General features: G+C 67.4%; 106 protein-coding genes, 1 tRNA gene and 1 riboswitch (1 of these 108 only partly in view). Of the genes, 50 read left to right on the top strand and 57 right to left on the bottom strand.

Features of this window, described 5'->3' with window-relative positions; all coding sequences use genetic code 11:
* A protein-coding gene (locus tag E4J89_RS09320; RefSeq protein ID WP_136785842.1) for a DUF6434 domain-containing protein crosses the window boundary here: on the bottom strand, positions 1-549 show its 5' portion. Its footprint begins 27 nt before the window's first position; 549 of the gene's 576 nt are visible here — the first part of the coding sequence; it begins with the start codon at positions 547-549; the stop codon falls past the left edge of the window.
* Positions 550-657: 108 nt separating this feature from the next.
* Between E4J89_RS09320 and E4J89_RS09315 the strand changes: the two genes are divergently transcribed.
* The 4 genes from E4J89_RS09315 to E4J89_RS09300 all read left to right on the top strand — a co-directional run bounded on the left by E4J89_RS09315 (position 658) and on the right by E4J89_RS09300 (position 4332).
* The gene (locus E4J89_RS09315) at positions 658-1095 is read left to right on the top strand and encodes a VOC family protein (RefSeq protein ID WP_136785841.1); all 438 of its coding nucleotides are present in this window, start codon (positions 658-660) and stop codon (positions 1093-1095) included.
* A gap of 125 nt (positions 1096-1220) precedes the next feature.
* Positions 1221-2159 (top strand): 1,4-dihydroxy-2-naphthoyl-CoA synthase, encoded by a 939-nt coding sequence (locus tag E4J89_RS09310; protein WP_205754448.1) that lies wholly within the window; start codon positions 1221-1223, stop codon positions 2157-2159.
* Between the two features lie 10 nt (positions 2160-2169).
* On the top strand, positions 2170-3327 hold the full coding sequence (locus tag E4J89_RS09305; RefSeq protein ID WP_136785839.1) for an AMP-binding protein: 1158 nt from the start codon (positions 2170-2172) through the stop codon (positions 3325-3327).
* A 123-nt stretch (positions 3328-3450) separates the two neighbouring features.
* A complete protein-coding gene (locus E4J89_RS09300; RefSeq protein ID WP_136785838.1) occupies positions 3451-4332 on the top strand; it encodes a 1,4-dihydroxy-2-naphthoate polyprenyltransferase in 882 nt (293 codons plus the stop codon).
* A 68-nt stretch (positions 4333-4400) separates the two neighbouring features.
* Here the strand turns inward: E4J89_RS09300 and E4J89_RS09295 are convergent, their stop codons facing one another.
* Positions 4401-4775 carry a DUF4229 domain-containing protein gene (locus E4J89_RS09295; RefSeq protein WP_136785837.1) on the bottom strand — a complete coding sequence of 125 codons (375 nt, stop codon included), beginning with the start codon at positions 4773-4775 and terminating at the stop codon, positions 4401-4403.
* Positions 4776-4861: 86 nt separating this feature from the next.
* On the opposite strand from E4J89_RS09295, the gene E4J89_RS09290 reads away from it, so the two are divergent.
* Positions 4862-5299 (top strand): PLD nuclease N-terminal domain-containing protein, encoded by a 438-nt coding sequence (locus E4J89_RS09290; protein WP_136785836.1) that lies wholly within the window; start codon positions 4862-4864, stop codon positions 5297-5299.
* A gap of 295 nt (positions 5300-5594) precedes the next feature.
* Here the strand turns inward: E4J89_RS09290 and ccsB are convergent, their stop codons facing one another.
* The 5 genes from ccsB to E4J89_RS09265 all read right to left on the bottom strand — a co-directional run bounded on the left by ccsB (position 5595) and on the right by E4J89_RS09265 (position 10523).
* Entirely contained in the window at positions 5595-6647 is a 1053-nt protein-coding gene (gene ccsB / locus E4J89_RS09285) for a c-type cytochrome biogenesis protein CcsB (protein ID WP_136785835.1), read from the bottom strand.
* A gap of 14 nt (positions 6648-6661) precedes the next feature.
* Positions 6662-8242, bottom strand: coding sequence for a cytochrome c biogenesis protein ResB (locus E4J89_RS09280; RefSeq protein ID WP_240691821.1), 1581 nt, complete (start codon positions 8240-8242; stop codon positions 6662-6664).
* A gap of 158 nt (positions 8243-8400) precedes the next feature.
* Entirely contained in the window at positions 8401-9162 is a 762-nt protein-coding gene (locus E4J89_RS09275) for a cytochrome c biogenesis protein CcdA (protein WP_136785893.1), read from the bottom strand.
* A gap of 29 nt (positions 9163-9191) precedes the next feature.
* Positions 9192-9779 (bottom strand): TlpA disulfide reductase family protein, encoded by a 588-nt coding sequence (locus E4J89_RS09270; RefSeq protein WP_240691820.1) that lies wholly within the window; start codon positions 9777-9779, stop codon positions 9192-9194.
* A gap of 81 nt (positions 9780-9860) precedes the next feature.
* Entirely contained in the window at positions 9861-10523 is a 663-nt protein-coding gene (locus tag E4J89_RS09265) for a histidine phosphatase family protein (RefSeq protein ID WP_136785832.1), read from the bottom strand.
* Between the two features lie 210 nt (positions 10524-10733).
* Here E4J89_RS09265 and E4J89_RS09260 point away from each other — a divergent pair, with 210 nt between their 5' ends.
* Positions 10734-11624, top strand: a complete 891-nt coding sequence (locus E4J89_RS09260; protein ID WP_136785831.1) for a hypothetical protein — start codon at positions 10734-10736, stop codon at positions 11622-11624.
* Between the two features lie 31 nt (positions 11625-11655).
* On the opposite strand, the gene E4J89_RS09255 is transcribed toward E4J89_RS09260, so the two are convergent.
* Both E4J89_RS09255 and E4J89_RS09250 read right to left on the bottom strand, forming a co-directional pair.
* On the bottom strand, positions 11656-12354 hold the full coding sequence (locus E4J89_RS09255) for a redox-sensing transcriptional repressor Rex (protein WP_240691815.1): 699 nt from the start codon (positions 12352-12354) through the stop codon (positions 11656-11658).
* Between the two features lie 159 nt (positions 12355-12513).
* Entirely contained in the window at positions 12514-12771 is a 258-nt protein-coding gene (locus E4J89_RS09250; protein WP_136785829.1) for a glutaredoxin family protein, read from the bottom strand.
* Positions 12772-12836: 65 nt separating this feature from the next.
* Between E4J89_RS09250 and E4J89_RS09245 the strand changes: the two genes are divergently transcribed.
* Positions 12837-13655 (top strand): HAD-IB family hydrolase, encoded by an 819-nt coding sequence (locus tag E4J89_RS09245; RefSeq protein WP_136785828.1) that lies wholly within the window; start codon positions 12837-12839, stop codon positions 13653-13655.
* 208 nt (positions 13656-13863) lie between these two features.
* Here the strand turns inward: E4J89_RS09245 and E4J89_RS09240 are convergent, their stop codons facing one another.
* From E4J89_RS09240 to E4J89_RS09210, 7 genes are all read right to left on the bottom strand, one after another.
* The gene (locus E4J89_RS09240; RefSeq protein WP_003792170.1) at positions 13864-13962 is read right to left on the bottom strand and encodes an AURKAIP1/COX24 domain-containing protein; all 99 of its coding nucleotides are present in this window, start codon (positions 13960-13962) and stop codon (positions 13864-13866) included.
* 160 nt (positions 13963-14122) lie between these two features.
* Positions 14123-14335, bottom strand: coding sequence for a helix-turn-helix domain-containing protein (locus tag E4J89_RS09235; RefSeq protein WP_127512893.1), 213 nt, complete (start codon positions 14333-14335; stop codon positions 14123-14125).
* A gap of 127 nt (positions 14336-14462) precedes the next feature.
* Entirely contained in the window at positions 14463-15656 is a 1194-nt protein-coding gene (locus tag E4J89_RS09230) for a 3-deoxy-7-phosphoheptulonate synthase (RefSeq protein WP_136785827.1), read from the bottom strand.
* A 292-nt stretch (positions 15657-15948) separates the two neighbouring features.
* The gene (locus E4J89_RS09225; RefSeq protein WP_136785826.1) at positions 15949-16863 is read right to left on the bottom strand and encodes a BadF/BadG/BcrA/BcrD ATPase family protein; all 915 of its coding nucleotides are present in this window, start codon (positions 16861-16863) and stop codon (positions 15949-15951) included.
* 97 nt (positions 16864-16960) lie between these two features.
* Positions 16961-18301, bottom strand: a complete 1341-nt coding sequence (gene gdhA, locus E4J89_RS09220; protein WP_136785825.1) for an NADP-specific glutamate dehydrogenase — start codon at positions 18299-18301, stop codon at positions 16961-16963.
* Between the two features lie 372 nt (positions 18302-18673).
* Positions 18674-19147, bottom strand: coding sequence for a metalloregulator ArsR/SmtB family transcription factor (locus tag E4J89_RS09215; RefSeq protein WP_136785824.1), 474 nt, complete (start codon positions 19145-19147; stop codon positions 18674-18676).
* 121 nt (positions 19148-19268) lie between these two features.
* A complete protein-coding gene (locus tag E4J89_RS09210; protein ID WP_136785823.1) occupies positions 19269-20471 on the bottom strand; it encodes an acetoin utilization protein AcuC in 1203 nt (400 codons plus the stop codon).
* Between the two features lie 122 nt (positions 20472-20593).
* Between E4J89_RS09210 and E4J89_RS09205 the strand changes: the two genes are divergently transcribed.
* Both E4J89_RS09205 and E4J89_RS09200 read left to right on the top strand, forming a co-directional pair.
* Positions 20594-22006, top strand: coding sequence for a potassium transporter TrkG (locus E4J89_RS09205; RefSeq protein ID WP_136785822.1), 1413 nt, complete (start codon positions 20594-20596; stop codon positions 22004-22006).
* Positions 22007-22046: 40 nt separating this feature from the next.
* Positions 22047-22685 (top strand): TrkA family potassium uptake protein, encoded by a 639-nt coding sequence (locus E4J89_RS09200; protein WP_127512900.1) that lies wholly within the window; start codon positions 22047-22049, stop codon positions 22683-22685.
* 113 nt (positions 22686-22798) lie between these two features.
* Here the strand turns inward: E4J89_RS09200 and proC are convergent, their stop codons facing one another.
* The 5 genes from proC to E4J89_RS09175 all read right to left on the bottom strand — a co-directional run bounded on the left by proC (position 22799) and on the right by E4J89_RS09175 (position 30401).
* Entirely contained in the window at positions 22799-23659 is an 861-nt protein-coding gene (proC, locus tag E4J89_RS09195; protein WP_136785821.1) for a pyrroline-5-carboxylate reductase, read from the bottom strand.
* Between the two features lie 398 nt (positions 23660-24057).
* On the bottom strand, positions 24058-25089 hold the full coding sequence (locus E4J89_RS09190; RefSeq protein ID WP_136785820.1) for a Ppx/GppA family phosphatase: 1032 nt from the start codon (positions 25087-25089) through the stop codon (positions 24058-24060).
* Positions 25090-25174: 85 nt separating this feature from the next.
* The gene (gene topA / locus E4J89_RS09185; RefSeq protein ID WP_136785819.1) at positions 25175-27883 is read right to left on the bottom strand and encodes a type I DNA topoisomerase; all 2709 of its coding nucleotides are present in this window, start codon (positions 27881-27883) and stop codon (positions 25175-25177) included.
* A gap of 177 nt (positions 27884-28060) precedes the next feature.
* Complete coding sequence (locus tag E4J89_RS09180) at positions 28061-28714, bottom strand: metalloregulator ArsR/SmtB family transcription factor (protein ID WP_136785818.1); 654 nt, start codon at positions 28712-28714, stop codon at positions 28061-28063.
* A gap of 82 nt (positions 28715-28796) precedes the next feature.
* A complete protein-coding gene (locus E4J89_RS09175; protein WP_240691814.1) occupies positions 28797-30401 on the bottom strand; it encodes a methyltransferase in 1605 nt (534 codons plus the stop codon).
* 75 nt (positions 30402-30476) lie between these two features.
* On the opposite strand from E4J89_RS09175, the gene E4J89_RS09170 reads away from it, so the two are divergent.
* Together E4J89_RS09170 and E4J89_RS09165 are read left to right on the top strand one after the other, a co-directional pair.
* Positions 30477-32246 carry a bifunctional diguanylate cyclase/phosphodiesterase gene (locus E4J89_RS09170; RefSeq protein ID WP_136785817.1) on the top strand — a complete coding sequence of 590 codons (1770 nt, stop codon included), beginning with the start codon at positions 30477-30479 and terminating at the stop codon, positions 32244-32246.
* A 34-nt stretch (positions 32247-32280) separates the two neighbouring features.
* Entirely contained in the window at positions 32281-32859 is a 579-nt protein-coding gene (locus tag E4J89_RS09165) for a GNAT family N-acetyltransferase (protein WP_136785816.1), read from the top strand.
* Positions 32860-32909: 50 nt separating this feature from the next.
* On the opposite strand, the gene E4J89_RS09160 is transcribed toward E4J89_RS09165, so the two are convergent.
* Positions 32910-33803, bottom strand: coding sequence for a rhodanese-related sulfurtransferase (locus E4J89_RS09160; protein WP_136785815.1), 894 nt, complete (start codon positions 33801-33803; stop codon positions 32910-32912).
* Between the two features lie 122 nt (positions 33804-33925).
* Here E4J89_RS09160 and E4J89_RS09155 point away from each other — a divergent pair, with 122 nt between their 5' ends.
* Positions 33926-34600: a GNAT family N-acetyltransferase gene (locus tag E4J89_RS09155; protein ID WP_136785814.1), complete on the top strand. Its 675-nt coding sequence runs from the start codon at positions 33926-33928 to the stop codon at positions 34598-34600.
* A 90-nt stretch (positions 34601-34690) separates the two neighbouring features.
* A complete protein-coding gene (locus E4J89_RS09150; protein WP_136785813.1) occupies positions 34691-37045 on the top strand; it encodes a DEAD/DEAH box helicase in 2355 nt (784 codons plus the stop codon).
* A gap of 59 nt (positions 37046-37104) precedes the next feature.
* On the opposite strand, the gene E4J89_RS09145 is transcribed toward E4J89_RS09150, so the two are convergent.
* The 7 genes from E4J89_RS09145 to ssd all read right to left on the bottom strand — a co-directional run bounded on the left by E4J89_RS09145 (position 37105) and on the right by ssd (position 42073).
* Positions 37105-37548, bottom strand: a complete 444-nt coding sequence (locus E4J89_RS09145) for an Rv3654c family TadE-like protein (RefSeq protein ID WP_136785812.1) — start codon at positions 37546-37548, stop codon at positions 37105-37107.
* The gene (locus E4J89_RS09140) at positions 37538-37885 is read right to left on the bottom strand and encodes a TadE family type IV pilus minor pilin (RefSeq protein WP_240691813.1); all 348 of its coding nucleotides are present in this window, start codon (positions 37883-37885) and stop codon (positions 37538-37540) included. The genes E4J89_RS09145 and E4J89_RS09140 overlap by 11 nt, the downstream gene beginning before the upstream one ends.
* Positions 37886-37987: 102 nt before the next feature.
* Positions 37988-38317: a DUF4244 domain-containing protein gene (locus E4J89_RS09135; protein ID WP_136785810.1), complete on the bottom strand. Its 330-nt coding sequence runs from the start codon at positions 38315-38317 to the stop codon at positions 37988-37990.
* A gap of 126 nt (positions 38318-38443) precedes the next feature.
* The gene (locus tag E4J89_RS09130) at positions 38444-39004 is read right to left on the bottom strand and encodes a type II secretion system F family protein (RefSeq protein WP_136785809.1); all 561 of its coding nucleotides are present in this window, start codon (positions 39002-39004) and stop codon (positions 38444-38446) included.
* Complete coding sequence (locus E4J89_RS09125; protein ID WP_136785808.1) at positions 39001-39807, bottom strand: type II secretion system F family protein; 807 nt, start codon at positions 39805-39807, stop codon at positions 39001-39003. The genes E4J89_RS09130 and E4J89_RS09125 overlap by 4 nt, the downstream gene beginning before the upstream one ends.
* Entirely contained in the window at positions 39804-40961 is a 1158-nt protein-coding gene (locus tag E4J89_RS09120; protein ID WP_240691819.1) for a TadA family conjugal transfer-associated ATPase, read from the bottom strand. Before E4J89_RS09120 ends, E4J89_RS09125 begins: the two co-directional genes overlap by 4 nt.
* A 5-nt stretch (positions 40962-40966) precedes the next feature.
* Positions 40967-42073, bottom strand: coding sequence for a septum site-determining protein Ssd (ssd, locus tag E4J89_RS09115; RefSeq protein ID WP_136785806.1), 1107 nt, complete (start codon positions 42071-42073; stop codon positions 40967-40969).
* A 111-nt stretch (positions 42074-42184) separates the two neighbouring features.
* Here ssd and E4J89_RS09110 point away from each other — a divergent pair, with 111 nt between their 5' ends.
* Positions 42185-43891 carry a bifunctional 3'-5' exonuclease/DNA polymerase gene (locus E4J89_RS09110; RefSeq protein ID WP_240691812.1) on the top strand — a complete coding sequence of 569 codons (1707 nt, stop codon included), beginning with the start codon at positions 42185-42187 and terminating at the stop codon, positions 43889-43891.
* Positions 43892-44104: 213 nt separating this feature from the next.
* On the top strand, positions 44105-45955 hold the full coding sequence (locus E4J89_RS09105) for a hypothetical protein (protein WP_136785805.1): 1851 nt from the start codon (positions 44105-44107) through the stop codon (positions 45953-45955).
* Here E4J89_RS09105 and E4J89_RS09100 read toward each other — a convergent pair.
* From E4J89_RS09100 to E4J89_RS09090, 3 genes are read right to left on the bottom strand one after another with little or no spacing between them, the layout of a single operon-like run.
* Positions 45846-46508 (bottom strand): CoA pyrophosphatase, encoded by a 663-nt coding sequence (locus E4J89_RS09100; RefSeq protein WP_240691818.1) that lies wholly within the window; start codon positions 46506-46508, stop codon positions 45846-45848. The two genes, E4J89_RS09105 and E4J89_RS09100, sit on opposite strands and share 110 nt — an antisense overlap.
* Before the next feature lie 44 nt (positions 46509-46552).
* Positions 46553-47368 (bottom strand): endonuclease III, encoded by an 816-nt coding sequence (gene nth / locus E4J89_RS09095; protein WP_240691811.1) that lies wholly within the window; start codon positions 47366-47368, stop codon positions 46553-46555.
* The gene (locus E4J89_RS09090) at positions 47361-48962 is read right to left on the bottom strand and encodes a hypothetical protein (protein WP_136785804.1); all 1602 of its coding nucleotides are present in this window, start codon (positions 48960-48962) and stop codon (positions 47361-47363) included. The genes nth and E4J89_RS09090 overlap by 8 nt, the downstream gene beginning before the upstream one ends.
* A gap of 288 nt (positions 48963-49250) precedes the next feature.
* On the opposite strand from E4J89_RS09090, the gene acs reads away from it, so the two are divergent.
* The 3 genes from acs (at position 49251) to E4J89_RS09075 (ending at position 52897) form a co-directional block, all read left to right on the top strand.
* On the top strand, positions 49251-51230 hold the full coding sequence (acs, locus tag E4J89_RS09085) for an acetate--CoA ligase (protein ID WP_136785803.1): 1980 nt from the start codon (positions 49251-49253) through the stop codon (positions 51228-51230).
* 138 nt (positions 51231-51368) lie between these two features.
* Positions 51369-51821 carry a type II 3-dehydroquinate dehydratase gene (aroQ, locus tag E4J89_RS09080; RefSeq protein ID WP_136785802.1) on the top strand — a complete coding sequence of 151 codons (453 nt, stop codon included), beginning with the start codon at positions 51369-51371 and terminating at the stop codon, positions 51819-51821.
* Positions 51822-51832: 11 nt separating this feature from the next.
* Entirely contained in the window at positions 51833-52897 is a 1065-nt protein-coding gene (locus tag E4J89_RS09075; protein WP_136785801.1) for a DUF2332 domain-containing protein, read from the top strand.
* On the opposite strand, the gene E4J89_RS09070 is transcribed toward E4J89_RS09075, so the two are convergent.
* Complete coding sequence (locus E4J89_RS09070; protein ID WP_136785888.1) at positions 52894-54078, bottom strand: MarP family serine protease; 1185 nt, start codon at positions 54076-54078, stop codon at positions 52894-52896. The two genes, E4J89_RS09075 and E4J89_RS09070, sit on opposite strands and share 4 nt — an antisense overlap.
* Positions 54079-54330: 252 nt before the next feature.
* Here E4J89_RS09070 and E4J89_RS09065 point away from each other — a divergent pair, with 252 nt between their 5' ends.
* The gene (locus E4J89_RS09065; RefSeq protein WP_127512919.1) at positions 54331-55008 is read left to right on the top strand and encodes a Crp/Fnr family transcriptional regulator; all 678 of its coding nucleotides are present in this window, start codon (positions 54331-54333) and stop codon (positions 55006-55008) included.
* A gap of 86 nt (positions 55009-55094) precedes the next feature.
* Here the strand turns inward: E4J89_RS09065 and E4J89_RS09060 are convergent, their stop codons facing one another.
* The 3 genes from E4J89_RS09060 to E4J89_RS09050 are packed head-to-tail and all read right to left on the bottom strand — an operon-like array spanning position 55095 to position 56663.
* Positions 55095-56027 (bottom strand): NUDIX hydrolase, encoded by a 933-nt coding sequence (locus E4J89_RS09060; RefSeq protein WP_136785800.1) that lies wholly within the window; start codon positions 56025-56027, stop codon positions 55095-55097.
* Positions 56011-56505, bottom strand: coding sequence for a RidA family protein (locus E4J89_RS09055; protein ID WP_136785799.1), 495 nt, complete (start codon positions 56503-56505; stop codon positions 56011-56013). The genes E4J89_RS09060 and E4J89_RS09055 overlap by 17 nt, the downstream gene beginning before the upstream one ends.
* Before the next feature lie 2 nt (positions 56506-56507).
* Positions 56508-56663 carry a DUF4177 domain-containing protein gene (locus E4J89_RS09050; protein ID WP_136785798.1) on the bottom strand — a complete coding sequence of 52 codons (156 nt, stop codon included), beginning with the start codon at positions 56661-56663 and terminating at the stop codon, positions 56508-56510.
* A gap of 37 nt (positions 56664-56700) precedes the next feature.
* Here E4J89_RS09050 and E4J89_RS09045 point away from each other — a divergent pair, with 37 nt between their 5' ends.
* Both E4J89_RS09045 and E4J89_RS09040 read left to right on the top strand, forming a co-directional pair.
* Positions 56701-58962 carry a transglycosylase domain-containing protein gene (locus E4J89_RS09045; protein ID WP_169303952.1) on the top strand — a complete coding sequence of 754 codons (2262 nt, stop codon included), beginning with the start codon at positions 56701-56703 and terminating at the stop codon, positions 58960-58962.
* Between the two features lie 2 nt (positions 58963-58964).
* Positions 58965-59945 (top strand): metallophosphoesterase, encoded by a 981-nt coding sequence (locus E4J89_RS09040; protein WP_136785797.1) that lies wholly within the window; start codon positions 58965-58967, stop codon positions 59943-59945.
* A gap of 122 nt (positions 59946-60067) precedes the next feature.
* Here E4J89_RS09040 and E4J89_RS09035 read toward each other — a convergent pair whose 3' ends face one another.
* Together E4J89_RS09035 and E4J89_RS09030 are read right to left on the bottom strand one after the other, a co-directional pair.
* Positions 60068-61834: an HNH endonuclease signature motif containing protein gene (locus tag E4J89_RS09035; RefSeq protein WP_136785796.1), complete on the bottom strand. Its 1767-nt coding sequence runs from the start codon at positions 61832-61834 to the stop codon at positions 60068-60070.
* A 339-nt stretch (positions 61835-62173) separates the two neighbouring features.
* A complete protein-coding gene (locus E4J89_RS09030; protein WP_136785795.1) occupies positions 62174-62818 on the bottom strand; it encodes a nicotinamide mononucleotide transporter in 645 nt (214 codons plus the stop codon).
* Between the two features lie 168 nt (positions 62819-62986).
* Between E4J89_RS09030 and E4J89_RS09025 the strand changes: the two genes are divergently transcribed.
* From E4J89_RS09025 to E4J89_RS09005, 5 genes are all read left to right on the top strand, one after another.
* Positions 62987-64777: an ABC transporter ATP-binding protein gene (locus E4J89_RS09025; protein WP_136785794.1), complete on the top strand. Its 1791-nt coding sequence runs from the start codon at positions 62987-62989 to the stop codon at positions 64775-64777.
* Positions 64778-64786: 9 nt separating this feature from the next.
* The gene (locus tag E4J89_RS09020) at positions 64787-66595 is read left to right on the top strand and encodes an ABC transporter ATP-binding protein (RefSeq protein ID WP_136785793.1); all 1809 of its coding nucleotides are present in this window, start codon (positions 64787-64789) and stop codon (positions 66593-66595) included.
* Positions 66596-66698: 103 nt separating this feature from the next.
* A tRNA-Pro gene (locus tag E4J89_RS09015) sits at positions 66699-66775 on the top strand.
* Positions 66776-66893: 118 nt separating this feature from the next.
* The gene (locus tag E4J89_RS09010) at positions 66894-68051 is read left to right on the top strand and encodes an FAD-dependent oxidoreductase (RefSeq protein WP_136785792.1); all 1158 of its coding nucleotides are present in this window, start codon (positions 66894-66896) and stop codon (positions 68049-68051) included.
* Positions 68052-68283: 232 nt separating this feature from the next.
* Entirely contained in the window at positions 68284-68904 is a 621-nt protein-coding gene (locus E4J89_RS09005; protein ID WP_136785791.1) for a hypothetical protein, read from the top strand.
* Here E4J89_RS09005 and E4J89_RS09000 read toward each other — a convergent pair.
* Together E4J89_RS09000 and purD are read right to left on the bottom strand one after the other, a co-directional pair.
* Complete coding sequence (locus E4J89_RS09000) at positions 68882-69838, bottom strand: phosphoribosylaminoimidazolesuccinocarboxamide synthase (RefSeq protein WP_136785790.1); 957 nt, start codon at positions 69836-69838, stop codon at positions 68882-68884. The genes E4J89_RS09005 and E4J89_RS09000 overlap by 23 nt on opposite strands.
* A gap of 8 nt (positions 69839-69846) precedes the next feature.
* Positions 69847-71166 carry a phosphoribosylamine--glycine ligase gene (purD, locus tag E4J89_RS08995; protein ID WP_136785789.1) on the bottom strand — a complete coding sequence of 440 codons (1320 nt, stop codon included), beginning with the start codon at positions 71164-71166 and terminating at the stop codon, positions 69847-69849.
* Positions 71167-71232: 66 nt separating this feature from the next.
* Between purD and E4J89_RS08990 the strand changes: the two genes are divergently transcribed.
* The 6 genes from E4J89_RS08990 to E4J89_RS08965 all read left to right on the top strand — a co-directional run bounded on the left by E4J89_RS08990 (position 71233) and on the right by E4J89_RS08965 (position 76452).
* On the top strand, positions 71233-72237 hold the full coding sequence (locus E4J89_RS08990; protein WP_136785788.1) for an asparaginase: 1005 nt from the start codon (positions 71233-71235) through the stop codon (positions 72235-72237).
* Between the two features lie 15 nt (positions 72238-72252).
* Positions 72253-72615 carry a sterol carrier family protein gene (locus tag E4J89_RS08985; RefSeq protein WP_136785787.1) on the top strand — a complete coding sequence of 121 codons (363 nt, stop codon included), beginning with the start codon at positions 72253-72255 and terminating at the stop codon, positions 72613-72615.
* 10 nt (positions 72616-72625) lie between these two features.
* Positions 72626-73111, top strand: coding sequence for a tripartite tricarboxylate transporter TctB family protein (locus tag E4J89_RS19550; protein ID WP_205754445.1), 486 nt, complete (start codon positions 72626-72628; stop codon positions 73109-73111).
* 72 nt (positions 73112-73183) lie between these two features.
* The gene (purF, locus tag E4J89_RS08975; protein WP_136785786.1) at positions 73184-74737 is read left to right on the top strand and encodes an amidophosphoribosyltransferase; all 1554 of its coding nucleotides are present in this window, start codon (positions 73184-73186) and stop codon (positions 74735-74737) included.
* Positions 74734-75849 (top strand): phosphoribosylformylglycinamidine cyclo-ligase, encoded by a 1116-nt coding sequence (gene purM, locus E4J89_RS08970; RefSeq protein ID WP_136785785.1) that lies wholly within the window; start codon positions 74734-74736, stop codon positions 75847-75849. Before purF ends, purM begins: the two co-directional genes overlap by 4 nt.
* 114 nt (positions 75850-75963) lie before the next feature.
* Complete coding sequence (locus E4J89_RS08965) at positions 75964-76452, top strand: 2'-5' RNA ligase family protein (protein ID WP_136785784.1); 489 nt, start codon at positions 75964-75966, stop codon at positions 76450-76452.
* A 45-nt stretch (positions 76453-76497) separates the two neighbouring features.
* Here the strand turns inward: E4J89_RS08965 and E4J89_RS08960 are convergent, their stop codons facing one another.
* The gene (locus E4J89_RS08960) at positions 76498-76956 is read right to left on the bottom strand and encodes a DUF4383 domain-containing protein (RefSeq protein WP_136785783.1); all 459 of its coding nucleotides are present in this window, start codon (positions 76954-76956) and stop codon (positions 76498-76500) included.
* 152 nt (positions 76957-77108) lie between these two features.
* Here E4J89_RS08960 and E4J89_RS08955 point away from each other — a divergent pair, with 152 nt between their 5' ends.
* The 4 genes from E4J89_RS08955 (at position 77109) to E4J89_RS08940 (ending at position 81016) form a co-directional block, all read left to right on the top strand.
* Positions 77109-78659, top strand: a complete 1551-nt coding sequence (locus E4J89_RS08955) for a molybdopterin-dependent oxidoreductase (RefSeq protein WP_240691810.1) — start codon at positions 77109-77111, stop codon at positions 78657-78659.
* A gap of 130 nt (positions 78660-78789) precedes the next feature.
* Positions 78790-79479, top strand: a complete 690-nt coding sequence (locus E4J89_RS08950; protein WP_136785782.1) for a fasciclin domain-containing protein — start codon at positions 78790-78792, stop codon at positions 79477-79479.
* 167 nt (positions 79480-79646) lie between these two features.
* Entirely contained in the window at positions 79647-80228 is a 582-nt protein-coding gene (sigK, locus tag E4J89_RS08945; RefSeq protein ID WP_136785885.1) for an ECF RNA polymerase sigma factor SigK, read from the top strand.
* Complete coding sequence (locus tag E4J89_RS08940) at positions 80228-81016, top strand: anti-sigma factor (RefSeq protein WP_136785781.1); 789 nt, start codon at positions 80228-80230, stop codon at positions 81014-81016. The genes sigK and E4J89_RS08940 overlap by 1 nt, the downstream gene beginning before the upstream one ends.
* 167 nt (positions 81017-81183) lie before the next feature.
* Here E4J89_RS08940 and E4J89_RS08935 read toward each other — a convergent pair whose 3' ends face one another.
* The gene (locus E4J89_RS08935; protein ID WP_136785780.1) at positions 81184-81414 is read right to left on the bottom strand and encodes a DUF3073 domain-containing protein; all 231 of its coding nucleotides are present in this window, start codon (positions 81412-81414) and stop codon (positions 81184-81186) included.
* 266 nt (positions 81415-81680) lie between these two features.
* Here E4J89_RS08935 and E4J89_RS08930 point away from each other — a divergent pair, with 266 nt between their 5' ends.
* Positions 81681-82826, top strand: a complete 1146-nt coding sequence (locus tag E4J89_RS08930; RefSeq protein WP_169303951.1) for a septum formation family protein — start codon at positions 81681-81683, stop codon at positions 82824-82826.
* A 90-nt stretch (positions 82827-82916) separates the two neighbouring features.
* On the opposite strand, the gene clpB is transcribed toward E4J89_RS08930, so the two are convergent.
* Positions 82917-85541, bottom strand: coding sequence for an ATP-dependent chaperone ClpB (clpB, locus tag E4J89_RS08925; protein ID WP_205754444.1), 2625 nt, complete (start codon positions 85539-85541; stop codon positions 82917-82919).
* Positions 85542-85770: 229 nt separating this feature from the next.
* Here clpB and E4J89_RS08920 point away from each other — a divergent pair, with 229 nt between their 5' ends.
* Entirely contained in the window at positions 85771-86298 is a 528-nt protein-coding gene (locus tag E4J89_RS08920) for a GNAT family N-acetyltransferase (protein ID WP_136785778.1), read from the top strand.
* 19 nt (positions 86299-86317) lie between these two features.
* A complete protein-coding gene (locus E4J89_RS08915; protein WP_136785777.1) occupies positions 86318-86878 on the top strand; it encodes a HutD family protein in 561 nt (186 codons plus the stop codon).
* A gap of 60 nt (positions 86879-86938) precedes the next feature.
* On the opposite strand, the gene E4J89_RS08910 is transcribed toward E4J89_RS08915, so the two are convergent.
* Positions 86939-87502 carry a YceI family protein gene (locus tag E4J89_RS08910; RefSeq protein WP_136785776.1) on the bottom strand — a complete coding sequence of 188 codons (564 nt, stop codon included), beginning with the start codon at positions 87500-87502 and terminating at the stop codon, positions 86939-86941.
* Between the two features lie 231 nt (positions 87503-87733).
* Here E4J89_RS08910 and E4J89_RS08905 point away from each other — a divergent pair, with 231 nt between their 5' ends.
* Entirely contained in the window at positions 87734-88204 is a 471-nt protein-coding gene (locus E4J89_RS08905; protein ID WP_169303950.1) for a pyridoxamine 5'-phosphate oxidase family protein, read from the top strand.
* A gap of 76 nt (positions 88205-88280) precedes the next feature.
* Here the strand turns inward: E4J89_RS08905 and E4J89_RS08900 are convergent, their stop codons facing one another.
* Both E4J89_RS08900 and E4J89_RS08895 read right to left on the bottom strand, forming a co-directional pair.
* Positions 88281-88712 carry a YccF domain-containing protein gene (locus E4J89_RS08900; protein ID WP_136785775.1) on the bottom strand — a complete coding sequence of 144 codons (432 nt, stop codon included), beginning with the start codon at positions 88710-88712 and terminating at the stop codon, positions 88281-88283.
* A gap of 242 nt (positions 88713-88954) precedes the next feature.
* Positions 88955-90700 carry a DEAD/DEAH box helicase gene (locus E4J89_RS08895; protein WP_136785774.1) on the bottom strand — a complete coding sequence of 582 codons (1746 nt, stop codon included), beginning with the start codon at positions 90698-90700 and terminating at the stop codon, positions 88955-88957.
* 238 nt (positions 90701-90938) lie between these two features.
* Here E4J89_RS08895 and trmB point away from each other — a divergent pair, with 238 nt between their 5' ends.
* A complete protein-coding gene (gene trmB / locus E4J89_RS08890; protein ID WP_136785773.1) occupies positions 90939-91850 on the top strand; it encodes a tRNA (guanosine(46)-N7)-methyltransferase TrmB in 912 nt (303 codons plus the stop codon).
* 22 nt (positions 91851-91872) lie between these two features.
* Here trmB and E4J89_RS08885 read toward each other — a convergent pair whose 3' ends face one another.
* Positions 91873-92529, bottom strand: a complete 657-nt coding sequence (locus tag E4J89_RS08885; RefSeq protein ID WP_136785772.1) for a zf-HC2 domain-containing protein — start codon at positions 92527-92529, stop codon at positions 91873-91875.
* Complete coding sequence (locus E4J89_RS08880) at positions 92526-93023, bottom strand: sigma-70 family RNA polymerase sigma factor (protein WP_136785771.1); 498 nt, start codon at positions 93021-93023, stop codon at positions 92526-92528. Before E4J89_RS08880 ends, E4J89_RS08885 begins: the two co-directional genes overlap by 4 nt.
* Positions 93024-93278: 255 nt before the next feature.
* On the opposite strand from E4J89_RS08880, the gene E4J89_RS08875 reads away from it, so the two are divergent.
* Positions 93279-93824, top strand: coding sequence for a hypothetical protein (locus E4J89_RS08875; protein WP_136785770.1), 546 nt, complete (start codon positions 93279-93281; stop codon positions 93822-93824).
* Positions 93825-94011: 187 nt separating this feature from the next.
* Positions 94012-94386, top strand: a complete 375-nt coding sequence (locus tag E4J89_RS08870; RefSeq protein ID WP_136785769.1) for a UPF0758 domain-containing protein — start codon at positions 94012-94014, stop codon at positions 94384-94386.
* Here E4J89_RS08870 and E4J89_RS08865 read toward each other — a convergent pair.
* The 5 genes from E4J89_RS08865 to E4J89_RS08845 form a co-directional block, all read right to left on the bottom strand.
* Positions 94316-94735, bottom strand: a complete 420-nt coding sequence (locus E4J89_RS08865) for a MerR family transcriptional regulator (RefSeq protein ID WP_136785768.1) — start codon at positions 94733-94735, stop codon at positions 94316-94318. The two genes, E4J89_RS08870 and E4J89_RS08865, sit on opposite strands and share 71 nt — an antisense overlap.
* 63 nt (positions 94736-94798) lie before the next feature.
* Positions 94799-95764, bottom strand: a complete 966-nt coding sequence (locus E4J89_RS08860) for a DnaJ C-terminal domain-containing protein (RefSeq protein WP_136785767.1) — start codon at positions 95762-95764, stop codon at positions 94799-94801.
* 127 nt (positions 95765-95891) lie between these two features.
* Positions 95892-96554 carry a nucleotide exchange factor GrpE gene (locus E4J89_RS08855; protein ID WP_136785766.1) on the bottom strand — a complete coding sequence of 221 codons (663 nt, stop codon included), beginning with the start codon at positions 96552-96554 and terminating at the stop codon, positions 95892-95894.
* Positions 96555-96556: 2 nt separating this feature from the next.
* Positions 96557-98428: a molecular chaperone DnaK gene (gene dnaK, locus E4J89_RS08850; RefSeq protein ID WP_136785765.1), complete on the bottom strand. Its 1872-nt coding sequence runs from the start codon at positions 98426-98428 to the stop codon at positions 96557-96559.
* Between the two features lie 272 nt (positions 98429-98700).
* Positions 98701-100845, bottom strand: coding sequence for an MMPL family transporter (locus E4J89_RS08845; protein WP_136785764.1), 2145 nt, complete (start codon positions 100843-100845; stop codon positions 98701-98703).
* A gap of 116 nt (positions 100846-100961) precedes the next feature.
* Here E4J89_RS08845 and E4J89_RS08840 point away from each other — a divergent pair, with 116 nt between their 5' ends.
* The 6 genes from E4J89_RS08840 to pabB all read left to right on the top strand — a co-directional run bounded on the left by E4J89_RS08840 (position 100962) and on the right by pabB (position 107289).
* Positions 100962-101549, top strand: coding sequence for a MarR family transcriptional regulator (locus E4J89_RS08840; protein ID WP_240691809.1), 588 nt, complete (start codon positions 100962-100964; stop codon positions 101547-101549).
* Between the two features lie 57 nt (positions 101550-101606).
* Positions 101607-102413 carry a methyltransferase domain-containing protein gene (locus E4J89_RS08835; protein WP_136785763.1) on the top strand — a complete coding sequence of 269 codons (807 nt, stop codon included), beginning with the start codon at positions 101607-101609 and terminating at the stop codon, positions 102411-102413.
* Between the two features lie 28 nt (positions 102414-102441).
* A complete protein-coding gene (locus E4J89_RS08830; RefSeq protein WP_136785762.1) occupies positions 102442-104022 on the top strand; it encodes an NAD(P)/FAD-dependent oxidoreductase in 1581 nt (526 codons plus the stop codon).
* Between the two features lie 75 nt (positions 104023-104097).
* A complete protein-coding gene (locus E4J89_RS08825) occupies positions 104098-104718 on the top strand; it encodes a LysE family transporter (protein ID WP_136785761.1) in 621 nt (206 codons plus the stop codon).
* A 23-nt stretch (positions 104719-104741) separates the two neighbouring features.
* Positions 104742-105239 (top strand): low molecular weight protein-tyrosine-phosphatase, encoded by a 498-nt coding sequence (locus E4J89_RS08820; protein ID WP_136785760.1) that lies wholly within the window; start codon positions 104742-104744, stop codon positions 105237-105239.
* On the top strand, positions 105229-107289 hold the full coding sequence (gene pabB, locus E4J89_RS08815) for an aminodeoxychorismate synthase component I (protein ID WP_136785759.1): 2061 nt from the start codon (positions 105229-105231) through the stop codon (positions 107287-107289). Before E4J89_RS08820 ends, pabB begins: the two co-directional genes overlap by 11 nt.
* A gap of 10 nt (positions 107290-107299) precedes the next feature.
* On the opposite strand, the gene cls is transcribed toward pabB, so the two are convergent.
* Entirely contained in the window at positions 107300-108778 is a 1479-nt protein-coding gene (cls, locus tag E4J89_RS08810) for a cardiolipin synthase (RefSeq protein ID WP_205754443.1), read from the bottom strand.
* 83 nt (positions 108779-108861) lie between these two features.
* Here cls and E4J89_RS08805 point away from each other — a divergent pair, with 83 nt between their 5' ends.
* Positions 108862-109734 carry an aminodeoxychorismate lyase gene (locus E4J89_RS08805; protein WP_136785758.1) on the top strand — a complete coding sequence of 291 codons (873 nt, stop codon included), beginning with the start codon at positions 108862-108864 and terminating at the stop codon, positions 109732-109734.
* 58 nt (positions 109735-109792) lie between these two features.
* Here E4J89_RS08805 and E4J89_RS08800 read toward each other — a convergent pair whose 3' ends face one another.
* Genes E4J89_RS08800 through E4J89_RS08790 form a run of 3 tightly spaced genes read right to left on the bottom strand, consistent with a single transcriptional unit; the run spans position 109793 to position 112733 of the window.
* The gene (locus E4J89_RS08800) at positions 109793-110590 is read right to left on the bottom strand and encodes an energy-coupling factor transporter transmembrane component T (RefSeq protein ID WP_136785757.1); all 798 of its coding nucleotides are present in this window, start codon (positions 110588-110590) and stop codon (positions 109793-109795) included.
* Positions 110587-112104: an ATP-binding cassette domain-containing protein gene (locus E4J89_RS08795; RefSeq protein ID WP_136785756.1), complete on the bottom strand. Its 1518-nt coding sequence runs from the start codon at positions 112102-112104 to the stop codon at positions 110587-110589. Before E4J89_RS08795 ends, E4J89_RS08800 begins: the two co-directional genes overlap by 4 nt.
* A gap of 8 nt (positions 112105-112112) precedes the next feature.
* Positions 112113-112733, bottom strand: coding sequence for an ECF transporter S component (locus E4J89_RS08790; RefSeq protein WP_240691808.1), 621 nt, complete (start codon positions 112731-112733; stop codon positions 112113-112115).
* Positions 112734-112775: 42 nt separating this feature from the next.
* A riboswitch (TPP riboswitch) is annotated at positions 112776-112909 on the bottom strand.
* Positions 112910-112993 lie beyond the last annotated feature (84 nt).

Here is a 112993-nt window from a genome sequence, read left to right as displayed (position 1 = left end):
CAAAGAACGGTAGACGTGCCAGGCAGACAACATCTCTTGGCGGCTTCCGTTGGGGTGCTCGCGGTGCCACCGGCGCGTGAATCTATTGAATTCGAACTGGCGGGAGATCTCACGTGGGGCATCGTGCCGCGACGAATGCCAATGAGCCACCGCATCTCCGAGAGTAGTTGTGCCGTCGGCCGCGCTAAAGAATTCACGCATCGGTCCATCGAACCGGAAATTGGGGCCCAGTTCCTCCTTAAACCAGGCCCGCAGCACCTGGCTGCATCGCTGCCCGGCCGGAACGATAGTGCCGCGATGCAGAGGACCCGCCAGCTGCCGGCGAGGCTTTCGTGATGCTGGGCTGGTGGGCGAAGGCAGATGCTTCGGGCCACCGCGAAGGACTGTGGCAATGCGTGCCGTGATGTCCTCCTTGCCCCCGGTGGCGCTGACACCCAGATCCCGTGCAAACTGCTGCAGTTCCGTTTTCAGCCAATACCAGCGCAGAAACTCCTGCGCCCCCAGGGATGACGAGGGCTCTGGCCGGGAGGACGTGGGGTGCTCAGTCATGATTCTTCCGACTCAATCACGGCGCGAGGTCGGCAGGTTCTCCATTCAGGTCCGATGCTGTCCGTGTTCCTCTACCGCAGAGTGACGGGAGCCTTTACGCTCAACGCCATGACGTATGACATTCAGATGGCAGTCGACTGCAAGGACGCGCACGCCCAGGCCGATTGGTGGGCGGAAACGCTGGGCTGGGAGGTGGAACCTACGGACCAGGACTTCATCACCAGCATGATCGAGCAAGGCTTTGCCACCGACGCGGACACCATCGTGCACAATAACGTTCGAGTGTGGAAAGACGGCGCGGCGATCTGCCCACCGGATCAAGCGGAGAGCAAAGCCCGGCAGCGGATCTTGTTCCAGCCGGTTCCGGAGTCCAAATCGGTCAAGAACCGGATCCATTGGGACGTCCGTCTGGCCGGGGAAGACAAGGACGAGGTCCGGGCGCGGCTGGAAGCGCGTGGCGCCACCTTCTTGTACACGGAGACCCAGGGCCCGCACGGCTGGCACACGATGGCCGACCCGGAGGGCAACGAGTTCTGCATTTCCTAGCGCGGCTACCGGACAGCGTTGGAAGGTCTACTCAACCGCGACGATAAACTCGAAGAGTGACTTCCGAGACCCCTGCCCCAGCCAATACCCATTCCGAGAGCACTGGCCGCGAGGTACAGTCCGATCTGCCGGAGAAGGTTTCCGACCTCTTCGACCCGCAGCGCTGGCGTGTGGTGGAGGGCTTCGATTTCCAGGACATGACCTACCACCGCCAGGTGGAACGCGACGCCGACGGGAACGTGGTCCGCGATCTGCCCGCGGTGCGTATCGCTTTCAACCGGCCGGAGGTGCGCAACGCGTTCCGGCCCGGAACGGTCGACGAGCTCTACCGGGCGATGGACCATGCGCGGATGACGCCGGATGTCGCCACGGTGTTGCTGACCGGCAACGGCCCCTCCGCCAAGGACGGCGGTCACTCGTTCTGCTCGGGCGGAGACCAGCGCATCCGCGGCCGTGACGGTTACCGGTACGCAGCCGGGGAAACGAAGGAGACCATCGATCCTGCCCGCGCCGGCCGGCTGCACATTCTGGAAGTCCAACGGTTGATGCGCACGATGCCCAAGGTGGTCATCGCCGTCGTCAACGGCTGGGCGGCCGGCGGCGGGCATTCGCTGCACGTGGTCTCGGACCTGACCATCGCCTCCCGCCAGCACGGTAAGTTCAAGCAGACTGATGCCACCGTTGGCAGCTTCGACGCGGGCTACGGCTCGGCGTTGCTGGCCCGCCAGATCGGCCAAAAGGCCGCGCGGGAGATTTTCTTCCTGGCCCGCGAATACTCCGCCGAGGACATGGTCCGCATGGGCGCGGTCAACGAGGCGGTCGACCACGAGCGCCTCGAAGAGGTGGCGCTGGAGTACGCCGCAGACATCGCCCGGCAGTCGCCGCAGGCCATCCGGATGCTCAAGTTCGCCTTCAACCTGGCCGACGACGGACTGGCCGGCCAGCAGGTCTTCGCAGGTGAAGCCACCCGGCTGGCCTACATGACGGACGAAGCCGTGGAAGGCAAGGAAGCGTTCCTGGCCAAGCGCGACCCCGACTGGTCTGCGTTCCCCTACTACTTCTAAGGCGGCAGGGATGGACATCCAGCCGGCCTTGACGGCGCTGACGGCAGCACTGGGCGGCGAGGGTCCCGCCGTCGAAATCGCGGCCGACGGGACCCCGCTGCCGGTGACGTTGCCCGGCCTGGCTCCGGAGACCGCCGCCATTGTCCGGACCTCGGGTTCCACCGGCACGCCCAAGGCCACCATGCTGGGCATCGACGCGCTGGCTGCGTCGTCGATGGGCACGGCGTTGCGGCTGGGCGGCGAGGGCCAGTGGCTGCTGACGCTGGCACCGAATTACGTCGCCGGCCTGCAGGTGCTGGTCCGCTCGCTTTACGCGGGTACCCGGCCCTGGGCCATGGACCTGTCCCACGGCTTTACCGCGCAGGCGTTCACCGAGGCGGCCTCCGCGCTGACCGACCGGTTCCGGATCACCTCCCTCGTGCCCACCCAACTGCACCGGCTGCTCTCCTCCCCGACGCCGGAAACCATCAGCGCGCTGCGCCGCTTTGACGCGATCCTGCTGGGCGGGGCCCGGATGCCGGCGGCGCTGCGCACCGAGGCGGCCAAGCATTCCCTGAAGATTGTGCGCACCTACGGCATGAGCGAGACCTGCGGCGGCTGCGTGTACGACGGCGTGCCGCTGCAGGGCGTCAGCTTGCAGCTCGAAGAGGGCCGGGTCCTGATCGGCGGCGACGTGGTGGCCGGCGGCTACCTGGCGAACCCGGAGCTGACCGCGGCACACTTCAGCGAGTCCGGCGGCACCCGGTGGTTCCGCACCGAGGACCTGGGCGAGATCGACGACGCCGGTGCGCTCACCGTGAGCGGGCGTGCAGACGATGTTCTGATCACCGGCGGCGTCAAGGTCTCGGCGGCTGCCGTCGCCGAGTCCATTGAACGGCTCCCGGAGGTACGGGCGGCTTTGGTGGCGGGAGTCCCGGACCCGGAGTGGGGCACCAAGGTGTGCGCCGCGGTCGTCGGAACCGCCACCGCGGACCAGATCCAGTCGGGCGTCCGCGCGGCATTGGGAAGTCCGGCCGTCCCGCGGCACATTGTGCATCTGGATGCGCTGCCGCTGTTGTCCAACGGCAAACCGGACCGCCTGGCCGTGGCGGAGATCCTGCGCCGGTCGGCGGCGGGAGCCGCGCTGCCCGGCGAAGAGCAGCTTGGAGCGGAACCGCCGCGATCGTGACATCCGGCACTCCCGCTCGGCCTGCTGCACGGCCCAGCGCCGCCCATGGGCGAGAATAGAACCTTGCTGCGGATGCCCGCAGCCGATGTTGTACCAGTCCCCCACAGGTAAGGATCTTCCACAGTGGCTACAGCCGGGCAATGGCTCGAAGGGGCACGGCCCCGCACACTTCCGATGTCGATCGCGCCGGTGATCATCGGCAGCGCTGCCGCCTATGAGCTGGGGTCTTTCCGGCCGCTGCTGGCCGTGCTGGCTGCACTGGTGGCCATTCTGTTCCAGGTGGGGGTGAACTATGCGAACGACTATTCGGACGGCGTCCGCGGCACCGACGACGTGCGCGTCGGACCGCTGCGGCTGACCGGCTCCGGGCTGGCCACGCCGCAAGCCGTGAAGGCCGCCGCCTTCGGCAGCTTCGGGCTGGCCATGGTCGCCGGGCTCGCACTGATCATCCTGTCCCAAACCTGGCCGCTGTTGCTGGTGGGCGTAGGCTGCGTGATCGCGGCCTGGGGCTACACCGGCGGCAACAACCCGTACGGCTACCGCGGGCTGGGCGAGGTCTACGTGTTCCTGTTCTTTGGCATTGTCGCCACCATGGGAACCACCTACACCCAGGCCCTGCAGGTCAGCTGGCCGTCATTCATCGGCGCCGTCGGGACCGGCTTGATCGCCACTGCCCTCCTGATGGCCAACAACGTCCGCGACATCCCCACCGACCGCGAAGTCGGGAAAATGACGCTGGCAGTGCGCATGGGCGACGAGGCCGCGCGCATCAGCTACGTCATGATGCTGGCGGTGGCTCTCCTGCTGCCGCTGATCCTGGTCTACGAATTCCCCTGGATCCTGCTGGTCCTGCTGCTGGTGCCGGCGTGCCTCACGCCCTGCTGGCTGATGCTCAAGGGCAAGAAGCGGGAGAGCCTGATACCGGTACTGAAGCAGACCGGCCTGATCAATCTGGGCTTCGCCGTCGCCTTCGGCCTGGGCCTGGTGCTCAGCACGATCATGTAGGGCGGTGCTGCGGGCTCCCGCCTGCCGTCAACGCTTGATGCCGTGGCCGAACTGGCCGCGGGATCCGGCTAGCTCTGGTCCGCGGACCCGGGTTCGTCCGGCTTCTGCTGGGCTTGCTGCTGGTGGGCCGGCTGCTGTGCAGGCTTGGGCTTGCGGTCCGAATCCACTCGCAGCTCTCCGTGCTGCTCGACGGCGGAGTCCTCGGCCAGTGCATCGGAGATCTCCGTGGAGGTCCGCGGTGCCGCCACGCCTTTGTTGAAGCGGCTGGCGAGTGCCCTCCCGGCTTCGTCCCTCATCTCGCGGAAGAACAGGTAGGTGATGCACCAGCCCATGACCGCTGCCGCTAGGGCGGAGTAGATGACGCCCAGCCTCAGGAACAGGCAGATAACAAAGATGACGGCCATGATGCCAAGCCGCAGGGCGCTGAATTTCCAAAATGCCACCCCTCAAGTTTACGCTGCCCGCGAGATCACCCGGACAGCCTACGGTATCCGCAGTCCCCAGCGCGGTGCTCACCTACAATTAATGCATGGTCCGTCTCTTTATCCTGCTCGCGGTACTGGCTCTCGCAGTGGTGATCTATGCCCTGATCGAGTGCATCCGGTCCCGGCCCCACGAGGTGCGCAGTATCTCAAAACCGGGATGGATCCTGACCATCATCTTGGTCCCCCTGATCGGCGCCCTGATGTGGTTTATGTGGGGGCGGCCCCGCGCGGGCAGCCGGCAACCCCAGCAAGCACCCCGCCCGGCTGCTCCGGACGATGACATTGCATTCCTCCGCACGCTTGACGCCCAGCGCCGCGCCAAGCAGCGCGAAGAGGAACAGAAAAAGCGTGAACAGGAGCCGAAGAAGCGCGACCCGGAACCAAAGAAACGCGAGGACCGGCCGCACGGCAACGATGACAAGCCTGCCACCCATGACGGCCGGCAACTGAGCGAAGACGATCCGGATAACGGTCCGCGCTAATCAGCCCTGAGACCCTCGGGTTTCGACAAAGGCCCGCAGCTCTGCGTGAATCCAGAGCTGCGGGCCTTCTTGCGTTATGGAGTCTGGCGGTGGACACCTGCCGGCACGGCGCTTGGCACCGCTCCGCTCGCGGGGAGGGCGGGCGGGATTCTCCGGCGCACCCGTTGGATCAGACGGCTTCCCCGCCCGTCAGACAGGCGAAGCGGCTTCCCCGCTTGCCCATCCGTTAGGTGGGCAGGCACTCCCGTCCGGTAGGTGGGCGGGCACTCCCGTCTGTCCGGGTCCGTAAAGGGAGCTAGACCCCGGCGTAGCTGTGCAGGCCAGCGAAGAAGACGTTGACGATGGTGAAGTTGAAAACCACGCAGAGGTAGCCGACGATGGACAGCCATGCGGCGCGGGTGCCGGTCCAGCCGCGGGTGGCGCGGGCGTGCAGGTAGCCGGCGTAGACCACCCAGATCACGAACGTCCAGACTTCCTTGGTGTCCCAGCCCCAGTAGCGGCCCCAGGCCTCTTCGGCCCAGATGGCGCCGAGCACCAGGGTGAACGTCCAGAACACGAAGGACACCGCGTTGATCCGGTAGGCGGCGTTCTCCAAGGTCAGCGCGGAGGGCACCAAGCGCATGAAAGCCAGTTTGTCCGCTTTGCCAGCGCGGCCGCGGGCTTCACGGTTGCCCTGGATCAGCTGCAGCACGGACATGGCGAAGGTCAGCGTGAACAGCGCGGACGCCAGCACGGCCACCGAGACGTGGATGATGATCCAGTAGCTCTGCAGGGCGGGGATCAGGTGGGCCACCGGCGTCGGGAATCCGATGGTGGCAGCGATCAGCATGACCACCACAAGCCCGATGACGAACGAGCCGAGGAAACGCAGGTCTTTACGGGTCAGCGCAATCAGGTAGACAACCGCCACCATCAGCGCGCCGGTGGTGCAGAATTCGTACATGTTGCCCCACGGCACCCGGTGCGCTGCCAACCCGCGGGTCAGCACGCCGGCGGCCAGGATGACCGTCGCCAGCACGGTGAGGGCCACGCCGATTCGCGCTGCGGCCCGGCGTTCCTTGCCGTAGTTCATCGAGTCAGAGGCCATTTCGACGGTGTGCGCCTGGCCTGCGCTGCCGCCGGCGGTCCGGCCGGCAGCGGATCCGGAGCTGGCTCCGGCCGCGCCGACCAGCACTGCCACGTCCGCCGTGGCATGCTCGGCGGCCAGCCGGTCCTCGACGGCCTTGATGGTCTTGCTGGACTTCGCCAGGTCCCAGCAGAAGGCGATGAAGGCGACGGTGAACGCCATCGCACCGAGCAGCATGAACAGCTCGCTGTACTGGGCCAGTGTTTGGTCAATCGTGGGCATGGGAAGAGGTGTCCTTAGGAGTTGTCGACGCCGGCGGCGCTCTTGCTATTGTGCGCCTGTGGGCCGGCATCCGTCAGCCATTGGTCGCGGAGAAGTTTGCTGATGGTCGCTGCTTCAGGGGCCAGACGGTGGTCCTCGCCGCGGGCCAGCAGGCCCCACTCCACCATCGTGCGTCCGTCGTCGTGGGTGCCGGCACGGACCCAGACGCGGCGCCGGCCGATGAACAAGGAGGCGCCCAGGCCGGCCATGGCCAGCGAGGAGAAGACGAGGGCCCCGAGCTTGCCCGGATCGTGATGGATGTCCAGCGCGGCATAGCGCACCAGCCCGTCGAAGGTGATGCTGCCCATTCCGTTGGGCAGTTCCTTCGTCTCGTAGGCGGCGAGCTCGATGCCGCCGCTGTCCTGGTTGCGGTCATTGAGCACGGTGAGGTTGCTGGTGTCCAGCACAAAGACGTTCTTCGGATCGCCGTTGTCCAGGCCCAGGTCGCCATAGTAGGAGTTCAGGTACAGTCGCGGGTTCATCGGGTCCGGGTCGCTGCCGTAGGCCACGCCGTCCTCGCCTTCCATCGCCGTCGGCAGGAAGAAGCCCACGAAGCCCAGCTGCTCGGGCTTCGCGTCCGGCACCTTGATCACCATCGTGGAGGTGTAGGCGCCATCATTGGGGATGGCGACGACGGGGCCCTGGTGGGCGATGTTGCCCTCCCCGTCCCGGATGGTCACCACCGGCGCGTAGCCGTTGCCCATCAGGTAGACGTTGCTGCCGCCGATGGTCAGCGGATGGTTGACCTTCAGGACCTGCTGCTCTGCGGGTTGCCCCGGCTCACGCACGGACATGGTGGCGGTGAAGTCCAGCGGCTGCCCGTAATGGGTGGTCGATTCGCGGTCGAACACCACCTCGAACTTGTCCAGCGTCAGTGAGAACGGGTCCAGCCGGTCCTCGGTGAAGCCGGTCCCCGGGTTGAAACTGTCATAGCCGATCAGCGAATTCACGAACGTTTCGCCCTCGACCAGAACCCGCTGGCCGGTGTAGCCGAACTGGCCGCCGATCGCCACCGAGACCAGCACGCCGATCAGCGAGGTATGGAATACCAGGTTTCCGATTTCCTTGGCGAAGCCGCGTTCGGCGCCGACGGAGGGCCGGTCGGTGTCCGCGTCGCGCACATTCACCCGGTAGCCGCGGCGCTTCAGCAGCCGGGCAGCCTCTTCGACCGCCGAACGTGCCGAGAGGCCGGCTTCGGCGGGGACCGCCATGGAACCGTACTCGGGCAGACGGGACAGCCGGCGCGGCGTCCGGGGCGGCTGTGACCGCATGGCCTTGTAGTGCTGGATGGCCCGCGGGATGACGCAGCCAATCAACGACAGGAACAGCAGCAGGTAAATGGCGGAGAACCACACCGAGGAGTACACGTCGAAGAGCTGGAAGCGGTCCAGCCACGGCCCGACCTCCGGGTTGTCGGTCAGGTACTGCGTCACCACGGCGGGGTTGGCCGGGCGCTGCGGGAACAGCGAACCCGGGACCGCGGCCACCGCCAGCAGCAGCAACAGGAACAGTGCTGTGCGCATGCTGGTCAGCTGGGTCCAGGCCCAGCGCAGCATGCCGAGGAAGCCCAGCGCGGGAACGGCGACGTCGTCCCGCTTGCGGTTGCGCTTGCGGTCGGTCACGGCACGGCCTTTGCCGCCGCCGGTGCCCGGTCCGTCCGGGGCGGGTGCACCGGCGTCGTCATGGCGCTGAGCGCCGTCGGGGGTCTGACTCATCAGATCGGGAGCCTCACTTCATTTGCAAACCAGTCCTGCAATTGCGTCACCCAGTCCCCCCAGAGCCCGGTGGCCATCAGCAGGCCCAAAACTACCAACATGGCCCCGCCCGACCGCTGCAGGAACAGCCGGTGCTTGCGGAAGAACGCCATGGCGCCCATCCCCCGCCGCACACCGAGCGCAATCAGCAGGAACGGGATGCCCAGGCCAAGGCAGTACACGAAGGCCAGGAACGCGCCCTTGGCCGCATCCGCTCCGCCGGAGTACGCCAGCGCCTGGACCGCGGAAAAGGTCGGGCCAATGCACGGCGCCCAGCCCAGCCCGAACGTCATGCCGAGCACCGGGGCACCCCACAGCCCCGCAGGCGGACGGGAGTGGATCTTACGGTCCCGCTGGAAGAAGGACAGGCCGCCCATGAAAATGATGCCCATGAGCACGACGACGATGCCCAGCAGCTGGGTGATCCAGTCGGCGTCGCTGCCCTTCAGCCAGGCGCCCAGTTGGCCGAAGACCGCCCCGATGAAGACGAAGACGACGGAAAAGCCGAGCACAAACAGGCCGATGCCGGCGAACATCCGACCGCGGCGCTGCCGTTCCAGGTCCACGCCGGTCAGGCCGGTGACATAACCCATGTAGCCGGGAACCAGCGGCAGCACACACGGAGACAGGAAGGAGACCAGCCCGGCCAGCATCGCCACGGGGATGGCCAGCAGCACGGAGCCGTTCAGCACCGTGTCGCCGAAGGCGCCCCCCAAGGTCATCGGCAGCGAGGCCGTCGCCCACCCCACGGCTACGCGGCCACTGCGTCTTTGATCAGGGCTTTGAGCGTGCCCTTGTCCGCCACACCCAGGATCCGGGCGGCGACCCGGCCGTCCTTGTCCAGCACCAGCGTGGTGGGCACGGCCTGGGGCGGCACATAGGACGTCATGGCCAGCAGGATGCCGCCGTCCTTGTCCATGAAACTGGGGTACGTGATCCCGAAGTTGCGCTCGAAGGCCTCGGCGGTGGGCCGCTCGTCACGGATGTTAACGCCGTAGAACTGGGCGCCGTCGGCGAACTCTTCGCTGAGGGCCTGCAGGTCCGGAGCTTCCAGCCGGCAGGGTGCACAGGAGGCGTACCAGAAGTTCAGTACGGTGACTTTGCCGGCCCAGTCGGCTGCATCGACGGCAGTGCCGTCGAAGAGCTTGGCGGTCAGCTGCACCGGTTCGCCTCGGGAACCGGGCGCATATTCGGTCACCGATCCGTCGCCGGCGATGTAGTTCTTGTTGTCTCCGGCGTTGGCCTGCTGCGCCAACGGGTCCTCCACGGAACAGGCAGCCAGCGACAAGGCACCAAGCAGCCCCGCACCGGCCTTGAACACGGTACGGCGGTCGAACAAACGGGGGTTATCGGCAGTCACAGTCACACTCTTCTTCGTGGGGTTGAGGGCATCCCACTTCTACAACGCGTAGTAATTCTATTATGCTCCCGGCAGGTTCGCCGCACCGGGCAGCAAATCGGAGCAGGGCTCTTCATAGCGCACCGCGGCGAGCCGCCCGCCGTCGAACTCCAGGGAGGTTACCGACGCCAGCGTGCACTGCCGACGGCGGGGATCGTGCCAGAGCGGCTTGCCCTCGCTGGCCAGCCTGGTGACCCAGATGGGCAGCTGGTGGCTGACCAGGATCGCCTCGGCCCCGGGGCCGCCGAGCTCAACGGCATGACGTCGGGCGTCGTTGATGGCGTCGCGCATGCGGGCCACCTGCGCCGCGTACGGCTCCCCCCAGGACGGCCGGAAGGGATTGTAGAGGCGCCGCCAGTACCGGGGCTCGCGCAGGTGTGAGCGGATGTCGGCCAAGCCCTCGAAATGATTCTCGGCTTCGATGATCCGCTCGTCGGTGACAATCTCGAGGCCCAGAGCCTTCGCGGTGGGCTCGGCGGTCTCCTGCGCCCGGGTCAGCGGCGAGGCCACCAGATAACTGATCGTGGCGCCCTCTTTCCGGCGCTCCGAAAAGTAGTCACCAGCACGGCGAGCCATCTCCTGCCCCAGCTCAGACAGCCGGAAGCTCGGCAGCCTGCCATACAGCACACGGTCGGGGTTGTGGACCTCGCCGTGGCGGAGCAGATGGACAGTGGCTTCTGGCATGCTTACCAGTGTCTCAAACCGGGCGTGTATGCCCAAAAGCCCGGCCGCCGACCCATGCGGCGATTCCCCGTCCGGCGGCCGCCAAAATCATCCTTCAGGGCGACCGACACGGCGCTGACCTGCATTGTAGTGTTGCAGTAACAGCCTCCACGCACCCGGGCGGCCGGGCTCGCAGGCCCGGCCCGCGGATGAGATGAAAAGGATCCGGCGATGAGCACCCCACAGAACGAACCGAACAAGCCCGGTGACGGGGAAGGCCGGCCCAACGGCCAGGAACAGCCCCAGTACGGGCAGAACGTGCCTCAGTACGGCCAAAATTTGCCGCAGTACGGGCAGAACGCCCCGCAGCAGCCGGGCCCCGATCAGCCGCAGGACGGGCAGAACGTCCCGCAGTACGGCCAAAACGCCCCGCAGTATGGGCAGAAGTATGGGCAAAACGCCCCGCAGTATGGGCAGAAGTATGGGCAAAACGCCCCGCAGAACGCTTCGCAGTACGGCCAGCAGCCCTACGGCCAGGGCCAGCAGGGCCAGTCCCCCTATGGCCAGCAGTATGGTCAGCAGCCGTATGGCTACCAGAACGCCGTGCCGGGTCAGTACGGTTACCCGAGCGGCCAGCCGCAGGTCGGCGCCAAACCCACGCGTCCGCGCGAAGTGGTCATCGCGTTCTGGCTGATCATTGCGGCGGCGGCGTTGACCGCCATCGAGACGCTGACCGAGCTGTCCAACCTGGATGGAACCATGGCAACGGTGCTCCAGGATCCGTCAGTCCGCGAAGCCCTCGGTGAGCAGGGTGGTCAATTTTCCGACGCTGAACTGTCGCAGATGATGAGCGGCACTTTGGGAGTGATCATCGTCGTCACCGCGGTGATCGCCGTCGGGCTCTACCTGTTGGTGGCCTTCGGCGTAAAGGCCGGCAAGAACTGGGCCCGGATCACCGGCACCGTGTTTGCCGCGCTGTCACTCTTTGGGCTCTTCAATTTCTGGTTCGGCACTCTGTCCGTGCTGCTGGGCATTGCTGCGATCGTTTTGCTGTTCCTGCCGGCATCGAACCAGTTCTTCCAGGCCACCAAGGCCCACAAGTACGGTATCTACGGCCGCTAAGCCAACAACCGGCCGGGCTGTTCCACGCCGGCTAGCGACGGGCGCTGGACTCGGAGTTGTTCTCCGTCTCCTGCGCCCGTTGTGCGTGGTAGGCCAGAATCTGCAATTCGGTGGCCATGTCCACCTTGCGCAGTTGCACGGTCGGCGGCACCTGGAGCACCACTGGGGCGAAGCTGAGGATGCTCATCACTCCGGCAGCCACCAGCCGGTCGCAGAGTCCCTGGGCCACGCCGGCAGGCACCGCCAGGACCGCCATGTTGGCCGCGGTCTGGCGCAGGACGGCTTCCAGCTCGGCGATGGGACTGACCCGCAGCCCTGCCACTTCCGACCCGACCACGGACGGGTCCGCGTCGAAGAGCGACACCACGCCGAACCCCTTGGTGGAGAAACCGGAGTAGCCGGCCAGCGCCCGGCCCAGGTTGCCAACGCCGACGATCGCGACTTTCCACTCATGCATGAGGCCCAGAGCGGCGGAAATCTCCTGGCTGACCAGGCTGACGTCGTAGCCCACGCCGCGGGTGCCGAAGGACCCCAGGTAGGACAGGTCCTTGCGCAGGGTGGGCGGGCTGACCCCGGCGGATTCAGCCAGCTGCTCGGACGAAATGCGTTCCGTGCCACCGGCCATCAACGAATTCAGCGCCCGGAGGTAGATGGTCAGGCGTGCCAGGGCAGCCGGCGGGATCTCCTGGCCGGAAGGCTTGGCCGCCTCGATGTCCGGGAGGTTGGTCACTGTTCTCGCTCCGATGCCTGCTGCGGGCTCCGGGCAGGCTGTTTGGCGCCGTTCCGGTTCCTGGCTGCCCCGGCGGTTGTCCTGCCGAAGGCTGATGTTCCCTTAGATTAGGCTCCGCCGCGCCGGTCTCCAACTCCGATGACGACGGGGCCGTAGAACCTACTGCGTGAGCAGGCGGCGCAAGCGCTCCGCATCGATGTGCCAGAAGTCCCGCTGCACGCCGTCGATCATGACCACCGGGATCTCTTCCGCGAAGCGGCGCTCCAGCTCCGGGTCTTCCAGGATGTTTTTCTCCTGCCAGGGCACACCGAGCTCCCCCGCGACGGCGCCCACCGTCTCGCGTGCCGTCTGGCACAGATGGCAGCCGGGTTTAGTCAGCAGCACCAATTCGTGGCTGCGGCGCTCGGATCCGTTCATAACTTCCACGGTAGCCGTCGGGGGTGGTGAACGGGGAATCCCCGGCGCCTCGTTAGACTCGAAGTATGTCCAAGTCCGCCGCCGGCCATGCACAGCGAGCCTCGGTCTCCGCCGATCCGGGGACGGAGGCTGCGTTTTTCGACGTCGACAACACGCTGATGCGCGGCGCCAGCCTGTTCCACGTGGCCCGCAAGATGTACCAGCGGGGCGCCTTCCGGATGCGGGATGCTGCCAGTTTCGGTTTTAAGCAGGCGCGGTTCCTGATGCGCGGCGAAAGCCTGAAGGACATCCAGTCCATCCGGGAGACGGCCTTGGCCCTGGCCACCGGCCTGTTGAGCGACGACGTCAAGCAGTTGGGCGACGAGGTCTATGACGAGGTCATCGCGTCCAAGATCTGGCCCGGCACCCGGGCATTGGCCGACCAGCACCTGCGCGTGGGCCGGAGGGTCTGGCTGGTCACGGCCACTCCGGTGGAAGTGGCCTCCGTGATTGCGGACCGGCTGGGCCTGACCGGCGCGTTGGGCACGGTCGGCGAACTCGAAAACGGGGCGTACACCGGACGGCTGGTCGGGGACATCCTGCACGGGCCGGCCAAAGCCGTTGCGGTCGAAGAGCTGGCAGCCCGGCAGGGCCTCGACTTGGCGCGCTGCTGGGCCTACAGCGACTCTTACAACGATGTTCCGCTGCTGACCCTGGTGGGTAACCCGGTGGCCATCAATCCGGATACCCGGCTGCGCCGGCACGCCCGGGAGAATAACTGGCCGGTCTATGACTTCCGCAGCGGTCGCCGCGCGGCCACGCTGGGGCTCAAAGCCGCCACCGGCGCGGGCGCAGTCTACGGGCTGTGGCGCGGCGTCAACCGGTTCCGCCGGCACGCGGCTTAAACACCGGCCGCTTCAGCGGCCCGCCTCCGACCGGCCCCTCACCGGTCCGACTCCTACCGGCCCCCTTGCCGGCTCTCCCCCGCTTGTGTTCCGGGCACCGGCCTCTCCCGCGCTGGCCCTCCCTCACCCGCAGCCAAAAAAGGCGTTAAACGCACACGGTCCGCCAGTTTCCTGACGGACCGTGGAAGCTTGAAACCGGTAAACGGTCCTACTTCTTGTTGCGGCGCTGGTGGCGGGTCTTGCGAAGCAGCTTGCGGTGCTTCTTCTTGGCCATACGCTTGCGGCGCTTCTTGATAACTGAACCCACGAGTCCCTCATTCACTGATAGTTTCCGCGCTGTCGGTGCCCGGCGGGGGCACACGCCAACTTACGGTTTTCCGACGATGACGTAAAACGTTCCTTAACAGGGTACAGCTTCCGCGCACCCGTCATTGACAACCGAAGGCCGCGGAGCCGCTACCCGGAGGTCAGGCGGTGCCGGTTTCCCGGTCGATCACCGCACCGCGCAAGTACTCCTCCACGGCCGATTCGGGCACCCGGTAGGAACGTCCGAAGCGCACAGCCGGCATCTCACCCGAGTGCACCAGCCGGTAGACGGTCATCTTGGACACGCGCATGACTGCGGCCACTTCCGACACCGTCAAGAAGCGCACATTCGAGAAGTTGTTCTCGTCAGCCATTTCGCACTGTTCCTTTACTGTAAGCAACGACGACGGCGTGCCGCCTTGCCCTGCCCCAAACCTTCTTCCTAGATACTTTAGAGGCTGTTGTGGCGAAAGTGAAAGTGGCCACTGTAGCGTAAGTGATTTATTGCTGCACGGCCTGCGTCCGCGGGGCGGCGCTTGCTCCCCGATCTCGGGCCGTCGCTGCCAGCTGCGCCAGCACGTCGGCGGTCACATCCCACTCCATGCAGGCGTCCGTCACGCTCTGCCCGTAGACCAGCCCGGCCCCGTCAGCGTTTTCGGCCACGTACATTTTCTGCGCTCCGCCTACCAGGAAGCTCTCCAGCATGATCCCGGCGATCGCGCTGCCGCCGGCCTCAAGCTGCGCCGCGATCTCCAGCGCCACCTCGGCCTGGCGGTGATGGCTCTTGCCGCTGTTGGCGTGGCTGGCATCCACGATCAGCCGCGGATTCAGGCCCGCTTCCGCCAGTGCTGCAGACGCCGCCGCAACATGCTCGGCGCTGTAGTTCGGCCCGGTCTTTCCGCCGCGCAGGATCAGGTGGGTGTCCGGGTTGCCGTCGGTGGCCACCAGAGCGGCACGGCCGTCGCCGTCGATCCCCAGGAACGTCTGTGCCGCGGACGCGGCCTGGCAGGCATCGAGTGCCACCTGTAGTCCGCCATCCGTGCCGTTCTTGAATCCCACCGGCATGGACAGGCCGGACACCAGCTGGCGGTGGATCTGGCTCTCCGTGGTCCGCGCACCGATCGCGCCCCAGCTGACCAGGTCCGCCAAGTACTGTGGGCTGATCGGTTCCAGGAATTCCGTGGCCACCGGCAGGCCCAGCTCAGCCACCTCCAGCAGGAAGGTCCGCGCCAGCCGCAGCCCGGCGGCTATGTCATGGGATCCGTCCAGGCGGGGGTCATTGACCAGGCCTTTCCAGCCCACGGTGGTGCGCGGTTTCTCGAAGTAGGTGCGCATCACGATCAGCAACTGTTCGCGGTGCTCCCGCGCCACCCGTGCCAGCCGGCGCGCGTACTCCAGGCCGGCCTCGGTGTCGTGGATGGAGCAGGGACCAACGATCACCAGCAACCGGTCGTCCACGCCGTCCATGACCGCGCGGATTTCCTCCCGACCCCGGGCGACGACGGCGGCGGCCCCAGCGGTCAGCGGCTGCTCGGACATGAGTTCCGCTGGCGACGGCAGCGGCTTGAAGCTGCTCACCCGCAGGTTATTGGTGCCGAGCGGCGTAGATGTTTCGCCGACTCCGTCGCCTGCGCGGATCGCTGTCGCTTCGGGCTGCGTCGCCGCTTCCAAGAGGTGGTTGGCTGGTGCATTCATGTTCGGTGTCCCGTCTGTTGGCGGCGGGACCACAGAACCCGCCGGAGAAATGGCGAAGGGCAGAGAATTATCTCTGCCCTGTTGGCTCTGAAGGTTGATATGCGTACGCGCTATGCGGTTACGTCAGGCCCCTCCAGAGCCAACGCAAAATACGCATACCAACGAGTCGTCATACCGGCACTCTACGCCGCATGCTCCGAGGCCGGAAAACCGGCACCCGCGACATGACCGATTGTGACGCCGGCGGATCGGGCCTCCCCGGCCGGTTCCGCCGGTCGCCCCTGCGGTGCGCTCACCGGTGCCTCGCCGCGTCCGATGAGGTCAGCCCGGCCAGTCCGGCCAGGACATCGATACCGAAGACCGGTTCCCGGTCCAGCGGATGGATGTCGGTAATGCCGTGCGGCTCCAGCGCGGCGGCGACAGCCCGCTGGAAGCGCTGGACGTTGGCTCCCAGTCCGCCGCCAAGGACCACCGGGCCGGCCAAGCCGAGCCGTGCCGCTACCAGACGGATCTGGCCGGCGAGGTCGGCCGCTGCCCGGTCGATAATCCCTGCAGCGGGCTCCTCGCCCTCCTCGGCGGCGGCCACCACTACCCGGGACTTGTCCGCCCAGAACCGCCGGTCGGTCTGCGGCGAGTGGAACAGGGCGATCAAGTCCACGGGTTTCCGGAGTCCGCAGTCCGTCAACAGCAGCGCCGTCAGCCGATCCGGCTGCAGGCCGGCATCCAGCCGGGAGAGCGCATGCCGGACAGCCTCCCGGCCCAGCCAGTAGCCGCTGCCTTCGTCTCCGAGCAGGTGCCCCCAACCGCCGGCGCGGGCTTCCTCGCCGGCGTCGTTGACGCCCCACACGGACGATCCGGTACCGGCCACCACGCCGATTCCGGTCCTCCGGTGGCCGGCGGCCAGCACCAGCCGGGTGTCGTGGACCACGTGGATGTCCGCTCCGGGAGCCAGCGGGGCAACCAATGCGCGCAGCGCGGCGGCGTCGCCGTCGGTGTCGATGCCGCCGGCCCCGGCGTAGACCGCGGCTACCCGGGCTGCGCCAAGCCGGCCGAACACGTCGGACAAGGCAGCCGCGGCCTGGGCCGGGCTGGCGTTCTGCACGTTGGCACTGCCCGCCGTCGCTTCGGCGGCCACCCGGCCGTCGTCCAGCCGGATTCCGTGCGTCTTGCTGCCGCCGATATCCAGCCCGATCAGTGTCTGAACCATGGACCGAGCTTACAGTTCCGCACCGAGACCAAAACGACGGTGCCCGCCTGAGGGCGGGCACCGTCGTCGTGCTGTGGGCTTTGCTGGGTCAGCGGGACTAGATGAGCCCCTGGGCCAGCATCGCGTCTGCAACCTTCTTGAAGCCGGAGATGTTGGCGCCGGCCACGTAGTTGCCCGGCATGCCGTACTTGTCGGCGGTCTCGGCACAGCGGTCGTGGATACCCACCATGATGTCGGTCAGCCGCTGCTCGGTGTACTCGAAGCTCCACGCGTCACGGCTGGCGTTCTGTTGCATTTCCAGCGCTGAGGTGGCCACGCCGCCGGCATTGGCTGCCTTGCCCGGGCCGAAGAGCACATTCGCTTCCTGGAAGATAGCGGCGGCTTCGCTGGTGCAGGGCATGTTGGCGCCTTCGGCGACCGCGACCAAACCGGATTCCACCAGGCGGCGGGCGGACTTGTCGTCCAGCTCGTTCTGCGTCGCGCTGGGCAGGGCCACGGTGCAATCGACGTCCCAGACGTTGCCCTCGGCCACGTAGTGGACGCCGGCGCCGCGGCGCTCGGCATAGTCGGAGATGCGGCCGCGCTCAACTTCCTTGATCTGGCGCAGCAGCTCGACGTCGATGCCGGCTTCGTCCACCACGTAGCCGCCGGAGTCGGAGGCGGTGACCACCTTGGCACCGAGCTCCTGGGCCTTTTCGATGGCGTTGATCGCCACGTTGCCGGAACCGGAAATCACCACGCGCTGGCCGTCGAAGCTCTGGCCCCGGGTCTTGAGCATCTCCTGGGCGAACAGCACGGCGCCGTAGCCGGTGGCTTCGGGCCGGACCAGCGAGCCGCCCCAGCCGGTGCCCTTGCCGGTGAGCACGCCGGACTCGTAGCGGTTGGTAATGCGCTTGTACTGGCCGAACAGGTAGCCGATCTCGCGGGTGCCCACACCCATGTCTCCGGCCGGAACGTCGGTGTATTCGCCGATGTGGCGGTACAGCTCGGTCATGAAGGACTGGCAGAAGCGCATCACTTCGTTGTCGGAACGGCCGCGCGGGTCAAAGTCCGAGCCGCCCTTGCCGCCGCCGATGGGCATGCCGGTCAGGGCATTCTTGAAGATCTGCTCAAAGCCGAGGAATTTGACGATGCCCAGGTACACCGACGGGTGGAAACGCAGGCCGCCCTTGTACGGGCCGAGTGCGGAGTTGAACTCGACGCGGAAGCCGCGGTTGATCTGGACGTTGCCGGCGTCGTCCATCCACGGGACCCGGAAGATGATCTGGCGTTCGGGTTCACAGATGCGCTGCAAAATGGCAGCATCGGTGTATTCGGGGTGCCGGGCGGAGAGCGGCTCCAGGGTGTCAAAGACTTCGTTGACGGCCTGGTGGAATTCCGTTTCGCCTGGATTGCGGCGGAAGACTTCGTCGCGGACTTCAAGCAGATGGGCATCCATGGGTGCGTCCCTTCCCTAGCTGACGTATTGGGGCACTCAACTTGCTTCAGGCCCTCACAAAGAAAACCACACCGAGGCGGGAACCAAGAAACACATCTGACATATCGCTGAAGCGCCTCGTAACGCGGCCGCGCTGCGGTGATACCGGCCGTTGTACCGCGCCCGGCCCTATAATTCCGGCTGCGCCCAGCGTTGGCTGCGAGAAATGTGCGGGCGGACACCCGCCTCGGAGACAAGCATGCGGAGACAGAATGTGTGAGTCATCACCGCCCGGCCTCCGCTGCCGGCCAGCCCCGGCGGGCGTTCAGCCGCGGCGCCGGCCCGGCAGCTCGTCGCGCTCACCCGCGGCGCCGGCGCGGCAGTTTGTCGCGCTTACCCGCGGCGGCGACGCGGCAGTTTGGGCAGATGTGCAAAGAGGTCGGCAGCCTTGGTGGTTGCCTTGTTCGCAGCCTGCCCCAGCGACCGGCTGAGGTTGGCCGGCACCGGAACCTCCAGGCTGCGCCCGGAGACCGCATGTCCCGGCTCTTGGGGAGCAACGACGGCGGCCGCCACCACCGGTGCCACCGGCTCGGCCGCGGGCAGCACTTCGACACCGAAGCCGACAATCCATTCGGCCACATCCTGCAGCGGCCCGGTCCGCAGCGAGTAGTACCGCTTCTGCCCCTGGGCGCGCATGGACACCAAGCCTGCCTCGCGCAGCACCTTCAGGTGCTTGGAGACGGTCGGCTGGCTGACTTCGAGTTCTTCGACCAGCTCGCCGACCGCCTTATCCCCGTCGCGAAGCGAACCGAGTATGTCCCGGCGCGTACCTTCGGCAATCACTGCAAAGACGTCATCGATGGCCATTCCATTACCCTAATCGCATATATGCTCGCCGGGCACCCCCGGCGGCCATTCGGAAACCGCAGGCAGCGAAATCGTTACACCATGGCTGCCGGAACACCACCCGGGGACGGGAGCGGACGGCTCAGTCGAACCACGGATCCAGGCCGTGGTACGGGAAGATTTCCTTGCGGGTAGCCATCACGGTGCGGTCCACGCTGTCGTTCGGGTCATAACCGACTTCCCAGGAACGCCACCAGAGGTCGGCGTCGTCGCCCATGTACAGCGGAGCCTGCTGACCGTACCGGACCTCCACGTACTCGTGCCAGGACTGCGGCACCTCGCTGTGCAACGGGATGGGCCGGCCGGAAACAATGGCCAGCATGTGGGTCCAGGACCGAGGGACCACGTTGAAGACGTCGTAGCCGCCGCCGCCGGTGGCGATCCACCGGTCGCCCGCGACCTCGCGGGCAAGATCGGCCATGTCCAGCATCATCTGCCGTTGCGCGTCAATGCTCAGGCGCAGGCTGCTCAGCATGTCGCGGGCGTGGTTGTCGCAGCCATGCTGGCTGACGATTACTTCGGGCGCAAAGGCCCTGACCAGTTGCGGGACCACCGCGTGGAAGGCGCGCAGGAAGGCTGCATCACCGCTCCGGGGCGGAAGGGCTACGTTGACCGAACTGCCCAGCGCCTCCGGGCCACCGCTTTCGTTGGCGAAACCCGTTCCGGGAAACAGGTGGGTGCCGGTCTCATGCAGGGAGATGGTCAGCACCCGCGGGTCGTCGTAGAAAATCGACTGCACGCCATCGCCGTGGTGGGCATCAACGTCCACATAGGCAACACGTTGCACGCCGCCGTCCAGCAAGCGTTGGATGGCCAGCGCGCAGTCGTTGTAGATGCAGAAGCCGCTCGCCTTGCCTCGCGCCGCGTGGTGCATGCCGCCGGCAAAATTGACCGCATGCAGCGCCGACCCGTCCAGAATGGCGGACGCCGACTGGAGCGAGGCGCCAGCAATCCGGGCGCTGGCGGCATGCATACCGGCGAACACCGGATCGTCTTCGGTGCCGAGTCCGCGCGCTTCATCCACCGCCGTCGGGTCGTCGCTGACCGCCTTCACCGCTGCGACGTAGGCCGGATCGTGGACCGTTTCCAACTCGGCGTCCCCGGCACTCTCCGCCGCGGCCAAAGTGACATTCGGCCGGTGGAAGATGGCGTACTCGTCGGCCAACCGCGCGGTCAGCTCCAACCGGATCGGGGACATGGGGTGGTGAGCGCCGAAATTGTAGGCCAAGAGGGAGTCGCTCCACACCGCCAAAGTGGGAACCGGGGGAACTGGGGTAGCTGACATCACAGACAGGCTACGCGAAACCGCTCTCCGGCACGCATTCGTCCGGCGCCCGCACGGGTAATTGATGATTTACTACTGCAAGGAACAAATCAGCGATTCGGAGCCGGACAGAAGCGATCGGGATGACCAGACAGCAGCCGTCGTGGCTGGCCGAGCAGGACCACGGACGATTCTGGCTCTTGCGCACGCTCCGCGACTTCGTGGACAGCGTCGCCAACAGCTCGCCTGCGCGGCTGGCCCTGATCGTCTACGTGGCGGTGATCCTGGTGTTCACCGGGCTGCTGTCCCTGCCCGCGGCCGCCCGGGACGGGCAAATCACCCCGCTGTATGACGCTTTCTTCACCGCGGTCTCCGCGGTCTGCGTCACGGGGCTGACCGTGGTTTCCACGGCCATCCATTGGACGTTCCTGGGCCAAGCCGTCATCCTGCTGGCCATTTTCATCGGCGGCTTGGGCACGCTGACGCTGGCCTCGTTGTTGGCGCTCATGGTGAGCAAGCGACTGGGTGTCCGTGGCAAGCTGATTGCCCAATCGGCCATGAGCAACGCCGGGCGCCTCGGCGAAGTCGGCACCCTGCTGCGGATCGTGATCACCACCTCGGTCATTATCGAAGTGATCCTGGCGCTGGTGCTTTTCCCCCGCTTCCTGATGCTTGGCGAATCCTTTCCCCAGGCCGTCTGGCACGGCATCTTCTACTCCATTTCGTCCTTCAACAATGCCGGTTTCACCCCGCACACCGACGGGCTGGTTCCCTACGAAACCGACGAGTGGATCCTGATTCCGCTGATGGTCGGAGGCTTCTTGGGCAGCCTCGGCTTCCCGGTGGTGATGGTGTTGCTGGAGCGCGGCTGGCGGTTCAGCAAATGGAACCTGCACACCAAGCTCACCGTCGAGGTGTCGGTGATCCTGCTGGTGGTCGGCGCCCTCGTATGGGGGGCCATGGAGTGGAACAATCCGGAGACGATCGGCGGGATGACCGGTTGGGACAAGACCCTTCACGCCGCCTTCGCCTCCGTCATGACCCGCTCGCTCGGCTTCAATCTGGTGGACATGAACAACCTGGAGCCCACCACCATGCTGTTCACCGACGCCCTGATGTTCGCCGGGGGCGGTTCCGCATCGACGGCCGGCGGCATCAAGGTCACGACCATCGCCATCGTGTTCCTGGCCATCGTCGCCGAAGCCCGCGGCGACCGCGACGTGAAGATCCACGGCCGGGCCATTCCGGAGGGCGCCATGCGGGTGGCCATCTCGGTGATCGTCATGGGCGCCACCTTTGTGGCCGTCGCGTCCGGGATACTCTTGGCCCTCACCGGCGCGACCCTGGACCGGGTGCTGTTCGAAGTCATCTCCGCGTTCGCCACCTGCGGCTTGAGCACAGGCCTCAGCGCCGAGCTGCCCCCCGAGGGCAAATACGTGCTGTGCGCGCTGATGTTCGCGGGCCGTGTCGGGACCATCACCCTTGCCGCCGCGTTGGCGCTGCGCGAACGGCGCCAGTTGTTCCACTACCCAGAAGAGAGGCCGATCATTGGCTGACAAGTCCGCATCAAACAAACGCCCCGCCCACAATGCGCCCGTGTTGGTCGTCGGCTTGGGCCGGTTTGGCGCCTCCACCGCTGAACAGCTGGTCCGGCAGGGCCGCGAGGTACTGGCGATCGAACGGGATCCGGCGCTGGTGCAGAAGTGGTCGGGCCAACTGACCCATGTGGTGGAGGCGGACGCCACCAACATCGACGCACTGCGCCAGCTGGGTGCCCAAGAGTTTAGCGCGGCAGTTGTCGGGGTCGGCACGTCGATCGAGTCCTCGGTGCTGATCACCGTTAATCTGGTGGATCTGGGCATCGAACACCTTTGGGTCAAGGCCATCACGCCCTCGCACGGCAAGATCCTCTCCCGCATCGGCGCCAACCACGTGATCTACCCCGAGGCAGACGCCGGCCGGCGCGCCGCCCACCTGGTGGGCGGCCGCATGCTGGACTTCATCGAGTTCGACGATGGATTCGCCATTGTGAAGATGTACCCGCCGAAGGAAACGCAGGGCTTCACCCTGGGCGAGTCACAGGTGCGCTCCAAGTACGGCGTCACCGTGGTGGGGGTGAAATCCCCCGGCGAAGACTTCACCTACGCACGTCCGGAAACCAAGGTGTCCAGCCGGGACATGCTGATTGTCTCCGGCCACGTAGACCTGCTGGAACGCTTCGCCGCGCGGCCCTGACGCGCCCCTGAAGCAGCCCTGATCCGGGCTTGGCCCTGACGCGGCACTGACTCATCCCCGAGCCGGGCGCGCAATCCGGTTGCGCCGCTGCTGCCGCCCGCTGGACGAGCAGCTCAGGCGAGCTCGCGGGACAGTTCGGCCGCCCGTTCCGCGGCGGCCGCTGCGCCGCGCGCAATGATTTTCGGCAGCCCGGCCTCATCGAAAGCGGCGATGGCCCGCTCCGTGGTGCCATTGGGGCTGGTGACATTGCGGCGCAGCACCGCCGGGTCAGCGTCCTGCTCGGAAAGCATGATGCCGGCCCCGGCCACCGTTTCGCGGGCCAGCGTCATGGACAGCTTTGGGTCCAGCCCCAGCTCCACCCCGGCAGCAGCCATCGCTTCGGCCAGATAGAACGCGTAGGCGGGACCCGAACCGCTGACCGCGGACACCGCGTCCAACTGGTCCTCCGGGACGACGACGACGGTGCCGGCTCCGGCGAACACCTCACGGGCGGCGTTCAACTGGGAATCGGTCACCTGGCTGCCCGCCGAGATACCGACGGCCCCGCGGCGGACCTTAAGCGGCGTATTGGGCATGCTGCGCACCAGCGGCTGGCCTTCCGGCAGCGCCGCTTCCATCGTATCGATGGTGACCGCCGCCGCCACAGAGACCACCACCGTCGTCGGATCCAGCGCCGGGGCGATGCTGCGGCACATGTCGGCAATGCCCACCGGTTTGACCCCCAGCACCGCAACGTCGGCGCCCTGCACGGCGGCAGCGTTGGCACCGGCGTCGTCATTCTCGGCCAGCACCGTCAGACCCGGGTAGCGCCGACGCAGCTCCTCGGCACGCTCGCTGCGGCGCACCGTTGCCGTCACATTGCCCGCTGGTGTTCCGGCGGACAGCAGGCCCACAAGGATGGCCTCGCTCATGGAGCCACAGCCCAGGAAGACGGTGCGGCGGGTGGGTGACGTTCCAGTGGCTTCAGCAGTCATGTCTGCCATTGAATCACGCGGGCCTGCCCGGGCGCGCAGCGCGCTGGACCCCGACGGCGGGTAGCGGGACGGCAGCAAAAACAACTCACAGCTGCTTTTCAGGTTCTTAAGGGGGTTATCCCAACTTCGCCCTCTAGTGTCTATATCACCTCATCAAGGTGCGAGTGATGATGGACCGGATCTGCTGGTCCGGTCCGGGTGCCGGCGAACAGCGGTTGACTCCCCCAACCGACCGCAATGTTCGCCGGCACCGCCTTTTAAGCTCCGTAATGTCGAGCGCTGAGCTCCAGCACGAGCAGCAATATCCTCAACCCGTCGCCCTCTTTCGACCCGTGAAGTTCGACCGATGAACGCAGAGCCGTCCGACGTCAACGCGCGTCCACCAACTGCGGAGCCAGTCAATTGCCGCGCTGCGAGCTTCCCACTATTTCGACGGCGGGGGCCGGCTCCACCGCCTTCTGCACCAGCATGGTGCCCACCGGGCTAACCGGCGCATCGCTGTCGTAAAGCAGGTGGTCGAAGCGTTTGAGGATCAGGCCTTCGCGCAGCGCCCACGGGCAGATCTGCAGCGTCTCGATCCGGAACATTTCCATCGCTGCTTCGGCAACCATCGCGCCCGCCAGCACCTGCGGCGCCCGCACCACCGAAACCCCCGGCAGATTCACGCGGTCGTTGACCGGCATGGCCGCCAGCCGTCGGGCCCACAGGGACAAGTCGGTCCGGTGCAATTCGCGCCGCACGTAGGGGCCGGCCGCCGAGGGAGCGGCTCCGGCAATCCGGGCCAGCGAGCGGAACGTCTTGGACGTTCCCACCACCATGTCCGGCCGGCCCAAGGCGGCGAACTCCGCCACGGCGGGAGCCAGGGTGTCACGGATGTAGCCGTGCAGTTCCTTGATGCTTTTCACGGTCGGCGGGTCCTCGGGCAGCCATTGCCTGGTCAGCCGGCCGGCGCCCAGCGGCACCGAGACAGCCAGGTCCGGCTGTTCGTCATGCCCCATCGCCATTTCGAATGAGCCGCCGCCGATGTCCAGATCCAGGACGGTGCCCGATCCCCAGCCGTACCAGCGACGGACTGCCACTAGGGTCATGCCGGCCTCTTCCGGGCCGGTCAGCTCCTGCAGCGTGACGTTGGCCTCCGCCTTGACCCGGTCCAGCACGGCCCGGCCGTTGCCGGCCTCGCGGATGGCGGATGTACAGAAGGCCAGCATGTCTTCGGCGCGGTGCTGCCCGGCGAAGCGCCAGGCCTCGCGCACGAAACCGATGAGTTCCTGCTGGCCTTCCTCCGTGATGTTGCCATCGGCGTCCAGGTAGGCCACCAGCGACAACGGCCGCTTGTGCGACGCGAACGGCACCGGACGGGCACCGGGGTGGGCATCCACCAACAGCAAATGCACAGTGTTGGAACCGATGTCGAGGACGCCCAAACGCATTCTCATATTATGCAGCGCCGCCGCCCCGGCACCGCAACCGGACCCGGCCCCGGCAGCAACTGCCCAGGCTGCCGGAGCGGGTGAGCTACTTCTTGGCCGTGGCCTTGCGCCGGGCTGGTTTCTTGGCAGGGCCCTTGGCGCGTTTCTCCGCCAGCAGTTCAACGGCCCGCTCGCGTGTCAGGTCCTCGAGGCTGGTGGAACGCGGCACCGTGATGTTTGTGACGCCGTCGGTAATGTACGGGCCGAAGCGGCCGTCCTTGACCACGATGTTCTTCTCCGACACCGGGTCCACGCCGAACTCGGCCAGTGGTGCGGCGGCGGTACGGCCACCACGGGTCTTCGGCTGCGAGTAGATCTCCAGCGCCTGCTCCAGCGTGATCGTGAAGATCTCCTCTTCCGATCCGATCGACCGCGAATCCGTCCCCTTCTTCAGGTACGGGCCGAAGCGGCCGTTCTGCACGGTGATCTCGGCGCCTTCTGCGTCGGTACCGAGCACACGCGGCAGGCTCAGCAGCTTCAGCGCGTCCTCGAGGGTCACCGTGTCCACACTCATCGACTTGAACAGCGACCCGGTGCGCGGCTTGACCTTTGCGGGCTTCTTCGGCGGCTTCGGCTTGCCGTTCTTGTAGTACTCCACCGGCTGCGCGGCCAGTTCCTCCGCCGTCGGCTCGTGGATGACTTCGGTGACGTAGGCGCCGTACCGGCCTTCCTTGGCCACAATGGTCCGGCCCGTCTCCGGATCCGTGCCGAGCTCGCGCTCGCCCGGACCTTGGGTTTCCATCAGTTCGACGGCTTTCTCCGCCGTCAGCTCGTCCGGGGCCAGATCGTCGGGGACGTTGGCGCGCTGCGGCTCCTCCCCTTCGGCGTTGCCGTTGCGTTCCAGGTAGGGGCCGAATTTGCCCACGCGCAGGGTGATGCCGTCTGCAATTTCGATGGAGTTGATCTGGCGGGGGTCGATCTCACCCAGATCATTGACCACGGTGTTCAGGCCGGTTTCCTTGCGGTCCCCGTAGTAGAAGCCGGAGAGCCATTCGGTCCGGCTGGCCTCGCCGCGGGCAATGCGGTCCAGATCCTCTTCCAGCTCGGCGGTGAAGTCGTAATCCACGTAGTCGCTGAAGTGTTCCTCCAGCAGCCGGACCACGGAGAACGCAATCCAGCTCGGCACCAGCGCGGAACCGCGGGTACGGACATAGCCGCGGTCCATGATGGTGGAAATAGTCGCGGCGTAGGTGGACGGGCGCCCGATACCGCGGTCTTCCAGCGTCTTAATCAGCGACGCTTCGGTGTAGCGCGGCGGCGCCGAGGTCTCGTGTCCGACGGCGTCGACCGACTGGGCTTCCAAGGCATCGCCCTTGGCGAGGTTCGGCAAGCGGCCGCCAGTGGCGTCGTCGTCCTCCTCCCGACCGGCGTCCTTGCCCTCCTCATAGGCGGCCAGGAACCCGGGGAAGGTGATCACGGTGCCGGAGGCGGTGAATTCCGCGTCCCGGCCGTCACCGGCGATGGCGCCCAACCGCACCGTCGAGGTCGAGCCCTTGGCATCGGTCATCTGCGAAGCCACGGTACGCTTCCAGACCAGCTCATACAGCCGGTACTCGTCGTTGGACAGCTGGCTGCGGACCTGGCCGGGCGTGCGGAACGAATCGCCGGCGGGCCGGATGGCTTCGTGGGCTTCCTGGGCGTTCTTGTCCTTGCCCTGGTAGATCCGGCGGGAATCCGGGACGTACTCGGGCCCGTACAGCTCCGAGGCCTGGCGGCGGGCGGCGTTGACAGCCTGGTCGCTCAGCGCCGGCGAGTCGGTACGCATATACGTGATGTAGCCGTTTTCGTACAGCTTCTGCGCCACCTGCATGGTGGAGCGGGCGGAGAACCGGAGCTTGCGCGCCGCTTCCTGCTGCAGGGTGGAGGTGGTGAACGGAGCGGCCGGGCGACGGGTGTAGGGCTTGTTCTCCACGGCCCGGACGGAGAACTCGGCGCTGCGCAGCGAGTCCGCCAAGGCGGTGGCGGCGGCCTCGTCCAGATGGACGGCTGAGCGGGCCTTCAGCCGGCCCAGATCGTCGAAATCCTTGCCGACGGCAACCCGGCCGCCATCGACGGACACCAGCTTGGCCTTGAACGCCGAGCCCTTGGACGCGTCCTCGGGCTGCACCGTAGCGAGCAGGTCCCAGTAGGAAGCCGCGCGGAAAGCCATCCGCTCTCGTTCGCGCTCCACCACCAGTCGCGTGGCCACCGACTGCACGCGGCCCGCGGACAGGCCTGCCTTGACCTTGCGCCAGAGCACCGGTGAGAGCTCATAGCCGAACAACCGGTCCACGATCCGGCGGGTTTCCTGCGCGTCCACCAGGTCGGTGTCGACGTCGCGGACCTCGGTCAGGGCACGCTGCAGTGCTTCGCGGGTGATTTCGCTGAAGGTCATGCGGTGCACCGGCACCTTGGGCTGGAGCACTTGGAGCAGGTGCCACGCGATGGCCTCGCCTTCGCGGTCACCGTCAGTTGCCAGATAAAGTTCGTCGGCGTCCTTGAGCATCGATTTAAGCTCGGACACCTTCTTCTTCTTGTCCGGCGACACTACGTAATAGGGCTCGAAATTGTGCTCGATGTCCACCGCGAACTTGCCGACCGACGTCTTTTTCAGCTCAGCAGGCAGGTCCGAGGGCTGCGGCAGATCACGAATGTGACCCATGGATGCTGTGACCTCAAAGCCCTCGCCGAGGTATCCGGCAATGGTTTTGCCCTTGGCGGGAGACTCGACGATGACGAGTTTCTTGCCGGTTTTTTCGCGGGCCTTGGCTGGCACTGTGCTCCTACGTAGAGAAAGATGTTGATGCGCTTGTAAGTACGTCCCCCAACCCGGCGGGGCGGAGGACCGTCAGCACTAGGTTAGCCGCAACAGTACCGCGAACCAGAACACACGAACTGCAGCGGCGGCTGGCTCCGGGATGGTCTGGAGGCTGGCGGCCGCCAGGACGCGGGCCTAGTCGATGTCGATGTCGCCGGGCAGGAAGGAGAAGACGTAGTACAGTTTCTCCGCTCCTTCTCCCCTGTTCTCCGGGTTGGTGGTCGGGCTGAATTCCAGCAGGATCTCGCCGATCCGCCGGCCCAGGTCCTTGCGCTGTTCCTCGGTGAGATAGAACCGTCCGGTGCTGAGCGCCGCCAGGTGTCCTTCCTGCCGCCAGGTGTCCGGATCCGGCGCTTGCTTGTCACGTTTGACATATTTGGACAGACGTTCACGTAGGTCGTTCAGTTCCACATCGACCACGCCCAAGGTGGCGGCGCGGCTGTCCGCGACGCTGGTCACGTCCAGGCGCCCTGCAGCCGCCTGCCAGTGCCGCTCCCGTCCGTCACCTTGGTTGGCGCACCGTTTGACGAATCCCCACTTCTCCAAAGCCCGCAGGTGGTAGCTCATCGCGCTGGGCGTCAGCCCGTGCCGTTGGGCCAGCTCCGTGGCGGTGGCAGGCTGCTGTGTATCGAAGAGCTCCTCGATGACCTTCAACCGCACGTTGTGGGCCAGTGCCCGGATAGCCCGGGCATCGGAAATGTTGACCCTGTCCCCGGCTGCCGGCTCCCGCTGGGGGTCCGCTGCAGCAGCGGACGACCGGCCGGTCGTCGTGGTTGCACCCTTAGTCATGATCAGTAAGTGTAATGCCGCTCACCGCCGCTGGCGCCGGTGTTCCTCATTCCCACAGGCTGCAATCAGGAAACGATCAGACTTACTGGCCGGTAGGCACCAGAAACCCGTCCACCACCAGGTTCCGCACCTCATCGGACAGCTGCCGGGCAAAGTCGGGCTCGGTCCGGCCCAGCAGCGAGGCCAGGGCGCCGATGATCTGGTCCACGTCCAGTTCGCCGTCACTGGCTGACACGAACCCGGCCAGTTCGGTGCTCATCAGGTTGGTCCGGCGCAGCCCCGCGCCCTGGCGCAACAGGATCACGCCGGGATGCTCCGCGCCGGGCCGCTGGTGCCGCTCCTCGGTCACGTCCCCGGCCACTTCCAGATGCTGGCGGCCGAAGTCCGCGGCGTGGGCGGCCAGCCAGTCGGATCGCTCCACAGCTGCTGCCAGATGCGGCCCAATGGGTTGTTCGATCGGGTAGGTGATTTCTTCGAACCGGCGCAGCGCGGCCTCCGGTGTCTCCCCCGGTCCCGCCGCGGGCCGGCGCAGCCACACCATGCCGAAGCCCACGGCTTCCACCGCCCGGGAGTCAAAGTCGTCCAGGTAGGCGGCGTAGGCCGACGCGAACAACGCGGGGTCGCGGTTCTCCGCCGCGTCACGCAGCCAGGTTTCCGCATATTGCGCCGGACTGAGCTGTTCGCGCTGGATCACCCAAGCGTCGGTGTCCGGGGACAGCCACTGCTCCAGCCTGGCGTGCCATGTGGCGGAGCCGGCCGGGATTTCCCAGTTGCCCAGCATCTGTGCCACCCCGCCGTCGGCCAGTACGGACGGCAGCGTGCGGAACAGGGAACCCACAATGTCGTCTCCGGGCAGTCCGCCGTCACGGTAGGTGAACTGCTCCTCCGCGCGTTCCGCCGGCCGCCGCGGCGTGATCACGAACGGCGGGTTGGACACCACCAGGTCAAAGCGCTCCCCCGCCACGGGCTCCAACAGGCTGCCCAGCCGCAGGCTGACGCGCGCCGCCAGACGCTCCGGATCCAACCCGAGGGCACCGGCATTCAGCACCAGGTTGAACCGGGTGAACGCCAGCGCCCGCTCCGAGATATCGGTCGCCGTGACGTGCCGGCAGTGGCCCAGCAGGTGGAACACCTGGATGCCGCAGCCGGTGCCAAGATCCAGCGCCCGCTCCACATCGGTACGCGCCGTCAGCTGGGCCAAGGTCAGCGATGCCTGGCCGATGCCCAGCACATGGTCCCGCCGGAGGACGCCGGGCCGCTGGTGCGCGCCCAGATCACTGGCCACCCACAGTTCGGTGCTGCCAAAACCATACGGACGGAGGTCGACGGCGGCACGCAACGCGCCGTCGTCGTGCTCCAGCAGGCCCAGCACGCCCAGTCCGTCCAGCCCCGTCCGCGGGAACGCCGGTGCCAGCTGCTCCGGCTCGACGGTGTTGCCCAAGAGCCAGAAGCGCACGACGGCGGCCAACCGGCTGCGTGCCGGATCCTCCAGCGATCGGCTGGTGGCCAGCTCGGCCGGCACCAACTGGTCACGGTCAAAGGCCGCCCAGGCCTCGGCCCCGAGCAGTTCGGCCACCCCATCAACGCTGTAGTCCAGCTCGGTCAGGTCGGCGGCCAGGTCCGCCAGCAGCCGCGGGTTGTTGCTGGCCGGGGCACCGGGCACGTTTGAGAAATCTGCAAAGTCCACCCGCCAAGTCTAGTGAGCCGGCCGGTTTCCCTGTCGTTCACCCGGGCGCCGCTTGCGTGTGGTACTCACTGGGGCATGGATGCACGTACCTACGCGGCGGACCGGCCCCGCGCGGACCGGCCGCAAAGGGTCGGTGAACTGGGGCAGAAGGTTCCGGTGGTCGCCGCCGACACCTTGATCATGGAGGTTAACGGCTGGTTCCAGGCCGACCGCTCACTGCAAGCCGTGGCGGTGGAAGCCGACGGAGGACACTGGTTGCTGCTGCGCGAGCGGCTGGAGTCGGAACTCAGCGGGCGGCTGGGCTATGGCCGGGCGCTCAACAGCCGCACCCGCGTGGGCCAGCTCCGGCCCGAGCATTCCTTCGCGGTGGCCCCTGAGCTGTCCATGACGCAGGCCGCGCGGAGGATCCTGAGCCGGCCGCCGGGTGCCCGGTACGAGGACTTCCTGGTGGTCGGCCCCGACGGACCTCGGGTAGTGGCCGTTTCGCGGATTTTCGAAGAAGTGTCGGCGCTGTTCCAGCATGACGCGATGCACGACCCGCTGACCGGGCTGCCCAACCGGCGGCTGCTCGACGAGCGCGGCGCAGAACTGGTGGGCGACTGCGATCCTGGCCGCGTGGCGATCCTGTGCATCGACCTCGACCGGTTCAAGCATGTCAACGACACTTTCGGCCATCGGGCCGGCGACAGCATCCTGACTGGGTTCACCGGCCGGCTGCAGCGCACCGTGCGCGGCCGCGACATTGTGGCCCGGCTGGGCGGCGACGAGTTCGCCGTACTGCTGGTCGACGTGGATGCCGAACAGGCCCGGAGCATCGCCGACCGGATTCTGGCCGAGGCGGTTAAACCTTTCCCTTTTGACGACCATGAGCTGCATATTTCGGCTTCCATCGGTTTGGCGCTGGCATCCGACGTGGTCGAGGAAGAACAACTGAGCCAACTGGATGTGCTGCTGCGGCAGGCGGACGGCGCCATGTTGGCGGCCAAACAGGCGGGGAAAGGCCGGGTGGTATGGCTCAGCGCCCGCGGCGAAACGGCGCCGGTTGCCCGGCAGGCCCAGCTGCGCCGCCGGCTCCAGTTGGCGGTGGCGGCGGGCGGTTTCCGGCTGCACTACCAGCCGCTGCTGAATCTGGGCACCGGCGGCGGCATGGCGGTGGAGGCCCTGCTGCGCTGGCACGACGATGTTCTTGGGCCGGTGCCGCCCTCGGAATTCATCCCGGTGGCCGAAAGCGTCAACCTGATCCAGCAGATCGGCCGGTGGGTTTTCAACGAGGCCTGCGCCCAGGCCGGCGCCTGGCTGGCGGCCGGCAGCCCGCGGACGGTCTCCATCAACGTCTCGCCGATCCAGCTGGCCGCGAACAAGGTGGTCGGCGAACTGCTGGCCGCCATGGCAGCGCACCGCGTCCCGGCGGAACTGATCCGGGTGGAGATCACCGAGAGTTCCGCGATCGCGGACTTCCCCCGGGCGATCAAACAGCTGGCCCAGCTTCGCGAGGCCGGCATCGGCGTCGATCTGGACGATTTCGGCACCGGGTACTCCTCGGTGGGGATGCTGCGCGACCTGCCGCTGAACACGGTCAAGATCGACAAGTCCTTTATTGACAACATCGACAGCTCCGAGCGCGAAGCCGCCTTCGTGGGCGGCCTGATCAACATCGCCCATGCGTGGGGTCTCAAAGTGACCGCCGAGGGCGTTGAACGGCCGGAGCAGCTGGAGGTGCTGCGGGAGCTGGGCTGCGACACCGCGCAGGGCTACTACATCTCCCGCCCCGCCAGTGCCTCCGACCTGCCGGGCGCCCAAACCCTGGCAGCACTCCAGCGGCCGCAGCCTGCGGTGGTCCTGTGATCCCGGCGCGGTGGCCCGGTGGTTAAATGACTGCATGCTCGTCACCACCACCCATCTTGAACAAACCGATCCTGCCCAGCTGATTCCCGGGTCTCGTCCGCTGCCGGATGACACGGCCGTTGTCCAGGTACGCGGCATCAGCCCGGAGTTCAGCAAGTTCCTCTACCGGAGTGTGGGCAGCAGTTGGAACTGGTCCGACCGGCTGGTGCTCACGCGCAGCGAGTGGGAACAGGTGGTCCGCACGCCCGGCTCGGAAACCTGGGTGCTGTACACCGCCGGTGCGCCGGTCGGCTACGTGGAACTGCTGGGCCGCCCCTCCGAGGCGGGCACCGACGTCGAAATCATGTACTTCGGTCTGTTCCCCGAGGCGATCGGCCGGGGTTTGGGCGGTGCCTTGCTGGCCGAAGGCATCCGGCAGGCCTGGCGCCTGGACGGACGCTGGGACGGGTTCCCACCGGTGCAGCGGGTCTGGGTGCACACCTGCTCGTTGGACGGGCCGGCGGCTGTGGCCAACTACCAGGCGCGCGGCATGAGCGTGTTCAAGACGGAATTTGAGGAAACCGAACCGCAGGATGCGACCGCTGGGCTGTGGCCGGAGACCGCGTCCGTGTAAACCTCCGCTAGGCCGGGCTGTGGCCTGAGACCGCGGCGGTGTAACCGCCGCTAGGCCGGGCAGCCGTCCGGGCAGCGCAGAGTTTGCGGGTCCGCTGCGCACGCCGAGCAGTACAGCGTCAGCTGGCGGCATTCGGCGTTGGAACAATTCTCGAACTTGCTGGTCGGCGCCTGGCAGCGGACACATTCTCCAATGGTTTTCGCGTCCGGCGTGAACTCGAGGTGCATGCGCTGGTCAAAAACGTAGAGCGATCCCTCCCACAGTCCGGCGTCGCCGAAGGTCTCGCCGTAGCGGACAATTCCGCCGTCTAGTTGGTAGACCTCTTGGAAGCCCCGGTTGACCATCAGGGAGGAGAGGACTTCGCAGCGGATCCCGCCGGTGCAGTAGGTGACCACCGGTTTGTCCTTGAGGTCGTCGTACTTGCCCGAGTCCAGTTCCTTGATGAAGTCGTGCGTGGTGGCGACGTCCGGGACGATGGCGTCTTTGAACTTGCCGATCTGTGCCTCGAAGCCGTTGCGTCCGTCGAAGAACACCACGTCGTCGCCCGCTGCCTTCTTCGCGTCGATGAGCTGGTGCAGTTCTTCTGGGCGCAGGTGCTTGCCGCCGCCGACCACGCCGTCTTGGTCCACTTTGAGCTCGCCTGGCGCGCCGAAGGAGACAATTTCGTCACGGACCTTGACGCTCAGGCGCGGGAAGTCCGCTGCCCCGCCGTCCGACCATTTCACGTCCAGGTCGCGGAACGCCGTGTACTCGCGCGTGGTTTTCACATACTGCTTCACGGCGTTCAGCTCCCCGCCGACGGTGCCGTTGATGCCGTCCTTGGAGATCAGGATCCGGCCGCGCAGGCCGAGTTTCTCGCACAGCGCACGCTGCCAGAGCCGAACAGCATCCGGGTCCGGCAGCGGGGTAAAAGCGTAATAAAGCACAATCCGGTTCAAAGCCACCCATCAAGATTACGCGGTGGTAAGGAGTCCAAAATTGCCTGCTGGCGTGGATATTGCGATTGTGACAGGGTTGTCATCGCTTTCAACTGCCGCACAGGGCCGCTGTTCGGTACAGTCCTGCTATGGGCAACGAATACACGACTGACGTTCCGGACGATGTCCTTTCCGTCTGGGTTGCCGGCTGGTCAGCCTGCCGGGGTTACTCCTCCGAAGAGGTTTCCGGCCACCCTGCGGTGCTGCTGGCCGACAAGACCGGAGACTGGGAATACTTTGCGTTTGAGCCCGGCGATGAAGAGTTCGCTGCCGTAGCCCGCGACACCACCAAGTCTTCGGGACGGATTTTCACGGTCCTGACCCGCAACGCGCAGCGGATCCACGAGCTGGCGCCGCAGCACGGCCTGCGCGTCCACCACAATGCCCAGTCGCTGATGGTCACGGACATGTCCGGCCAGGACGCCGAGGATCCGTGGTACCGCGACGCCGATTTCAAGACCGAGCTGGAGAAAACCGGCAGCGTCCACCGGGTCCGCGTTGTGCATGAAGGCAATGAGGCGGCGCACGGCGTGGTCGCCGTCGTCGACAATGTTGCGGTCTTCGATCACATCGAAACCGACATTAATTACCGACGCCGGGGATTGGCCACGCACGTGATGCGCGCGCTGATCGCTTCCACCTTCGAACACATGGTGGATACCGGCCTGCTAATCGCCTCGCACGACGGCCAAATGCTCTACAACCATTTGGGCTGGGACACCGTCTGCGACGTGATGATCCTCAAGCCGGCCACGGAGAACTGATCCGTTTAGACTGGCGCTCGCGGCCTTGAACCGCCGGGCGGTCCCGGGAGCAGTTCCGGTTGCCTCCCGAGGTGATGACACAATATTCGGGTGGCCCTGCACGACTCCTTGATTCCGCTGCTCGGTTCCGGTCCGGAGCCTGAGCAACTGGTGCACGTCCGCGAACTCCCGGCCCGGGAGGCCGTGATCGAGCCGTGGCCAGGATGGGTCCACGACGATGTCCGCGCTGCCTACGCGATGCTCGGCGTGCACCAGCCGTGGCGGCACCAGGTTCGGGCGGCCGAGAGCGCCCACGACGGGCGGCACACGATCATTGCCACCGGGACAGCCTCCGGAAAATCGCTTGCCTACCAGGTGCCGGCGCTGGATGCCATCCACCGGACCGCCCTGGCAGACACCGTCAGCTTGGAGCCCAGCGGCGCCGTCGCCCTCTATCTGGCCCCCACCAAGGCACTGGCAGCTGACCAGTTGGCCGCGATCAAGGCGCTGAAACTGCCCACCGTCAGGGCGGAAACCTACGACGGCGACACCGACCCCGGCGCGCGCCGCTGGATCCGGGATCATGCCAACTTCGTCTTGGCCAATCCCGACATGCTGCACTTCGGCATCCTTCCCAATCACGCCTGGTGGGCGCGGTTTTTCCGCCGGCTGCGGTACGTGATCATCGACGAAGCGCACAGCTACCGCGGCGTGTTCGGCTCGAATGTGGCCAACTTGATGCGCCGGCTGCGCCGGATCTGCGCCAGCTACGGTGCCGATCCAGTCTTCATCGGGGCCTCGGCCACCTCCGCCGACCCCGGAACCTCGTTCGGACGGCTGATCGGCGCCGACGCCGAGGCCGTCACCGAAGACTGTTCGCCGCACGGGTCCACGACGGTGGCTTTCTGGGAGCCTCAGCTCACGGAGCTTAAGGGCGAGAACGGAGCCAAAGAACGGCGGACTGTGGTCGCCGAGACGTCCGACTTGATGGCCAATCTGGTGTCCGCGCAGGTGCGCACGATCGCTTTCATCAAGTCCCGCCGCGGCGCCGAGACGATTTCCTCCATTACCAAGCGGCTGCTGGACGACGTCCACCCCTCGCTGCCCGGGCGGGTCGCAGCGTACCGCTCCGGCTACCTCCCGGAGGAACGGCGCGAACTGGAAGCGAAGCTCCGGTCCGGGCAATTGCTGGGAGTCTCCAGCACCTCGGCGCTGGAACTGGGCATCGACATTTCCGGGCTGGACGCCGTGTTGGTCGCGGGCTGGCCCGGAACCCGCGCTTCCCTGTTCCAACAGATCGGCCGGGCCGGCCGGTCCGGCCAAGACGCGCTCGCTGCCTTTGTGGCCAGCGATGACCCGCTGGACACGTACCTGGTGCACCATCCCGAAGCGGTGTTCGACGTCTCCGTGGAAGCCACTGTGTTCGACCCGTCGAACCCCTATGTCCTGGGCCCACACCTGTGCGCGGCTGCCCAGGAGCTTCCGCTGACCCCGGCGGACATCGGGTTGTTCGGTACTGCGGCCCCGGGGCTGCTCGACCGGTTGACTACCGAAGGCTACCTCCGCCGCCGGCCCGCCGGCTGGTATTGGACCCATCCGGAAAGCGCCGCCGCCATGGTCAATCTGCGGGCCGACGGCGGTGGTCCGATCAGCATTGTCGAGTCGGAGTCCGGCACCCTGCTCGGAACCATGGACTCGCCGCAGTCGCACTATCAGGCCCACAGCGGCGCCGTGTATGTCCACCAGGGAACGACGTATGTGGTGGATGAACTCAACGAGCAGGACCACTGCGCGATGGTGACCCGCGCCAATCCGGACTACTACACGCAGGCCCGGGACATCACGCAGATTGAGGTGCTCGGAGCCGAACGGACCGAGGACTGGGGCGAGGTCCAAGCCTGCTTCGGCGATGTCAAGGTCACCACGAAAGTCATCTCCTTCCAGCGCAAGGCCTTCATCTCGAATGAGATTCTGGGTGAAGAACCGCTGGACCTCGGTGCCCGGGAGCTGTTTACCAAGGCCGTTTGGTTCACCATCGGGGAGCAGCAGTTGGCCTCCGCCGGCCTGGTCACCGCGCGCGTTCCCGGTGCCCTGCATGCCGCCGAACACGCGGGCATCGGGCTGCTGCCGCTGGTGGCCTCCAGCGACCGGTGGGACATCGGCGGCGTGTCGACGGCCCTGCACGCCGACACCGGCAAGCCGACGATCTTCGTCTACGACGGCCATCCGGGTGGGGCCGGGTTCGCCGAACGCGGCTTTGAGGCGGCGCGGACATGGCTGGCGGCCACCCGGGACGCTATCCGTTCCTGCGAATGCGACACCGGCTGCCCGTCCTGCGTGCAGTCGCCGAAATGCGGCAACAAGAACAATCCGCTGGACAAGACCGGCGCGGTCACGCTGATTGAGGCGCTGCTCTCCCACGCCGGCCCTGCCCCGGCAGAACGCCACCAAGCAACGGCGGTGTAGCAGGACAGCGCCGTTGCCTGGCGCCGGATGAGTGTTGCGTCCGGCCCGCCGGCGATCACTCATCTCGCCGGCGGCGGCCCCGCCCGTGCCCGGCCGTTGGCATGCGTCCACTGCCCGTTGATCCAGCCAAAGACCTCGGGCAGCACGGTCCGGGTACGTACGTCGACCACAACGCCGCCTGGTCCCGATCGGCTGCACGCGGACAGTTCGGCGTGCTGCTTGCCTGCTACTTCCGCGGCAAGGCTGCAAGGGTCACCCGCCAGCAGCCCGCGGGCGGCATCGGCGCCGGCCAAGGCAGCCAGGTCCGCTGCCTTGCCGGCCCGCGCCGATGCCATTCCCGCTTGGAGTACCGAGGTGACCACTGCGAGCATCAGGCACAGCAGCAGCACCAGGCCGACGGCAAGGACGGTCCCGGCCCCGTTGTCTTCGGTCTGCCGGGAGGATGCGCTGACCGCCGAACGGCGTGTGGCTGTCCGGGACGGCGGAAGCTCGTTACCGGCCACCGCTGCCTGCTCCCGCCGGAACCGCAGGGTCGGCGCCTAGCTCCACCGGACCGGTGGCCTCCGCGGCCAGTGTCCACCCGCCGAACTCCGGCCAGGGCCCGGGCACCGATGCGGTAACCCGGACAGCCACCCAGCCGCCGCTGCCGCTGTCAGCCACGAGGACAGCCTCGTCTCCGGCAATGGAGCGAACGGTGTGTGCGGCTGCCGCCTTGGTCTCGCCGCGGCCCAGTTGCCGGACCGCTGCCTGGGCTGCCTTCTCCAGATTCAGCTGGGCCGCCCCGGCCGCCGCCCCCGCCAACAGGAACGCCAGCACGACGACGACCGCCGGCAATGCCACGGCAAATTCCGCGGTGACGCTGCCGCGTTCAATGGTGCACCGGCCGTTCGCAGCCACACAGCACTGGCGGTGACGGACTGGACCGCAGCGGCTCCGCATCTCTCAGACCGCCGTTAGTGCGAGTTCCACCAGGCGCGTGAGCATGCCGCGGACTTCGCCGCTGCGCAGGATCAGGACCAAGAGACCAGCGAACGCGACGGCAGCGAGTGTCGCAATGGCGTACTCGGCCGTCGCCATCCCTGCCTCGGAGCCGCCCACGTCGCGCCGGGTCTTCCTGGCCCGGCCGTTGGGTCCTTCAGTGGGAAAAGCAATCACCTCCGCCAGATGACCTGTTTCTTCCTGCTCGGTCCCGGGGGTCTCCAATGGCGCCGGGTTCAGCGGCAGCCGGTTGGGTGCTGTCCGGGTCCGCCTATGTGCCAGTGACAGTGACATATTTTCCTCCTGGATGTGACCGCCGGATTGCGGTCATTCGAGCTTCCCGGACAACGTCACTGTGCTGGCAGGGTCGATCTGTTGCCCGTGCATAACCGGGGCCTCTGCGGCATTGTGGAGGAATGCTTACAACCGGGGCACGAGGGCGACCAGTACCGGCACAACTCCCAGCGCGATGAAGGATGGAAGGGCACACAGGCCTAGCGGGAGCACAAGCTTGGTCCCAAGCGCAGCCGCCCGCTGCTGGTCTTCCTGCCGCCGCCGGCGGCGCAGTTGGTCGGCCTGGGCGAAGAGCACCGCTGCCGATGGGGCACCCGTGGCGGCACCGAAGCGCAAGGAGTCGCGGAGCAGGTCCGTCCCGGGCCCGCGGCCCCCGACCGCCCAGGCCTCCTGCCAGTCCACGCCCAGTAGCAGCGCCGAGGCGACCCGTTGCAGGGCTGACTGCTGGGGTCCATGAGTGGAGGCCGCGAGCGCGGCCACTGCGCTCGGCAGGGACTGGCCCGCGGCCAGCATGGCGCCCAGCAGGTCCAACTGCAGGGCTGGATCTTCAGGCGCTTCCTCATCACCGCGCCTCCGCCGCTCGGCGCCGGAAGCCCGTTTGGCCGGGATGAACCCCGACCCGGACAGCCCCGGCCACAACAGCAACACGGCTCCGAAGAGCAGTGCGCCCGTCAGGACCGGGATCACAAGGAATCCGACCCTGCGGCCCGTCGCACAAGTGCGCGCGACCAGAGGCGTGCGCCAATCATCAGCGCCACTCCAACAACCAGGACAGGCCAGCCCGACGCTGACAGCAGCAGGGTGCTGACGGGGTCGGCGCCCATCACGGTTCCCAGGCCGAGTCCCAGCAACGGCAGCCAGGCGAGCAGGGTAGCCGTCGCTTTCGGTCCCGCCAGCGCAGTCCGGCGCGCCGCCCGGCCATCGAGTCGATCCTGCAGGTGCCGCGCATAATTCTCAAGCAGCAGCGCCAGCGGCGCCCCGGTCCTTTCGGAGACCTCCCAGCAGGAGGCCAGGTCATGCCACATGCGATGTGCAGCTGCGGCGGCAGTATCCGCCCGTCTGGCGCTGGCCGGCGGTGGCCGGCGCAGAACCGGTCCGATGCCCAAGCCCAGTTCCGCGGCTTGGGCTGCTGCCTGCAGACGGGGCAGCAGTATCTCGAAGTGTTCCGTTGGTACTCCGGGCGCGAGCCCCGTCCGGCCCGTCTTTCGGCCACCCTGCCGCTCGTCTTCAGGCCGTCCCGGTGAAGCGTAGACCGCGAGCATGTCCGGCCAGAGCTGTGCCGGGGCACGCCCCGAACGCAGCAGAGCGGCCAACTGCCGCACGAACAGGGGCAACTGGTCCAATTGCGCCGCAGCGGCTTGGCTCCTCCTGCCCTTGCTGACGGCCTTGAGCCGGCCGCCTTCGCCAGCGTCCGCTGGAAGAGGCCGCCTCGATGGCAACAGCAGCAGGCAAGCGGCGGCGGTCAGCAGAAAAACAGCAAGCCCGGTCACGGGAACAACCGTCCGCGCAGTTCGTCCCAGCCGGGGCCGTAGCGGACGCTGGCCCCATCGGCGGCCAACGCCGTGAGGGTCTGTAAACGTCCGTCGTCGCTGGTTTGCAGCAGGCAGACTTCCTGCACGCACCTCCCTGCATCGGTCCGCTGCATCGAGATCACCAGATCCAGCGCGCTTGCTGCCTGCAGCGCGATCGAGTCGGCGTTCATTCCTGCGAGCGCGCCCATCGCTGCCAGCCGTGCCGGCACGGCTGCCGCCGCATTCGCGTGGATGGTGCCGCCGGCGCCTGTGTGACCGGTATTCATCGCGGCCAGGAACTCCCGGACTTCCGCCCCACGGCATTCTCCGACCACCAGCCGGTCCGGGCGCATGCGCAGGGCCTGCCTGACCAGCTCTGCCATTCCGACCGCTCCGCTGCCCTCGACGTTGCTGGTCCGGCTTTGCAGGCCCACCACGTGCGGGTGTCCCGGATTCAGTTCTGCGGCGTCCTCAACCAAAACCATCCGTTCCCGCGGCGAGACGGTTCCCAGCAGGGCCGCGAGCATGGTGGTCTTGCCGGACCCGGTTGCGCCGCAGATCAGGAAATTGAGCCGCCGGAGCACAATGGCTTCAAGGTACGGCTGCCATTGCGGGGCGGTAGCGAGCAGTTCCGAAAGTGCGAAGCGGCGCGGGCGGTGCAGGCGGATCGACAAGAGGGTGCCGCCGGTGGAGACCGGCGGCAGCACGGCATGGACCCGGTAACCGGCGAGGTGCACATCTGCGCACGGATTCCCGTCGTCAAGCCTGCGTCCGCCGGCCGCGACCAGACGTGCGGCCAGTGCCCGCACCTCGGCATCGCTGCCGAATGCAACCTCGGCCCGACGCAAGCCGCCCTCGCCGTCGGTCCAGACATCGTGCGGGCCGTTCACCAGAATGTCCGTCACCCGGGCATCGGCCAGCTGCTGCAGCGGCCCGAGACCGCGCAGCTCCGCGGCCAGCGAATCGACGGCCTGCAAGGTACCGGCCGTTCCCAACAGCCGTCCGCTTGACTGCACTGCTGCCGCCAGTCGTGCCCCGGTCACCGGCGACGGGTCCGACAACACCGCATTGCGGAAGGGTTCCATGCTGATCTCGCGGGCCTCCGCCGGTGCCGCCCGGCGCCCGCGGCCCATGCTATTCATGCCAGCCTCCCAGGTTGGTGTCCGGATTCCAGCCGGTCCAGCAAGCTGGCACATAACGCGCGGATCCGCCTGTTGGAGGCCAGCTCCAATAGCCGGCCGTCATGCTGGCTGGCCGGCACCGCCCGTAGCTGCGGCAGGTATCCGGCCAGCGACACACCCAGACCGTCGGCAATCAGGTGTTCGTCGGTCCCCGGCGGCAGCGGCCCCCTGACGACCACGTGGATGTTGGCACCCGAGCCGGCTGCAGTGGCTGCCGCAGTCGCAGCAGCCCGCCTGGACCGCAGATCTGCTCTGGTCAGCAGAACAATGTCGTCCGCGGGTCGCCCGATGTCAGGACTGCTCCCCAGCCGGCCGGCGTCAATAACCACCAAACCAAAAGCGCCCGCAGCGGCTGACAGGATTTCCGCCGCCGTATCGGCCTCCGGCACCTCCGTAAGGGTTTCTTTCCCGGCTCCGGGCCAGGACAGCAACGAGAAGCCGGCGATGGCCGGCAGCGACGCGGCAAGTTGGACCGGATTCACCGTTCCCTGCGCTTCCGCCAGATCCGGCCAGACCAGTCCCGGGACATCGGCGGCGCCCAGCGCCGACGAGAGCCCGCCGCCCAGCGGATCCGCATCCACCAACACTGTGGCTGTCCCGGAGCGCGCTGCCTCCGCGGCCAGCCAACCGGCGAGCGCCGAAGTCCCTACCCCGCCGCTGGCCCCGTGCAGGGCCACTATTTTCCCCGCAGTTTCACGCCGCCGGGTCCGGCTCAAGTATTCCGCCAGCCATGCCGCGCCGTCGGGAAGCACGGCCACCCGGCCCGCGCCGGTCGAGGCAGCCAGATCCCAGAGAGCGGGCGCCTCATCGAGGAAACCCACCACGACGAGTTCCGCAGCCGTCCGCAGCGTCCGGGCGTACCCGGTTCCCAACAGCACCGGGGCGCCACCGGGCGCAGGCGCCGGCGCTCCCGTCGGGTCCTCGGGGCGAAGCGCCAGCCCCGCAGCCGCCGCGATCCGGGCGACTTCATCACGCAGGCTCCCAGTGCCGCCCAGGAGCACGACGTCGGCCGCTTCGTCAGGTCTCCATGCCGCACGTTCCTTGACCGTTTGGTGTCTTGGCATGCTCCGAGCGTGCCGCGAGTTCGGCCGGTGTGGCTCCGGCACGCCTTGCCGATGTGTATGGCGGCGGCCAGCCGTGCGGTTGTGGAGGACAGGTCAGGGGAGAATTGAGGCGTGTACATCGTCCTGGCGTCCGCAGCGCGGAACGTTTCCGTGCAAGCAGGCATGGAATCCGCAGCGTACCTACAGCGCACCGACGCCCATGGCGCGCCCACCGCGCCACCCGCCGTCGTGCCCGCCGGACAACTGGCCGAGACGGTCCGGAGCCTGGACGCAGAGACGCCCCGCTGGGTCTTCGAATCCACCCGTGATGATTATCTGCCGTTGCTCGCCGCCGGGGCGGGCGTGGACCGGAGCCACGATCTGGCGTTGGTCCGCAGCATCCTGTCGCTGTCCGTCTACGCCCCTGACACGGAATACATCCGCGCGCTCCGGGAGAAGCCGCTGGTGCACCAGGACGACGAACTCCCCCGCCAGCTGCCACCGCTGCCGCAGTCCCCGGACCAGTTCACGCTCTTCGACGCACCGCAGGCCAGCGGGACAGCTCTGGAAGACCTGATGGCGGAGTTGCAGGACCAGTTGGCCGCTGTTGCCGCCTCGCCGCAGCGCGGCCGGCTGCAGCTGCTGCTGGCCGCCGAATCAGCCGGCGCCCTGATAGCCGCCGAAATGGAGCACTCGGGAGTTCCGTGGAGCGAGGACATCCACTTGGACATCCTCTCTTCGCATCTGGGAGCGCGGCCGCGGGAAGGCCAGCGGCCGGAGAAACTGGAGGATCTGGCCATCAAGCTCGGACAGGAGTTGGCCAATCCCAACTTCAGCCCGGACTCCCCGCAACAGCTCATCCGTGCCCTGCATCGGGCGGGCATCGAGGTTAAGACCACCAGTTCCTGGGAGTTGAAGGAACATTCGCACCCGGCGATCGAACCGCTGCTGCAGTACCGCAAGCTCTCCCGCCTGTTCACGGCCAATGGCTGGACGTGGCTCGATGCCTGGGTCCGGGATGGCCGTTTTAGGCCGGAGTACGTTGTGGGCGGCGTGGTCACCGGCCGCTGGGCCTCGCGCGGCGGCGGTGCCCTGCAGATACCGGGCCAGATCAGGGATGCGGTCCGTCCGGATCCCGGCCGCAAGCTCATTGTCGCCGACGCGGCCCAGCTGGAACCCCGTGTCCTGGCTGCGCTGGCACAGGACTCCGCGTTGGCAGCGGCGGGGCGGGGCAAAGACCTTTACCAAGGAATTGCCGACGTGGGTTTCGGCGGTGACCGGGCCAAAGCGAAGATCGCCATGCTCGGCGCCATGTACGGGGCGACCACCGGTGAGTCCGGCCGGCTGATGCCCCAGCTCACCCGCACTTATCCGCAGGCCATCGCAGTGGTCGAACGCGCGGCGCGGGCGGGCGAAGCAGGCCAGGTGGTCAGCAGTTACCTGGGCCGCAGCTGCCCGCCACCTTCTGACCGCTGGCTGGCCGCCCAACGGACCACCACCGCGGAGGAGCAGCGGCGGGCGGACGGCCTGGCTCGCAGCCGCGGGCGCTTCACCCGCAACTTCGTGGTGCAGTCCACTGCTGCGGAATGGGCACTGTGCTGGCTGGCGGAATTACGACGCCGGTTGCGCGGCTGTGCTGCCGAAGGCTCCCCTGTGGGGGACATGGTGTTCTTCCTGCACGACGAGGTCATGCTCCATGTCCGCGAAGACCGGACGGACGTGGCCCGCCGGCTGGTCGAAGAGTCGGCCGCTGCAGCCACCCGTCTGGTCTTCGGCCGGATCCCGGTTGATTTCCCGGTGAGTGTGGCGGTCGTCGATTCCTACGCCGACGCCAAGTAGATCCTCCGGACCATTCCCGGTGGAGTTATCCACAATGCGCGTCCTTGCCATGGCCGGCTTTCGCTTTCCGCCGTAGCGTCATGTCCCACGATGGACGGTTTGCGGCCGACGGTGCGGCCGGGTGCGGTCCCCGGTGCGCGCGGGCGCGGCCGGCAGCGGCCGCGTGCGGTCGGGTGCGTTCGGGTGCAGTCGGGTGCCGGAGGAGGGATGCGAATGGGAGTGCTGATCGTCGACACCGTTGCCCTGGAGGAGGCCGCAACGGCGGCCGGGACGGCAGCCGCTGGCTACGAGGATTTGCGGGCATCGGCAAACGGCCGGCTGGGCGTCGGCGCCGGGATGTCAGGCTGGGAGGCGGAGGCTTCGCCCTGGGGACACGGCTATGACCGGGACGCGGCGGAACTGCTGCGCGGAGTGGAAGGTCTCGCTGCCGCGTACGGTCGGCTCCGGTATTCCACCCAGTGGGCGGCGGCCCTCTACCGGTTTGCGGAACAGGCAGCGGCGGGATCCGCCGCTGCCTTCGAGCAACCCGCGCCTCCGGGCGGCGAGCGCTGCCTTCCCCTGCCACCTTCAGCCGTCGGCGGCAGGTTCCCGCTGCTCCCGGAACTGGGGCAGCTGATTGCCGATGCAGCCGGCGTGTCCTGGCCGTCCGGCGATGCCACGGCATTGCGGAGCATCGCCGGTGCCTGGCAGGACATCGGCCGAGAGATAAGGACACAGGCTGCCGCCACAGAGCGAGCGGCGACCGGTGCGCTGGCAGGTCTTCGCGGGACGGATGTGCTCCTGCTGCGCGACGCGCATGGTGAACTCCTGACATGCGCATCCGTCTTGGCAGATGGGTGTGACGCCCTCGCCGAGGGATGCAACGAGTACGCCGGGGCCGTGGAACTGGCGCACCGGCAACTGGTTGAGGAGGCCACGGCCTTCACCCGCGATGTCGCCCTGACTCTGGGCGTGAGCATGGCGCTGGCACCGGTCAGCGCAGGGCTCTCGGTGTGGATCTCCGGCGCCGCCGGCGCTGCACGGCTCGCTGCTGCGGCATCCATCTTCCGCTCGGTGGTCGCTGTGCTGGGGGCGGCATCGGCGAGAGCCGCGGCCGCGGGGGCGGCAACGACGGCCCGGATCACCGCGGTGTCGAACCGCTTGCGCAGGGTCGCAGCTGTAACCAGCGCTCTCGCAACCCGCGGTTTGGCCAAGGCTTCCACCCGGACGCAGACGGCCGTTGCCTCCGAGCGCATGGCCGCGGCCCGGGCACTGGCGCGCCGCCACGGAGACTCGTTCCTCGGCGTGCTGGCCGCAGGGCCGGAAAGCCTCATACTCCAGCTCGCTGGCCAGACGGCCCAACGGCGGCTGACGGCACAGCTGGCGCCGCAGCTCCTCTCCCCGGTGCCGATCGCGAACCCGGTGACCTCCGTGCTGAAGCCAGGCAGGCTGGTGCCGTTCGTTTTCTCGGTCTTCACTGCCTACAACTGGGTCCAGCGAGCCGACAGTGCGTGGACCTTGGCGACGAAGGACTCTTGGCTGAGGCAAATCCTGGGCACCGGCGGCGGTAGCGCCCTGCCGCCAGCACCGGACAAGCGGTCGCCCGTGCCACGCCCGGATCCCACAAGCCCGGGGCCGTCGCCGCCGCCTAAGTCATCGCCCTCGCCACGCCCGGGGCCCTCGCCACAGCCGGTGGCATCGCCCTCGCCACGCCCGGGGCCCTCGCCACAGCCGGTGGCATCGCCGGAGCCACGCCCGCGGCCCTCGCCACAGCCGGGACCCTCGCCGCTGCCGTCGCCGTCGTCGTCGCCGCACCCGGCCCGTGGGCCAGGTCCTGACTCAGGGCGCAAGGCCACCACTGACCCGAAGGATCCCTTGCGGCCGCCCGTTGGCAGTACCACCCGCCCCTACCCGGAGCCTGTGCCTGCTCCCCCGCAGCGCACGGCTCCCCCAGGGTTTGGCCTGCAGCATACCGTCAGTCGTCGCCCGGGCGAGGAGCGACCGGGGCAGGGATCTCGTTGGACATGTCCCACTCCAACGTCCAGCCCAGATCATCGAAAAGATGGCTCAACAGGATCGCGGTAAAGCCCCAGACCACCACTCCGTGAACCAGGAAGGCCGGACTGCGGAAGACCTGGTCACCACGCCGGAGCACCGACATGCGCCGGTTGGCAGGGTCGAGCAGGTCCGCGACCGGAACGCGGAAAACCTGTGCGGACTCGGCGAAATCCACCACCGCCACCGGCGAGGGAGAAGCCCACCAGGCCAGGACGGGAGTGACCAGGAAGTTGCTGACCGACAGCGGGATGTCCGGCAGGACTCCCAGAACCTCGACCCCGGTGGCGTCCAGCCCGGTCTCTTCCACCGCTTCACGGACTGCTGCGGCGACCGGGCCGTCGTCGTCGGGATCAATGGAGCCACCCGGAAAAGCCACCTGCCCTGGGTGCGAGCTAAGGTTGGCTGCGCGCTCCACGAAGAGCACGTCAAGGTCATCCGGCACGGCGGAATCGTGGAAGTGGGCCGGCGCATCGTCCAGCGCACCGAAGAGCAGGAGCACCGCTGCCGGCCGGACAGCTTCCGGGTCCAGGGCGGCGTTATACCAGCGCTCGCGTTCACGGACGGAAAGCCGCTGTTCCATCGGCAGCTCCATCAACCGCTGCAAATCCTTTTTGGCGCTCACGGTCAGGCTCCCAGCGGAAAACCTGCGGCGCGAAGCTCCTGGCGGGTCTCACCGGCCATCATCCGGGCCAGAAGTTCCTCACGCCCCGGCGCCAATTCGTACTTCAGCAATTTCCTGGCCTTCTCAGGATCGACTTCCCCTTCACCGTAGGACGGGCACCATTGGGCCACCGGGCAGGCACCGCAGGCCGGCTTGCGGGCATGGCACACCCGGCGGCCGTGGAAAACCACATGGTGCGAGAGCATGGTCCAGTCCTTGGGTTCGAACAGTTCCGCAACGTCGAATTCCACCTTGACGGCGTCGGTGGAATCGGTCCAGCCGAAACGGCGCGACAGCCTGAGGAAGTGCGTGTCCACGGTGATCCCCGGGATGCCGAAGGCATTGCCGAGTACCACGTTGGCGGTCTTGCGCCCGACGCCGGCGAGCTTGACCAGGTCTTCGAGGTTGCCCGGGACCTCGCCGTCGAATTCGTCGACGACCTGGCCGGCCATCTTGAGCAGGCTCTGGCTTTTGGCCCGGAAGAATCCGGTGGGTTTGATCAGCTCCTGCAGTTCCGCCTCATCTGCCTCGGCCAGTGCGCGGGCATCCGGATAGCGTGCGAAGAGCACCGGCGTGGTCATGTTGACCCGGACGTCGGTGGTCTGCGCGGAGAGGATGGTTGCCACCAGCAGCTCGAAAGGATTGCGGAAATCAAGCTCGGCCACCGCGTAGGGGTAGTGTTCGGCGAGCTCCTTGTTGATCCGACGTGCCCGGCGTTTTCGTGCCAGCAGGGATTCCTCGGTCTTGCGCCGGCGGGTAGCCGGCGCCTTGTTAGGCACGCTCAATGTTCGTCAGGTCCCTCAGGACGCCCACGCGCCCGTCCGTGTGCTGGACCAGGAATTCGTCCCCCCGGTCCTGCAGCGCAAGGATCCATGAGCCGGGTTCGACGGTAAACATGACCTGGCCGGTGTTCTCGTCCAAGACCGGGCGGGTGCGTCCGACGGCGAACCAGAAGGCTTCGTACTCCTCCTCGGCTTCGTCGTAGGCATCACGCGTCGCGCTGATCGGAGACGACGCCGAGGCAGCCTTGGCGGGGTCGCGGTCGGCACCGTTCGCTGCGACGGACGGCATGGCCGCGGTGGCCGCTTCCGGGACGGCGTCCGCACGAGTCGCGCCGGTTCGAGCTGATGCTTCGCCAGTGGCAGCCGTGCCTGTCCGGGCTGCGGTTGGCTCGGCAGCAGCCGCAGTCTCGCCGGCCCCGGCTGGCTCAGCAGCGGCGGCCGCCCCACCGAGCGCTCCGCCGGCAGGAACCGCCGTCTCGGCCGGCGGTTCACCGGTCCGGGCCTGTGCCACGGTGTCGCCGGGATTCTGGGTCTCGGCGACGCCAGCTCCGGCTGTCTCCGGAACCGATTGGCCTGCGCCGGACGGGTCAGGGCTTCCCACCACCGTTTTGGCGGAGTACCCCACGTCGCGGGCCACACCGTCAGCGGCGAGGGTAGCTGCCCGCGTGGTTGCGGATGCGCTCGAGTCTTCCGTTACCGGGATGCCGACGGCCTCCCCGTCTGCGGCACCGGGCGCGACGGAGTCGTCGGCTTCGAGGTCTGTTGCCTGCTGCACTCCGACCGGGGTGGCTGCGGTCTCCCGCCCAGCGGCATCGGTCGAGGCTCCGTCGGCAGTTTCCCGCTCTTGCGTGGCTTGCACGGCTGCGGCAGCACCCGCAAAGCCGGCTGCCCCGTTGCCGGATGGCGCGGCAAACTGGCCGGTGCCCGGCTGCTGCGCGCTGCCTCGGTCCCAGCCGGCTGCAGCCGGGGCTGTGGCTCGATAGCCACCGGTTGTACCGCCCTGGACCGCCTGATCGTGTGTGGCGGGCTCTCCCCCTTCCGTGCCGTACGGTGCGCCGGGACGCTGGGCGGCAGGCTTCGCGGCCTTCGGCTTGGGGGCGGCCGGAACGGCATCCCGCGCCACCGGGTGGGCCGGCATCTCGGGACGGCCCGCGAAATCTGCGGCCAATTGCGGGATCCAGCGTCCGCAGACGGTCCCGGCGAAGAGGACCAGCGCGCCGATGAAGCCAATGACTCCGCTGACGCTGTAGACGGTGACGATGGTCAGGAAGTAGAAGGCCAGGGCCAGTGAGGCCACCACCGAGGCGAATTGATCAACCGACAGGGAGCCGATCCGCAGCGGCGTTTGCGGTGCCAGGCGGCGCACCACAAAGAGCACCAGTACCACCGCCGGCAGCAGGATGCCCAGTGCCAGCTGGAACAGCCCGGCCGAATTCCACAAGTTCACCCCGATGCCCCGGATGACTTCAAGAGGCAACACCGAGGACAGGAACAGCAGAACGATGCCGGCGCCCACCACCAGGTCTCGCGCGGTGAAGGGGCCGGCCACCGCGGTTCCTGCCGTGGCGTGGGTCTGGGAGCTCTGTGACATCGTCGTTCCTCCGGGTCGTTGCGGTTGCAGAGCGGGCCGGGCCCGCGTGCAACGTTCTGGCGCTGGTCTCAGCGTAGTCAAGGAACCAACCCTTCACTAGCCGGATCACCGCCGTCGAACGCACTGACTTGTGCCGTTCAGCGCAGATTCAAGACCTTTTGCATCGAGCTTTGTGACGGCCGACACTGCGGAAGGCGAACAAAGGATTAGGCTGAAAAGCAGCAGATGCGCCCGGCCAACCGAAGCGGGCGCACGCCAACGACCGCAGCAAAACGAAGGGGCCTTCTTATGTCTGAAGCCAACGGAACGCAGACTTCCACCGCCGCCGGCGATGCCTTGGAGAACCTGCTCCAAGAGAACCGCAAGTTTGCGCCGAGCGCTGAATTCGCGGCGGCAGCGGTGGCCAAGCCGGGTGTTTACGCGGAAGCCGAGGCCGACCGTCCGGCTTTCTGGGCCCAGCAGGCCCGCGCGGTCCTGTCCTGGGACAAGGACTTCAGCCAGGCCCTGGACTGGTCCGAGGCGCCCTTCGCCAAATGGTTCGTGGGCGGCGAGCTGAACGCTGCCTATAACGCGCTGGACCGGCACGTGGAGAACGGTCTGGGCGACCGGGTGGCGATCCATTTCGAGGGCGAACCCGGCGACACCCGCAGCTACACGTACGCGCAGCTGACCGAAGAGGTGAAGAAGGCCGCCAACGCGTTCGAATCCCTCGGCGTGGCCAAGGGCGACCGGGTGGCCGTCTACCTGCCGATGATCCCGGAAGCGGTGATCACCATGCTGGCCTGCGCGCGGATCGGCGCCGTGCACTCGGTGGTCTTCGGCGGTTTCTCCGCCGATGCGCTGCGGTCCCGGATTGATGACGCAGAGGCGAAACTGGTGGTGACCGCCGACGGCACCTGGCGCCGCGGCAAGCCCTCCCCGCTCAAGCCGGCCGTGGACGAGGCTCTTTCCGCCCCCGGGCACACCGTGTCCAACGTGGTGGTGGTCAAGCGCAACGGCGAGCCGGTGGACTGGCACGAGGGCCGCGACCAGTGGTGGGCGGACACCGTGGAGACCGCCTCCGCGGAACACAGCCCGGTGCCGCACGACTCCGAGCACCCGCTGTTCATCCTCTACACCTCCGGCACCACCGGAAAGCCGAAGGGCATCCTGCACACCACCGGCGGCTACCTCACGCAGACCGCCTACACCCACAAGGTGGTCTTCGACCTGAAACCGGAAACCGACGTGTTCTGGTGCACCGCTGACATCGGCTGGGTCACCGGCCACTCCTACGTCACCTACGCCCCGCTGATCAACGGCGCCACGCAGGTCATGTACGAGGGCACCCCCGATTCGCCGCACCAGGGCCGCTGGTGGGAGATCGTGGAAAAGTACAAGGTCTCCATCCTCTACACCGCGCCGACCGCGATCCGCACCATGATGAAGTGGGGCGAGGACATCCCGGCCAAGTTCGACCTGTCGTCCATCCGCGTCCTCGGCTCCGTGGGCGAACCCATCAACCCGGAAGCCTGGATGTGGTACCGCCGCGTCATCGGCGGCGACAAGGCTCCGATCGTGGACACCTGGTGGCAGACCGAGACCGGCGCGCACATGATCGCCCCGTTGCCGGGCGTCACCGCCACCAAACCCGGCTCCGCGCAGGTCGCCGTGCCGGGCATCGCCGTGGACGTGGTCGACGAACTCGGCGCCTCCGTCCCGGACGGGCACGGCGGCTACCTGGTGGTCCGCGAGCCGTGGCCGGCCATGCTGCGCGGCATCTGGGGCGACCCGGAGCGGTTCAAGGAAACCTACTGGTCCCGGTTCGAGAACATGTACTTTGCCGGCGACGGCGCCAAGAAGGACGACGACGGCGACATCTGGCTGCTCGGCCGGGTGGACGACGTCATGAACGTCTCCGGCCACCGGCTCTCCACCACCGAGATCGAATCCGCGCTCGTGTCCCATCCCGCGGTCGCCGAAGCCGCCGTGGTCGGCGCCAAGGACGAAACCACCGGCGAAGCCGTCGTCGCCTTCGTCATCCTGCGCGGGAACGCGGTCACAGACCCGGACATCGTCGCCACACTGCGCAACCACGTGGGCAAGGAGATCGGCCCGATCGCCAAACCGCGCACCATCCTGGTGGTACCGGAACTGCCCAAGACCCGCTCCGGCAAGATCATGCGCAGGCTCCTCAAGGACGTCGCGGAAGGACGTGAAGTCGGCGACGCCACCACCCTGGCCGACAACACCGTGATGCAGCAGATCGCCGCCTCGCTGAAGGGCTGACGCCGAGCCACAATCCATAGGTCGGAGGCGCCCGCTGCCAGTAGTGGCGGGCGCCTCCGGCCTATGGGCGAAGACAACCGCGTGGAATCGCGCGTAACAGGAAAATCGCCGGCTTCGCGATTGAGGCATAGTAAAGGCATGACAGCAGACACCCCCGCATCCCGCCGCGTCCTGGTACTCAACGGCCCGAACCTGAACCTGCTCGGCACCCGCGAGCCCCAGGTGTACGGCACGGCCACCCTGGCGGATGTGGAGAAGCTGGCCACTGAGGCCGCGACGGCGCACGGCTGGACCGCCGAGTGCGTCCAGTCCAACCATGAAGGCGCGCTGATCGATGCGGTCCACGCGGCCCGGGACACGGCCGATGCGATCATCATCAACCCGGGCGGCTACAGCCACACCTCCGTGGCCCTCCGCGATGCCCTCTCCGGTGTGGCGCTGCCGGTGGTGGAAGTGCACATCACCAACATCCACAAGCGCGAACAATTCCGCCACCACTCCTACATTTCCGGCGTTGCCGACGCGGTGATCGCGGGCGCCGGCATCACCGGCTACCGGTTGGCGGTCGAATACCTCGCCGAGGTCCTGTAGCGGGATAGCGCGTGGAGACGGCTGGCTGGTACCGGAACTTCGGATTGTATGAGGCCGCGGGCCAATCCGAGACCTACGTCGAGTGGACCTTGGGCATCAGCCAAGACCCCGAGGTCCTGGACTTGATCAACGCCCTCCCGCCGGCGAAACGCCAGCCCAATCTGGTCCTTGCTGCAGCCCGCTCGCTCGGCGTCGGCACCCCCGACTACGCCGGCTTCCGCAGGTTCCTGTTGTCCCATGGGGATGCGGTCCGTGCCGTGGCCCTGGCCCGATCCACCCAGACCAACGAGCCCGGCCGTTGCGCCGTCCTCCTGCCGTCCCTGGCCGCCATCGCCACGGCCGAGGCGAAGCCGCTGGCTCTGATCGAAGTGGGCGCCTCGGCCGGCCTGGTGCTCTATCCGGACCGCTACCGCTATCAGTACGACGGCGGAGCGATCATCGCGCCACAGACCGCGCCTTCCGCCGGAGCCGGGTCACGAAACAGCGGTGCTCCACCGGCCGACGGGACCGCGCCGGAGCCTCCCATCCTGGCCTGCGCGACCTCGGGCAACCCTCCGCTGCCGACGTCGCTGCCCGACGTCAGCTGGCGCGCCGGGATCGACCTGAACCCTTTGGACGTGACAGCCGCCGGTGACGTTGCCTGGCTGGAGGCATTGATCTGGCCCGGCCAGGAGTTTCGTGTCCGCCGGTTGCGCCGGGCCGTCGAGGTAGCCCGACGCGATCCGCCTCGCCTGGTGGCCGGCGACCTGAACCAACTGCTTCCCGAACTCGTCTCCCAAGCACCCCAGGATGCGGTCGTCGTCGTGCTCCACTCAGCGGTGCTGGCCTACCTGCCGGAGCCTGACCGACTGCGGTTCCGCACCATTATTGACGGGCTCATCCGGGACCGGGGCGTGCATTGGCTGGCGAATGAAGGCCCGGGCGTCATGCCGATGCCTACCGACTGCTCCGGCGTCCCGGGTCTGGATGACCGGACGCAGCGGGGCCGCTTCCTGCTCTCCCACAACGGGCGGCCGGTCGCCACTACGGGTCCGCATGGCCAGTTCCTGGACTGGCTCCCGCCGGAAAGCGCTTAGCGGGTCACGCACTGGCCGGCGGAGATGGTCTCCTGGTAGCCGGATGCCGCGTCCACCACCGGCTGGACCTCCGCCAGCGTCAGCGCGTAGCCCACCGGCACGTTCTGCGTGGACTTGGCGAACACCACACCGGCAACGTTGCCGTCGGCGTCCAGCAGGGGTCCGCCGGAGTTGCCTTGCTTCACGTCCGCGGCCAAGGTGTACACCTCAAGCGAGGACGGGTCCGCACCGTAGATATTCTGGACCAGCACCTGGGAACGGCCCTGGACTGTGGCCGGGTTGCTCTGGAACGGGCCACCGGCGGGGTAGCCCTGGAAGGCGGCAAAGTCGCCGTCGGACAGTTCCCCGCCCAAGGGCAGCGGCCGCACGTTCAAGCCGTCCACGGCCAGTACGGCCAGGTCACGCACAGCGTCAAAGAACACCACTCGTCCCGGCAGCACCCGTCCGTCCGGGATCTCCACCACCGGTTCATTGACGCCGGCCACTACGTGCGCGTTGGTCAGCACACGGTCCGGTGCCACTGCAAAACCCGACCCCGTCTGGTTCTGTCCGCACTGGAAGGCCGTTCCGGCAATCCGCAGCACCGATGCCGACGCTTCATTCAGCGCCGCGGTGTCCGTGCTGGTGTCGGGAACCTGCGCCGGTTCGGCCGGTGCCTGCGGGTCCAGCACCATCGGGATGCCATCCGCCACCACGACGGAACGCACTTGGGCCGCCCAGGCCTTCACCGGGTTCGGGGTCAGGTGGTCGATGGCGGCGATCACCTTGGAGGAGGCAATCTGCTGGGAGACGAAAGGCACACCCATGGTGCCCAGGCTGAACGCCAGCATGGAGACCACCAGCGCCGTCACGGCGAGGTTCATCGCCCCGCCCAGCAAACGGTCCACCGGCCGCAGCGGGGGGAAATCCATCCGCCGCCTGATGCCGGCGCCGATCCCCGATCCGAGGGCATGGCCCAGCACCACCAACAACACCGCCACGGCGATGGTTGCGGAGAGCCGCCATCCGCTGTCCGGCACCCACTGGCTGACCAGCGGGATCGCGAAGAAGGCAGCGACGGCTCCGGCCACGATGCCCACGATGCCGCCGAGCGTGACCACAAACCCCTTGCGCAGGCCGGAAACCAGGTAGGACAAGAGGATCAGAAGGAGGACGATGTCCAAGATGGTCAGGCCGAAAATCACACATTCTCCGTAGCGGTCGGATGTGCACTAGTCTAAGCCGTCCACCTGTGGGAATTATTCCGGCAGCCTGACCGTTGACCACTCCGGTAGATGCTGCGCGGCCCATGATGCCGCCGGTTTTCCCGTCCTCTGGGAGCGAAAAGCCTTGTGGAAGATGTCACAAACGCTTTACATACGGCAAAATGGTAGCCAGTGCTCCCACGGGCGAGCAGCCTGACACACGCCGAACAGTACTAAATTGGAGAATTCATGGACGTAGAGATCCTTCGCCGCGCACCTCTTTTTGCCACCCTTGACGACGACGTGTTTGCAGCGCTGACCGACGAGTTGACCGAGGTCGACCTGTCCCGCGGCGCTTCGGTGTTCCGCGAAGGTGACCAAGGCGACCAGCTCTATTTCATCGTCTCCGGCAAGATCAAGCTCGGGCGCACCGCCAACGACGGCCGCGAAAACCTGGTAGCCATCCTCGGCCCGGGCGAGCTTTTCGGCGAGATGGCCCTGTTCGACCCGAGCCCGCGCAGCACCTCCGCGACGGCAGTTTCCGAAACCCGCCTGGCCGGGCTGAAGAACGAGAACCTCCGCGGCCTGCTGGAGACCCGACCCGAGGTTTCGGCGCAGCTGCTGCAGGCCCTGGCCCGCCGCCTCCGCCGCACCAACGATTCGCTGGCCGACCTGGTCTTCTCCGACGTCCCGGGCCGTGTTGCCAAGGCCCTGCTGGACCTGGCCGACCGCTTCGGCCGCCCGGCTACGGACGGCATCCTGGTGGCGCACGAGCTGACCCAGGAAGAGCTGGCCCAGCTGGTGGGCGCTTCCCGTGAAACGGTGAACAAGGCGCTGGCCGAGTTCGTCCAGCGCGGCTGGCTGCGCCTGGAAGCACGCGCCGTGGTCATCCTGGACATCCAGCGTCTGCGCCAGCGTTCCCGCTGATTCTCCACGGAAAAAGTACGACGGCGGGGGCTCACCTGTAGGTGGGCCCCCGCCGTCGTCCGTGGATGGCTGTGGTGATAGCGGGCTCAGCGCCCCCGCTGGACGGCCCCGCCTTCGGCAGCGGCGCTGGCCACCACCTGCAGCATCGGTACACCGTCCACCAGCACCAGCTCCGGATGGTAGCTGCGCTGCGGGCGCTTGTGGGACAGGTAGGCGATGCAGCCGCGGGCCGACGCGATCTTCTCCACGATGATCTCCACCGCGGGCGACGTCACTTCACTGAAGGTGAGCCCCCTCGTATCCGGTTGGTCCACCGCATCGCCCAACGCCGTGGTGTCCCGCCCCGCCAACAGCTCCTGCGCCGGCAGCCACTCAGCCCAAACGCCCTTGCTCTCCAACAGGGAAGGCCTTTGGGTGGCCGGCTGGGCGGCGGAGAAGTAGCGCGTGTCGAACCGGCGGTGGGCGAAGTCCGGGCTCAGCCAGTTGGACAGCGGCTTGAGCAAATCAGTGCGCACGCCCAGCCCGCGCCGGGCAAGGGCCTCGGCGAAGGTCTTCTCCTGCCCGGCCACCGCCTCGCGGGTGCGCATCCAGTCCGCGCCGGAGGTGGATTCCGGCAGGCTGGACTCGTCCGGGCCAGCCAGCAGCACGCCGGTTTCCTCGAACAGCTCGCGGATCGCGGCCATCACATGGGCCTGGGCGATGCGATGGTCGCTGATCCCCATGCTCTCGGCCCATTTGGCCGGAGACGGCCCGAACCAGGTGACGGGCTCGCCGTCGGCATCATCCAGGCTGCCGCCGGGAAACGCCACCGTGCCCAGAGGAGAGGAGCCCGACCGGTAGCCGAGGTAGGTTTCGGTACCGGCCGCCCCGTCCCTGACCAGGACCACGGAGGACGCAAGGCGCGGCTTCCGCGGCGTGCGTTCCCCGTGCTCGAACCAGCTGTGGGCGGCGCCCAGCTGGTCAGGAGGCAGCGGGAACAGCCGCTGCTCCTCCCGAAGCGGACTAGCTGAATTCGGCAATCAGTTCTACCTCAACCGGCGAATCCAAGGGCAGCACTGCCACCCCGACGGCGGAGCGCGCGTGCGCGCCAGCGTCGCCGAGGACCTGTCCCAGCAGTTCGGACGCCCCGTTAATCACGCCCGGCTGGCCAGTGAAGGAAGGATCGGAGGCAACAAAACCGACGACTTTGACGATCCGGGTGATCCGGTCCAAGTCGCCGATCACGCTCTTGACGGCTGCCAGCGCATTCACCGCGGCCGTCGCAGCCAGCTTCTTGGCCTCGTCGGCGCTGACCAGGCCGGCGCCGTCGCCCACCTTGCCCACGGCCGGCAGTTCGCCCTGCACAAACGGCAGCTGCCCGGAGGTGTAGACGTAGTTTCCGGTGACTACCGCCGGCACGTAGGCGGCCACCGGAGCTGCGACCTCCGGCACAGACAGGCCCAGTCCGGCGAGCCGTTCTTCGACGACGGACATCCGGGCTTCGGTCGTTTCGCTCATGGCTACTGCTTCTCCCGCTTCAAGTAGGCAACCGGGTTGGTCCCGTTCGGGCCCGGGATGACCTGGACGAGCTCCCAGCCGTCGTCGCCCCACTGATCAAGAATCTGCTTGGTAGCGTGGATAATGAGCGGAATTGTCGCGTATTCCCATTTGGTCATGAGTCAAAGCCTAGCGCTTGCTTGTAAAGTGGACCCCATGCCCGCTCGCAAATCACCCTTCTTCGACACTGCGACCACCCTAGGCAAGATTGTTGGCTTCCTGGGGATCAGTGCGCTCTGCGGCGTCCTGGCAGCAGGCCTGCTTGTGCCGGCCGCTGCCGTAGCCGGTGTCGGAGCAACGTCATCGATCGAGTACTTCGACCAGCTGCCTGACGAACTGCAGACGCAGCCGCTGTCCCAGCCGTCGCGGATCCTCTCCGCCGACGGCAAGCTGATCGCGACGTTCTACGCCGAAAACCGTGTGCCGGTCAGCCTGGACAAGGTTTCCCCGCATATGCAGGACGCCATCACCTCCATCGAGGATGTGCGCTTCTACGAGCACAACGGCATTGACCCGCAGGGCATCATGCGTGCCGCGGTGACCAACTTGGCGGGCGGCGACCTGCAGGGCGCCTCGACGTTGACCATGCAGTACGTGAACAACGTGCTGATCGACGCCGGCGCTTCAGCGGGCAAGGGCGCCGACGAGCTCACCATCAGCGGCACCAAGGACATCGGCGACAAGCTCCGCGAGGCGAAGCTGGCCATCGCCGTCGAAAAGGAATTCAGCAAGGAAGAGATCCTGCAGGGCTACCTGAACATTGTGCTGTTCAGCGGCCAGGTGTACGGGATTGAAGCTGCCGCCAAGACGTTCTTCGGCGTTTCCGCCGCGAAGCTCACCATTCCGCAGTCCGCCATGCTGGCCGGGATGGTGCAGTCGCCCAACTACTTCAACCCGGTGAACAACCCGGAGGCCACGCTGGAACGGCGCAACACCGTGCTGGCCGCCATGCTCAACGCGGACAAGATCACCAAGGCCGAATACGACGAAGCCGTCGCCACCGACCTGGACCTGAACCTCAAGCCGGTGCGTTCCGGCTGCGTAGCGGCCAACTTCGCCGACTACTTCTGCAGCTACGTCCAGCACGCGATCATGCAGTCGGACGCCTTCGGAGCGGACGCTACCGAGCGCGCCAAGCTGCTGGCCCGCGGCGGCCTGACCATTAAGACCACGCTGGACTCCCGCCTCCAGAAGGAAGCCCAGAAGCAGATCGAGCAGGAAGTCCCGCAGGGCGATAAGTCCGGCGTCGGTTCCTCCATGGTTTCGGTTGAGCCGGGCACCGGCAAGATCCTGATGATGGCTCAGAACACCAAATACAGCCCGGAAGATGGCGCAGCCAACACGGAGCTGAACTACAACGTGGACGCAGACATGGGCGGCGGCAACGGCTGGCAGCCCGGCTCCACCATGAAGCCCTACACCACCATCGCCTGGCTGGAAGCGGGCAAGGCGCTGAACGCGTCGGTAGATGCGCGCCGCACCATGTACCCGGCGCAGTACAACTGGCAGGCCAGCTGCCTCCCGCCGGACGCCTGGTTCAGCGAGTGGGACTTCCAAAACGCGCTGCCCGGCTACGAGCGCACGATGACCGCCAGCCAGGGCCTGACCTGGTCGATCAACTCCGCCACCGCTGCGATGGCCGCTCAGTTGGATCTGTGCGACATCCAGGACGCGGCAACCCGGCTCGGCGTGCGCACGGCCACGGACAAGGAACCGATCAGCATCGAGCATCCGTCCTTCATCATCGGTACGACCAACGTGTCCCCGATGACGATGGCTGCCTCGTTTGCCGCCTTTGCCAACGGCGGCGTGTACTGCAAGCCGATCGCGCTGGCCTCCGTCACGGACGCCGCGGGCAACAAGTACAAGGTCCCGAAGAAGTCCTGTGATCGGGCCATCTCCGAAGACGTCGCCGCTGCCATCAGCGTCCCGCTGGAGAACCTGGTCAACCTGCGGCTCGGCGGAATCCACCCGATCGGTGTTCCCTCCGCCGCGAAGACGGGTACCACGGACAAGTCCGAGTACACCTGGACCGTCGGCTACACCAAGGGCATCTCCACTGCTTCCTGGGTGGGCAACCCGCACGCGTACAAGTCGATCAACAACCTCCCGATCAACGGCGTGACCCGCAGCTACGTTGACGGCGCCACCATCGCCGGCAGCCAGTGGACCGACTACATGGAGAAGGTCGCCGGTCTGTACCAAACCGGAGGCTTCGGGTCAGCACCCAGCAGCATGCTGTATCCGCCGCAGCCCAAGAAGGTCGAGACGGATGACAAGAAGAACTCGGATTCCGGCAATAGCGGCGACAATGATTCAGGCGACTCCGACAACGACTCCGGCGGCTCGGACAACGGCAACGGAGGCGGCTCCGATAATGGCGGCGGCAATGGCAACCGCAACGGGAACGACGACTGACCGTGGACGCTGAAGCGCTGCGAGCACGGCTCCGCACCGCAGGCAAGCTGGCCCTTGGGGCCGCTGCCGCGGGCGGGGCCGCGTTCGTTTACGGCTCTGCCATCGAGCGGAACCTCTTCGGGCTGCGCGAGGAAACGCTGCAGATCCTGCCTGCCGGGCAGCGGCCGCTGAAGATCCTGCACCTGTCCGATATCCACATGGCGCCCGGACAGTTGCTCAAGCAGAAGTGGCTGCCGCGGTTGGCGGCGCTGGAACCTGATTTGGTGGTTAACACCGGCGACAACCTCAGCCACCGCCAGGCCGTGAAACCCCTGCTGGACTCGCTGGCTCGGCTAATGGACGTGCCTGGTGTTTTCGTTCCGGGTTCCAACGACTACTACGCACCGGTTCTGAAGAATCCGCTCTCCTATCTCACGGGACCGTCGAAACAGCCCAAGGATTACGGTTCACGGGAGCTGCCGTGGCGCGAAATGCACGCAGCCTTCGGCACCGCCGGCTGGATCGATTTGACCAACCGGAACCAGTCGATCGTGGTGGGCCGAGTGCGTTTGGACTTCACCGGGGTGGACGATCCGCACCTGCAGCGGGACCGGTACGTCGGTTTTCCCAACGGATCCAGCTCCGCGGACAGCGCCGCCCATCTACGCATCGGCGTCGCCCACGCACCGTACCAGCGCGTGCTGGATCAGTTCACCGCCGGTGGCGCCGACCTGATCCTGGCGGGACATACGCACGGAGGCCAAGTGTGCATTCCCGGTTACGGGGCCTTGATCACCAATTGCGATCTGCCGGCTTGGCGCGCGCGGGGCCTGACCTACTGGGAGCACCAGGGACGCAGCGTGCCGCTGAATGTCTCGGCAGGCCTGGGAACATCCCGGCTGGCTCCGATCCGATTCGCCTGCCGCCCGGAGGCGGTGCTGCTGACGCTAACACCCGCTGCCTCCGCCGGCGACGTCACACCCCCAAGTCTTCGGCTCGGCTGAAACGTACAGCGTTGGTTGCGCCCCGGGCACCGGGTAAAGCCGCCACAGCCAACCGGACGAGCGCAGTGTGATCAACCGCTGCACCCCATGCTGCGTTCTACCGCGGAGCGGTTCCGGATCTTTCAGTCCGTGCGGAGTGGTTGGGGTGGGATGTGGGTTTGCCAGTAGGTGTTGCGCAGGGGTTGGCGGTCGGGGTCGATGTAGTCGGGCGGGGTGAACCAGGGGATGCCGTCGCGGACGGTGATGTTCCAGTTGCCTTGCTCGATCAGGTCGTGGTGGAGTCCGCAGAGGCAGACGCCGTTGTTGACCTCGGTGCGGCCGCCGGCCCACCAGGGCACGATGTGGTGCGCTTCGGTCCAGAACGCGGGCATGGTGCAGCCCGGGAACGCGCAGCCTTTGTCCCGGATGAGCAGTGCCCGGCGGATCGCCCGGTTGAAGAACCGTTGCGACCGGCCCAGGTCCAGGACTTCGCCCTTTGAGCCCAGGATCGCGGGGATGATCTCGGCGTCGCAGGCCATCCGCCGCACCGTTTTGGCCGAGACCGGGCCGTTGAACACCGCGTTGCCGCCGCCGGTGAGCAACCCGGCGAGTTGTTCGTAGCCGGCGGTGACCATGACCTGGGTGCGGTGCCCGCCGGAGTCCGGGAGCCGGCCGGTGTTCAGCGCGATCCGGCAGGCACCGACCAGCCCGGCCAGCAGCTTCTGCGCCCTCGTGAAATCATCCAATCCTTCCAAGACGGCCGGACCCAGCACGCCACTAGCTGACTCTGCCTCCGCAAGATCGCCATCTTCTACTGGCACGGGTGTGGGCGATGCGGAGCCCGTCTCGGTGCGGCGGTCGTCTTCGGTTCCAGCCACCGCAATACCGGTCCCGGTCTCCGTGGGTCCAGCGTGCCCGGCGTTGCCGATAGTGACGGCGGCCGGGGTGCCGTCCCCGTGCTGGCCTGCGTCGGTGGCCCCGCTCTCGCGCGGGTTGCTGCTGGCCGGGGTGGCGGCGGTTTCGATGGCGTCGGATTGGATGCGGGGGTTCGCGGCGCTGTTCATCACGGTGGCGAGGGCTTCGTATTGGTCGTCGGTGGTGTTGATGACGAACTGGTGCAGCCCGCGCCGGCGTCCGCGGTAGAACATGCCCTGCCGGGACCGCAGTTCCTCCTCCGAGGGCTCGGCACCGTCCTGGTCGACCGCTGTCTCCCAGGTCTTGGCGACCATCGCCAGCGTGTCCGTGTCGGTCTCGGCGGCCTGCCGGACCAGCGACGCTTCCATCGCCTCCAACGTCCCGGCATCGGGCGCGGCGTGGCGGGCACGGCCGATGGAGTCGGTGACCAGGGCCGCGGCGTCGCCGCTGATTTCCCCGGCGGCCATCGCCTCGGCCAGTACCGGCAGGGCCGGGGTGCCGGGTTCGCCGTCGAACCGCACCGGCGCGGTCACCGCTTTGCCGACCCGTAGTCGGCGCCGCGCTTCGATGATGCTGATCCCCAGCCTCGAGCGCAGGTACTCGGCGTTGTTCCGGAACTCGGTCTTCCGCCGCCGCTGCCGTTTCTGACCCGCACCGCCGGGGTCGTTTCCGGAGCCGGCACTGATCGCCGCGGCCGGGTCCGCCCACCCCGCCTCGCCGGCATCAGGCGTGCCAGCAAGGGTGCTGGTGGTGGTGGCTGCGGTTTCTCCGTTCGCGGCGATGTCGGCACGCTCCACCGCGTGGGCGCCGGCGGCCTGCAGGAACTCCACAATCTTAGAAACGTCCTCGACCGCTGCTACCGTGTTGGCCAGTTCCCGGGTGCTCAGCGCCCCGGACTCGGCGGTGAAACGGGCGGCGATATCCTGCAGCAGCGCACGCACGCCGGAGAGGGATTCCTCCATCTCTCCGGTCCGGTCCAACGGTGCGAGCGCCATACCACAATTTTATTCGTACACACTTTCGACCCGCCATCAAAACAGCCCAATGTGTAGGGATAGTGAGATCCCACAGCGTAGAAGACAAGCGGAAGGCGATGGGGAGCGGGCGGTAGGCGGCGGCAGCAGGTGGCCGCAGGCACGCCCAAACGGCAAAGGGCTAGCGGCAGGCGATGGAGAGCCTGGTGGCAAGCGGCGGGGGCAGGCGATTGGGAGCTTGCGGTAGGCAGCGTCGCGCGCGCAGATGGCAGGGCAGCAGGCGGCGTCAGGCGCGCTCAAACAGCAAACGGCAAGCGACTAGCGCCAGACGGAGGAACCGTGCGCCTTACGCACCCCGGTTTATTCGGCGGCGACAGCCGTCTCCTTGCTGGCGGCCCGCCACTTGGCCCAGCCGTAGAAGTGCAGCAGCGCGTTCAGCCCCGTGAGAGCCAACCCCTCCAGCAGCCAGACGGGGTTGTCAAAGCCCATCGAGCCCCGGCCCACGACCACATTGCCCAGCCCCATGAGCGCCAGGGCGATTCCGAGCCACCACGCCTCAACCACCCCGCGCGCCAGACCGAAGTACAACAGCATGGTGAGCGCGTTGACCAGCAGCGTGTGCACGATTGCCGCAACGTCCGTCATGTGCACGACCATCATCGGCACAACCTCGATGCCGTAGAACACCAGAACCAGCGCCACAAACACTGCCGCCGCAACGCCGTCCCGGCGTGTGACGGCATGCACCGGCGGCCGCCCGTCCGCCGCCCGTTTGCGCCACCGCCACCAGCCGTAAGCGACGATGGCAGGCAGCAGCAGGACCCCGAAACTGAATCCACCGCCCGCCACCATCAGGACCATGGACAGGACAGGTTCGATCAGCAGCACCAGCCAGCCTGCCCGTTTCCGCAGTGCCAGCAGCAGCACCGCCAGCATCCTCAACAGCGGGAAAAGCACCCAGAAGGCAGCCGTCTCCAGGCTGCTGAAAGCTTCGGCCAGATCCATGCACTCCCCCTGCTGAACGGTTTCGGCAAGACTAGCAATCACGGCACACGGAATGTGCGATCCCGTGACCCATTCAAGGTGACCGCGCCCTCGCACCGCTCGCTAGGATGGTTGACGCGGTAGATCAAGCACGCCGCGTGACGAAACCCCTGGCGATGAATCGACGAAATGACTGAGCTATCCCTCTGGCGCTCCATCGCCAGGCTCAAGGACTATGTCCGGCCCATCCTTCCCCGCCTAATGCTGGGATTCTTGAGCGCCCTCGGTGCCAGCCTCGTGGCATTGGCCATCCCGCAGGTGCTCCGCGGTCTCGTTGACACCATCCACACCGGTGGCAGTCCCTCCGAAGTCTGGGGCCCCGCCGTCGTCATTGCCGCGCTGGGATTGGCCGAAGCGGGCTTGGTATACCTGCGACGGGTTTTCGCCATCGCGCCGGCCACGGATGTGGAGATGGGCATGCGCACCCGTCTCTACAAGCATGTGCAGCACCTGCCGGCCGCCTTCCACGACCGGTGGGGGTCGGGCCAACTGCTGTCCCGGGCCATGGCCGATCTCGGCCTGATCCGCCGCTGGCTGGCGTTCGGATCGATGATGCTGGTGGTCTCCTTCGTGACGGTAGCCGTGGGTCTGGCGTTGATGTTCGCGCTGAACCAACTGCTGGGGCTCATCTTCCTGGTTGCCGCCGTACCGCTGGTCTGGCAAGGGTTCCGCTTCCGCACCTCATTTGGTGCCTCCTCGCGGCTCAGCCAGGACCAGGCCGGTGACCTGGCTACCACCGTGGAGGAATCGGTGCACGGCATCCGCGTGCTCAAGGCCTTCGGCCGGGGCAAATACGCGCTGGACAATTTCCACGGGCAGGCGGAAGAACTGCGCCAAACCGAACTGGCCAAGGCCCGCACGCTGTCCAAGTTCCTGGCCACGGTTGTTTCGCTGCCGGACCTGGTGCTGGGCGCCGCCCTGGTCATCGGCATCATTCAAGTAGCCGGCGGACACATGAGCGTGGGCGAGTTGGTTGCCTTCTTTGCCACCGCTGCGGTGGTGGCCGGGCCGGTGGAAGCCATCGGGTCCCTGATGGGCATGACGCTGACGGCCAAGACTGCGCTGGACCGGCATTTCGATGTGATGGATACGGAAAACACCATCACGGATCCGGAAGACCCGCAGCCGTCGGGCACGGTCCGCGGAGACCTGCGCCTGGACGGCGTGGTCTTTCGGTATCCGGACGCCGCTCCGGGCACGTCGCCGGTACTGGACGGCGTGAACCTGCACGTGCGCCCCGGCGAAACCATGGCGCTGGTGGGCGTGACCGGCTCCGGCAAAAGCACGCTGCTGCAACTGGTCCCCCGGCTGTACGACGTTTCCGCCGGGGCCGTGCTGCTGGACGGGACGGACATCCGCCGCTTCCCGCTCACCGACCTGCGCAGCCACGTGTCGGTGGCCTTCGAAGACTCCACGCTGTTCTCCACGTCGGTCCGGGAGAACGTGCTGCTGGGTGCCCGGCCCGGCGACGACAACCCTGAGGGTGTACTGGCCCGCGCTCTGGAGGTGGCGCAGGCCGAGTTCGCCTACGATCTGCCGCACGGCGTGGAGACAAAGATCGGCGAGGAAGGCCTGAGCCTGTCCGGCGGGCAGCGGCAGCGGATCGCACTGGCCCGGGCCATCGCGGCCCGGCCGGCGGTGCTGGTCCTGGACGACCCGCTGTCCGCCCTCGATGTGCGGACCGAAGAGGCGGTGACGCAGCGACTGCGCCAAGAACTGCAGGGCACAACCACCCTGATTGTGGCCCACCGGCCTTCAACCGTGGCGCTGGCGGACCGCGTGGCCTTGCTGCAGGACGGCCGCATAGCCGCCGTCGGCAGCCACTCCGAGCTGCTGCGGACCAACGAACACTACCGCTACGTGATCGCTTCGCTGGCTGTGGCCGCCGAACCCTCCGTCGAAGACGTCCTGGACGCGTAAGGAATCCCGATGAGTTCCATGACCGGGGTCGCCGGCGAAGACAACATCAACCTGGACAAGGCCGACCGCAAAGCCGTCCGCCGGCGCTCGCTGCGTCTGTTGGGCGAACTGGTCTCCCCGCACAAGTGGCTGTTCGCACTGTCGGTGGTGCTGGTGGTGGTCAGCAATGCCGCCCGCGCCGCCGGGCCCGTGCTGGTGGCCTTCGGCATCAACAATGCCCTGCCCGCCCTGACCGGCGGGGATGCTGCCCCGCTGGTACTGGTCGGCGCAGCCTACGCGGCCATCGCCATTGCCGGTGGCTCGCTGTTGGCCGCCTACACCTACGTGACCGCCCGGCTCAGCCAGGCCATGCTGCTGGCCCTGCGCGTCCGGGTATTCCGGCACACCCAGCGGTTGAGCTTGGAGTTCCACGAAACCTACACGTCCGGCCGGATCATCTCCCGGCAGACCTCGGACCTGGAGGCACTGCGGGAGCTGCTGGACAACGGCGTCACCCAGCTGACCTCCGGCGTGATGTTCATGGTCTTCACCGCCATCAGCATCGTGGGACTGGACTGGAAGAGCGGATTGATCATCCTGGTCGCCGCCATCCCCATCGCCTTCGTCACCCGGTGGTACCAGAAGGGTTCGGAGCTGGCCAACCGTGCGTCCCGCGTGGTCTCGGCCCGGCTGATCGTGCACTTCGTGGAGACGATGACCGGCATCCGCGCGGTCAAGGCCTTCCGCCGCGAGCGGGACAACGCCGCCCGGTTCGATGAACTGGCCGGCGACTACCGCCGCGCCACGCTTCGGAACATCAGGTATTTCGGCGTGCTCCAGCCTGCGTTGAACGGCATCGGGAATCTCACGGTCGCTGCGGTGCTGCTGATCGGCGGCTTCCGCGTGCTGGACGGCGACCTTGCCATCGGCACGCTGGTGGCGGTGCTGCTGGCTACCAAACAGGTTTTCCGCCCCACCGAGCAGATCGCCATGTTCTACAGCTCGTTCCAGTCCGCGTCGTCGGCGCTGGAAAAGGTCTCCGGGCTGCTGGAGGAAGAACCCACGGTGGTTCCCCCGGCCAGCCCTGTCCCGCTCGGGAACGCCCGGGGCGCCATCCAATTCCGCAACGCGGTTTTCGGTTACGGCGACGGACGGGTGGTGCTGCCGCACCTGAATCTGGATATCCCCGCCGGCCAGACCGTCGCCGTCGTCGGGCAGACCGGAGCCGGCAAGTCCACGGTCGCCAAACTGATCGCCCGCTTCTATGACCTGACCTCGGGATCGCTCACCCTGGACGGGGTCGAGCTGCGGCAGCTGTCCAATGAGGACCTGCGCCGCGCCGTCGTGATGGTCACGCAGGAGGCGTTCCTGTTCAGCGGCAGCGTCGCGGAGAACATCGCCCTGGGCAACCCGGAGGCCAGCCGCAGGCAAATCGAAGATGCCGCCCGGGCGGTCGGCGCACACGAGTTCATCCTGTCCCTGCCGGAAGGCTATGACACCGACGTCAACAAGCGCGGCGGCCGCGTCTCGGCCGGGCAGCGGCAACTGGTCTCCTTCGCCAGGGCCTTCCTGGCGGATCCCGCCGTGTTGATCCTTGATGAGGCCACCGCATCGCTGGACGTTCCGAGCGAGCGCCAGGTCCAGGAAGGCCTGCAGACGTTGCTCGGCAACCGCACCGCGCTGATCATCGCGCACCGGCTGTCCACGGTGGAGATTGCCGACCGCGTGCTGGTGGTCCATGACGGCCAGGTGGTGGAGGACGGGTCCCCGGCGGAGCTGATCGCCGGCAGCGGCCGCTTCGCACAGCTGCACGCCGCGTGGAAGGATTCGCTGATCTGATCCGGGCAGGCAGCCGGACGCCGATTTCTCGTTTCGGACCTGTCTCCGCTATCCTTGAACAGTTGCTTTCGCGGTCATCAAGACGACGGCGGGGCACCGGTATCGGGGTGTGGCGCAGCTTGGTAGCGCGCGTCGTTCGGGACGACGAGGTCGCAGGTTCAAATCCTGTCACCCCGACCATAGAGAAGAACTCCCGCTGCTCATCCGAGCAGCGGGAGTTCTTGCTTTTCCGCTCCCGCGCCGAGTTTGTACCGCCGGGAAGTTGTGAAGCCGCCCCTAAAGCGGGAAGTATGGACCCATGGCTTCACAGCAGCGCTCGGCGCTCATCGTAGGGGCCGGAATCGCCGGGCTCGCCACTGCGCGGGCTTTGCAGCGAACCGGCTGGAAAGTCCATGTGGTCGAACGCTCCGGAACGCTTCAGCCGATGGGCACCGGACTCACCATCTGGGCCAACGGAACGCGCGCCCTGGACCGCCTCGGCCTGCTCGCCGCCTTCCAAGATGCCTCGCTTCCGGTCGGCGGCAGCTCCCATGACCAGTTCGGCAACGTGCTGGCCAGCTTCAGCAGCGATGACCTGCGCCACCGGTACGGCCACCCGCTGCGGGCGATCCACCGCTCGGACCTCACTACGCTGCTGAACGACTCGCTGTATGTGAACACCGTTCATCTGGGCCTGCAGGCCGTAAAGTTCCGCCGCGATGCGCATGGCGGAACGGTCACGCTGAACAATGGCGGCAGCATGCACGCCGACCTGGTGATCGGCGCCGACGGCCTGCGCTCGCTGGTCCGCCACGATCTGGTGGGCGACGGAGCGCCGCGCTCCTCCGGGATCACCGCGATGCGTGCGGTCTGCCCCATCGGCGACCTTGATCCGGACTGGCTCCCGTGGGGCGAATCGTGGGGCAACGGAGAGGTCTTCGGCATGGTGCCGCTGCCCGGCGGGCAGATCTACTGGTATGCCACCATGCCGAACGCAGCGTTGGCGCAGAACGGGGACGTCCTCTGGCGCACGCTGGCCCTGCAGCGCTTCGAACACTGGCACCCGGCCGTCCGGGCTGTCATCCTCGCCACCAAGAGCCAGGACATCATGGCCCACGAGCTCTTCGATCGGAAGCCGGTCCGGGCCTGGTCCGGCAGCCATGCCACCTTGGTGGGCGACGCCGCGCATCCCATGTTGCCGTTCCTCGGCCAGGGCGCGGGCCAGGCGCTCGAGGACGCCGTCGCGCTGGCCGATGCGCTGGCCGCCGATTGGAACATCACCACGGCCCTGCGCAGCTACGAACGGGTGCGTGCTCCGCATACCGCCAAGGTCGTCGGCAAATCGCGCAAGATGGCGGCGATGGCCCGCCAGCAGAAGCCGTGGAAGCAGAAACTCCAGCGGTCGTTGATCAGCACGATGCCGCAGTCACTGATGCACCGGCAGTTGGATGACGTGATCGGCCGCACCGAGGGCTGATCCACGGGCACTGGGCCGTTCGCTCCCATGTTTAGGGGAGGGCACCGAAAGAAACCGCAGGTCAGGGCGCTGCCAGCCCCGCAAGACATGGGCCGTTAGTCCGATACCTGGGAGCGAAGGCTCTAGCCTCCCTCGACCTGCCGTTTTGAACGGGGCACCCGGCAGCCCTCGCCATTGACTGGAGGCCGCGCCCGTACTGGAATAGAGGTAACTCCGTCCCCCAGGGGTGCAGATGTTCCTCGCAGAGTTCGCGCAGCTGGCCGTGGCCACCGTGGTGCTGGCGGCTGTGGTTTCGGTGACCTCGTACACGGTCGAACGCGGCCTGCGCCGCTCCCCTGACGCGGACACGGCATTCTGGTACTGCTTTTCCGGGCTCTGCTGCGCCTTGACCGTGGTGCTCGCCGCCGCGGTGCTCTTCCCGGCGGCCGTGCCGCTCTGGCTGCTGCTGGCCGCCGGCTGCGCGGCCCCCGCCGTCTGGCGGATTACCCGCAGGGCGGCCGCTGCCGTCCGCTACCAGGACACCCGCGGCTGGCATGAGGCCGCTGCCCGCCACGATGCCATCCGCGTCCGCTGGCTGGCGTATGAACTGGATCCGGCCTTGGCCATCGATTACCCGGACATGTCGGACGTATCACGGCCACACACTGCGGCCATGCTCCGGGCCATGAAACACGCGGACGCGCTGCGCTCCCTCGGTCCTGATGACGACGGCGGTGCCAGCGCCTACCCCACGGCCGTCGCCGAAGCTGCTGCCCGCCTCACGGAGGCCGAACGGGCTGCCGGCCGCTACCCGGAAGCCGGCCCGCCAACCGGCCGGACTTTCCTTCCGGTCAGGCGAACGTCCGGCCAGTGAGCCGCTCGTAGGCTTCCACGTAGCGGGCCCGGGTCTTCTGCACGATCTCCTCGGGCAGCGCCGGCGGCGGGGTGTCCGACTTCCGGTCCCAGCCGGAGGCCGGCGAAGTCAGCCAGTCGCGCACGAACTGCTTGTCGAAGGATGGCTGCGCCTTGCCGGGTTCGTACGTTTCCGCATCCCAGAACCGGGAGGAGTCAGGGGTCAGCACCTCGTCGCCCAGCGTGATGTCCCCCGTCGTCGGATCGATCCCGAACTCCACCTTGGTGTCCGCCAGAATGATTCCGCGTCCGCGCGCAATCTCCTCGGCGCGGGTGTAGATCTTCAGGGTCAGCTCACGCAGCCGGCCGGCGGTCTCCGCCCCCACGGTCTGGACCACCGCGTCGTAAGTGATGTTCTCGTCGTGCTCACCCACCTCGGCTTTGGCCGACGGGGTGAAGATGGCAGGCTCCAGCCGCGAGCCATCCACCAGGCCCGCGGGCAGTGGAAGCTCGCACACGGTCTGGCTCTGCCGGTATTCCTCAAGACCGGAGCCGGTCAGGTAGCCACGGGCAATGCATTCCACCGGGAACATGTCCAGTTTCTTGCAGATCATCGCGCGCCCGGCCACGGCTTCGGGCACATCCGTGGACACCACATGGTGGGCCACCGGGCTGTCGCCCGCCGAGAGCTGTTCGAACCACCAGAGGCTCAGCTGCGTGAGGACCCGGCCCTTGTCCGGAATCTCGCTGGACAGCACGTGGTCGAAGGCGCTGATCCGGTCGCTTGCCACCACCAGGACGGTGTCGTTGCGCTGGTCCAGCAGGCCTTCGGCGGCAATGTCCTCGCTGGAGGTCTCCACCTGCTGGGACACGGCCGGGACGTACAGGTCGCGGACCTTCCCGGAGTAGACATGCTTCCAGCCGGGCAGTTCCAGCACGTCGGGGGCGAATGCCATGGCGATCCTCAGTCTCTCTGTGCTTCGGCCTGGGGCAGGGCGTGCGTCGCCGGCACCGGCACGGTGATGGCGTCCTGGGCGGCCAGCAGGGCGATGTCGCTGCGGAACTGCGACCCCTCGAGCCCGATGGCGCCGATGCCTTCGTACGCCCGTTCGCGGGCTTCCACCAGATCTTCGCCCAAAGCGACGACGGCGAGCACCCGCCCGCCGGCGCTGGTCACCTTGCCGTTCTCGTCCAGCGCCGTTCCGGCGTGGATCACATGCACGTCCTCCAGGGCGTTGGCCTTCTTCAGCCCGCGGATCCGGTCGCCGGTGCGCGGCGTTCCCGGGTAATTCTCCGAGGCCAGCACCACCGCCACCGCGGACCGTTTGGACCACACCAACTGTTCGGCGTCGTCCAATTCCCCCTTGGCCGCGGCCAGCAGCAGTCCGCCCAGCGGCGTGCGCAGCCGGGCCAGCACGGCTTGGGTTTCCGGGTCGCCGAAGCGGGCGTTGAACTCGATCACGCGCACGCCACGCCGGGTGACAGCCAGGCCGCAGAACAACACGCCGACGAACGGTGTGCCGCGGTTGGCCATCTCGCGGATCGTCGGCAGCGCCACGCGGTCCATGACCTCATCGACGAATCCGGGCGGCAGCCAGGACAGCGGAGTGTAGGCGCCCATGCCGCCGGTGTTCGGGCCTTCGTCTCCGTCGAAAATCCGCTTGAAGTCCTGCGCGGGCACCAGCGGAATGGCGCGTTCGCCGTCGGAAATCACAAACAAGGAGACTTCCGGGCCGTCCAGGAATTCCTCGATCACCACGGAGCCGCCGGCGTCGAAGCACGCCTGGGCGTGGGCCAGCGCGGCGTCCCGGTCCCCGGTCACCACCACGCCCTTGCCGGCAGCCAGTCCGTCGTCCTTGACCACGTACGGCGCGCCGAACGCATCGAGCGCCTCGGCCGCTTCCTGGGCGTTGGTGGCCACATGCGCCATCGCGGTGGGCACGTTCGCCGCGGCCATGACCTGCTTGGCAAAGGCCTTGGAGCCCTCCAGCCGGGCGGCTTCCTTGCTGGGACCGAACACCGGGATCCCGGCCGCGCGCAGCGGGTCCGCCACTCCGGCGGCCAGCGGTGCCTCCGGGCCCACCACCACCAGGTCAGATTCCAGCCGCTGGGCCAGCGCGGTGACCGCTGCCGGGTCGCTGGCGTCCACCGGGTGGGTGGGGACGATCTGCGCGATGCCGGCGTTGCCCGGGGCGGCGTGGACTTCGGTCACAAACGGATCGGCCAACAGGGAACGGATTATTGCGTGCTCGCGGCCACCGGGGCCGATCACAAGTACCTTCACAAAGAACTAGCCTACTTGGCGCGGGGCGGAGCCTCGAAGTTGTTGCGCCGGACCTAAACTAAGTCCATGCCCGAGACATTCAAAGCTGCGGACGCCGTGGAACTGGCGGTCGTTGAACGCAACGGTTTCATCGAATCCCGCCACTTGGGCTCCGCCGTCGTGATGGCCGCGGACGGCACCGTGGTGACCGAACTCGGCGACATCACCGCCCCGATCTTCCCGCGCTCCGCGCTCAAGCCCTTTCAAGCCCTGGCCGCGATGCAATCCGGCGTCCCGCTTCGCGGCGACCAGGTGGCCCTGGCCTGCGCCAGCCACGTGGGATCGCTCGAGCACATGGACGTGGTGGAAGGCATGCTCAAGGCCGCCGGCCTGACCGACGCGGATCTGCGCTGCCCGCCGGCCTGGCCGCAGGACGAACAGGCGCGCGGCTGGCTGGTCCGCACCGAACGCGGACAGCAGCGGCTGGCTTTCAACTGTTCCGGCAAGCACGCCGCCTTCCTGTGGGCCTGCACGGAGAACGGCTGGAACACCCGCAGCTACCTGGAGCCGAACCACCCGATCCAGCGCCGGGTCATGGAAGTTCTCGAGGAGTACGCCGAAGAGAAAATCGAGCACATCGCGGTCGACGGGTGTGGTGCCCCGGCCCCGGCGCTGTCCCTGACCGGCCTCGCCCGCGCCGTCGGCAAGCTTGCCAAAGCCCCGGCGGACAAGAACGCCGATGCCCGGGCGGCCACCATCGCCACCGCCATGCTGGACTACCCCTGGGCGGTCCACGGCCGCGGCCAGGAGAACACCGTGGTGATGGAGGAACTGGAGATCATCGCCAAGTCCGGCGCCGAAGGCGTGATGGTGATGGGGACGCAGACCGGGGTTTCGGTAGCCGTGAAGATCCTGGACGGCAGTTCCCGCGCCGGCTCGCTGATCGCGCTGACCCTGCTGGCAGCCTGCGACGCGATCGACGTAGACAAGGTCGGACCGGTGCTGGAGGAAGTGGTCAAGCCGGTACTCGGCGGCGGCCAGCCTGTCGGCCGGCTCCGGCTGGCACCGCCCATGGTCGCCCTGCTGGACTGAGCCGGAGAACCAACCATGGGAGTACGACGCCGGATCGCGGCGGCAGACGGCAATGCCGCCTTGGCTGCGTGGCGGGCGGGGGCCACCGACCGAAAGACCACTGCCACGGCGGTGCGGTATGCCTTGGAAGAACTCTCCGAGCGCGCTCCCGGCAACAGCGTGGAAGTGCGGGTGCCGCCGTTCGGCGTCGCGCAGTGCATCGAAGGCCCGCGGCACACCCGCGGGACTCCCCCGAACGTGGTGGAAACCGATCCCGCCACCTGGCTGGCCCTGGTGACGGGGGCACTGGGCTGGGACAGCGCCGTCGCCAAGGGCAAGGTGGCTGCCTCCGGCCTGCGGGCCGAACTGGCGGATAGGCTGCCGCTCTTCGCCCGGTAGGCTGGAACGCATGACTGCTGAGCAAGAACCGGCCCGCGACAACCGGCAGGCTGATCCGGAACGTCGGGACGTCACCGTCCGCCGGGCGCCCAGGTTCGTCCCCTTCGTCCTCATCTGGGCCGTGTTGGGCGTCGTTGCTGCCGCCATCTCCGCCTACACCGGTCCGGAGAACCCCGATTTCACCCGCGGCACGATCTTCGCCTTCCTGGCCGTGCTGTTCGCACTGGCCGGCATCCTGATCGGATCGCTGCTGTTCCTGGTCATCGACCGGATCAGCGTCAAGCGTGCCAAGCCGGCAACGGCCGTTGCCGAGCCGGGTCAGGAAGCCACCGAAGGCTCCGTCGCGGATGCCGGCGCCACAACTGCTCCGGGTCATGACGAGCCTGCCGCCGCCGAGAACCACGAAGCCGGACCCGGCGAATCCACGCCGCAGCACGGCAGCGCAGGTACCAGCGGCGACCAGGACGGCGAATCCGAAGGCGAACGCCGGACGTAACCTGCCGGGGGCCGGCCGTAATTCCCGTCACCTCGATGATGCTGCCCGTCGGGCACATGAGAGAATAAGCGGGTGGCACGCGGTGACGGAAAACTCTCCCATGATCTTCTCCCCGGCGAAAAAGGACCCCAGGATGCCTGTGGCGTTTTCGGCGTCTGGGCCCCCGGTGAAGAAGTAGCAAAAATGACCTACTACGGCTTGTACGCTTTGCAGCACCGCGGACAGGAGTCCGCCGGCATTGCAACCAGCGATGGCAAGCGCATCAACGTCTACAAGGACATGGGCCTGGTGTCCCAAGTCTTCGACGAAACGACGCTTAACACGTTGACCGGGCACATCGCCGTCGGCCATTGCCGCTACTCCACGACGGGCGGCTCCACCTGGGCCAATGCGCAGCCCACGCTGGGGGCGACGGCAACCGGGACGGTGGCGCTGGCCCACAACGGCAACCTGACCAACTCCGCGGAGCTGTACGACAAGGTGCTGGAGAAATTCGGCAAGCCCGACCGCGGCGAGATGGCCCAGGGGAATACCACTGACACCGCGCTGGTCACGGCGCTGATGGCCGGCCAGGAAGGCCAGTCGCTCGAAGAGCGCACGATGGAACTGCTGCCCAAGCTGCGCGGCGCGTTCTGCTTCACCTTTATGGATGAGGGCACCCTGTATGCTGCCCGCGACACCGCGGGAGTCCGTCCGCTGGTGCTCGGCCGGTTGGAGCGCGGCTGGGTGGTGGCCTCCGAGACCGCTGCGCTGGACATTGTCGGCGCTTCCTTCGTCCGGGAAGTCGAGCCCGGTGAGTTCATCGCGATCGACGAGAACGGACTGCGCTCCCAGCGTTTTGCCGAGAAAAAACCTGCCGGCTGCGTGTTCGAGTACGTCTACCTGGCCCGGCCGGACACCGCCATCAACGGCCGCAGCATCCACGCCGCGCGTGTGGAGATGGGCCGCAAGCTGGCGAAAGAGCATCCGGTCGAGGCCGACCTGGTAATCCCCACCCCTGAATCCGGAACACCGGCAGCCATCGGCTATGCCGAAGCATCCGGCATCCCCTACGGCCAGGGGCTGGTCAAGAATGCCTACGTGGGCCGGACGTTCATCCAGCCCAGCCAGACCATCCGCCAGCTGGGAATCCGACTGAAGCTCAACCCGCTGAAGTCGGTGGTGCAGGGCAAGCGGCTGGTGGTGATCGACGATTCGATCGTCCGCGGCAACACCCAGCGTGCCCTGGTCCGGATGCTGCGGGAAGCCGGCGCGGCCGAGGTGCATGTGCGGATTTCGTCGCCGCCCATCAAGTGGCCGTGCTTCTACGGCATCGACTTCGCCAGCCGGGCCGAACTGATCGCCAACGGCATCGGCGTTGAGGATGTCCGGGCCTCCCTCGGAGCGGACAGCCTTGGCTACATCTCCGAAGACGGCATGATCGAGGCCACCGAACAGCCGCGCGAGCGGCTGTGCACCGCCTGCTTTACCGGCGAGTATCCGATTGAGCTGCCGTCCGCGGACCGCTTGGGCAAAAATCTGCTTGAGCGCAGCGGCGAAGAACCGGAGCACGGCTCCTGCGACCCAGGGCCGGACTCGGACCTGGAGAATCTCCTGACCGCCGAAGACAAGAAAGAGCGAGTATGACCTCCCCCGAACAGGGCCAGATCACCTATGCCAGCGCCGGCGTCGACGTCGAAGCCGGCGACCGGGCGGTTGAGCTGATGAAGGGTGCCATCAAGGCCACTCACAACTCCAACGTGATCGGCGGGGTCGGCGGTTTCGCCGGGCTGTACGACGTCTCCGCCCTGCTGAAGTACCGCAAGCCGCTGCTCGCCACGTCCACCGACGGCGTGGGCACCAAGGTGGCCATCGCGCAGGCGATGGATATCCACGACACCATCGGGTTCGACCTGGTCGGCATGGTCGTCGACGACATTGTGGTGGTGGGCGCGGAGCCGCTGTTCATGACCGACTACATCGCCTGCGGCAAGGTGGTCCCGGAACGGATCGCGGACATTGTGCGTGGCATCGCGGCCGCCTGCGAGGTGGCCGGCACCGCTCTGGTTGGCGGCGAAACGGCCGAACATCCCGGCCTGCTGGGCGAGCACGAATACGATGTTGCCGGCGCCGCCACCGGATTGGTGGAGGCCGACGCGCTGCTCGGCCCCGAGCGGGTCAAGGACGGCGACGTCGTGATCGGCATGGCGTCCTCCGGCATCCACTCCAACGGGTACTCCCTGGTCCGCCGCGTGATTAACCACGCCGGCTGGGCCCTGGACCGGCAGGTGACCGAACTCGGCCGCACACTGGGCGAGGAACTGCTGGAACCTACCCGCGTCTACGCGGCAGACTGCCTGGACCTGGCCCGCTTTGAGGCGGCCGGGGTACACGGCTTCAGCCACGTCACCGGCGGCGGCCTGGCCGCGAACCTGGCACGGGTGCTGCCACAAGGGCTGATGGCCACGGTGGACCGCTCCACCTGGGAATTGCCCGCCATCTTCAAACTCATCGGGGAACTGGGCAACGTGCCGCAGGCCGATCTGGAGCGGACGCTCAACCTCGGCGTCGGCATGGTGGCCATCGTGGACGCGGCCGGGGCCGATGCCGCCCTGCAGCGGCTGAACGAGCGCGGCATGCCGGCCTGGGTCATGGGGCAGGTTGCTCCCGTCGACTCATCGCTGGGCGGCGTCGACTTTGTCCAGGGCGCCAAGGGCGTCGACGGCGGTGCCGTCCACCTGGTCAATTCCTACGCCTGAGTCCTCGCTGACCAGCCGTCATAGACGCCGAACCGCCCCTGCACCAACCGGTACAGGGGCGGTTTGCTGTGGCGGACAGGTCCGCACTTCACACCCCGGTGGGACACTGGGCGTATGGGTGCGTACGTGGTGGTGGTGTTCATCAAACCGGTGCGGGCCGGACACACGTTCGAGCGGAGCGAATGGCCACTGCACATCACGCTGGCGCGCTTCGACAGCAAAGAGCCGCCCGACGGTGTGACGAAGCGGATAGACCCCGCGTTCTCCGGCTTGCAAGCCTTTGAGGTCCGCGCCGGGGCGGACGACTTCTTTGGCCGGAACCGTTCCGTCCCGGTGTCGCTGGTGGAACCACACCCACAACTGCAGTTGCTGCACGACCGCCTGCTCGACGCCCTCGGCACCGACGTCCATCTGCTCAGCCCGCACCACATGCGCCAGAACTTCCGACCGCACATCAGCCACCAGGCAGAAGGAAGGCTTCACTCGGGCGACGTCGTCCACGTAGAGCAGGCAGCCTTGGTGGACATGCGGCCCGACGGGGACGCCAAACACCGGCGCGTCCTCGCCGTGTGGAACGGGCAGGCTAAGCCAGCGGGGCCATGACGCCGATCCGCTGCCGTTCACGGCAGGACTGCCGTGGGCGATCGCTCAACGGTCTGCGGCCACCTGCCCGCGACCGAGCAACAAGCCCAGTCCGAGCATCCCCGCACCAAGCACCAGATGCAGCCAGTTATCCGCGTTGTTCAGCGGAACGAAGTTGGCCGGAGAATCATGTCCGACGACCAGCCCGTAGATCCACAGCACCAGGTAGATGACCCCGCCCCAGATCAGGAAGTTCCGCGAACCGGCACGGCTACGCGACAGCGCAATTCCGGCCACGCCGAAGAGCAAATGGACGATGTTGTGCAGGATCGACACCTGGAACACCCCCAGCAACATGGCTCCCGAGTGGTGTCCGGCCAGGCTGAGCTCGCCCACATTCGTGGTGATGCCTGGCACAAACCCGAGGACGCCGACCACCAGGAATACTGCGCCAATGAGCAGTGCGGCGTTCTGCACCGCGGACCGCCGGCCGCTGCCGACACCTGTGTTGTCTGTCCGGACCATGATGTTCTCCTCTCGTCAACCGTTTCCGGCGCCCGCATCCCGGTCTGTTCAGCCGCGGACACCTGCCAACAATTCGGAACGAGTTGCCGGACGGATTGGGTCGGTTAAGGCTGGGGTCCAATACGGGCCGGCTCCGGCTCCGAAGACAAGGTGTGAAGACTTTTAGACGACTGCCCCGATCCGTCCTGGCCGCCGCTGCCGGCGTGGTGTCCGCTGGTCTCCTGCTGGGCAGCGCAGAGCTGGTGGGCGTCTGGTTCCGCCCCGCCGCCTCTCCCTTGATCGCTGTGGGAGCGGCGTTCATCGATGTCACGCCGACCTGGCTGAAGAACTTCGCCGTGGACACCTTCGGGACGGCCGACAAAGCCGTTTTGTTGGTGGCCATGGGCGCCGTGACGGCCATTCTGGCGGCGCTGGTCGGACTGCTCGCCCGGCGCCGCTGGCGGGACGGCGCCGCCGCCGTGCTGCTGCTGGGCGGCGTTCTCGCCCTGGCCGTGATCACCCGGTCAGGCGCCGAACTTTTCGACCTGCTGCCGACGGCGGCCGGAACCGTGGCCGGCCTGGCCGCCCTCCGGCTGCTGGTGCACCGGCTGCCGCCACCAGGTGCTGCCAGTGCTTCGGATGCCGATCCGACGCCCTCGCGACGCTCCTTCTTTGCCACCGCTGCCGTCCTCACCGTGGCCGCTGCTGTCTTGGCTGCCAGCGGCTCGGCGCTTAAGGGTGTGCGTGGCGGCATCCAAGAGATCCGCCGTGCCTTGCGTCTGCCAGCTGCGGCGGTCCCTGCCAAAGCCTTGCCGTCGGGCGTGGAGTCACCGGTGCAGGGCGTCGTCCCTTTCATCACGCCAAACGCTGACTTTTATCGGATCGACACGGCGCTGGCGGTTCCACAAGTGGACCCGGCGAGCTGGCAGCTGCGGGTCCACGGGATGGTGGACGAGGAATTTACCCTGTCCTTCCCGGAACTGCTGGAGCTGGACCTCGTCGAGTCGCATGTGACCCTAGCCTGTGTCTCCAACCCGGTGGGCGGCGAGCTGGCGGGAAACGCCCGGTGGCTCGGCTATCCGCTGGCGAAGCTACTGGACCGGGCGCGTCCGCTGTCCGGCGCCGATATGGTGCTGTCGAGAAGCGCCGATGGCTTCAGCGCCTCCACCCCCTTGGAAGCGCTCAGGGACGGCCGGGATGCGCTGCTGGCCGTCGGGATGAACGGCGAGCCGCTGCCCTTGGAACACGGATTTCCGGTCCGAATGGTGGTCCCGGGTCTGTACGGTTTCGTTTCGGCCACCAAATGGGTTGTGGATCTGGAGGTCACCCGCTTCCAGGACAAGACCGCTTACTGGACGGACCGCGGCTGGTCCGATCGCGGGCCGATCAAGACGGCATCGCGGATCGAGGCGCCGCGGCCATTTGCCAGTGTGCCGGCAGGAGATGTGGCAGTGGGCGGCACTGCCTGGGCTCAACAGCGGGGCATTGACCGTGTGGAAATCCAGGTGGACGACGGCCCCTGGCGGGAGGCCGTGCTCGCCGCGGAAGCCAGCATTGACACGTGGCGTCAGTGGTCCTTCAGCTGGCGGGCTGAGCCCGGGCGACACTACCTGCGGGTACGCGCCTACGACTCGGTCGACGGACTGCAGACCCCGGACCGGGCGGACCCGATCCCCAACGGCGCCTCCGGGTGGCATTCCATCTCCGTCACCGTTGAGCCCTGAGCCGCTTGGAAAACTTTTCCTCGATGTCCAATCCGCCGGGCCCGCTCCTCCGAATACACGATGACAGCCCGGAGGTTCCGCCTCCTGGGACAGGGCGGCGGCAGCCGCCAACCCAGTAAGGAGAAATGCCATGTTGAAGAGCACTAGCAGGACGTTTGCAGGACTGGGACTCGTAGCGGCAGCAACCTTGGGACTGGCCGCTTGCGGTGCCTCCGGTGAGTCGGAGGCGCCGGGTGCCGCCAGTGAGGAGACCGGCGGCACCGACTCGATGTCGTCCGAGTCGATGGCGGCTGGGGAATCCGACAGCTCGATGGGAGACCCGATGGCAAATCTGGTTGGATCCGGTTGCGCCGATTACGCCGCGCAGGTTCCCGACGGCGCCGGTTCTGTGGAGGGAATGGCCGCCGATCCTGTGGCTGTCGCCGCCTCTAACAACCCGATCCTGACCCAACTCACGGCAGCTGTCTCCGGCAAGCTTAATCCCGACGTGGACTTGGTCGACACGCTGAACAGCGGAGAATTCACCGTCTTCGCGCCGGTCGATGCGGCGTTTGAGGAGATTCCCGCGGCAACAGTGGAGAAGCTCAAGTCGGACGCGGACATGTTGAGCAGCATCCTCACCTATCACGTGGTGGAGGGCCAGCTAGCCCCGGCGGAGATTGCCGGTGAGCACGCCACGGTGCAGAGCGGATCCGTGGAGGTGACTGGAAGCGGCGATGACTTGATGGTCAACGGCGCCAAGGTGGTGTGCGGCGGCGTCCAGACCGCTAATGCCACCGTGTACCTGATCGACTCGGTGCTGATGCCTCCGGGCAAGTAGCAGCGAGCCCTCCGGTTGGGGGGGGGATGGGGGAAGGTACGACGGCGGCCCACAGCCGCCGTCGTACCTGGGACAAGCAGCCGCTCCGGGCTGCAGCCGGGAATTAAACTGCCGACACAGGAGTCAGGAGGTACACCATGGCCGACGGCCATGAGAACCTTGACCCCATGCGATTGCCATGGCTGCGGTCGGTGGAACCGACCGGACCAGCGACGCATCAGGAACTCATCCGCCGCGTGGCGTTGGGCGACGAAGCCGCTTTTGAGGCCCTGTATGACGCCGTGGCGCCCACCATTTTCGGCCTGGTCCGGCGGGTGGTCCGCGACCCCGCCCAAAGTGAGGAAGTCACCCAGGAAGTCTTCGTGGAAGTCTGGCAACAGGCCGGACGATTCGACGCCGATCGAGGCAAGGCCCTCTCCTGGATTCTGGTGATCGCGCACCGGCGGGCCGTAGATCGGGTCCGCGCCAGCCAGGCCAGCGCCGATCGGGACCTGCGGCAAGGGGTCAAGGAATACCAGGCCAGCTACGACGACGTCGCCGATACGGTGGAACTTCGGCTTGAATCCGAACGGGTAGCCAAGGCGCTTGACACATTGACCGACAACCAGCGCGAAGCCATCAAGCTGGCTTACTATGGCGGCCATACGCACCGGGAGGTCGCCACCATGCTGCATATTCCGGTGGGAACAGTGAAAACGCGGATCCGGGACGGAATGATCCGCTTGAGAGACAAGTTGGGAGTGGCGTGATGGACGAGCAGTTGCATCTACTGACCGGCGCGTACGCCCTCAACGCCCTGAACGACGACGAACGGGCGGCTTTCGAACGCCATGCCTTGTCCAACGAGGACAGCCGGGAGGAGCTCCGAGGCCTGAGCGAGACCGCGGCGATGCTGGCCTACGGGACGCCGGCCGTTGCACCGCCGCCGGAGTTGAAGGACAAAGTGATGGCCTCCATCCGGAACACCCGGCAACTGCCGGTGGATGCCGTCGTGACGGATGTGAATGTCGGACGGAAGTCTCGAGAAACCGGCGCCAGCCCCGGTAAGGCTTCGCCGAAGAGTACGACGGCGGTGCGCTGGCTGGGCGCGGCGGCGGGCATCCTGCTGGTCGCCACGGCTGCCTTGGGCGGCTGGGCCGTGGGCCTGGCGAGCGAGCAGTCCCAGACCGAACAGCACTTGCAGGCGCTCGCCCACCAGCAGGCAGAAGTCCTGTCTGTCCTGATGGCGCCGGATTCGAAGGTGATACCGGGCCGTTTGCCGGATGGTGCGGTGGTCAACATCGCGGTCTCTGCCCAGAGCGGCAAGGCAGCGGTGATCGCCGAAGGCCTCCCAGCCTTGGCGGAGGACCGCGCCTACGAACTGTGGCTGATTTCCGACGAGGGGGCTGTACCTGCAGGACTGATCGCAGCCACCGGGCAGACCAGCATGAACATGCTGGAGGACATTTCCGGTGCGACCCACGTGGGCCTCACGGTTGAGCCAGCAGGAGGGTCACCGCAGCCGACCACCGAGCCGATCTTGTTGCAGGAGCTTTAGGGTCCCGACTACCGCACCGCTGCGTCCCCTCCGGAACCGGTGTCCCCGATTACTGGGACAGATCCGTTGAGGAAGGTGGCGGGGCGCTGCGCGTTAAACCACGCATAGCTCAAGCAGGGCCGGTGCAGATAAATGACGCCCGGCAGCGACGGAGCGCCCGAGGCCGGCTAGCCGACGTTGCGGCTGCCTTCGTCCTCGTCGTCGTCGTACTGATCCGCGTACTTGTCCTCATAACCCGAATAGTCCGGCTCAGGCGGGCTATCGGAGAATGCGTCGGAGGTGTGGCGTTTCGCAGCGCCGAGTTCGCGCTGGAGAGCAGTGAGGTCAGTGGCCGGGCTGTAGTACTTCATGTCCCGGGCTTGCCTGGTTGCTTTTGCCTTCTGACGGCCGCGCCCCATGGCGTGACCCCCTTTGTACGTCGATCCGGAGGTGGTCGCACGGTAAGACGCACGAGGCTCCGGAATAATTGATCAATTCTGTCGTACCTCTAGGGTACATGGTTTTCCACGCTGCTCGTGGCACGGTGGCCAGCGGCCGAGAAGCGGCTCCCCGCCGGCAGGAAACGACAAAATCGTGCCGCACAACGGGATTGTTGGCTAAAGTCATCGTGGACCAGTTCTCCTTTTCTCCCGGAGGACAGCACGCACGGAAGGCAAGTTTCCCCATGAGCGAACAGGACAAGCGGCCTGAGGACCGCGGGAGGCCTTCACCAGAGGGCCCGGAGGATCCCAACGTGCAGGAACCTGACCTCCATGTGAGCGCCGACGACGTCGAACTGGCCGAACCGACCCTGCATGAGGCGCGGATCAGCGACGAAACCGCAGCCGAGGCCGATGTGGCCGTTGCTGCCGCTGAGGCCCAGGCGGTAGAGGAGGAAGCTGAGGCTGCCGGCCGCCTGGTCGGAGGCAACCGCGAGGACGACATCAAAGTCAGCGGCACCGCGCCGGCGGGAGCGGCTGCGGGCGACCAGGACCGGCTGGACAGCGTTGAGTCGATCCAGGACGCGGCGATCCCGGACGCGCACTCACCGGAGCCCTGGCCGACGTCCACAGCCGCCCCGGCGTCGCCTGCCGCCCCGTCGTCGCCCGCGGTGTCACCGACGTCGCCCGTGCTCCCGCCGTCGGACTGGGAATCCGCACCGGCGAGTACCGACGGTTCCGCACCGGAAAAGAAGTGGTATTCCACCCCCGACGGCGGCACGGCCCCAAGCACTGACAACGACGGCGGCCTGCCCCCAGGCAGTGCCGACGACGGCGCAACTGAGGATTCGGCTGCCGGCTCGGGCCGGAACATCGATTGGAAGCCGCTGGTCATTATCGGCGCGGTGGTCATTGTAGCCATCGTGATCATCGCCTTGATCGTTTCCAGCCTGACCAACAGTTCACCGGCCGGCGGTGCGGCCAGCCCGTCGTCGTCGCAGAGCAAAGCTGAGACAGCCAACGCCGACGGCGTGATCGCCGAGGATGTCTCGCCGTTCGACTTCCAGCAGGGCCAATGCTTCACCGATTTCGAGGCCGTCATGCGTGACGCCACCGTGGTCACCTGCGACACCCCGCACACGGCGCAGCTGGTCGGAACGTTCTCCTATGGCGCCGATGAAGAATTCCCGGGTGCCGACAAACTGAACTTGAAGGCACAGGAGGTCTGCACCGCCGTCGTCCTCAACGACTCCGCGGCCGACCAGCCGGAGCTGAAGGACTCCTACGGGATGCCGTCCAAGGAAACCTGGGCCCAGGGCGACCGCAGGATCGACTGCTTCAAGATCGCCGATGAAGGCGAGGAGATCACCAGCACGCTGGTGGGCCAGTAAGGCCGCCGACGCAAACAGTCCGGCGACCACCGCTCACGCGGCGTCGCCGGACTGTTGTGTTCCGCCGGGCTTTCTATCTCCGGCAGGCGGTTAGCCGTTGCGGACCGCACCTACCTTTGCCTGCACGGTGAGGCCGCCTGCCCCGGCCGCGGCGTCGATTTCCGGGGCATCCACCAGCACGGTGTCGCCGTCGCTGATCTCGCCGGCCAGCAGGCCCCGGGCCAGTTTGTCGCCGATCTCGCGCTGCACCAGCCGGCGCAGCGGCCGGGCGCCGAAGGCCGGATCGAAGCCGGCCAGCGCCAGCCATTCCCGAGCCGCGTCCGTGACCTCCAGCACCAGCCGGCGGTCGGCCAGCCGGGCCGCGAGCGAGGCCACCTGCAGGTCCACGATCCGGGACAGCTCCTCGATGCTCAGCGGATCGAAGATGATCACGTCATCCAGCCGGTTGAGGAACTCGGGCTTGAAACTGGCGTGCACCACGTTCAGGACGGCTTCGCGCTTCTTCTCCTGGTCCATGGACTGGTCCACCAGGAACTGCGAGCCCAGGTTGGAGGTCAGCACCAGGATCACGTTGCGGAAGTCCACCGTGCGGCCCTGCCCGTCGGTGAGGCGTCCGTCGTCGAGCACCTGCAGCAGGATGTCGAAGGCCTCGGGATGGGCCTTCTCCACCTCATCCAGCAGGACTACCGAGTACGGCCGACGGCGCACGGCCTCGGTGAGCTGGCCGCCCTCCTCGTAGCCCACGTAGCCGGGCGGGGCACCGACCAGTCGGGACACGGAATGTTTCTCCGAATACTCGCTCATGTCGATCCGGACCATGGCGCGTTCGTCGTCGAACAGGAAGTCCGCCAGCGCCTTGGCCAGTTCCGTCTTGCCGACGCCGGTGGGGCCCAGGAAGAGGAACGAGCCGGTGGGCCGGTCGGGGTCGCTGATGCCGGCACGGGCACGCCGCACCGCGTCGGACACCGAGGCCACCGCCTTGCTCTGGCCGATCAGCCGGGAGCCGATGAATTCCTCCATGTGCAGCAGCTTCTGGCTTTCGCCCTGCAGCATGCGTCCGGCCGGGATGCCGGTCCACGCGGAGATGACCTCGGCAATATCGTCCGCTGTCACCTCCTCGGAGACCATCAGGTCGCGGTCGGCTCCGCCCTGCGCTTCGGCGGCCTGCGCAGTGGCTAATTCCTTCTCCAGCGTCGGGATCTCGCCGTACAGGATCCGGGAAGCCTCCGCCAGGTCGCCCTCGCGCTGGGACTTGTCCGCCTGCGAGCGCAGCTCGTCCAGCTTGGCCTTCAGGTCGCCCACCCGGTTCAGCCCGGCCTTTTCCGCTTCCCAGCGGGAGTTGAGGCCGGCCAGCTGCTCCTTCTTGTCCGCCATGTCGGCGCGCAGCGCTTCCAGCCGGTCCCGCGAGGCCGCATCCGTTTCATTGGCCAGCGCCAGCTCTTCCATGGTGAGCCGGTCGACGGCGCGGCGCAGCTGGTCAATCTCCTCGGGCGCGGAGTCGATTTCCATCCGCAACCGCGAGGCGGCCTCGTCCACCAGGTCGATGGCCTTGTCCGGCAGCTGCCGGCCGGAGATGTACCGGTTGGAGAGGGTCGCGGCGGCCACCAGCGCCGAGTCGCCGATGGAGACCTTGTGGTGCGCCTCGTAGCGTTCCTTGAGCCCGCGCAGGATGCCGATGGTGTCCTCCACACTCGGCTCGCCCACGTAGACCTGCTGGAAGCGGCGCTCCAGCGCCGGGTCCTTCTCGATGTTTTCGCGGTACTCGTCCAGCGTGGTGGCGCCGATCAGCCTGAGCTCGCCGCGGGCCAGCATCGGCTTGAGCATATTGCCGGCGTCCATCGAACCTTCGGACGCCCCCGCACCGACCACGGTGTGGATCTCGTCGATGAAGGTGACAATCTGTCCGTCGGAGTTCTTGATCTCCTCCAGCACGGCCTTCAGCCGCTCCTCGAACTCGCCGCGGTACTTGGCGCCGGCCACCATGGCGGCGAGGTCCAGCGACATCAGCGTCTTGCCGCGCAGCGATTCGGGCACATCGCCGGCCACCATCCGCTGCGCGAGCCCCTCCACCACCGCGGTTTTGCCGACGCCGGGCTCGCCGATCAGCACCGGATTGTTCTTGGTCCGGCGCGAGAGCACCTGGACCACGCGGCGGATTTCCGAGTCGCGGCCGATCACCGGATCCAACTTGCCGGAGCGCGCTATGGCGGTCAGGTCGGTGCCGAATTTCTCCAGCGCCTGGAAGGTATTCTCGGGGTCCGCGCTGTTGACCTTCCGGTCTCCGCGGACGCCCGGCAGCGCGGCGAGCAGCGCCTCATGCGAGGCGCCGGCGTCCCGCAGGATCTTACCGACGGCGGAGCTGTCCGCCGAGAGCCCCAGCAGCAGGTGCTCGGTGGAGACATAGGTATCCCCCAGTTGCTCCGCCTCCTGCTGGGCCGCTTGGACCGCTTGGAGCAGCCCCCGGGAATACTGGGCCTGCGCTACCGAAGATCCCGACGACGACGGCAGCGCCTTGATCGCGGTACTCGCCTGCACGCTCACCGAGTCCGGGTCCGCGCCGGCCGACTTCAGCACGGCCACGGCCACGCCGTCGCGCTGGTCCATCAGGGCCTTGAGCAGGTGGGCTGGTTCGATCTGAGGATTGCCAGCCGTTGACGCATTCATGGCAGCAGCCGACAGCGCCTCTTGGCTCTTGGTGGTGAATTTAGCGTCCAACGCTCATCTCCCTTTCACTCCCTGATGGATCTGGCCAGCCGCAGTAGTACTGGTCGAAATAACTAACTTGAGTCTAGTCAACTCAACTTTCAAAGTAAAGTTATCCACAGGCTGCTGCGCCCGTTGACTCTTACTATCCTGTCGCTACCATGGGCTGCCCGGAAGGGCTTCGGACGCCTAGGCTGTAGGCGGGACGTGCTCAAACATCCAGAACCGAGGTGGGCGGTCAATGGAAACGATGCTGGAAACGGCCCGGCTGCTGCTGAACCAGCCGACCCCGGGAGACATCGACGCCATGTTCCGCATCCTCTCCGACCGGCGCACCACGCGCTTCAACCCGTCGGACGCGCTGCAATGGAACGAGGAAGCCGACGGCCTCTTCCAGCGCTGGGAAGCCCAGTGGGAAAACTACGGGGTGGGCTATTTTGCGGTCCGCCTGCCCGGCCGCGAAGAGGCCATCGGCTTCGCCGGGGTCAGGCATGTATCGCTGTCCGGCCGGCCGGTGCTGAACCTCTATTTCCGCTTCGACGCGGCCGTGTGGCACCGCGGCTACGGACGCGAGGCGGTGGGCGCCGTCGTCGTCCACGTCAACGAGTTCCTGGAGTTACCGCCGATCCTAGCGCTGGTGCATCCGGACAACACCGCGCCCCTCCGCATCGTCAGGTCGCTGGGATTCGAACGCAACGAGACGACGGCGATCAGCGGCCCGGACGGCTACCAGGACGCATATGTGCTGAACTGGAACCGGCAGCTATAACATCCGGACAAGGAGCCCCATGGACATCATCCCTGCAGCGTCGCTGAAGGAACAGCGGTGGCGGAACGGCGGCGGTGTGACCCGGGAGGTAGCGGCCGGCGCCGCGGGCGCCGACGGGCTCCCGGCATGGCGGCTGAGCCTGGCGGACGTCGGTTCGGACGGCAGCTTTTCCGAATTCCCCGGCATGGACCGGATTTTCACCGTAGTGGACGGCGACGTCGCCTTCCTGACCGTGGACGGCACGCAGCACCAGATGGAACGGTTCCGGCCATTCCGGTTCGACGGCGGCAGCAGCGCCGAATGCAGCCTGCCCACCGGACCGTGCCGGGCACTGAATGTCATGGCGCGCCGCGGGGCCTGGGGCGCGGGACTGTTGATCGTTGAACTGTCCAAGAAGCAACTGCTGACGGTCGCCGACGGCCAGTTCCTGATGCTGTTGCAGGGCCAGGCGCAGGCGTCCGCGGACGGCAGCCTGCACCCGCTGGACACCTACGACACCGTGGTCGGCTCAGCTGTTCCCGCGGAGGTCAGCGGGCGCGGGTTCGCTGCCCTGATTTCGGTGTACCAGGCCGAGGACTGAGCGCGGCTCGCCGTCTCTTGCCGCCGGGGCCCTTACTGCCGGGCCCTACTGCCGGGGCCCCTACTGCCGGGTGGATTCCACCTTGACGGCGGAGACTTCGAATTCCAGCATCACGCGGTCTGAGACCAGCATGCCGCCCGAATCCAGGGCAGTGTTCCACTTGACGCCGAACTCCTGGCGGTCGATGCGTCGGGAACCTTCGAAGCCTGCGCGCAACTGTCCGCCAGGGTCGCGTTCCACGCCGATAAAGTCGATCGGCACCGCCACCTGCTTGGTGACGCCGCGGATGGTGAGGTCACCGTTGACAATGAAGTTGCCGGCCTCCACCTGGTCGATTCGCGTGCTGACGAACGTGATCTCCGGGTAGTTGGGCGCGTCAAAGAAATCGTTCGTCCGCAGGTGCTCGTCCCGCTGCGGGCTGCGGGTATCGATGCTGGCGACCTTGATGCTGAGCCTGACCGAGGAATTGGCCGGGTTATCCACGTCGGCGTGGATGACACCCTCGATGTCGTTGAACGCCCCCCGGACTTTGGTCACCATGGCGTGGCGGGTCGAAAAGCCGATGCGCGTATGCGCCGGATCGAACCGCCACTCGCCGGACAAATCCGAAGTTAGTTCGGACATGGCAGAGCCTCCTCCTCATGGGCACAGGCGCTGTCTCCCCCACTGACAGATCGATGCGTCTGGCCGTCCCCTTCAGCCGCGTGCGGCTCGTGTGGTAATTCCAACACATAATGGGGAGCATTGCACCACATTGGCCGTGAATTTCCGAGCCGCGTCTCCGACGGCAAATCCGCGCTGGCCCCACTGAGGCCACCCCTGTCCCGGCCCGCCGGGGACCAATACACTGATGCCATGACCACCGCGAACGAGATGCCGTCTTCAACCACCCAGTTGCCGGCGGACGATTGCTGGAAGTTGTTCCGCAGCGCCGACTTTGGCCGACTGGGAGTCATTGTCGAGTCCCATCCGGAGATCTTTCCGGTCAACTACGTGGTAGACCACGGAAGCCTGGTGTTCCGCTCCGCCCCGGGCACCAAGCTGGACGCCGCCCTGGCCAACGAGGTGGTGATGGAGGTCGACGGCTTCAATCCGGACACCAGCGTGGCATGGAGCGTGGTGGCGCGGGGCAGCGCCCAGCGGATGATCAGCATCGACGACGTGCTGGAATCGGCCATGCTGCCGCTGTTCCCCTGGCAGTCCGGTGAGAAGAACAATTTCGTGCGCATCGTCCCCACGATCGTGACTGGACGGCGTTTTGTGGTGCCGGCGTCAGCCCGCCGCGGACCCGGACTCAGCGACAGCCACCGGCTCCGGATCGAATAGCGCCCGAGCTAGACCGGCGGGCTTATCACACGGCCGCCGGTTTGGATGGCGCGCCTTGCGGCCGAGCCAGGAGCTCTTAGCGCCAGGTAGCGGAGCCCGGCTGGTAGCCGGCAACATAACCGCGGAACATTCGGTCGGTGGACACGATCTCTTTGCCCAACGGAGTGAGGGACACCGGGATCATTTTGATGTTCGCAATGGCCAGCGGAATCCCGATGATGGTGATGGCCTGCGCGATAGCGGTCAGCACGTGCCCGATCGCGATCCAGATGCCGGCCACCAGGATCCAGATGATGTTTCCCACCGTGGACAGGAAGTAGGTGCGTCCGCCGCGGTCCACCACCATCCGTCCGAACGGCCACAGTGCGTAGCCCGCGATCCGGAACGAGGCGATGCCAAACGGGATCGTCACGATCAACAGGCAGCACACGATGCCGGCCAGGAAATATCCCAGGGCGAGCCAGATGCCGCCGAAGAGCAGCCAGATGATGTTCAGAAGGGCCTTCATCCCTCCATTCTGGCCCGTCGGCGCCGTCGACCGCTATGCGGGTCGGCCCTGAATTGCCCCTGAACCTGACGGCAGCGCATGTCCTGGTACCCATTTCCCGGTGGAAGACGGCGCGAAGGCCGCAGGGCGCCCCGTCCAGATGGAGGGTCACCCTGCGGCCTTCGTCAGTCCGGGGTCCGGAGCCGGAACCGGATGTGGCTAGCCGGCTGCGGCTAGCTCCGGCCTGGCTAGCTCCGGCCTGGCTAGCTGGTCCGGCGCTTCTCCTGCGATGCCGGAGCCGTGGCACGGCGCGGTCCCCGCCGGGCCGGGCGCTCGGCGGCCGGTGTTTCCGAGCGGTAGACCGGACGGGTGCCGCCGGCGGAGCGCTGTGAACCTCCCGCGGAGCGCGCGGCGCCGCCGGAGCGCTGTGCGCCGCCGGAACGGCCAGCGCCGGAGCGTGCTGCGCCCGAGCCGGTGCGGCCGCCTGCCGAGGCGGCGGACTGGCGCCCGGCCGAAGCCGAAGTGCCGGAGCTGCTCCGGTGGCTGCCGTGGCTGGGGGCCGCGACGTCCTGGGAGCGGCCGCCCCGGGCCTCTCCGCGCGACGGCTGCCGCTGCCCGGAGTCCGGCCGGCCGCCGCGGGCGGCACCGGCCTGCTGGCGGCTGTCCCCGGTGCGGGGTCCGCCGCTGCGGGAGCCGGCGTTGCGGGGGGCGGCGTTGCCGCGGCCACCACCGGTCCGCAGGGCCCGCTTGCGCTGGGCGTTGGCGCCGGTAGAGGTACCGCCGCCGCGCTGCGGCAGCTTCGCCGCCTGCTGCTGGGCGCGCAACTGCGGATCCACCGGTGCGGCGACCTCGCCCACCAGGTTCACCAGCAGTTCGGAGGAAGCGGTGACATTCTCGAAGGCCACGTCCACTCCGGCGGCCTTCATCAGCTTGCCGACCTCGAGACGCTGTTCGGGCAGCGCCAGGGTCACCACCGTGCCGTCGGATCCGGCGCGGGCGGTGCGGCCGGAGCGGTGCAGGTACGCCTTGTGCTCGGTGGGCGGGTCCACGTGGATCACCAGTTCCACCTCGTCCACGTGCACGCCGCGGGCCGCCACGTCGGTGGCCACCAGCACGCGGACATCGCCGGAGGAGAACTCCGCCAGGTTGCGGTCGCGGGCGTTCTGCGACAGGTTGCCGTGCAGGTCCACCGCAGGGATGCCGGCGGCCGTCAGCGCCTTGGCCAGCTTGCGGGCGTGGTGCTTGGTGCGGGTGAACAGCACGCGGCGGCCGGTGCCGGACGCCAGCTTGTTGAGCACCTGCTTCTTTTCCGAAGCGTCGCGCGTCACCAGTACGTGGTGCTCCATGGTGGTGACCGCGGCCTGCGGGTCGTCGACGGAGTGCGTCAGCGGGCTGGACAGGTAGCGCTGCACCAGCTTGTCCACGCCGTTGTCCAGCGTGGCGGAGAACAGCAGCCGCTGGCCGCCGGCCGGCGTGGTGTCCAGCAGCTTCTTCACCACGGGCAGGAAGCCCAGGTCGGCCATGTGGTCGGCCTCATCCAGCACGGTGATTTCCACCGATTCCAGCGTGATGATCTTCTGCTTCATCAGGTCTTCGAGCCGGCCCGGGCAGGCAATCACAATGTCGATGCCGCCGCGCAGCGCCTTTTCCTGGCGCTGCTGCGAGACGCCGCCGTAAATCACCGTGGTGTTCAGGCCCAGCTCGGCAGCCAGCGGCTCGATGGTGTTGTTGATCTGCGTGGCCAGTTCACGCGTGGGCGCCAGCACCAGGCCCAGCGGGCGGCCCGGCTTGCGGAAATGGGCGGCTTCGCGCTCGGCCAGCCGTGCCACCAGCGGCAGTGCGAAGGCCAGGGTCTTGCCGGAGCCCGTGCGGCCGCGGCCCAGCACGTCACGGCCGGCCAGCGTATCGGGCAGCGTCTCGGCCTGGATGGGGAACGGGGCTTCAATGCCGTCGGCAGCGAGCTTCGCAGCGAGGGGCTTGGGCACGCCAAGGGCAGCAAAAGTAGTCATAGTAAAGTGCAAATGTCTTCCGGTCAGTGTCCCCGCGGCAGGTTAGCCCAGGGTCGCCGAAGAAAAATCAGACAGTGCCAACCGCCCCGGATCAGCCCGGTCACGTCGTCAGACGGAAAAGCGGCGGTGCAAATGAAAGCGTTCATCGACGCAGGAAAACGCGTCGATTGCGTTTTCGAGTACCTCCAGTCTAACAGCAGGGCCGGGCCGCACCCGCACAGCCGATACGCTGGTAGGGATGACCAGCAACTCCACCACCCCTGAATCTTCCGCGTACGACGACGGTGCGCGCCGCACGCCGCCCGTCCATCTCGCCCAGCCCGTCAGCTTTGTGCGCCGCGGCTCGCGGCTGCAGGGCCGCCGCCAGCAGGCCTGGGACGACTACGCCCCGAAGTTCGCCGTCGACCTCCCGCGGGACGGCGGCGACACCACGGTGGACCCGGACTACGTCTTCGATCCGGAATCAGCCTTTGGGCGCTCGGCCCCGCTGGTGGTGGAGATTGGCTCCGGCCTGGGCGAAGCCGTGTGTCACGCCGCCGAACAGGATCCGGACCGGAACTTCCTCGCCTTGGAGGTCTACCGTCCCGGACTGGCGCAAACCCTGCTGCGGATCGGCCAGCGCGGCTTGGCCAATGTCCGTGTCGCCCAGGTGAACGCCCCGGAGGCCCTGGCCACCATGCTGCCCGAGGCCTCGCTCGCCGAGCTCTGGGTGTTCTTCCCCGACCCGTGGCACAAGACCCGTCACCACAAGCGCCGGCTGGTACAGGACAGCTTTGCGGAGCTGGCAGCCCGCGTGCTGCAGCCGGGCGGAATCTGGCGGTTGGCCACCGACTGGTCCGATTACGCAATCCAGATGCGCCGGGTCGCCGATGCGTCGCCGCACTTCAGCAATCTGCACGCCGGCGAGCGCACCGGCGCCGGCAGCCCCTTGACCCAGGTCTGGGAAAGCGGCGTCGAAGGGGTTGTGGGCGGTGCGCCGGTGCGTGAGGGCAAGGTCCCGGTCAGCACCGGCAACGCCAGCACCGGCGAAGGCATGGACGATCTTGGCGGCTGGGCACCCCGCTTCGCCGGCAGGACCATGACCAGCTTCGAGCAGAAGGCGCACGACGCGGGGCGGATGATCTTCGACCTCGCCTACCGCAGGAACTGATCCATCCCGGCCCCGGCAGGGCTTAGTTGGTGGCCACCGCCGCCAGCGTAGTGTCCGCGTCGTGGCGCAGTTCCACCTGGGCGATCTGGTCCGTGTCCATGGCGCAGGCCGCGGTGAGGGTGGCACGGCCGGCCGGAGTGGCCTGCCAGGATGCCACCTGGTAGGTGTAGCCTGACTTATCCGTCACCCACAGGGTGAGGATGCCGTCCTCGGGCAGCTTCTCCCCCGCCACGGCCATCTCCGTCCCCCAGGTCTTGTGCACCAGGGCCACGTCAACCTGCAGGCCGCCGCTGGCCGTCATGGTGTAGGTATCCGACGGCGGTTGCTGCTGCTGGGCCAGCAGTGGCCCGACCGATGCCCCGGCCACCAGGCACACCCCCGCCACTGCCGCCACCAGCCCGGTCCACCGGCGTCGTTCTTTCCTGCGCCGCAGGGCCAGTTCATCGACCAGTTCGCGGGTGCGTTCCTCGAGCTCATGCGGCGGCGGGGTTTCCAAGTCCAGCGCCACGCTGCGCGGCAGCGCGTCCAGCAGATCCGGCAGCGACTCCAATTCGGCTGCTTCACGCCGGCAGTCCGGGCAGCCCGCCAGATGCTCTTCGAAGGCCGCCCGTTCATGGCGATCCAGCCCGCCCAGAATATAGAGGCCAAGCAGTTGGTGCTGTTCCTCGCTGGTGTTCACGGCTGACCCACCCCCATCTCGTCCAGTACCGACCGCAGGGCCTTCGCCGCGTAAAACGCCCGCGACTTCACCGTGCCCAGCGGAATGCCCAGCGACTGTGCGGCCTCAGCGGCTGTGAGCCGCTGGTAATGCAGGGCCACAACGATGTTGCGGTGGTCCGCGCTGATCCGTGCCAGGGCTTCCTCCATGACCACGCGCAGCAACAGCCGGTCAAACTGGTCTTCTTCAATGGCCGGCTCGTCCTCGCCCAGTTCGGCCTCTTCCGGCCGCCGGCTGCGGCGCCGGTAACCGTCGATGATGACGTGCCGGGCGGTCTGGTACAGGTAGCCGCGCATGTTCTCCGTTTCCGGGCCGCGTTTCCACACCCGCAGGATCGTTTCCTGGACAACGTCCTCCACCTGGTCCGCGTTGGAAGTGGCGGCGCGCACGAACCGCCGCAGCGCCGTGGCGTGCTCGCGGTAGAGGCGGGCCACAGCCTCGTCATCAAGTGACACGGCCGCCTCCTCCCTGGGTGGGAACCGTCCTGTGTACTGCCCGTGGCCGGGTGGCCGGCGCGGTCCAGACTTCTTCTATCCAGTACGACGACGGCGGCGGCCTACCGGTTCATCCGTCCCGCAAACATCGGTGCGAAATTTCCGACGGCCCGACGTTGAACCATTGTGGGCGCGTGCGTCGTCTTTGCCAATAGCGGGTCGCGCCCCGCGGCACCGCGCTCCGGGCAGCACCGGGGAGACGGCAAAGGAACCCTCATGAAAATCACACAGACAGCCCGGGCCGCCCTGCTGGCCGCTGGCATGCTGGTCCTGGCCGGTTGCGGCGGCAGTTCCGGCACCGAACAGCCCGCCGCCACCCAGGCGCCGCCGGCGAGCGAATCCGGCATGGCTTCGGAATCGACGTCCCCGCAGATGTCGGAGAGCGGGCAGGCCGGCAGCGATATGGCCGGCGCTGCCAGTACGCTGGCCACCGCGAAGACCAATCTCGGCACCATCGTCGTGGACGGCAAGGGAATGACCGTTTACTACTTCACCAAAGATGTTCCCAACTCGGGCAAGAGCGCCTGCACCGGCGATTGCCTGGCCGCGTGGCCGCCGGTACTGGCCGAGACCGAGCCGAAGCTCGACGGGGTCACCGCCAAGGTGGGGCTCATCGACACTCCCGACGGGAAGAAGCAGGTCACGCTCAACGGCATGCCGATCTACTACTGGGCCCAGGACAAGGCCCCCGGCGACACCACCGGGCAGGACGTGAACGAGGTCTGGTACGTGGTTGCCCCCAACGGAGACATGATCAAATAACCAGCGCCGCCATCCGCCCGCAGCTGCCCGGACGGGGACCGGGTGGTTGCGGGTTCTGCCTGGCCCGTTCAGTACTGCCCACTCCGGCTGGGGACTCGGCCTCCACAGAGGTGGTCGCGGCATCCTCCGCGCACATCGGCCCGACTCCGGCCTGCGGCCGGCGAGGGCGGGGTTCTAGCGTGAAGCCATGAACAGCCATACCAGCATTGCCGAGATGCCCGAAGAAGACCGGCCGCGCGAGCGCCTTGCCCGATTCGGAATGCGCCGGCTGCGCGATGCGGAAGTCATGGCCCTGGTGGTCGGCTCCGGATCGCGCACCGCCAGCAGCGTTGAACTGGCGCAGGCGGTCCTGAAAAAGCTGGGAGGTCCGGCCGGGCTGCGGCACGCCACAGTCGAGGAACTGCTGGCTGTCCCGGGCGTGGGCGGAGCGCTGGCCTCCCGGATTGCCGGCGCCATGGAGCTGGCACGGCGGGCGGCGGCCCGTGAAGGGATCAACGCTGCGGGCGCCACACCATCAGTGCCTGGCTGCGCGGACGCGGCCGTTGGCCGCGGACCAGGCTGACCACGTCTCCGGCCAGCCCCGCGGCGAACACGCGGCTGGAATCGGCACGGCGCTGTCGGGACACCAGTTCCTCGGACAGTTCCCGGACCTGGGCCTGCAGGGCAGCGACCTCATTCTGCAGTTGCAGGATCCGCTTGATCCCTTCCAGCGATACACCTTCCTGGGACAACCGCTGGACTTCGCGCAGCGTGTTGACGTCCTGCTGCGAATAGCGGCGCTGGCGGCCGCGCTGACGCGACGGGGAGACCAGGCCGAGGCGGTCGTACTGGCGCAGGGTCTGCGGGTGCATGTCAGCCAGTTCGGCGGCCACGGAAATCACGAAAATCGGCGCATTCATATCTATACCCATGGTGCTCTCCCTCCTGCGCTGCGCGCTTTTACCGCCCGGTCTTTCCGGTCTAAACCCGGCCCGCTACAACCGCGCCTTGGCGGCAAGGTTGCCGCGCGGGTCTGAGCCTGCTGTCGCCGCCGCGAAGGCGTTGACCGCTTCTTCTGCTTCCTTGCCAAGGTTCTGCGGGACCACCACATCGATGGTGACCAGCAGGTCGCCGGTGTTTTTCGAGGTCTTCACTCCGCGCCCCTTCACGCGCAGCGTCCGGCCGGAGGGCGTTCCGGCCGGCACCTTGACCTTGACGAATTCACCGGCCAGCGTCGGCACTTCGATCTGTGCTCCCAGGGCGGCCTCCGGGAAGGTTACCGGGACGTGGATCCGGATGTTGTCGCCGTCGCGCTGGAAAAAGGGGTGTGGCTTGACGTTGACGGTCACCATCAGGTCGCCGGAGCCGGCCGGACCCGGCTGGCCCTTGCCGCGGACGCGGACCTTCTGCCCGTCCTTGATGCCGGCGGGGATCCGCACATCGATGACCTCGCCGCTGGGCTCGCGCAACCCGATGGTGGTGCCGTTGATCGAACCGGCAAAGGAGATGCTGGTGCTCGCGGTGCGGTCCGTGCCCTTGCGCGGCGGCTGCTGCTGGTAGCCACCGAAACCGCCGAACAGGTCGGCAAACTCCGGCGGCACGTTGCCGGAGGAACTGGTCCGGGTGCGCGAACCTTGGCCAAACAGGTTGCCGAAGATGTCCTCGAAGCCGCCGGCACCGGGCCCGCCGGCAGCGCCCGGCCCGCCGGCGCTGAAGCGGGCGCCGCTGCCCATCGCCCGGATCGCGTCGTATTGCTCGCGTTCCTCCGGGTCCGACAGGACGGAGTATGCCTCGGAGACATCCTTGAACTTCTTCTCCGACGCAGCGTCGCCCGAATTGGTGTCCGGGTGGTACGTCCGGGCGAGTTTTCGGTAGGCCTTCTTGATGTCGGCGTCGGACGCATCTTTGGAGACACCGAGGATCTTGTAGAAGTCTTTCTCGACCCAGTCCTGGCTAGCCATGCAAGCGCCTCCTTTCAGTTTCACAAAGTCTATGGGCCTTCCGGCCCGGACGATGACGGGTTGGCTTCCGGCGGACCGGAAACCAACCCGTCATCTGTTCTGTCGCGTCACGGCACCCCCGCGGGTGTCATTCAGCCGGTACTGCCACCACTACCTGGGCGGCGCGCAGCACGCGGTCACCGGACTTGTAGCCCAGACGCAGGATCTGGCTGACCGAGTCCACCTCCACGTTGGCGTCGGGCTGCTGCATCAGGGCCTCGTGGATGTTCGGGTCGAACTCCACGCCGGTCTCCTCGATGCGGGTCAGGCCGTAGGTCTTGAGCACGCCGTCCAGCTTGGTGGCAATGGCAGCGAACGGGCCGTCGGCCAGGTCGCCGTGCTGGCGTGCCGCGTCGATGTCATCCAGGACCGGAAGCAGCGAGTTCATCACGCCGATGACCGCCATTTCCCCGGCGACCGCACGGTCGCGTTCCACCCGCTTGCGGTAGTTCACGTACTCGGCCTGCAGCCGGAGCAGATCGTTCCTGAGCTCCTCGGCTTCCTGCGACGTGGTGCCCTGGGCCACGGACTCCCCCGCCGGGACCTCGGCCCCGTTGAGAATCTCCTCCGCCTGGGCCAGCGCGTCCGCGTCGGCACCGGCTGCGGGAGCAGTTCCCGCGGCCTGGTCCGCCGTGCCGTCGCCGCTACCGGCAGCAGCTCCGCGGACCTTGCCGGTCTCCGGATCGATCTTGCGGTTGTCGCGGAAGTTCACCGGCTCTGACTGGTGTTCCTCTTCGTTACCGTTGGCCATGGTTACTTCTTCTCGTCTTCCTCGTCGACCACTTCCGCGTCCACGATGTCCTCGTCGGCGCCGGCCTCGGAGGCCCCGTCACCGGCGGGTGCTCCATCGGCACCGGCTGCGCCGGATGCCTGGGCCTGCGAGTAGATGGCCTCGCCCAGCTTGGTCTGGGACGCCTGGAGCTTCTCGAACGCGGCCTTGACCTCGTCGTCGTTGTCCTGCTTTTCCAGGGCGGACTTCAGGGCGTCGACGTCGGCCTTGACCTCGGTCTTGACCTCTTCCGGCAGCTTGTCGTCATTGTCGGCGAGCAGTTTGTCAACGGAGTAGGCCAGCTGCTCTGCCGAGTTGCGGACGTCGGCTGCCTCGCGGCGCTTCTTGTCCTCGGCAGCGTGCTCTTCGGCTTCACGGACCATGCGGTCAATGTCGTCCTTGGACAGCGCGGTGCCGCCGGTAATGGTCATCGACTGCTCGGCGCCGGTGCCCTTGTCCTTGGCGGACACGTGCACAATGCCGTTGGCGTCGATGTCGAAGGTGACCTCGACCTGGGGCACGCCGCGCGGGGCCGGGGCGATGCCGGTCAGTTCGAAGGTGCCCAGCGGCTTGTTGTCGCGGGTGAACTCGCGCTCGCCCTGGAAGACCTGGATGGCTACGGACGGCTGGTTGTCGTCAGCAGTGGTGAAGGTCTCGGACCGCTTGGTCGGGATCGCCGTGTTGCGCTCGATCAGGTGCGTCATGATGCCGCCCTTGGTCTCGATGCCCAGCGACAGCGGGGTGACGTCGATCAGCAGGACGTCCTTGCGCTCGCCCTTCAGGACGCCGGCCTGCAGGGCGGCGCCCACGGCCACGACCTCGTCCGGGTTCACGCCCTTGTTCGGCTCCTTGCCGCCGGCCATTTCCTTGACCAGGTCAACAACTGCCGGCATGCGGGTGGAGCCGCCCACCAGGACAATGTGGTCGATGTCGGAAACCTTGATGCCGGCTTCCTTGATGACGTCGTGGAACGGCTTCTTGGTCCGGTCCAGCAGGTCCTTGGTCAGGTCCTGGAACTTCGCACGGCTGAGGTGCTCGTCCAGGTGCACCGGGCCCTCCGGGGTGACCGAGAGGTACTGCAGCGAGATGTTGGTGGAGGAGGCAGAGGAAAGTTCCTTCTTGGCCTGCTCGGCTGCTTCCTTCAGGCGCTGCAGGGCGATCTTGTCCTTGGACAGGTCGGCGCCCTTGGCCTTGGCCTGCTGCAGCAGGAAGTCAACGACGCGCTGGTCCCAGTCGTCGCCGCCGAGGCGGTTGTCGCCCGCGGTGGCGCGGACCTGGATGGTGGAGAAGTCATCCTCGTCCTTGCCGACTTCCAGCAGGGACACGTCGAAGGTGCCGCCACCGAGGTCGAAGACCAGGATGAGCTCGTCTTCTTTGCCCTTGTCCAGGCCGTAGGCCAGGGCGGCAGCGGTCGGCTCGTTCACGATGCGCAGCACGTTGAGGCCGGCAATCTCGCCGGCTTCCTTGGTGGACTGGCGCTCGGCGTCGTTGAAGTACGCCGGCACGGTGATCACCGCGTCGGTGACCTTCTCACCCAGGTAGGACTCGGCGTCGTGCTTGAGCTTCTGCAGCACACGGGCCGAGATTTCCTGGGCGGTGTAGTTCTTGCCGTCGATCTCGACCTTCCAGTCGGTGCCCATGTGGCGCTTGACCGAGGCGATGGTGCGCTCGATGTTGTTCACGGCCTGGCGCTTGGCGATCTCGCCGACCAGAACCTCACCGGACTTGGAAAAAGCAACAACGGACGGAGTGGTGCGGCCACCCTCGGCGTTGGCGATGACGGTGGGTTCGCCACCTTCCAGAACAGAGACAACGGAGTTGGTGGTTCCGAGGTCGATACCTACTGCACGAGACATACGCGTGTCCTTCCTTTGCGGCCGCAGCGGCGGCCTTGTTCACTGTGGCGGCCCACTCGCCGGTGCTGGACCGACGGCCACCACAGATGCGGCAGCCTATTGAGCCTTCTGCACTCAAGTTTACTCAGGCCGGCAACTTTGTCAACCAAGTTGAGCGTACCCGACTCAACTTTCAAGCAGTGCCCAGGCAGGGCCGGGAGACGGCAGCGGCGGAGGTCCGGCAACTAGCCCCGACCCCCGCCGTGCGTCATCGGCCCGCGGAATGACGCCTGTCAGTCCGCGGAGTACGCGCTGCCCGCCGCCACCAACTCGCGTTCCTGGGACTCCTTCCGGGCCAGCTTGGACGGCCACCAGATCTTCGGCCCGATGTCGTAGGACAGCGCCGGGATCAGCAGCGAGCGCACCAGCACGGTATCCAGCAGCACGCCGAAGGCCACGATGAACGCGAGCTGGCCCAGGAACAGGATCGGGATGACGCCGAGGGCGGCAAACGTCGCCGCCAGCACCACCCCGGCCGAGGTGATGACGCCGCCGGTGGAGCCCAGGCCGCGCAGGATGCCCGGCCGGGTGCCCAGCCGCAGCGATTCCTCGCGCACCCGGGTCATCAGGAAGATGTTGTAGTCGATCCCCAGCGCCACAAGGAAGACGAAGCCATACAGCGGCACCGAGGCATCCGCCCCCGGGAACCCGAAGACATGGTTGAAGACCAGCGCGGAAACCCCCAGCGCGGTCAGGTAGGACAGCGCTACGGACAGGATCAGCAGCACCGGCGCCAGAATGGAGCGCAGCAGCAGGATCAGGATGAGCAGGATGACGCCCAGCACCATCGGCGTGATCTTCAGCAGGTCTGCCTGCGCCGTGACATTCGTATCCAGCGCCACCGCCGTGACGCCGCCAACCAGCGCCTGCGGATCCGCGGAGTCCAGTGCGGTGCGCAGGTCGGCTACGGTCGCCTCGGCCGCGTCGGAATCCGGGACATCCCGCAGCGTCGCGTTGATCATCACGCGGCCGTCCAGCTCCACCACCTGGTCGTTGCGGGTGAAGAACTCGGCGGAGGCAACCCCGTCCTCGCTGCGGACCAGATCCAGCACCTGGTCCCGCTTGTTGCTGTCGGCGACGACAACGGCGGGACTGCCCGCGCCGTCGTCGAAGTGCCGGACCAAGGCATCCTGGCCGTCCGCGGAGTCGGTTTTCACCAACACCAGCTCCGACTGCGGGACACCGTGCGCCTGCAACTGCAGCACGCCCAACGCCCCGGCGCCCAGCAGCAGCACGGAAACCAGCCAGGTGGCCCGGGGCATCCTGGCCACCAGGTTGGCCACCCGGAGCCACAGCCCGCGCAGGCCCTCCGTTCCCGGGACGGAGTTTTCGGGCTGCGCGGCGTGGGCGTGGTGCCCCGGGCGGGGCACGATCGGCCAAAAGGCGCTGCGGCCGGTCAACAGCAGCACCGCGGGCAGGAAGGTCAGCGCCGCCAGCACCGCGAACACAATGCCAATGGCTGCGATCGGCCCCAGGCTGCGGTTGGAGTTCAGGTCGGAGAACAGCAGGCACAACAGCGCCAGGATCACCGTGGCGCCGGACGCGGCGATCGGCTCGACCGCACCACGGTAGGCGGCCTTCATCGCGGCCCACTTCGATTCCTGCTCGCCCAGCGCCTCGCGATAGCGGGCCGTCAGCAGCAACGCGTAGTCAGTGGCGGCGCCGATCACCAGGATGAACAGGATGCCTTGGCTCTGGCCGCTGAGCTGGATCCAGCCCTGCAGGGCAAACCAGTACACCACCAGGATGGCCGCGCAGAGAGCGAACACCGAGGTCAGCAGCACCAGGAACGGCAGCAGGAGCGCGCGGTAGACCAGCAGCAGGATCACGAAGACCGCACCCAGCGCCACCCCCAGCAACAATCCGTCAATGCCGCCGAAAGCCTCCACCAGGTCGGCGATGAACCCGGCCGGACCGGTCACGTAGCCGGTGGCGGAATCGGGGAGCTCGGCCGCCAGCACCGCGCGCAGGTCGGTGACCACATCGCCGGCGTCCAGGTCCTCCGGCACCGGCACGATGAACTGCACCGCTTCGAAGTCTTCGGACGGGATGGGCCCCACCACCTGGTTGGCGCCGCCGCTCTCCAGGCCGGCCGCTTCCGCCAGCTGTTCGCCCAGTGGGGCGTATTCCCCCAGCTGCTGCGGCTGGATCGGCTCATCAAATTCGACGACGACGATGGCCGGCACCGCGTCCGAGTCACGGAAACGCTCCTGCCATTCACCTGCCGTGGTGGACTCGGCACTCGCCGGCAGGAATCCGGCCTGGTCATTGGTGGAGACATCGGAGAGCTTGCCGAAAGTCGGTCCGCCAAGCCCGGCGGCAGCCAGCCAGGCCACCACCACCAAGGCAGGTAAGAGCATTCTGAACCAGCGGGCCATGGGATCGGTCCTTCGGAATCTAGGCAGCGAAAACAAACTCCACTATAGAGTAGTTCCACGCTGGAGATAAACAGGTGGTGAACTATCCTGTGGAGGGGTGAAAGAAAGGAGGGCACGTGGAACAGCGCACCGACCGGCTGATGCTCCTATTGCAAGCGTTCGTCGTCGAAAGCGAACGCTACGTGGAAGCGGTCAGTGAACGGGACGCCCTGCACCGGACGGACCTCAACGCCCTCGCGGCCATGGTGCGGGCCGCAGCGGCTGGCCACACCGTGACTCCCGGCATGCTGCGCACCGAACTGGGCCTCAGCTCTCCCGCCACCACCGCCCTGGTGGACCGGCTGGACCGTTCCGGACACGTCAACCGCACGCGCAGCGAGACCGACCGGCGCAAGGTGTACCTCGAACTGACGGACAAGGCCCGCGCCACCGGCGGAGCGATGTTCGCACCGCTGGCCCGGAACATCGGCCAGGTGCTGGACGGCTACCCGGCCGAGGACCGCCAGCGGCTGGCCGGCTTCCTGACCGACATCATCGCCGCCACGTCCGCTGCCTGCATGGAGGTCGCCGAGCAGGACGGACAGCCGGGCGTGGATGGCGATTCCGGCGGCCAAGCGAAACCGGGCAGCCATGGGACCCCGGACGGCCAGGCGGACCGAGGCAGCGGCGAAACAGGGACGCCTGCCCCCGCAACCGACCAATAGCGCAACATTCCGGCACGGCGGCTACGTGGCGGCAAGGGCGCAGAGTAGTCTCCCACTATGAAGGACGAGGTCTACTCCCACGGCCACCACAAGAGCGTGGTCAACGCCCATGCGATCCGCACCGCAGAGGACTGCGCAGCCTATCTTCTGCCCGAGCTCAGGCCCGGCATGATGCTGCTGGACGTGGGCTGCGGCCCGGGCAGCATTACCGTCGATTTGGCCGAGCGGGTGGCTCCCGGGCAGGTCATCGGCCTGGACCGGTCCGACGACGTGCTGACCCAGGCGGCCGAACTCGCCGCGCTGCGCGGCATCGAGAACGCCACGTTCGTCAGCGGCAACATCTACGACCTTGAGTTCGACGACGACACCTTCGACGTGGTCCACGGCCATCAGGTCCTGCAGCACCTGACCGATCCGGTGGCCGCCCTCTACGAAATGCGCCGGGTGGTCAAGCCCGGCGGCATCGTGGCCGTGCGGGATGCCGACTTCCACGGCATGAGCTGGTACCCGGAACTGCCCGAACTCACCGACTGGATGGACACCTACCAGCAGATCGCCCGCGGCAACCGTGCGGAGCCCGACGCCGGCCGCCATCTGATCGCCTGGGCACAGGCCGCCGGTTTCCGCGAGATCATCCCGTCGTCGTCCAACTGGCTGTACGCCACCGAAGAACAGCGCCGCTGGCAGGGCGATGTGTGGTCCGAGCGCGTCCTGCACTCGGCCTACGCGGAGCAGTCACTGGAACGCGGGCTGCTCGACCAGGCCGGGCTGGAGCGGATCGCGCAGGGCTGGCTGGCCTGGGCGGACGCGCCGGATGCCTGGTTCCTGATTCCCAACGGCGAGATCCTGGCCCGCAAGCCCTGACCCGCACAACAGACAGGATCTGGCGCAGATGCCCGGACAATATGACGTAGTGGTCATCGGCGGCGGCCACAACGGCCTGGTTGCCGCTGCCTATCTGGCCCGCACCGGGCAGAGCGTGCTGGTGCTCGAGCGCGAAGACCGGCTCGGCGGGGCCGCAGTGTCAGCGGAAGTCTTCCCCGGCACCGGCGCCCGCATCTCCCGATATTCCTATCTGGTCAGCCTGCTGCCGCGGCGCATCATCGAAGACCTGGGCCTGGACCTGCGGCTGCTGCGCCGGCGCTACTCGTCCTACACTCCGCTGCCCGGCAGCTCCACCGGGCTGCTGGTGGACAACCAGGACCCGGAGGCCACCCGCTCGTCCTTCGACGCCGTGGGCGCCGCCGCGGACTTCAGCCCGTTCACCGAGTTCTACCAGCGCACCGGCCGGCTCGCCCGGGCCATCTGGCCGACGGTCACCGAGCCGCTGCCCCGCCGTGCCGAACTGCGCCGCAGGCTGGGCGACGACGACGCCTGGAACGACTTCATCGAACGGCCGATCGGCGAGGTGCTGGAGCGCAGTTTCGCCTCGGACCTGGTCCGCGGCGTAGTCCTTACCGACGCGCTGATCAGCACGTTCGCCGGCGCCCACGACGCCGACCTACAGCAGAACAAATGCTTCCTCTACCATGTGGTCGGCGGCGGCACCGGCGACTGGGACGTGCCCGAAGGCGGCATGGGCGCCGTCACTGCAGCGCTGGAAACGGCCGCCCGCCGGGCCGGTGCCGAACTGCGTACCTCGGCGGAGGCCACCTCGGTGACCCCGGACGGCCAGGTGCGGTACACCGACGGCGGGACCGACGTCGTCGTCTCCGCGACGCGGATCCTCGCCAACGTCTCACCCTCGGTGCTCAACGGGCTGCTGGCCGCCGGCGGGCACGGCCCGGCCACGCCGAAGGCTCCCCCGCCCGAGGGGGCGCAAGCCAAAGTGAACCTGCTGCTGTCCCGCTTGCCGAAGCTGCGGGACAGCACCGTGGCGCCGGACGCGGCCTTCGGCGGAACCTTCCATATCAACGAGCTGCACTCACAGCTGCAGCGCGCCTTCACGGCGGGCGCCGATGGCCGGATCCCGGATCCGTTGCCTGCCGAAATCTACTGCCACTCGCTCACCGACCCGTCGATTCTTTCGCCTGAACTGCAGGCCTCCGGAGCCCAGACCCTCACCGTGTTTACGCTGCAGACCCCGCACCGACTGCTCACCGAAGAGAACAACGGCGAGATGCGCGCACAACTGCAACAGGCCGTGCTGGACTCGCTCAACTCTGTGCTCGCCGAGCCGATCGAAGACTGCATCCTGCGGGACAGCCGCGGAGAGCCGTGCATCGAAACGAAGACCACGCTCGACCTGCAGCACGCGCTGAACCTCACCGGCGGGAGCATCTTCCACGGACCGCTCGACTGGCCGTTCGCCGAAGACGACGACCCGCTGGACACCCCGGCGCAGCGCTGGGGCGTGGCCACGGCCCATGACCGGATCCTGCTCTGCGGGGCCGGCGCCCGCCGCGGCGGTGGCGTCAGCGGCCTCGGCGGCCACAACGCCGCAATGGCGGTACTGGAAGAGGGCCGGCAATGACCGCGGCGGCATGGGGCGCGTAATCTCGCAGGGCGCCTGAACGGGTAGCGGTGCCCTGCACCGTAGGATCATCTGGTGCAAATCTCGTTATGGCTGGCGCTGCTCGGCGCCACGGTAGTGATTAGCTTCACCCCGGGCGCCGGTGCCATCAACACCATGAGCAACTCGCTCAACGCCGGCTTCCGCCGGTCCATCTGGGGCATCTTGGGCCAGCAGGCCGCCTTGGTGATCCACGTGGCGATTGTGGCGCTGGGCCTGGGCCTGCTGGTGTCCAACTCCCCGGCCCTCTTTGCCGCCATCAAGTACGCCGGCGCGGCCTACCTGATTTACCTTGGCCTGCGCCAGTTTTTGGCCACGCCGAAGGGCAGCGCTGAGGTGGAAGCAGCGCTCCGCGACGAGCCGGCCTTCTCCATGTTCCGGCGCGGCATGTGGGTCAACCTGCTCAACCCGAAGGCGATCGTCTTTTTCCTGGCGTTCATGCCCGGCTTCATCCGGCTGGACCAGCCGCAGCTTCCGCAGTACCTGGTCCTGATCGCCACGGTGCTGGCCGTGGACATCCTGGTCATGTGGTTTTTCTTCGCCGCGGCGGCCAGGTCCTTCCAGCGGTTCACCCGGACGGTCCGCGGGCTGACCGTGATGAACAGGGCCTTCGGTGTCCTTTTCATTGCGGTGGGCCTGATGCTGGCCTTCCTGTAGCCGCCTTCTCATAGACTCGACACATGTACCGCATCATCGCCGTCTGCACCGGCAACATCTGCCGCTCGCCCATGGCCGAGCGGATGCTGGCCCGCGCCCTCAAGGAAGCCGGACTCGGCAGCCAGGTCAGCGTCGACTCCGCCGGCACCACCGGCTGGGAGCTGGGGCGGCCGATCGATCAGCGGGCCGGCCAGCGGCTGGAACAGTCCGGGCTCACCGCACTGGACCACCGGGCCCGCCAGTTCGAGGCATCCTGGTACGAGGAGCGCGACCTGATCCTGGCCCTGGACGTAGACCACTATGACCACCTGCGGAACGGTGCACCGCACGACGCCGCCCGGGACAAAGTCCGGCTGTGGCGCTCCTTCGACCCCGCCGTCAGCCACCTCGGCCCGTCGGAGCAGGGGATCTACGATCCATGGTTCGGCGAGGCCTCCGATTTCGACGCCAGCTGGCAGATGATCGACGCCGCACTCAAGGGAATCATCGAGTTTGTGCGCAAGGAACTCGATGCCCGCTAAGCCGGTCCTGATTGCCGTGGACGGGCGCTCCGGCTCCGGCAAGACCACGCTGGCGGTGGAACTGGCGGCGCTGCTGCGGGTCCACCGCACCGTCTCGCTGTTCCATCTGGAGGACATCTACCCGGGCTGGCACGGCCTGGCCGGCGGACAGCAGCGCTACCTGGAGACCGTGCTGCGTCCCTTGGCCGCCGGCCAGTCCGGCCGCTGGACCGCCTGGGACTGGACCCGGGACGACGACGGCGCCTCCCGCACCACGGAACCCGCCGACGTCGTGGTCCTGGAGGGGGTCGGTGCCGCGCACGCCGCGGCGCGCGGCCTGCTCGACGCCGTCGTGTGGCTGCAGGCTCCGTCGGCTGACCGGCGGAGACGGGCCTTGTCCCGGGACGGTGCGGCCTATGAGCCGTTCTGGGACACCTGGGCGGAGCAGGAGGAGGCGTGGCTGGCCGGCGACGACGTGGCTGCCGCCGCGGACGTCGTTGTCGATTCCAGTGTTGCCGGAGCGGCCCCCGCGCAGGTGCTCGCGGCGCTGGCCTCGCTGCCCGCACTGGAACATGCGCTGGCCCCGGAACGGACGGCACGCGAGGGCGTCCGTCTGGTGGCCGAACGGGTGGAGGCCTATCCGGACGCCGAGGCGGTCTACCGGCGCTTGTACGCCGGTGCGGACCGCAGCGTCTGGCTGGACAGTTCCAATGTCCACGAAACCGCCGACCGGAACCGGATCAGCATTATGGCCGACGACGGCGGCAGCTTCGGCCAACGGGCCGAGCACCGGGAGGGCACAACGCTGGTGAGCCAGCACAACACCACCGCGCGGATCAGCGGCGGGTTCTTCCGTTGGCTGGACAGCGCGTGGCACCACCTCCCCGCCGCGGCCGAAGACGTTCCCGGCTTCGCGCTGGGCTGGCTGGGCTACCTGGGCTACGAACTCAAACGCGAAACCGGCGGCAAGGACGCGGCCGGCCCCCGGCAGGACACGGCGCAGGAGAACTGGCCGGGCCACGCCCACGGGACTGTCCCGGATGCCGCGCTGCTGTTCGCCGGCCGTGCCGTCCTGCTGGACCATGCCCGGCAGTGCACCTGGCTGCTGGCCCTGGCCGGACCGTCCCATCTGGACGAAGCAACCGAGTGGATCGCAGGCACCGCGGCAGTCATCCGCGGCCTGCCGCAGGCTTCCGCCGGATCTCCGGAACCGTCCCGGCCGCCTGCCGCCCTGGTCTTCCAGCCGCGCGACTCACGCGAGGCCTACCTGGCCAAGATCCGCGAGGCCCAGGCGGAAATCAGCGAGGGCAATACCTACGAGGTCTGCCTGACCACGCAATTGCACGCCACCGCGGCGGAGCCGCTGGATCCGCTCCACACCTACTTGCTGCTCCGCCGTCGCAATCCGGCGCCATTCGCCAGCCTGTTGCGGTTCGGCACGCTCACCGTGGCGAGCACGTCGCCCGAGCGGTTCCTCAGCATCGCCGCCGACGGCGCCCTGCGGGCCGAACCGATTAAAGGCACCCGACGGCGGCTGGCGGATCCGGAGGCCGATGCGGCCGTCGTTGCGGAGCTCGCCGGCAGCGTGAAAGACCGGGCCGAGAACATCATGATCGTGGATTTGCTGCGGAACGATCTGAGCCATTTTGCCGTGCCCGGTTCGCTGCAGGTCAGCCGGCTGTGTGCCATCGAGTCCTACGCCACCGTGCACCAGATGGTCTCCACCATCGACGCGCAGTTGCTGCCCGGCGCTGTTCGGGCCGAAGCCGTGGCGGCGGCTTTTCCCGCCGGGTCGATGACCGGCGCCCCGAAGATCAGCACCATGGAGATCCTGGACCGGCTGGAGACCGGGCCGCGCGGCGTCTACTCCGGCGCGGTGGGCTATTTTTCGCTGGACGGCTCCGCGGACCTCTCGGTAGTGATCCGTACGCTGGTGATGGACGGCAACCGGCTCAGCCTGGGCGTCGGCGGGGCCATCACGGCTGATTCCGTGCCCGACGACGAGTGGGACGAAGTGCGGGCCAAGGCCTTCGGCGTGCTCTCGGCGTTGGGGGCGGTGTTCCCGGACTAGCGCCCGGCGGCTACTGCAGGGTGGCGGTCAGCCGGGCGACGTTATCCACGTAGCGCTGCCAGCGCGGCCGCTGCTTCCACTCCTCCAGCGTGAGCTCCTTGGAGATCACCCGGTAACTGTCCTGGATGTCGGACAGTTCCTCCACGATGTGGTCGCCGAGCATCATCACGGAAACCTCCATGTTCAGCGAGAAGGACCGCATGTCCATGTTGCTGGAGCCGATCACGGCAACTTCGTTGTCCACGGTGAAGTGCTTGGCGTGCAGCACCAGCGGCTTGGGGTAGCGGTAGATCCGTACACCGGCCTCCAGCAACGCCTGGTAGTAGGACTGCTGGGCATGGTGGACCATCGCCTGGTCGCCCAGCTCGGACACGAAGAGCTCCACCTCGACGCCGCGCTGCGCCGCCGTCGTGATCGCATAGAGCAGCGAATCATCAGGTACGAAGTAGGGGCTGCAGATGGAGAGCCGCTCCACCGCCGCATAGATCAGCGTGTTGAACAGGCGCAGGTTGTTCTCGGTGGCGAAGCCGGGGCCGCTGGGCAGCGCCTGGCAGGTCATCGGCCCGGGCTCGCGGAACGGAACCGGGGTGAACAGTTCGGCTTCGAGCGTGTCTTCCGTTTCGCTCAGCCAGTCGGTGGCGAACACCACGTTCAGGGCGGTGACGATGGGACCTTCGTAGCGGGCCATCAGTTCCACCCACTTGCGGCCGATCTTTTCGCTGGAGCTGCGCCGGTAGCCCGGCTCGATCAGGTTCTGCGATCCGGTGAAGGCCACGCGTCCGTCCACCACCAGGATCTTGCGGTGGTTGCGCAGGTCGATCCGGCGCCACTGGCCGCGGACCGGCAGCACCGGCAGGGAACGACGCCAGTCGATCTGGGTGGTCTCCAGCCAGCGGCGGAACTTTCGGTAGCCGGTCACGCGGAGGGTGCCGATGTGGTCGAACAACAAGCGCACCCGGACGCCGCGGGCGGCGGCCTCTTCGAGGGCAACAAAGAGTTCACTAGTGGTCGAGTCGTTGCTCATGATGTAGAACTCGATGTTGACGAACTCGCGGGCCTCGCGCACGGATTCGGTCATCGCGGCAATCGAGGCGTCGTAGTCCGGGTAGAGCTCCACATGGTTGCTGTCCACCATCGGGAAGGCGCCCAGCCGCCGGTTCAGTTCGGCAGCCGAATGCACCCAGGCCGGCGCTTCCTTCTCGCTGCGGGGCTCCTCCATGTCATGGGTGGCTGCCCAGACCCGCTGGTTGATGTCCGCCTGCTTGGCGATCCGTCGTTGCGAGAGCCGGTAGCTGCCGAACATGAAAAACAGCAAGAGTCCGAGCAACGGGATGAAGAAGATCGCCAGCAGCCAGGCCATGGCGGTGTTGGGCCGGCGGTTGCCGGGAATCACGCCCAAGGCGATGATGCGGATCGCCATATCGACCACGCCCAGAATGGCGACGATCCAGTCGGGGAAAGTGCCCAGCCCCGCAAACGACCACAGCACGCGGCTGCTCCTCCCCTCCCGCCGTGTGCCGGCGCAATCCTCCCCAGCCTACCCGGCGGCCCGCGACAAACTAAGCTGGGCGTATGACAGTTCTGGTGTTCTTGGACCCTGCCTACGAGGACGGCCGCATCGCAGATGCATCACAGCCTCAGCTGATGGCCACCGACCTCGGTGCCACCCGCGGGGACGGCATTTTCGAATCCCTGCTGGCGGTGAACGGAATTCCGCGCAAGGTGCAGGCCCATCTGGACCGGCTCGCAACGTCCGCCGAAACCATGGATTTGCAGCTGCCGCCCGCCGACGCGTGGGAGCGGGCGATCAAGACGGCGATCGCGGAGCACCCGCCCGTCGAGGAGCTGGTCATCAAACTGTTGGTGACCCGGGGCGTGGAAGGCGCCACCGCACCCACTGCCTGGGTGCAGGCTTCGCTGCCGCCGTCGGCGGGACAGCGCCAGCGCACCGACGGGATCGCGGTGCTGCTGCTGGACCGCGGCTATGACAGCTCGCTGGCCGAACGCGCCCCGTGGTTGCTGATGGGCGCCAAGACGCTCTCCTACGCGGTGAACATGGCGGCGCTGCGCTACGCCCACAAGAACGACGCCGATGACGTCATCTTCACGTCCAGCGACGGCCGCGTCCTCGAAGGACCCACCTCCACCGTGCTGATGGCGCGGGTGCGCGACGGCGTCAGGACCCTGGTCACCCCGCTGCTGGAGAGCGGCATCCTGCCGGGCACATCCCAGGCGGTGCTGTTCAAGGCGGCGGCGTCGGCTGGCTGGCAGCTGGGCTATGGCCCGCTGGAACCGGACGACCTGTACGAGGCCGATGCCGTCTGGCTCGTCTCCAGCATCCGGCTGCTGGCACCGGTGAAGAGCATCGATGGCAAGGAGATCCCGATGTCGCCGGAGCTGACCGAGGAATTGACCGCGTTGCTGGCCGAAGGCAGCCGGGAGTAGCTGCCGCCGGTCCCGGCCATTCACTGCCGGGCCTCGCCGCCCTCCCGCCGCCCCCAGCTCAGACGAAGATGAAGTTCCAGGTGCCGGCGGCCACTGCGGCGGCGGCAGCGGCGGCCGCGATCAGCACGCCGCCCAGCAGCACCCAAACGTCCACCGTGCTGTAGCTGGACTCGCGCGCCCAGGTCCGCCGACCGGCACCAAAACCGCGGGCCTCCATGGCTACCGCCAGCCGGGTGGCCCGCCGGATGGCCTGCACAATCAGCCCGAAGGCCTGGCCCACGAACGCGCCGGCCTTGGCCAGCGGCCGGTTCTCCGCGCCGACCCCGCGGGCCCGGCGGGCCAAACCGAGGGTCCGCCATTCCTCCACCAGCAGCCCGACCAGCCGCATGGCGGCCAGTGCCCCCAGCACGAACCGGTGCGGCAGCTTGAGCTTCTGCGCCAGCGCGTCGGCCAGGTCCGTGGGGTCGGTGGTCAGCAGCAGGAAAATGCCCGGCAAGGCCACGGCGAGCGACCGCAGCCCGATGGCGATTCCGCCGGCTACCGAATCATCGGTGAACACCACCGGACCAAGCTGGAACAGCACGGCCCCGGTCTTCTCCGCCAACAGCGCCGTGGCCCAGGCCCCGGTGGCCGCCGCCGCGAGCAAGGGCCAGCCGCGCTTGAACAGCAGCCACGGGTTCACCCCCAGCACGGGCATCAGCAGCAGCTCGGCCGCCAGCACCACCGACGCGCTGACCCAGTCCACGCTGAGCATGACCACCACGGTGATCACCGCTGCGGCGGCCAGCTTGGACACCGGGTTGGCGCGGCTGAACGGCGACGCGCTGAGCCGCGGTGTCATCAGATCCGCGCTCATGCTGCCCTCCGGAGCGTCTGCACCGGTTGGACTCCGCCGTCGGCCACCCGCACGGCGGAGCCGCCCAGCGCTGCGGTGAAGTCGGCGTCGTGTGTCACGGACACCACGCTTTTGCCGTCGGCCACCAACTCGGCCAGCAGGGTGACCAGTTCCGCCCAGGTGTTGGCATCCTGCCCGAAGGTGGGCTCGTCCAGCATCAGGATGTCCGGGCCGGTGGCCAGCATGGTGGCCACCGAGAGCCGGCGCTTCTCGCCGCCGGACAGGGTAAAGGGGTTGGCGCGCAGCAGCCGGGTCAGCCGGAGCCGTTCGGCGATATTGTCCACCCGGCGCCGGACTTCCGCCTCGGGCAGCTTCGCCACCCGCCGCGGACCGAACTCCAGCTCGTCCGCCACCGTGCTGGTCAGGAACTGGTGTTCCGGTTCCTGGAACACGCTGCCAATCCGAGCCACCAGCTGGGCGGACTTCCATTTCACCGGAGACTGCGCCGCGCCACGATGCAGTGCCGGGGTTGTGGACAGTTCACCGCGGGCCGGTGCCAGCAGGCCGCCCAGCGTGAGCGCCAGCGTGGACTTGCCGGCGCCGTTCGGTCCGGTGACACTCAGGGCTTGCCCGCTGAGCAGGTCCAGGTCCACGGCCCGCAGCACCGGCCCGGCCTTACGGCTCCGGGCCACGTCCAGACCCACCGCCTGCAGCAAAGGTCCGCCGGGCGCCGGAGCGGCGGGCAGCCTGAGCTGCGGAGTATGTCCGGGAACCCAAACGCCGGCCTCCACCAGCCGGGCACGGGTGGCGCTCTCGGCCAGCACCTTGCTTGGCGGGCCGTCGGCCAACACGCCGCCTCCGGCCGCCAGCACGATCACCCGGTCCACGACGTCCGCCCAGACGGCCACCCGGTGTTCCACCACCACCAAGGTGGCCCCGGTGCGGTCCAGCACCCGGGCCACGGCGTCGCGGACTTCCCGCACGCCGTCCGGGTCCAGGTTGGCGGTCGGCTCGTCCAGCAGCAGCAGCCCCGGCCGCATGGCCAGCACCGAGGCCAGCGCCAGCCGCTGTTTCTGTCCACCTGACAGGGCCGCGGTGGGATGATCCAGCGGCACGTCCAGTCCAACGTCGGCCAGTGATTCGCGGACGCGATCCCAGATTTGTGGGCGCGGGACGGACAGGTTCTCCGCCCCGAAGGCCACTTCGTCGCCCACGCGGGCCAGCACCAGTTGGCTCTCCGGATCCTGCAGCACCAGCCCGGCGCGGCCGCGGGCGTCCGAGGGACGCAGCCCGGCGACCGTGAGCCGGCCGGTCTCCTCGCCTTCCCCGTCGTCGCCGAGGACGCCCGCCATGGCGTGCAGCAGCGTGGATTTTCCGGCGCCCGAAGCACCCAGCAACAGGACCCGTTCGCCCGGCTCTATGCTGAAGCTGGCGTCGCTGACCGCCGGGGCCTTGCGGCCGGCATGGCGCCAGCCCCACCCCTCGGCGAGGACCGGTACCGGGCCGGGCACCGCCGTCGTACTCTGCAGTCCCATGGAACGGCTCAGACGTCCGCCGTGCGGCCCGCCGCGAAGGAGGACAACACGCCCGTCCTGGCCAGGCCCTTGACCGCCAGCCAGGGCAGCATCCCGGCAATCACCACGCCGGAGACGGCGGCGAAGCCCACGTAGGCCAGCTGCCAAGCGGGCGCCCAGAGCATGTTGTACAGGATGTTCTCGCTGATCGACAGCGCCAGGCCCGCGCCGAGGCCGGCCAGCATGGCCACCGCCATGTTGAACTTCCGGTACAGGAAGAGCAGGAACACCAGCTCGGCCCCCAGACCCTGGATCAGGCCGGACACCAGCACGGTCATGCCGAAGCTGGTGCCCAGCAGCGCCGAGACAATCGCGGCCAGCATCTCGCAGTAGATCGCTGCCCCGGGCTTGCGGATGATCAGCCCGCCCAGCACGCCGGCCATCAGCCAGCCGCCAGTGTAGAGGCCGGCAGCGGGCGGGAAGGCAACGGTGAGGCCCTCGATCAGCGGCCAAGCCGCCGACCAGGCCCAGAAAATAACGCCGACGGCCACGGCCACCACCGAGGCGACGACAATGTCCACCACCCGCCAGCCGTACCGCGGTGTGCGCGCGGGAGTGGGCGTGGACGGTGCATTCGAAACGGAACTCACGAAATCCTCCTGGGTGCAGGAGGGGAGGGCGGCCGAATGGCATACCCCGAGAACTCGACTCCCTTCGCCGGTACTAACCGGAGCAGGTTCGAGGGTCTGCGGTCTCTCCGCACTCTCAGCGTCCCTCCCGGTGTCCGGCGTGTGCCGGGCGGTCGGACGCTCCCCTGTCGTTATCGATGCTGTCTAGCAGCACGCACCAGTTTACACTCGCCGCCGCGGCGGGCCCATTCGGCCGCCACCCGTTGGAAAATGCACGACGA

The organism is Arthrobacter sp. CAU 1506 (assembly GCF_005047635.1).
GTDB lineage: Bacteria > Actinomycetota > Actinomycetes > Actinomycetales > Micrococcaceae > Crystallibacter.
This window is presented reverse-complemented; position numbering and strand designations above follow the sequence as displayed.

What these genes read in the sequence shown, in the direction of transcription:
- E4J89_RS09315 (WP_136785841.1), top strand. Translation starts at nt 658, where the DNA reads ATGACGTATGACATTCAGATGGCAGTCGACTGCAAGGACGCGCACGCC.
- E4J89_RS09305 (WP_136785839.1), top strand. Translation starts at nt 2,170, where the DNA reads ATGGACATCCAGCCGGCCTTGACGGCGCTGACGGCAGCACTGGGCGGC.
- E4J89_RS09290 (WP_136785836.1), top strand. Translation starts at nt 4,862, where the DNA reads ATGGTCCGTCTCTTTATCCTGCTCGCGGTACTGGCTCTCGCAGTGGTG.
- ccsB (WP_136785835.1), bottom strand. Translation starts at nt 6,647, where the DNA reads ATGCCCACGATTGACCAAACACTGGCCCAGTACAGCGAGCTGTTCATG.
- E4J89_RS09280 (WP_240691821.1), bottom strand. Translation starts at nt 8,242, where the DNA reads ATGCTGCGCTGGGCCTGGACCCAGCTGACCAGCATGCGCACAGCACTG.
- E4J89_RS09275 (WP_136785893.1), bottom strand. Translation starts at nt 9,162, where the DNA reads ATGACCTTGGGGGGCGCCTTCGGCGACACGGTGCTGAACGGCTCCGTG.
- E4J89_RS09265 (WP_136785832.1), bottom strand. Translation starts at nt 10,523, where the DNA reads ATGCCAGAAGCCACTGTCCATCTGCTCCGCCACGGCGAGGTCCACAAC.
- E4J89_RS09260 (WP_136785831.1), top strand. Translation starts at nt 10,734, where the DNA reads ATGAGCACCCCACAGAACGAACCGAACAAGCCCGGTGACGGGGAAGGC.
- E4J89_RS09250 (WP_136785829.1), bottom strand. Translation starts at nt 12,771, where the DNA reads ATGAACGGATCCGAGCGCCGCAGCCACGAATTGGTGCTGCTGACTAAA.
- E4J89_RS09245 (WP_136785828.1), top strand. Translation starts at nt 12,837, where the DNA reads ATGTCCAAGTCCGCCGCCGGCCATGCACAGCGAGCCTCGGTCTCCGCC.
- E4J89_RS09235 (WP_127512893.1), bottom strand. Translation starts at nt 14,335, where the DNA reads ATGGCTGACGAGAACAACTTCTCGAATGTGCGCTTCTTGACGGTGTCG.
- E4J89_RS09230 (WP_136785827.1), bottom strand. Translation starts at nt 15,656, where the DNA reads ATGAATGCACCAGCCAACCACCTCTTGGAAGCGGCGACGCAGCCCGAA.
- E4J89_RS09225 (WP_136785826.1), bottom strand. Translation starts at nt 16,863, where the DNA reads ATGGTTCAGACACTGATCGGGCTGGATATCGGCGGCAGCAAGACGCAC.
- gdhA (WP_136785825.1), bottom strand. Translation starts at nt 18,301, where the DNA reads ATGGATGCCCATCTGCTTGAAGTCCGCGACGAAGTCTTCCGCCGCAAT.
- E4J89_RS09215 (WP_136785824.1), bottom strand. Translation starts at nt 19,147, where the DNA reads ATGGCCATCGATGACGTCTTTGCAGTGATTGCCGAAGGTACGCGCCGG.
- E4J89_RS09210 (WP_136785823.1), bottom strand. Translation starts at nt 20,471, where the DNA reads ATGTCAGCTACCCCAGTTCCCCCGGTTCCCACTTTGGCGGTGTGGAGC.
- E4J89_RS09205 (WP_136785822.1), top strand. Translation starts at nt 20,594, where the DNA reads ATGACCAGACAGCAGCCGTCGTGGCTGGCCGAGCAGGACCACGGACGA.
- proC (WP_136785821.1), bottom strand. Translation starts at nt 23,659, where the DNA reads ATGACTGCTGAAGCCACTGGAACGTCACCCACCCGCCGCACCGTCTTC.
- E4J89_RS09190 (WP_136785820.1), bottom strand. Translation starts at nt 25,089, where the DNA reads ATGCGTTTGGGCGTCCTCGACATCGGTTCCAACACTGTGCATTTGCTG.
- E4J89_RS09180 (WP_136785818.1), bottom strand. Translation starts at nt 28,714, where the DNA reads ATGACTAAGGGTGCAACCACGACGACCGGCCGGTCGTCCGCTGCTGCA.
- E4J89_RS09170 (WP_136785817.1), top strand. Translation starts at nt 30,477, where the DNA reads ATGGATGCACGTACCTACGCGGCGGACCGGCCCCGCGCGGACCGGCCG.
- E4J89_RS09165 (WP_136785816.1), top strand. Translation starts at nt 32,281, where the DNA reads ATGCTCGTCACCACCACCCATCTTGAACAAACCGATCCTGCCCAGCTG.
- E4J89_RS09155 (WP_136785814.1), top strand. Translation starts at nt 33,926, where the DNA reads ATGGGCAACGAATACACGACTGACGTTCCGGACGATGTCCTTTCCGTC.
- E4J89_RS09135 (WP_136785810.1), bottom strand. Translation starts at nt 38,317, where the DNA reads ATGTCACTGTCACTGGCACATAGGCGGACCCGGACAGCACCCAACCGG.
- E4J89_RS09120 (WP_240691819.1), bottom strand. Translation starts at nt 40,961, where the DNA reads ATGGGCCGCGGGCGCCGGGCGGCACCGGCGGAGGCCCGCGAGATCAGC.
- ssd (WP_136785806.1), bottom strand. Translation starts at nt 42,073, where the DNA reads ATGCCAAGACACCAAACGGTCAAGGAACGTGCGGCATGGAGACCTGAC.
- E4J89_RS09105 (WP_136785805.1), top strand. Translation starts at nt 44,105, where the DNA reads ATGGGAGTGCTGATCGTCGACACCGTTGCCCTGGAGGAGGCCGCAACG.
- E4J89_RS09100 (WP_240691818.1), bottom strand. Translation starts at nt 46,508, where the DNA reads ATGGAACAGCGGCTTTCCGTCCGTGAACGCGAGCGCTGGTATAACGCC.
- E4J89_RS09090 (WP_136785804.1), bottom strand. Translation starts at nt 48,962, where the DNA reads ATGTCACAGAGCTCCCAGACCCACGCCACGGCAGGAACCGCGGTGGCC.
- acs (WP_136785803.1), top strand. Translation starts at nt 49,251, where the DNA reads ATGTCTGAAGCCAACGGAACGCAGACTTCCACCGCCGCCGGCGATGCC.
- aroQ (WP_136785802.1), top strand. Translation starts at nt 51,369, where the DNA reads ATGACAGCAGACACCCCCGCATCCCGCCGCGTCCTGGTACTCAACGGC.
- E4J89_RS09065 (WP_127512919.1), top strand. Translation starts at nt 54,331, where the DNA reads ATGGACGTAGAGATCCTTCGCCGCGCACCTCTTTTTGCCACCCTTGAC.
- E4J89_RS09055 (WP_136785799.1), bottom strand. Translation starts at nt 56,505, where the DNA reads ATGAGCGAAACGACCGAAGCCCGGATGTCCGTCGTCGAAGAACGGCTC.
- E4J89_RS09050 (WP_136785798.1), bottom strand. Translation starts at nt 56,663, where the DNA reads ATGACCAAATGGGAATACGCGACAATTCCGCTCATTATCCACGCTACC.
- E4J89_RS09045 (WP_169303952.1), top strand. Translation starts at nt 56,701, where the DNA reads ATGCCCGCTCGCAAATCACCCTTCTTCGACACTGCGACCACCCTAGGC.
- E4J89_RS09035 (WP_136785796.1), bottom strand. Translation starts at nt 61,834, where the DNA reads ATGGCGCTCGCACCGTTGGACCGGACCGGAGAGATGGAGGAATCCCTC.
- E4J89_RS09030 (WP_136785795.1), bottom strand. Translation starts at nt 62,818, where the DNA reads ATGGATCTGGCCGAAGCTTTCAGCAGCCTGGAGACGGCTGCCTTCTGG.
- E4J89_RS09025 (WP_136785794.1), top strand. Translation starts at nt 62,987, where the DNA reads ATGACTGAGCTATCCCTCTGGCGCTCCATCGCCAGGCTCAAGGACTAT.
- E4J89_RS09020 (WP_136785793.1), top strand. Translation starts at nt 64,787, where the DNA reads ATGAGTTCCATGACCGGGGTCGCCGGCGAAGACAACATCAACCTGGAC.
- E4J89_RS09010 (WP_136785792.1), top strand. Translation starts at nt 66,894, where the DNA reads ATGGCTTCACAGCAGCGCTCGGCGCTCATCGTAGGGGCCGGAATCGCC.
- E4J89_RS09005 (WP_136785791.1), top strand. Translation starts at nt 68,284, where the DNA reads ATGTTCCTCGCAGAGTTCGCGCAGCTGGCCGTGGCCACCGTGGTGCTG.
- E4J89_RS09000 (WP_136785790.1), bottom strand. Translation starts at nt 69,838, where the DNA reads ATGGCATTCGCCCCCGACGTGCTGGAACTGCCCGGCTGGAAGCATGTC.
- E4J89_RS08990 (WP_136785788.1), top strand. Translation starts at nt 71,233, where the DNA reads ATGCCCGAGACATTCAAAGCTGCGGACGCCGTGGAACTGGCGGTCGTT.
- E4J89_RS08985 (WP_136785787.1), top strand. Translation starts at nt 72,253, where the DNA reads ATGGGAGTACGACGCCGGATCGCGGCGGCAGACGGCAATGCCGCCTTG.
- E4J89_RS19550 (WP_205754445.1), top strand. Translation starts at nt 72,626, where the DNA reads ATGACTGCTGAGCAAGAACCGGCCCGCGACAACCGGCAGGCTGATCCG.
- purM (WP_136785785.1), top strand. Translation starts at nt 74,734, where the DNA reads ATGACCTCCCCCGAACAGGGCCAGATCACCTATGCCAGCGCCGGCGTC.
- E4J89_RS08965 (WP_136785784.1), top strand. Translation starts at nt 75,964, where the DNA reads ATGGGTGCGTACGTGGTGGTGGTGTTCATCAAACCGGTGCGGGCCGGA.
- E4J89_RS08960 (WP_136785783.1), bottom strand. Translation starts at nt 76,956, where the DNA reads ATGGTCCGGACAGACAACACAGGTGTCGGCAGCGGCCGGCGGTCCGCG.
- E4J89_RS08950 (WP_136785782.1), top strand. Translation starts at nt 78,790, where the DNA reads ATGTTGAAGAGCACTAGCAGGACGTTTGCAGGACTGGGACTCGTAGCG.
- sigK (WP_136785885.1), top strand. Translation starts at nt 79,647, where the DNA reads ATGCGATTGCCATGGCTGCGGTCGGTGGAACCGACCGGACCAGCGACG.
- E4J89_RS08940 (WP_136785781.1), top strand. Translation starts at nt 80,228, where the DNA reads ATGGACGAGCAGTTGCATCTACTGACCGGCGCGTACGCCCTCAACGCC.
- E4J89_RS08935 (WP_136785780.1), bottom strand. Translation starts at nt 81,414, where the DNA reads ATGGGGCGCGGCCGTCAGAAGGCAAAAGCAACCAGGCAAGCCCGGGAC.
- E4J89_RS08930 (WP_169303951.1), top strand. Translation starts at nt 81,681, where the DNA reads ATGAGCGAACAGGACAAGCGGCCTGAGGACCGCGGGAGGCCTTCACCA.
- E4J89_RS08920 (WP_136785778.1), top strand. Translation starts at nt 85,771, where the DNA reads ATGGAAACGATGCTGGAAACGGCCCGGCTGCTGCTGAACCAGCCGACC.
- E4J89_RS08915 (WP_136785777.1), top strand. Translation starts at nt 86,318, where the DNA reads ATGGACATCATCCCTGCAGCGTCGCTGAAGGAACAGCGGTGGCGGAAC.
- E4J89_RS08910 (WP_136785776.1), bottom strand. Translation starts at nt 87,502, where the DNA reads ATGTCCGAACTAACTTCGGATTTGTCCGGCGAGTGGCGGTTCGATCCG.
- E4J89_RS08905 (WP_169303950.1), top strand. Translation starts at nt 87,734, where the DNA reads ATGACCACCGCGAACGAGATGCCGTCTTCAACCACCCAGTTGCCGGCG.
- E4J89_RS08900 (WP_136785775.1), bottom strand. Translation starts at nt 88,712, where the DNA reads ATGAAGGCCCTTCTGAACATCATCTGGCTGCTCTTCGGCGGCATCTGG.
- E4J89_RS08895 (WP_136785774.1), bottom strand. Translation starts at nt 90,700, where the DNA reads ATGACTACTTTTGCTGCCCTTGGCGTGCCCAAGCCCCTCGCTGCGAAG.
- trmB (WP_136785773.1), top strand. Translation starts at nt 90,939, where the DNA reads ATGACCAGCAACTCCACCACCCCTGAATCTTCCGCGTACGACGACGGT.
- E4J89_RS08875 (WP_136785770.1), top strand. Translation starts at nt 93,279, where the DNA reads ATGAAAATCACACAGACAGCCCGGGCCGCCCTGCTGGCCGCTGGCATG.
- E4J89_RS08870 (WP_136785769.1), top strand. Translation starts at nt 94,012, where the DNA reads ATGAACAGCCATACCAGCATTGCCGAGATGCCCGAAGAAGACCGGCCG.
- E4J89_RS08865 (WP_136785768.1), bottom strand. Translation starts at nt 94,735, where the DNA reads ATGGGTATAGATATGAATGCGCCGATTTTCGTGATTTCCGTGGCCGCC.
- E4J89_RS08860 (WP_136785767.1), bottom strand. Translation starts at nt 95,764, where the DNA reads ATGGCTAGCCAGGACTGGGTCGAGAAAGACTTCTACAAGATCCTCGGT.
- E4J89_RS08855 (WP_136785766.1), bottom strand. Translation starts at nt 96,554, where the DNA reads ATGGCCAACGGTAACGAAGAGGAACACCAGTCAGAGCCGGTGAACTTC.
- dnaK (WP_136785765.1), bottom strand. Translation starts at nt 98,428, where the DNA reads ATGTCTCGTGCAGTAGGTATCGACCTCGGAACCACCAACTCCGTTGTC.
- E4J89_RS08845 (WP_136785764.1), bottom strand. Translation starts at nt 100,845, where the DNA reads ATGGCCCGCTGGTTCAGAATGCTCTTACCTGCCTTGGTGGTGGTGGCC.
- E4J89_RS08835 (WP_136785763.1), top strand. Translation starts at nt 101,607, where the DNA reads ATGAAGGACGAGGTCTACTCCCACGGCCACCACAAGAGCGTGGTCAAC.
- E4J89_RS08830 (WP_136785762.1), top strand. Translation starts at nt 102,442, where the DNA reads ATGCCCGGACAATATGACGTAGTGGTCATCGGCGGCGGCCACAACGGC.
- E4J89_RS08820 (WP_136785760.1), top strand. Translation starts at nt 104,742, where the DNA reads ATGTACCGCATCATCGCCGTCTGCACCGGCAACATCTGCCGCTCGCCC.
- pabB (WP_136785759.1), top strand. Translation starts at nt 105,229, where the DNA reads ATGCCCGCTAAGCCGGTCCTGATTGCCGTGGACGGGCGCTCCGGCTCC.
- E4J89_RS08805 (WP_136785758.1), top strand. Translation starts at nt 108,862, where the DNA reads ATGACAGTTCTGGTGTTCTTGGACCCTGCCTACGAGGACGGCCGCATC.
- E4J89_RS08800 (WP_136785757.1), bottom strand. Translation starts at nt 110,590, where the DNA reads ATGAGCGCGGATCTGATGACACCGCGGCTCAGCGCGTCGCCGTTCAGC.
- E4J89_RS08795 (WP_136785756.1), bottom strand. Translation starts at nt 112,104, where the DNA reads ATGGGACTGCAGAGTACGACGGCGGTGCCCGGCCCGGTACCGGTCCTC.